Annotated in this window: 121 protein-coding genes, 3 tRNA genes and 3 pseudogenes (1 of these 127 running past the window's edge); 70 read left to right on the forward strand and 57 right to left on the reverse strand. The window is 70.2% G+C overall.

Translation table 11 applies throughout. The features are described 5' to 3' along the window. Positions 1-146: 146 nt before the first annotated feature. The 3 genes and pseudogenes from ABZW11_RS15045 to ABZW11_RS15055 all read right to left on the reverse strand — a co-directional run. Positions 147-383 (reverse strand): hypothetical protein, encoded by a 237-nt coding sequence (locus ABZW11_RS15045; protein WP_355416700.1) that lies wholly within the window; start codon positions 381-383, stop codon positions 147-149. Between the two features lie 214 nt (positions 384-597). Then, a complete protein-coding gene (locus ABZW11_RS15050) occupies positions 598-1854 on the reverse strand; it encodes a mannitol dehydrogenase family protein (protein WP_355416703.1) in 1257 nt (418 codons plus the stop codon). After that, positions 1851-2552: pseudogene (locus ABZW11_RS15055) on the reverse strand (Gfo/Idh/MocA family oxidoreductase); the annotation flags it as partial. The gene ABZW11_RS15050 and the pseudogene ABZW11_RS15055, both read right to left, overlap by 4 nt. 266 nt (positions 2553-2818) lie before the next feature. Here ABZW11_RS15055 and ABZW11_RS15060 point away from each other — a divergent pair. Further along, complete coding sequence (locus ABZW11_RS15060; protein ID WP_355416705.1) at positions 2819-3808, forward strand: LacI family DNA-binding transcriptional regulator; 990 nt, start codon at positions 2819-2821, stop codon at positions 3806-3808. A 40-nt stretch (positions 3809-3848) separates the two neighbouring features. Here ABZW11_RS15060 and ABZW11_RS15065 read toward each other — a convergent pair whose 3' ends face one another. From ABZW11_RS15065 to ABZW11_RS15085, 5 genes are all read right to left on the reverse strand, one after another. Beyond that, positions 3849-5021: an amidohydrolase family protein gene (locus tag ABZW11_RS15065; RefSeq protein ID WP_355416708.1), complete on the reverse strand. Its 1173-nt coding sequence runs from the start codon at positions 5019-5021 to the stop codon at positions 3849-3851. A gap of 107 nt (positions 5022-5128) precedes the next feature. Next, positions 5129-5908, reverse strand: coding sequence for a glucosamine-6-phosphate deaminase (locus ABZW11_RS15070; RefSeq protein WP_355416711.1), 780 nt, complete (start codon positions 5906-5908; stop codon positions 5129-5131). A 151-nt stretch (positions 5909-6059) separates the two neighbouring features. Continuing rightward, on the reverse strand, positions 6060-6200 hold the full coding sequence (locus tag ABZW11_RS15075) for a hypothetical protein (protein WP_355416714.1): 141 nt from the start codon (positions 6198-6200) through the stop codon (positions 6060-6062). A 67-nt stretch (positions 6201-6267) separates the two neighbouring features. Beyond that, complete coding sequence (locus tag ABZW11_RS15080) at positions 6268-6837, reverse strand: VOC family protein (RefSeq protein ID WP_355416717.1); 570 nt, start codon at positions 6835-6837, stop codon at positions 6268-6270. An 87-nt stretch (positions 6838-6924) separates the two neighbouring features. Continuing rightward, positions 6925-7869 carry an acyltransferase domain-containing protein gene (locus tag ABZW11_RS15085; RefSeq protein WP_355416720.1) on the reverse strand — a complete coding sequence of 315 codons (945 nt, stop codon included), beginning with the start codon at positions 7867-7869 and terminating at the stop codon, positions 6925-6927. A 60-nt stretch (positions 7870-7929) separates the two neighbouring features. Between ABZW11_RS15085 and ABZW11_RS15090 the strand changes: the two genes are divergently transcribed. Next, positions 7930-8076 (forward strand): hypothetical protein, encoded by a 147-nt coding sequence (locus ABZW11_RS15090; RefSeq protein WP_355416723.1) that lies wholly within the window; start codon positions 7930-7932, stop codon positions 8074-8076. Between the two features lie 78 nt (positions 8077-8154). Here the strand turns inward: ABZW11_RS15090 and ABZW11_RS15095 are convergent, their stop codons facing one another. Beyond that, the gene (locus tag ABZW11_RS15095; protein ID WP_355416726.1) at positions 8155-9486 is read right to left on the reverse strand and encodes a tannase/feruloyl esterase family alpha/beta hydrolase; all 1332 of its coding nucleotides are present in this window, start codon (positions 9484-9486) and stop codon (positions 8155-8157) included. A gap of 357 nt (positions 9487-9843) precedes the next feature. On the opposite strand from ABZW11_RS15095, the gene ABZW11_RS15100 reads away from it, so the two are divergent. From ABZW11_RS15100 to ABZW11_RS15120, 5 genes are read left to right on the forward strand one after another with little or no spacing between them, the layout of a single operon-like run. Continuing rightward, positions 9844-10659: an ABC transporter ATP-binding protein gene (locus ABZW11_RS15100; RefSeq protein ID WP_355416729.1), complete on the forward strand. Its 816-nt coding sequence runs from the start codon at positions 9844-9846 to the stop codon at positions 10657-10659. Further along, positions 10646-11356 (forward strand): ABC transporter ATP-binding protein, encoded by a 711-nt coding sequence (locus tag ABZW11_RS15105; protein ID WP_355416732.1) that lies wholly within the window; start codon positions 10646-10648, stop codon positions 11354-11356. Before ABZW11_RS15100 ends, ABZW11_RS15105 begins: the two co-directional genes overlap by 14 nt. A 59-nt stretch (positions 11357-11415) precedes the next feature. Continuing rightward, the gene (locus tag ABZW11_RS15110) at positions 11416-12657 is read left to right on the forward strand and encodes an ABC transporter substrate-binding protein (protein ID WP_355416735.1); all 1242 of its coding nucleotides are present in this window, start codon (positions 11416-11418) and stop codon (positions 12655-12657) included. 9 nt (positions 12658-12666) lie between these two features. After that, positions 12667-13530, forward strand: a complete 864-nt coding sequence (locus ABZW11_RS15115) for a branched-chain amino acid ABC transporter permease (protein WP_355416738.1) — start codon at positions 12667-12669, stop codon at positions 13528-13530. Between the two features lie 2 nt (positions 13531-13532). Beyond that, positions 13533-14603 (forward strand): branched-chain amino acid ABC transporter permease, encoded by a 1071-nt coding sequence (locus ABZW11_RS15120; protein WP_355417218.1) that lies wholly within the window; start codon positions 13533-13535, stop codon positions 14601-14603. On the opposite strand, the gene ABZW11_RS15125 is transcribed toward ABZW11_RS15120, so the two are convergent. From ABZW11_RS15125 to ABZW11_RS15140, 4 genes are all read right to left on the reverse strand, one after another. After that, positions 14485-16491, reverse strand: a complete 2007-nt coding sequence (locus tag ABZW11_RS15125) for a GAF domain-containing protein (protein ID WP_355416741.1) — start codon at positions 16489-16491, stop codon at positions 14485-14487. The genes ABZW11_RS15120 and ABZW11_RS15125 overlap by 119 nt on opposite strands. Positions 16492-16802: 311 nt before the next feature. Next, the gene (locus ABZW11_RS15130; RefSeq protein ID WP_355416744.1) at positions 16803-17471 is read right to left on the reverse strand and encodes a TetR/AcrR family transcriptional regulator; all 669 of its coding nucleotides are present in this window, start codon (positions 17469-17471) and stop codon (positions 16803-16805) included. 127 nt (positions 17472-17598) lie between these two features. Beyond that, positions 17599-18174, reverse strand: a complete 576-nt coding sequence (locus ABZW11_RS15135; RefSeq protein ID WP_355416746.1) for an HIT domain-containing protein — start codon at positions 18172-18174, stop codon at positions 17599-17601. 116 nt (positions 18175-18290) lie between these two features. Further along, a complete protein-coding gene (locus ABZW11_RS15140) occupies positions 18291-18860 on the reverse strand; it encodes a TIGR04222 domain-containing membrane protein (RefSeq protein ID WP_355416749.1) in 570 nt (189 codons plus the stop codon). Between the two features lie 107 nt (positions 18861-18967). On the opposite strand from ABZW11_RS15140, the gene ABZW11_RS15145 reads away from it, so the two are divergent. Continuing rightward, on the forward strand, positions 18968-19513 hold the full coding sequence (locus ABZW11_RS15145; RefSeq protein WP_355416751.1) for a dihydrofolate reductase family protein: 546 nt from the start codon (positions 18968-18970) through the stop codon (positions 19511-19513). 39 nt (positions 19514-19552) lie between these two features. Here the strand turns inward: ABZW11_RS15145 and ABZW11_RS15150 are convergent. Next, positions 19553-21177: pseudogene (locus tag ABZW11_RS15150) on the reverse strand (AMP-binding protein). A gap of 131 nt (positions 21178-21308) precedes the next feature. Here ABZW11_RS15150 and ABZW11_RS15155 point away from each other — a divergent pair. Continuing rightward, on the forward strand, positions 21309-22361 hold the full coding sequence (locus tag ABZW11_RS15155; RefSeq protein WP_355416754.1) for a serine hydrolase domain-containing protein: 1053 nt from the start codon (positions 21309-21311) through the stop codon (positions 22359-22361). A gap of 56 nt (positions 22362-22417) precedes the next feature. Then, on the forward strand, positions 22418-23086 hold the full coding sequence (locus tag ABZW11_RS15160; RefSeq protein ID WP_355416757.1) for a flavin reductase family protein: 669 nt from the start codon (positions 22418-22420) through the stop codon (positions 23084-23086). Here ABZW11_RS15160 and ABZW11_RS15165 read toward each other — a convergent pair. After that, on the reverse strand, positions 23083-23580 hold the full coding sequence (locus tag ABZW11_RS15165) for an NUDIX domain-containing protein (RefSeq protein ID WP_355416760.1): 498 nt from the start codon (positions 23578-23580) through the stop codon (positions 23083-23085). The two genes, ABZW11_RS15160 and ABZW11_RS15165, sit on opposite strands and share 4 nt — an antisense overlap. A 41-nt stretch (positions 23581-23621) precedes the next feature. After that, positions 23622-23756, reverse strand: coding sequence for a hypothetical protein (locus tag ABZW11_RS15170; protein WP_355416763.1), 135 nt, complete (start codon positions 23754-23756; stop codon positions 23622-23624). A gap of 21 nt (positions 23757-23777) precedes the next feature. On the opposite strand from ABZW11_RS15170, the gene ABZW11_RS15175 reads away from it, so the two are divergent. From ABZW11_RS15175 to ABZW11_RS15185, 3 genes are all read left to right on the forward strand, one after another. Continuing rightward, positions 23778-23894 carry a DUF397 domain-containing protein gene (locus tag ABZW11_RS15175; protein WP_355416766.1) on the forward strand — a complete coding sequence of 39 codons (117 nt, stop codon included), beginning with the start codon at positions 23778-23780 and terminating at the stop codon, positions 23892-23894. Positions 23895-24205: 311 nt separating this feature from the next. Beyond that, on the forward strand, positions 24206-24388 hold the full coding sequence (locus ABZW11_RS15180) for a hypothetical protein (protein ID WP_355416769.1): 183 nt from the start codon (positions 24206-24208) through the stop codon (positions 24386-24388). A gap of 127 nt (positions 24389-24515) precedes the next feature. Further along, complete coding sequence (locus ABZW11_RS15185) at positions 24516-26210, forward strand: hypothetical protein (RefSeq protein WP_355416772.1); 1695 nt, start codon at positions 24516-24518, stop codon at positions 26208-26210. A gap of 74 nt (positions 26211-26284) precedes the next feature. Here the strand turns inward: ABZW11_RS15185 and ABZW11_RS15190 are convergent, their stop codons facing one another. Together ABZW11_RS15190 and ABZW11_RS15195 are read right to left on the reverse strand one after the other, a co-directional pair. After that, positions 26285-27028, reverse strand: coding sequence for an ABC transporter permease (locus tag ABZW11_RS15190; RefSeq protein ID WP_355416775.1), 744 nt, complete (start codon positions 27026-27028; stop codon positions 26285-26287). Then, positions 27009-27950: an ATP-binding cassette domain-containing protein gene (locus ABZW11_RS15195; RefSeq protein WP_355416778.1), complete on the reverse strand. Its 942-nt coding sequence runs from the start codon at positions 27948-27950 to the stop codon at positions 27009-27011. Before ABZW11_RS15195 ends, ABZW11_RS15190 begins: the two co-directional genes overlap by 20 nt. Positions 27951-28180: 230 nt before the next feature. Here ABZW11_RS15195 and ABZW11_RS15200 point away from each other — a divergent pair, with 230 nt between their 5' ends. From ABZW11_RS15200 to ABZW11_RS15255, 12 genes are all read left to right on the forward strand, one after another. Next, positions 28181-28723: an AAA family ATPase gene (locus ABZW11_RS15200; protein WP_355416781.1), complete on the forward strand. Its 543-nt coding sequence runs from the start codon at positions 28181-28183 to the stop codon at positions 28721-28723. An 8-nt stretch (positions 28724-28731) separates the two neighbouring features. Continuing rightward, complete coding sequence (locus ABZW11_RS15205; RefSeq protein ID WP_355416784.1) at positions 28732-29736, forward strand: lysozyme; 1005 nt, start codon at positions 28732-28734, stop codon at positions 29734-29736. A gap of 19 nt (positions 29737-29755) precedes the next feature. Continuing rightward, a complete protein-coding gene (locus ABZW11_RS15210) occupies positions 29756-30301 on the forward strand; it encodes an NlpC/P60 family protein (protein ID WP_355416787.1) in 546 nt (181 codons plus the stop codon). Between the two features lie 85 nt (positions 30302-30386). After that, positions 30387-30686, forward strand: coding sequence for a hypothetical protein (locus ABZW11_RS15215; RefSeq protein WP_355416790.1), 300 nt, complete (start codon positions 30387-30389; stop codon positions 30684-30686). A gap of 39 nt (positions 30687-30725) precedes the next feature. Then, positions 30726-30801: transfer RNA gene (locus ABZW11_RS15220), tRNA-Thr, on the forward strand. Between the two features lie 330 nt (positions 30802-31131). After that, positions 31132-31205 (forward strand) — tRNA-Met (locus ABZW11_RS15225). A gap of 71 nt (positions 31206-31276) precedes the next feature. Further along, on the forward strand, positions 31277-31441 hold the full coding sequence (rpmG, locus tag ABZW11_RS15230) for a 50S ribosomal protein L33 (protein WP_019632658.1): 165 nt from the start codon (positions 31277-31279) through the stop codon (positions 31439-31441). 198 nt (positions 31442-31639) lie between these two features. Then, the gene (locus tag ABZW11_RS15235; protein WP_355416793.1) at positions 31640-32089 is read left to right on the forward strand and encodes a MaoC family dehydratase N-terminal domain-containing protein; all 450 of its coding nucleotides are present in this window, start codon (positions 31640-31642) and stop codon (positions 32087-32089) included. 1 nt (position 32090) lies between these two features. Further along, positions 32091-32519 carry a MaoC family dehydratase gene (locus ABZW11_RS15240; RefSeq protein ID WP_355416796.1) on the forward strand — a complete coding sequence of 143 codons (429 nt, stop codon included), beginning with the start codon at positions 32091-32093 and terminating at the stop codon, positions 32517-32519. Positions 32520-32658: 139 nt separating this feature from the next. Then, positions 32659-33660: a hypothetical protein gene (locus ABZW11_RS15245; protein ID WP_355416799.1), complete on the forward strand. Its 1002-nt coding sequence runs from the start codon at positions 32659-32661 to the stop codon at positions 33658-33660. A gap of 11 nt (positions 33661-33671) precedes the next feature. Continuing rightward, positions 33672-34709 (forward strand): UDP-N-acetylmuramate dehydrogenase, encoded by a 1038-nt coding sequence (locus tag ABZW11_RS15250; RefSeq protein ID WP_355416802.1) that lies wholly within the window; start codon positions 33672-33674, stop codon positions 34707-34709. Positions 34710-34938: 229 nt separating this feature from the next. Next, a complete protein-coding gene (locus ABZW11_RS15255) occupies positions 34939-35505 on the forward strand; it encodes a TMEM165/GDT1 family protein (RefSeq protein ID WP_355416805.1) in 567 nt (188 codons plus the stop codon). On the opposite strand, the gene ABZW11_RS15260 is transcribed toward ABZW11_RS15255, so the two are convergent. Together ABZW11_RS15260 and ABZW11_RS15265 are read right to left on the reverse strand one after the other, a co-directional pair. Beyond that, positions 35506-38358: an AAA family ATPase gene (locus ABZW11_RS15260; protein ID WP_355416808.1), complete on the reverse strand. Its 2853-nt coding sequence runs from the start codon at positions 38356-38358 to the stop codon at positions 35506-35508. A gap of 124 nt (positions 38359-38482) precedes the next feature. After that, entirely contained in the window at positions 38483-38629 is a 147-nt protein-coding gene (locus ABZW11_RS15265) for a hypothetical protein (protein ID WP_345394884.1), read from the reverse strand. Between the two features lie 230 nt (positions 38630-38859). On the opposite strand from ABZW11_RS15265, the gene deoC reads away from it, so the two are divergent. From deoC to ABZW11_RS15285, 4 genes are read left to right on the forward strand one after another with little or no spacing between them, the layout of a single operon-like run. After that, positions 38860-39789, forward strand: coding sequence for a deoxyribose-phosphate aldolase (deoC, locus tag ABZW11_RS15270; RefSeq protein ID WP_355417221.1), 930 nt, complete (start codon positions 38860-38862; stop codon positions 39787-39789). Between the two features lie 3 nt (positions 39790-39792). Continuing rightward, the gene (locus ABZW11_RS15275; protein ID WP_355416811.1) at positions 39793-41214 is read left to right on the forward strand and encodes an aldehyde dehydrogenase family protein; all 1422 of its coding nucleotides are present in this window, start codon (positions 39793-39795) and stop codon (positions 41212-41214) included. Beyond that, on the forward strand, positions 41204-41401 hold the full coding sequence (locus ABZW11_RS15280; RefSeq protein ID WP_355416814.1) for a hypothetical protein: 198 nt from the start codon (positions 41204-41206) through the stop codon (positions 41399-41401). The genes ABZW11_RS15275 and ABZW11_RS15280 overlap by 11 nt, the downstream gene beginning before the upstream one ends. Then, the gene (locus tag ABZW11_RS15285) at positions 41394-42239 is read left to right on the forward strand and encodes an aldehyde dehydrogenase family protein (RefSeq protein ID WP_355416817.1); all 846 of its coding nucleotides are present in this window, start codon (positions 41394-41396) and stop codon (positions 42237-42239) included. Before ABZW11_RS15280 ends, ABZW11_RS15285 begins: the two co-directional genes overlap by 8 nt. 67 nt (positions 42240-42306) lie before the next feature. Here the strand turns inward: ABZW11_RS15285 and ABZW11_RS15290 are convergent, their stop codons facing one another. Continuing rightward, positions 42307-43749 (reverse strand): amidase family protein, encoded by a 1443-nt coding sequence (locus tag ABZW11_RS15290; RefSeq protein WP_355416820.1) that lies wholly within the window; start codon positions 43747-43749, stop codon positions 42307-42309. Between the two features lie 56 nt (positions 43750-43805). On the opposite strand from ABZW11_RS15290, the gene ABZW11_RS15295 reads away from it, so the two are divergent. Continuing rightward, positions 43806-44984 carry a pyridoxal-phosphate dependent enzyme gene (locus ABZW11_RS15295; protein WP_355416822.1) on the forward strand — a complete coding sequence of 393 codons (1179 nt, stop codon included), beginning with the start codon at positions 43806-43808 and terminating at the stop codon, positions 44982-44984. A gap of 3 nt (positions 44985-44987) precedes the next feature. Here the strand turns inward: ABZW11_RS15295 and ABZW11_RS15300 are convergent, their stop codons facing one another. Genes ABZW11_RS15300 through ABZW11_RS15310 form a run of 3 tightly spaced genes read right to left on the reverse strand, consistent with a single transcriptional unit; the run spans position 44988 to position 48424 of the window. Next, positions 44988-45668 carry a hypothetical protein gene (locus ABZW11_RS15300; protein WP_355416825.1) on the reverse strand — a complete coding sequence of 227 codons (681 nt, stop codon included), beginning with the start codon at positions 45666-45668 and terminating at the stop codon, positions 44988-44990. Continuing rightward, on the reverse strand, positions 45620-48022 hold the full coding sequence (gene hrpB, locus ABZW11_RS15305) for an ATP-dependent helicase HrpB (RefSeq protein ID WP_355416828.1): 2403 nt from the start codon (positions 48020-48022) through the stop codon (positions 45620-45622). The genes ABZW11_RS15300 and hrpB overlap by 49 nt, the downstream gene beginning before the upstream one ends. An 18-nt stretch (positions 48023-48040) precedes the next feature. Then, positions 48041-48424: a metalloregulator ArsR/SmtB family transcription factor gene (locus ABZW11_RS15310; RefSeq protein WP_355416831.1), complete on the reverse strand. Its 384-nt coding sequence runs from the start codon at positions 48422-48424 to the stop codon at positions 48041-48043. Between the two features lie 89 nt (positions 48425-48513). Between ABZW11_RS15310 and ABZW11_RS15315 the strand changes: the two genes are divergently transcribed. After that, a complete protein-coding gene (locus tag ABZW11_RS15315) occupies positions 48514-49665 on the forward strand; it encodes an MFS transporter (protein ID WP_355416834.1) in 1152 nt (383 codons plus the stop codon). 17 nt (positions 49666-49682) lie between these two features. On the opposite strand, the gene ABZW11_RS15320 is transcribed toward ABZW11_RS15315, so the two are convergent. Continuing rightward, complete coding sequence (locus ABZW11_RS15320; protein ID WP_355416837.1) at positions 49683-50513, reverse strand: undecaprenyl-diphosphate phosphatase; 831 nt, start codon at positions 50511-50513, stop codon at positions 49683-49685. Positions 50514-50728: 215 nt separating this feature from the next. On the opposite strand from ABZW11_RS15320, the gene ABZW11_RS15325 reads away from it, so the two are divergent. The 3 genes from ABZW11_RS15325 to ABZW11_RS15335 all read left to right on the forward strand — a co-directional run bounded on the left by ABZW11_RS15325 (position 50729) and on the right by ABZW11_RS15335 (position 52413). Then, entirely contained in the window at positions 50729-51649 is a 921-nt protein-coding gene (locus tag ABZW11_RS15325; protein ID WP_355416840.1) for an AraC family transcriptional regulator, read from the forward strand. Next, positions 51646-52155, forward strand: coding sequence for an HAD domain-containing protein (locus ABZW11_RS15330; protein WP_355416843.1), 510 nt, complete (start codon positions 51646-51648; stop codon positions 52153-52155). Before ABZW11_RS15325 ends, ABZW11_RS15330 begins: the two co-directional genes overlap by 4 nt. Before the next feature lie 66 nt (positions 52156-52221). Beyond that, positions 52222-52413, forward strand: coding sequence for a PspC domain-containing protein (locus tag ABZW11_RS15335; RefSeq protein ID WP_355416846.1), 192 nt, complete (start codon positions 52222-52224; stop codon positions 52411-52413). Here the strand turns inward: ABZW11_RS15335 and ABZW11_RS15340 are convergent. After that, positions 52398-53600 carry an MFS transporter gene (locus ABZW11_RS15340; protein WP_355416849.1) on the reverse strand — a complete coding sequence of 401 codons (1203 nt, stop codon included), beginning with the start codon at positions 53598-53600 and terminating at the stop codon, positions 52398-52400. The genes ABZW11_RS15335 and ABZW11_RS15340 overlap by 16 nt on opposite strands. 84 nt (positions 53601-53684) lie before the next feature. Between ABZW11_RS15340 and ABZW11_RS15345 the strand changes: the two genes are divergently transcribed. From ABZW11_RS15345 to ABZW11_RS15355, 3 genes are all read left to right on the forward strand, one after another. Beyond that, on the forward strand, positions 53685-54263 hold the full coding sequence (locus ABZW11_RS15345) for a TetR/AcrR family transcriptional regulator (RefSeq protein WP_355416852.1): 579 nt from the start codon (positions 53685-53687) through the stop codon (positions 54261-54263). Between the two features lie 45 nt (positions 54264-54308). Beyond that, positions 54309-54944, forward strand: coding sequence for a lipoyl(octanoyl) transferase LipB (lipB, locus tag ABZW11_RS15350; protein ID WP_355416855.1), 636 nt, complete (start codon positions 54309-54311; stop codon positions 54942-54944). A 122-nt stretch (positions 54945-55066) separates the two neighbouring features. After that, entirely contained in the window at positions 55067-56596 is a 1530-nt protein-coding gene (locus ABZW11_RS15355) for an alpha/beta fold hydrolase (protein WP_355416858.1), read from the forward strand. A gap of 50 nt (positions 56597-56646) precedes the next feature. On the opposite strand, the gene ABZW11_RS15360 is transcribed toward ABZW11_RS15355, so the two are convergent. Beyond that, entirely contained in the window at positions 56647-58179 is a 1533-nt protein-coding gene (locus ABZW11_RS15360; protein ID WP_355416861.1) for an amino acid permease, read from the reverse strand. A gap of 144 nt (positions 58180-58323) precedes the next feature. Further along, positions 58324-58872 carry a type 1 glutamine amidotransferase domain-containing protein gene (locus tag ABZW11_RS15365; RefSeq protein ID WP_355416864.1) on the reverse strand — a complete coding sequence of 183 codons (549 nt, stop codon included), beginning with the start codon at positions 58870-58872 and terminating at the stop codon, positions 58324-58326. 120 nt (positions 58873-58992) lie between these two features. Between ABZW11_RS15365 and ABZW11_RS15370 the strand changes: the two are divergent. Then, positions 58993-59196: pseudogene (locus ABZW11_RS15370) on the forward strand (cation transporter); the annotation flags it as partial. Positions 59197-59266: 70 nt separating this feature from the next. On the opposite strand, the gene ABZW11_RS15375 reads toward ABZW11_RS15370, so the two are convergent. After that, complete coding sequence (locus tag ABZW11_RS15375; protein WP_355416867.1) at positions 59267-59557, reverse strand: SDR family NAD(P)-dependent oxidoreductase; 291 nt, start codon at positions 59555-59557, stop codon at positions 59267-59269. On the opposite strand from ABZW11_RS15375, the gene ABZW11_RS15380 reads away from it, so the two are divergent. The 6 genes from ABZW11_RS15380 to ABZW11_RS15405 all read left to right on the forward strand — a co-directional run bounded on the left by ABZW11_RS15380 (position 59535) and on the right by ABZW11_RS15405 (position 65767). Next, the gene (locus ABZW11_RS15380; protein ID WP_355416870.1) at positions 59535-59900 is read left to right on the forward strand and encodes a hypothetical protein; all 366 of its coding nucleotides are present in this window, start codon (positions 59535-59537) and stop codon (positions 59898-59900) included. The two genes, ABZW11_RS15375 and ABZW11_RS15380, sit on opposite strands and share 23 nt — an antisense overlap. Positions 59901-60050: 150 nt before the next feature. Then, the gene (locus tag ABZW11_RS15385; RefSeq protein WP_355416873.1) at positions 60051-61865 is read left to right on the forward strand and encodes an ABC transporter substrate-binding protein; all 1815 of its coding nucleotides are present in this window, start codon (positions 60051-60053) and stop codon (positions 61863-61865) included. Next, a complete protein-coding gene (locus tag ABZW11_RS15390; protein ID WP_355416875.1) occupies positions 61862-62914 on the forward strand; it encodes an ABC transporter permease in 1053 nt (350 codons plus the stop codon). Before ABZW11_RS15385 ends, ABZW11_RS15390 begins: the two co-directional genes overlap by 4 nt. After that, on the forward strand, positions 62911-63792 hold the full coding sequence (locus ABZW11_RS15395; protein WP_355416878.1) for an ABC transporter permease: 882 nt from the start codon (positions 62911-62913) through the stop codon (positions 63790-63792). The genes ABZW11_RS15390 and ABZW11_RS15395 overlap by 4 nt, the downstream gene beginning before the upstream one ends. Next, the gene (locus tag ABZW11_RS15400) at positions 63789-64766 is read left to right on the forward strand and encodes an ABC transporter ATP-binding protein (protein WP_355416880.1); all 978 of its coding nucleotides are present in this window, start codon (positions 63789-63791) and stop codon (positions 64764-64766) included. The genes ABZW11_RS15395 and ABZW11_RS15400 overlap by 4 nt, the downstream gene beginning before the upstream one ends. Beyond that, on the forward strand, positions 64763-65767 hold the full coding sequence (locus tag ABZW11_RS15405) for an ABC transporter ATP-binding protein (protein WP_355416883.1): 1005 nt from the start codon (positions 64763-64765) through the stop codon (positions 65765-65767). Before ABZW11_RS15400 ends, ABZW11_RS15405 begins: the two co-directional genes overlap by 4 nt. Before the next feature lie 3 nt (positions 65768-65770). On the opposite strand, the gene ABZW11_RS15410 is transcribed toward ABZW11_RS15405, so the two are convergent. Both ABZW11_RS15410 and ABZW11_RS15415 read right to left on the reverse strand, forming a co-directional pair. After that, on the reverse strand, positions 65771-66418 hold the full coding sequence (locus ABZW11_RS15410) for a response regulator transcription factor (RefSeq protein ID WP_355416885.1): 648 nt from the start codon (positions 66416-66418) through the stop codon (positions 65771-65773). Between the two features lie 31 nt (positions 66419-66449). Next, positions 66450-67565 (reverse strand): histidine kinase, encoded by a 1116-nt coding sequence (locus ABZW11_RS15415; RefSeq protein ID WP_355416888.1) that lies wholly within the window; start codon positions 67563-67565, stop codon positions 66450-66452. Positions 67566-67892: 327 nt separating this feature from the next. Here ABZW11_RS15415 and ABZW11_RS15420 point away from each other — a divergent pair, with 327 nt between their 5' ends. Continuing rightward, positions 67893-68876 (forward strand): alpha/beta fold hydrolase, encoded by a 984-nt coding sequence (locus ABZW11_RS15420; RefSeq protein ID WP_355416891.1) that lies wholly within the window; start codon positions 67893-67895, stop codon positions 68874-68876. A gap of 12 nt (positions 68877-68888) precedes the next feature. Here ABZW11_RS15420 and ABZW11_RS15425 read toward each other — a convergent pair whose 3' ends face one another. After that, positions 68889-69524, reverse strand: a complete 636-nt coding sequence (locus tag ABZW11_RS15425; RefSeq protein ID WP_355416894.1) for a maleylpyruvate isomerase N-terminal domain-containing protein — start codon at positions 69522-69524, stop codon at positions 68889-68891. 80 nt (positions 69525-69604) lie between these two features. After that, complete coding sequence (locus ABZW11_RS15430; RefSeq protein WP_355416897.1) at positions 69605-70333, reverse strand: nucleotidyltransferase domain-containing protein; 729 nt, start codon at positions 70331-70333, stop codon at positions 69605-69607. Between the two features lie 10 nt (positions 70334-70343). Here ABZW11_RS15430 and ABZW11_RS15435 point away from each other — a divergent pair, with 10 nt between their 5' ends. Then, positions 70344-71159, forward strand: a complete 816-nt coding sequence (locus tag ABZW11_RS15435; protein WP_355416900.1) for an SDR family NAD(P)-dependent oxidoreductase — start codon at positions 70344-70346, stop codon at positions 71157-71159. On the opposite strand, the gene ABZW11_RS15440 is transcribed toward ABZW11_RS15435, so the two are convergent. Together ABZW11_RS15440 and ABZW11_RS15445 are read right to left on the reverse strand one after the other, a co-directional pair. Then, on the reverse strand, positions 71146-72084 hold the full coding sequence (locus ABZW11_RS15440) for a ribose-phosphate pyrophosphokinase (protein WP_355416903.1): 939 nt from the start codon (positions 72082-72084) through the stop codon (positions 71146-71148). The two genes, ABZW11_RS15435 and ABZW11_RS15440, sit on opposite strands and share 14 nt — an antisense overlap. A 67-nt stretch (positions 72085-72151) precedes the next feature. Beyond that, the gene (locus tag ABZW11_RS15445; RefSeq protein WP_355416906.1) at positions 72152-72790 is read right to left on the reverse strand and encodes an HAD family phosphatase; all 639 of its coding nucleotides are present in this window, start codon (positions 72788-72790) and stop codon (positions 72152-72154) included. A gap of 96 nt (positions 72791-72886) precedes the next feature. Between ABZW11_RS15445 and ABZW11_RS15450 the strand changes: the two genes are divergently transcribed. Beyond that, positions 72887-74689: an alkyl sulfatase dimerization domain-containing protein gene (locus ABZW11_RS15450; RefSeq protein ID WP_355416909.1), complete on the forward strand. Its 1803-nt coding sequence runs from the start codon at positions 72887-72889 to the stop codon at positions 74687-74689. Here ABZW11_RS15450 and ABZW11_RS15455 read toward each other — a convergent pair whose 3' ends face one another. Together ABZW11_RS15455 and ABZW11_RS15460 are read right to left on the reverse strand one after the other, a co-directional pair. Further along, positions 74690-75151, reverse strand: coding sequence for a hypothetical protein (locus ABZW11_RS15455; RefSeq protein ID WP_355416912.1), 462 nt, complete (start codon positions 75149-75151; stop codon positions 74690-74692). It lies immediately after the preceding gene. Positions 75152-75173: 22 nt separating this feature from the next. Next, positions 75174-76589 (reverse strand): cytosine permease, encoded by a 1416-nt coding sequence (locus tag ABZW11_RS15460; RefSeq protein WP_355416915.1) that lies wholly within the window; start codon positions 76587-76589, stop codon positions 75174-75176. A gap of 104 nt (positions 76590-76693) precedes the next feature. On the opposite strand from ABZW11_RS15460, the gene ABZW11_RS15465 reads away from it, so the two are divergent. After that, positions 76694-78094, forward strand: coding sequence for an MFS transporter (locus ABZW11_RS15465; protein WP_355416918.1), 1401 nt, complete (start codon positions 76694-76696; stop codon positions 78092-78094). A gap of 90 nt (positions 78095-78184) precedes the next feature. Next, positions 78185-79267, forward strand: coding sequence for a HAMP domain-containing sensor histidine kinase (locus ABZW11_RS15470; RefSeq protein WP_355416921.1), 1083 nt, complete (start codon positions 78185-78187; stop codon positions 79265-79267). Here the strand turns inward: ABZW11_RS15470 and ABZW11_RS15475 are convergent. Then, positions 79251-81038 (reverse strand): bifunctional metallophosphatase/5'-nucleotidase, encoded by a 1788-nt coding sequence (locus tag ABZW11_RS15475; protein WP_355416924.1) that lies wholly within the window; start codon positions 81036-81038, stop codon positions 79251-79253. The two genes, ABZW11_RS15470 and ABZW11_RS15475, sit on opposite strands and share 17 nt — an antisense overlap. Before the next feature lie 108 nt (positions 81039-81146). On the opposite strand from ABZW11_RS15475, the gene mshD reads away from it, so the two are divergent. Further along, positions 81147-82055 (forward strand): mycothiol synthase, encoded by a 909-nt coding sequence (gene mshD, locus ABZW11_RS15480; protein WP_355416927.1) that lies wholly within the window; start codon positions 81147-81149, stop codon positions 82053-82055. A 16-nt stretch (positions 82056-82071) separates the two neighbouring features. Here the strand turns inward: mshD and ABZW11_RS15485 are convergent, their stop codons facing one another. The 3 genes from ABZW11_RS15485 to dcd all read right to left on the reverse strand — a co-directional run bounded on the left by ABZW11_RS15485 (position 82072) and on the right by dcd (position 84532). Beyond that, the gene (locus tag ABZW11_RS15485; protein WP_355416930.1) at positions 82072-83079 is read right to left on the reverse strand and encodes an inorganic phosphate transporter; all 1008 of its coding nucleotides are present in this window, start codon (positions 83077-83079) and stop codon (positions 82072-82074) included. An 8-nt stretch (positions 83080-83087) separates the two neighbouring features. Continuing rightward, positions 83088-83705, reverse strand: coding sequence for a DUF47 family protein (locus ABZW11_RS15490; RefSeq protein ID WP_106243913.1), 618 nt, complete (start codon positions 83703-83705; stop codon positions 83088-83090). A 251-nt stretch (positions 83706-83956) separates the two neighbouring features. Next, a complete protein-coding gene (gene dcd / locus ABZW11_RS15495) occupies positions 83957-84532 on the reverse strand; it encodes a dCTP deaminase (RefSeq protein WP_355417224.1) in 576 nt (191 codons plus the stop codon). Between the two features lie 98 nt (positions 84533-84630). Between dcd and ABZW11_RS15500 the strand changes: the two genes are divergently transcribed. The 3 genes from ABZW11_RS15500 (at position 84631) to ABZW11_RS15510 (ending at position 85415) form a co-directional block, all read left to right on the forward strand. Next, positions 84631-84704 (forward strand) — tRNA-Gly (locus tag ABZW11_RS15500). A gap of 115 nt (positions 84705-84819) precedes the next feature. Beyond that, positions 84820-85050 (forward strand): DUF433 domain-containing protein, encoded by a 231-nt coding sequence (locus tag ABZW11_RS15505; protein ID WP_355416933.1) that lies wholly within the window; start codon positions 84820-84822, stop codon positions 85048-85050. Beyond that, complete coding sequence (locus ABZW11_RS15510) at positions 85047-85415, forward strand: DUF5615 family PIN-like protein (protein WP_355416937.1); 369 nt, start codon at positions 85047-85049, stop codon at positions 85413-85415. Before ABZW11_RS15505 ends, ABZW11_RS15510 begins: the two co-directional genes overlap by 4 nt. Positions 85416-85686: 271 nt before the next feature. Here the strand turns inward: ABZW11_RS15510 and ABZW11_RS15515 are convergent, their stop codons facing one another. Both ABZW11_RS15515 and ABZW11_RS15520 read right to left on the reverse strand, forming a co-directional pair. Next, positions 85687-85836, reverse strand: coding sequence for a hypothetical protein (locus ABZW11_RS15515; RefSeq protein WP_355416940.1), 150 nt, complete (start codon positions 85834-85836; stop codon positions 85687-85689). Positions 85837-85915: 79 nt separating this feature from the next. After that, positions 85916-86101 (reverse strand): hypothetical protein, encoded by a 186-nt coding sequence (locus tag ABZW11_RS15520; protein ID WP_355416943.1) that lies wholly within the window; start codon positions 86099-86101, stop codon positions 85916-85918. A gap of 396 nt (positions 86102-86497) precedes the next feature. Here ABZW11_RS15520 and ABZW11_RS15525 point away from each other — a divergent pair, with 396 nt between their 5' ends. From ABZW11_RS15525 to ABZW11_RS15540, 4 genes are all read left to right on the forward strand, one after another. Beyond that, positions 86498-87397 carry a DUF5919 domain-containing protein gene (locus tag ABZW11_RS15525; protein ID WP_345694396.1) on the forward strand — a complete coding sequence of 300 codons (900 nt, stop codon included), beginning with the start codon at positions 86498-86500 and terminating at the stop codon, positions 87395-87397. Continuing rightward, positions 87394-88218: an inositol monophosphatase gene (locus tag ABZW11_RS15530; protein ID WP_355416946.1), complete on the forward strand. Its 825-nt coding sequence runs from the start codon at positions 87394-87396 to the stop codon at positions 88216-88218. The genes ABZW11_RS15525 and ABZW11_RS15530 overlap by 4 nt, the downstream gene beginning before the upstream one ends. Positions 88219-88873: 655 nt before the next feature. Next, the gene (locus ABZW11_RS15535) at positions 88874-89389 is read left to right on the forward strand and encodes a hypothetical protein (protein WP_355416949.1); all 516 of its coding nucleotides are present in this window, start codon (positions 88874-88876) and stop codon (positions 89387-89389) included. A 47-nt stretch (positions 89390-89436) separates the two neighbouring features. Next, on the forward strand, positions 89437-89685 hold the full coding sequence (locus ABZW11_RS15540; RefSeq protein WP_355416951.1) for a hypothetical protein: 249 nt from the start codon (positions 89437-89439) through the stop codon (positions 89683-89685). Positions 89686-89748: 63 nt separating this feature from the next. On the opposite strand, the gene ABZW11_RS15545 is transcribed toward ABZW11_RS15540, so the two are convergent. Beyond that, positions 89749-90192 (reverse strand): hypothetical protein, encoded by a 444-nt coding sequence (locus ABZW11_RS15545; protein WP_355416954.1) that lies wholly within the window; start codon positions 90190-90192, stop codon positions 89749-89751. A 319-nt stretch (positions 90193-90511) separates the two neighbouring features. Here ABZW11_RS15545 and ABZW11_RS15550 point away from each other — a divergent pair, with 319 nt between their 5' ends. Both ABZW11_RS15550 and ABZW11_RS15555 read left to right on the forward strand, forming a co-directional pair. Continuing rightward, on the forward strand, positions 90512-90844 hold the full coding sequence (locus ABZW11_RS15550; protein WP_355416957.1) for a DUF6247 family protein: 333 nt from the start codon (positions 90512-90514) through the stop codon (positions 90842-90844). Then, on the forward strand, positions 90845-91090 hold the full coding sequence (locus ABZW11_RS15555; protein WP_355416960.1) for a hypothetical protein: 246 nt from the start codon (positions 90845-90847) through the stop codon (positions 91088-91090). It begins immediately after the preceding gene. Between the two features lie 210 nt (positions 91091-91300). On the opposite strand, the gene ABZW11_RS15560 is transcribed toward ABZW11_RS15555, so the two are convergent. After that, positions 91301-91741 (reverse strand): type II toxin-antitoxin system VapC family toxin, encoded by a 441-nt coding sequence (locus ABZW11_RS15560; protein ID WP_355416963.1) that lies wholly within the window; start codon positions 91739-91741, stop codon positions 91301-91303. Next, positions 91734-91946 (reverse strand): hypothetical protein, encoded by a 213-nt coding sequence (locus ABZW11_RS15565; RefSeq protein ID WP_355416966.1) that lies wholly within the window; start codon positions 91944-91946, stop codon positions 91734-91736. The genes ABZW11_RS15560 and ABZW11_RS15565 overlap by 8 nt, the downstream gene beginning before the upstream one ends. 388 nt (positions 91947-92334) lie before the next feature. Between ABZW11_RS15565 and ABZW11_RS15570 the strand changes: the two genes are divergently transcribed. After that, entirely contained in the window at positions 92335-93123 is a 789-nt protein-coding gene (locus ABZW11_RS15570; RefSeq protein WP_355416969.1) for a class I SAM-dependent methyltransferase, read from the forward strand. Between the two features lie 549 nt (positions 93124-93672). Here ABZW11_RS15570 and ABZW11_RS15575 read toward each other — a convergent pair. Further along, positions 93673-94302 carry a DUF5946 family protein gene (locus ABZW11_RS15575; protein ID WP_355417227.1) on the reverse strand — a complete coding sequence of 210 codons (630 nt, stop codon included), beginning with the start codon at positions 94300-94302 and terminating at the stop codon, positions 93673-93675. Between the two features lie 144 nt (positions 94303-94446). Between ABZW11_RS15575 and ABZW11_RS15580 the strand changes: the two genes are divergently transcribed. Then, positions 94447-94914 carry a hypothetical protein gene (locus tag ABZW11_RS15580; protein ID WP_355416972.1) on the forward strand — a complete coding sequence of 156 codons (468 nt, stop codon included), beginning with the start codon at positions 94447-94449 and terminating at the stop codon, positions 94912-94914. A gap of 14 nt (positions 94915-94928) precedes the next feature. Continuing rightward, complete coding sequence (locus ABZW11_RS15585; protein ID WP_355416975.1) at positions 94929-95306, forward strand: VOC family protein; 378 nt, start codon at positions 94929-94931, stop codon at positions 95304-95306. A 15-nt stretch (positions 95307-95321) separates the two neighbouring features. Here the strand turns inward: ABZW11_RS15585 and ABZW11_RS15590 are convergent, their stop codons facing one another. Then, positions 95322-95642, reverse strand: coding sequence for a helix-turn-helix domain-containing protein (locus ABZW11_RS15590; protein ID WP_355416978.1), 321 nt, complete (start codon positions 95640-95642; stop codon positions 95322-95324). A 126-nt stretch (positions 95643-95768) separates the two neighbouring features. Here ABZW11_RS15590 and ABZW11_RS15595 point away from each other — a divergent pair, with 126 nt between their 5' ends. Next, on the forward strand, positions 95769-96110 hold the full coding sequence (locus ABZW11_RS15595; protein WP_355416981.1) for a DUF5713 family protein: 342 nt from the start codon (positions 95769-95771) through the stop codon (positions 96108-96110). 21 nt (positions 96111-96131) lie between these two features. Here the strand turns inward: ABZW11_RS15595 and ABZW11_RS15600 are convergent, their stop codons facing one another. From ABZW11_RS15600 to ABZW11_RS15610, 3 genes are all read right to left on the reverse strand, one after another. Continuing rightward, complete coding sequence (locus ABZW11_RS15600) at positions 96132-96599, reverse strand: haloacid dehalogenase-like hydrolase (protein ID WP_355416984.1); 468 nt, start codon at positions 96597-96599, stop codon at positions 96132-96134. Positions 96600-96788: 189 nt separating this feature from the next. After that, complete coding sequence (locus ABZW11_RS15605) at positions 96789-97400, reverse strand: TetR/AcrR family transcriptional regulator (RefSeq protein WP_355416987.1); 612 nt, start codon at positions 97398-97400, stop codon at positions 96789-96791. Between the two features lie 228 nt (positions 97401-97628). Then, complete coding sequence (locus ABZW11_RS15610) at positions 97629-98156, reverse strand: hypothetical protein (protein ID WP_355416990.1); 528 nt, start codon at positions 98154-98156, stop codon at positions 97629-97631. 100 nt (positions 98157-98256) lie between these two features. On the opposite strand from ABZW11_RS15610, the gene ABZW11_RS15615 reads away from it, so the two are divergent. Continuing rightward, positions 98257-98862: a GNAT family N-acetyltransferase gene (locus ABZW11_RS15615; protein ID WP_355416993.1), complete on the forward strand. Its 606-nt coding sequence runs from the start codon at positions 98257-98259 to the stop codon at positions 98860-98862. A 236-nt stretch (positions 98863-99098) separates the two neighbouring features. Then, positions 99099-99722, forward strand: coding sequence for a DJ-1/PfpI family protein (locus ABZW11_RS15620; RefSeq protein ID WP_355416996.1), 624 nt, complete (start codon positions 99099-99101; stop codon positions 99720-99722). On the opposite strand, the gene ABZW11_RS15625 is transcribed toward ABZW11_RS15620, so the two are convergent. Then, positions 99666-100250 carry a hypothetical protein gene (locus ABZW11_RS15625; RefSeq protein WP_355416999.1) on the reverse strand — a complete coding sequence of 195 codons (585 nt, stop codon included), beginning with the start codon at positions 100248-100250 and terminating at the stop codon, positions 99666-99668. The genes ABZW11_RS15620 and ABZW11_RS15625 overlap by 57 nt on opposite strands. Before the next feature lie 53 nt (positions 100251-100303). Between ABZW11_RS15625 and ABZW11_RS15630 the strand changes: the two genes are divergently transcribed. After that, positions 100304-100903: a shikimate kinase gene (locus tag ABZW11_RS15630; protein ID WP_355417002.1), complete on the forward strand. Its 600-nt coding sequence runs from the start codon at positions 100304-100306 to the stop codon at positions 100901-100903. Here the strand turns inward: ABZW11_RS15630 and ABZW11_RS15635 are convergent. Next, complete coding sequence (locus ABZW11_RS15635; RefSeq protein ID WP_355417005.1) at positions 100866-101366, reverse strand: FBP domain-containing protein; 501 nt, start codon at positions 101364-101366, stop codon at positions 100866-100868. The two genes, ABZW11_RS15630 and ABZW11_RS15635, sit on opposite strands and share 38 nt — an antisense overlap. Positions 101367-101442: 76 nt before the next feature. Here ABZW11_RS15635 and ABZW11_RS15640 point away from each other — a divergent pair, with 76 nt between their 5' ends. Continuing rightward, positions 101443-102018 (forward strand): WHG domain-containing protein, encoded by a 576-nt coding sequence (locus tag ABZW11_RS15640; protein ID WP_355417008.1) that lies wholly within the window; start codon positions 101443-101445, stop codon positions 102016-102018. On the opposite strand, the gene ABZW11_RS15645 is transcribed toward ABZW11_RS15640, so the two are convergent. Together ABZW11_RS15645 and ABZW11_RS15650 are read right to left on the reverse strand one after the other, a co-directional pair. Beyond that, a complete protein-coding gene (locus ABZW11_RS15645; protein ID WP_355417011.1) occupies positions 102004-102621 on the reverse strand; it encodes a hypothetical protein in 618 nt (205 codons plus the stop codon). The genes ABZW11_RS15640 and ABZW11_RS15645 overlap by 15 nt on opposite strands. Then, positions 102618-103319, reverse strand: coding sequence for a Clp protease N-terminal domain-containing protein (locus tag ABZW11_RS15650; RefSeq protein ID WP_355417014.1), 702 nt, complete (start codon positions 103317-103319; stop codon positions 102618-102620). Before ABZW11_RS15650 ends, ABZW11_RS15645 begins: the two co-directional genes overlap by 4 nt. Between ABZW11_RS15650 and ABZW11_RS15655 the strand changes: the two genes are divergently transcribed. Beyond that, complete coding sequence (locus tag ABZW11_RS15655; protein ID WP_355417017.1) at positions 103318-103980, forward strand: hypothetical protein; 663 nt, start codon at positions 103318-103320, stop codon at positions 103978-103980. The genes ABZW11_RS15650 and ABZW11_RS15655 overlap by 2 nt on opposite strands. A 50-nt stretch (positions 103981-104030) precedes the next feature. On the opposite strand, the gene ABZW11_RS15660 is transcribed toward ABZW11_RS15655, so the two are convergent. Then, complete coding sequence (locus tag ABZW11_RS15660) at positions 104031-106040, reverse strand: GxGYxYP domain-containing protein (RefSeq protein WP_355417020.1); 2010 nt, start codon at positions 106038-106040, stop codon at positions 104031-104033. Positions 106041-106275: 235 nt separating this feature from the next. Here ABZW11_RS15660 and ABZW11_RS15665 point away from each other — a divergent pair, with 235 nt between their 5' ends. Both ABZW11_RS15665 and ABZW11_RS15670 read left to right on the forward strand, forming a co-directional pair. After that, positions 106276-106641: a hypothetical protein gene (locus ABZW11_RS15665; protein ID WP_355417023.1), complete on the forward strand. Its 366-nt coding sequence runs from the start codon at positions 106276-106278 to the stop codon at positions 106639-106641. Between the two features lie 3 nt (positions 106642-106644). Continuing rightward, entirely contained in the window at positions 106645-108759 is a 2115-nt protein-coding gene (locus ABZW11_RS15670; protein WP_355417026.1) for a carbon starvation CstA family protein, read from the forward strand. A gap of 15 nt (positions 108760-108774) precedes the next feature. Here ABZW11_RS15670 and ABZW11_RS15675 read toward each other — a convergent pair whose 3' ends face one another. Beyond that, positions 108775-109013 carry the end of a TenA family protein gene (locus ABZW11_RS15675; RefSeq protein ID WP_355417029.1) on the reverse strand. The gene runs 436 nt beyond the window's last position, so the window shows 239 of its 675 coding nt (coding positions 437-675); its start codon lies beyond the right edge, outside the window; it ends in the stop codon at positions 108775-108777.

A 109013-nucleotide genomic window follows, 5' to 3' on the forward strand; every position in this document is an offset into this window, starting at 1 on the left:
ATCCGCTGCCTCAAACGCTACATCGCCCGCGAGCTCTACCAGATCATCACCAGAACCGATCATGAAACCAGCGCTTGACATCAATAGGAGCATCCCCGGTTCAGGCGCCGAGAGCCTGGCATTCGCGGCACGTTGCAACAGCTGGGTCAACGGCGGCTGCGGAGGGCGGCTTCAATGCGCAGCCCGACGCCCACCAGGGCGATCCCGATGAAGATGGTCACCCACAGCGGAGAATCATCCGATGCCGCATTCGCCTGGACGATGGCGAGCAGCAGGCCCAGGACGATGGCGATGAGGCCCGCCAGCCCGATGGCCTCGGGCGTTTCGTAGCGATGCCAGCCGGTCTTGGGTGGTTGCTCCGGTTCGGTCACGGCGGCGAGCATTCCACAGAATCATCAAGATCCGCCAGCGCAAAAGAAGGGGCCCTGCGTCGAGGGCCCCTTCCCCGCGAGAGAATCATGCTGGGTCGTCGGGCAGCATGATTTGATCGCTGTCAAAAATCATGACAAACAGCGTCAGAGGTGGCAGCGGGCCTCGTGACTGCGGCCCGAGCGGCGGGTGGGCGGGGGTTCCGGCGAGCCGGGCACCGCTTTGGGGTCAGGAGTGGGTCAGGGTTTCCCGGACGCCGTGTTTTGCGAAGTCGGACAGGGCGGTGCGGAGGTGGGTGGTGAAGTCTGGGTGGCCGGTCAGGTCGGGGGCCACCGCGGCGAGCAGGCGTTCGGGGGCGTGGGCCAGGCGGCGGAGGTCCTCTGCTCGGGGGTCGTTGACGTCCACCGGGTGGCCTGCGTCGTCTACGGAGACGGTGACGTGTCTCAGCCAGGCGGCCACCGCCAGGCAGGTCCAGCGGGGGAAGGCGCCGGCGGTCAGGCGGTCGCGGGCGGTGCCCAAGAGGCGGATCGGGACCTTCAGGGAGCCGTCGATGGCTATTTGGGCGCAGCGGTGGCGCAGCGCGCGGTTGCGCATTCTGCTCACCACCTGTTCGCCGTACGAGGGCAGGTCCACGCCGGGAGGCGGGGTCAGGGTGGGCAGGACGTCCTCAGAGAGCAGTCGCTCGGCGAGGTGGGCGAGTGGCGGGTCGTCGAGGGCGTCGGCGATGTACTCGTGGCCGGTCAGCGCGCCCGTGTAGGCGAGCGCGCTGTGCACGCCGTTGAGCACCCGCAGCTTGGCCCGCTCGTACGGCTCCACGTCCGCGACGAACCGCGCCCCCGCCCGCTCCCAGGAAGGCCGCCCACCGGGGAAGTCGTCCTGGAGCACCCACTGGTTGAACGGCTCGGCCACCACGGCCGCCAGGTCCGGCCGTCCGGTCAGCCGTTCCGCGGTCGCGAGGTCGCCGGGGGTGGTGGCGGGCACCATCCGGTCCACGACGGTGGCGGGGAACGACACGCCTTCCGGCACGTTGCCGCAAGCGTGCTGCACGGCTTCACGTACGCGGGCGCCGTTGGCCAGCAGGTTGTCGCAACTGACCACAGCCACGGGACCGGCACCGGCGGCGGATCTGCGGGACAGCCCGGCCGCCAGCAAACCGATGGGGCTGCCGGGCGCGGTGTCGGCGTACGCCTTCTCGGTGATCGTCAGCGTGATCACCCGCACCGAGGGGTCGGCGACGTACCGGACGACCTCCTCGGCCTGGGTCGGCGCGTGCAGGGTGCGGCGGATGGAGGTGACCTCGGTGGCGGAGACACGTTCGCCGTCGCGTACCAGCAGCGTGTAGCGGTGGTCCTGGGCCCGCAGCGCGCGCACGACGTCGGGGGAGCGCGGCGCGACGGCGCAGATCGTCCAGCCGTCGCCCGCCTCCTGCGTGTGGACGGCCTGGTGGGCGCGGTGGAAGGCGCCGAGGCCGAAGTGCAGGATCATGACAGGAGCTCGGCGATGTCGATCGGACGCCGCTCGACGGCCGAGCGCCAGATCGCCTCGCCCGTCGCCACCGCGAGCGCCCCCTGCAGGGCGTCGGCGGGCAGGCCGAGCCGGAGCGACTCCGGCTCCGGCGTGCCGAACAGGTCGTTTCGGAGCACCGGGTCGGCGCCCTCGTGCCCGCCCTCGCGCACGATGACGTCGATCGTCTCCGGCGGGCCGAACAGCGGGGAGAACGTGAACGTGCCGGAATCGGGCAAAGGGGTGCCGTCCGGGGTCCTGCCATGGCGGGACTCGATCTGGCCGTGGGTGCCGCTGATCACCACGCGGTAGCCCTCCCAGGGTGAGGAGAAGTCGAGGGTGTACGCCATACTCGCGCCGTTCCGGTAGCGGACCAGCGCGGAGTAGGTGTCCTCGATGTCGATCTCGTCGTCGTACAGGTAGGTGTCGGTGGGGTATTGGTGCTCGTACGCGAGGCCGTACAGGCCGGTGCGCACACCGCCGGGCTCGGCGAGCGTGCCGCTGCCCGCCTGAGCCCGATAGTAGGGGTCGCGCTCGCAGAGGTCGGCCCCGGCGTACGGCTCCCCGGCCGCGTCGCGGGGGCGGTGCGGGCTGCCGGAGCCGTAGTAGGTGAGCGCCCCGTACGCGAAGACCCGCTCGGGGGCGGAGCCGATCCACCAGGAGACCAGGTCGAGGTGGTGACAACCCCTATGTCGCCGCGCTCGATGAGCGGCAGCACGAAGCTCGCCAGCCCTCGGCTGGACAACCCACGAATGACGTGCCGTTTCATACCGCTCGCCTCCGCAAGCGCAGTCATGCGATCCTCATCGGTTCCTGTGCCATGATGCCGGGGCGCGGCAATCGATGGCGGCAATGTCAGCATGCGCCTGCAAACGCAGTCGGCTTCGGCCGGTCCGGGCCTGCGATATGGTCGCCTTCGTTGCGGCGAACCAGGAGGGTCAGGCACATGCCAGTCACGCTTGCGGACGTCGCTCGGGCAACGGGGCTGTCCGCGTCGACCGTCTCGCGGGCGCTGTCCGATCCCGACAAGGTCAACGTGCACACGCGCGAAAGGGTTCGCCGCGCGGCCCGCGAATTGGGCTACGTCCCCAACCAGACGGCCCGCTCGCTGATCTCGGGGCACCACGACATCCTCGGCCTCATCGTGCCCGACATCGCCAACCCGTTCTTCCCGCCGATCATCAAGGCGATCCAGGCGCGGGCGGGCCTCAAGGGCAAGACCGTGATCATCACGGACGTCGACGAGCACCCCGGCGACGAGGTGGAGCGGGCGCAGATCCTCCGCAAGCGGGTGGACGGGCTCATCATGGTCTCGCCGCGCACCAGTGACGAGCGGCTCGCCGAGCTGGCCAAGCTCAAGCCCATCGTGTTCGTCAACCGGAGGGTCGAGGGCGCGGCCAACGTCCTAATCGACAACGCCGACGGCATGATCGAGGCCGTCGAGCACCTCAGCGCGCTCGGCCACCGCAAGCTCGCCTACCTCAACGGGCCCCGGCGTTCGTGGTCCAACGCGCAGCGGCGCAAGGCCGTCGTCGCGGCCTGCCTGGCGCAGGACATCGAGCTGGTCGAGTACGGCCCCTTCGAGCCGCAGGTCCAGGCCGGGGTGCGGGCCGCCGACCTGGTGCACGCCGGCGACGTCACCGCGGTCATCGCCTACGACGACCTGATCGCCCTCGGCCTGATGACCCGGTTGGCCGAGCGCGGCGTACGGGTCGGCCAGGACCTCAGCGTGATCGGCATCGACGACAGCCCGATGTCCGGCATGGCCTACCCGACGCTGACCTCCATCCACGTGCCCGGCACGGAGGCCGGGATGGCCGCCGTCGACCTCCTGCTCGACATGATCGCCAACCCGGCGGACGAGGAACCCCCGGTCGTCCAGCTCGAAACCCGCCTGGTGGTCCGCGGCTCCACCACCCCGGCCCCCACCCCCTGACCACCGACATTCCACACGTCTCGCAACCGGATGACTCTGGTCATGTGCTGTTCCCTTCTGGGCCGATCCACCTGCCGCGCAGGACGGTCGCCCACGGATGGAAGCCTTCGTCGAAGACGGCGAGATCGGCGTCTGCGCCGGGCGCGATCACGCCCTTGCGGCCGGTCAGGCCGAGCACCCGTGCCGGCGTGGCGGTGGCGGCGGCCACGGCCTCGGGTACGGGCCAGCCGAGGTCACCGGTCAGGTGGCGGAGCATGGCGGGCAGCGCCGAGGTGGAGCCGCCGAACGCGTCCGCGCCCACGACGAGCCCGACACCGTCGCCGACCTCGCAGGTCACGGTGCCGAGGCGGTAGCGGGCGCCGCGCGGCAGCCCGGCGCCGGGCGTACCGTCCGACACCACGCACAGGCGCTCGCCCACGCAGCGGCGGGCGATCTCCAGCAGCGCGGGCGGCAGGTGGCGGCCGTCGGCGATCACCTCGGCGGTCAGGTGGTCGGCGGCCAGCGACTCCTCCAGCAGGCCAGGCAGCCGCCACGGGCCCTGCCTGATCGTGCTCGACTGGCCGCTCCACAGGTGGGTGACGTGGGAGAGCCCGGCGGCGACGGCCGCGCGCAGGTCGTCGCCGCGTGCCTCGCTGTGACCTGCGGCGACGACCACCCCGGCGGCGGCGAGGCGGGCCGTGGCCTCGACGGCGCCGGGCAGCTCGGGGGCGAGCGTGATCATGCTGAGCACGTCGCGATGCTCCACGAGCACGCCGACGTCCGCGGTGGTCGGCGGGCGCAGCACGGCGGGATCGTGCGCGCCGCACTGCGCCGCCGCCAGGAACGGCCCTTCCAGGTGGACGCCGAGCAGCTCCGCGCAGCCCTCGACGGTACGGTCCACGCCGCCGAACCCGGCCAGCAGCTCCTCCAGCCGCCCGACGGACGCCGACACCAGCGACGCCTGCACACTGGTGACCCCCTGCCCGGCCAGGCCACGCAGCACCGCGACCCCCTGGCCTGGCCCCTCGTCGAAGCACGCGCCCGCGAACCCGTGCACGTGCAGGTCGATCAGCCCCGGTGTGATCAGCCGCCCGCCGACGTCGATCACCGCCCCGTCGCGACGGCTCCCCCGTGGGGGCAGAGCCGCGACGCGCGCACCCGAGACGACCACGTCAACGTCATTCCGAACCCCCTCGGCCAGCACCACCCGGCCACCGGTCAGGATCACCTCCACGTCACCACGCTCTCGGATGGGGGCCGCCGGTCAGGGTCGCGTCCGTGGCGTCGCGGACGCCCTCAGAAGGGATCACGTCGGCGCCGCCCTTGAACCGGAGCAGCCGATCACCGCGGCAGGTCGAGCTTGCCGGCGGAGTCGGGGTCGAGGAACAGGGTGGCGCGGGGGGTGCGGCGGAGGATCGTGGCGGGGCAGGCGGGTGAGACGGGGTCGGTGAGGGTGGCGGCGACGGCGGCGGCCTTGCGCTGCTCGGGGACGCACACCTGCACCGACGCGGCCGTCAGCAGGGCGGGCACGGTGAGTGAGATCGCGGTGGCGGGCACGTCGGCGACGGTGGCGAAGTGGCCCTCGCCGACCTGCTGCTCGCGCGAGCGCTGCGTCAGCGTGATCACCCTGGCCCACCGGTCGTCGTCGAAGCGCGCCTGGTGCGGCTCGTTGAAGGCCAGGTGGCCGTTCTCGCCGATGCCCATGCACACCAGGTCGAGCGGCAGCGTACGCAGCTCGGCCTCGTAACGGGCGCACTCCGCCTCGGGGTCGGGGGCGTTGCCGTCGATGTAGTGGACGGCGGCGGGCGCGAACGGGTCCTCGATGCGCTCCTTGATCCACCGGCGGAACGAGGCGGGGTGGTCGGCCGCGATGCCGACGTACTCGTCCATGTGGAAGACCGTCACCCGGTCCCATGGGATCTCCTGCTCGCGCAGCGCGTCGGTGAACGCGTACTGGGAGTTTCCCGTGGCGATGACGACGCGGGCGGCGCCGCGCCGCGCCACCGCGTCCCCGATGGTCGCGGCGGCGCGCTCGGCCGCGGCGCGGCCGAGGTCCGCCTCGCTCGGGTGAACCTCGACGGGCAGGCTGTCCGCCGTGAATCGGGTCAGAGGGGTGGACAAGGTGCTCCTCCTCGGGGTGGGCGTACACCACCATAATGCAAACGTATGCAGCACTTGCAAGGAGGAGCAGCGATCGGCCCGGCGCGATTGCGGTGATCTCCGTGGATGCGATTGCCACACGAGCGTCCGTGCGGCAATCGCTACAAGCCGGCTACGGGCGGCGGGCGTCCGTCCGCCGGCGTTCGTGCCTGATGGCGAGCCTGATCGTCCAGTAGAGGAAGAAGAGGACGACTGCCGCTGGAATGATCCAGTAGAACAGCAGCATCATCACTTCGGGCAACCCGATGTTCACCGCGTCGATCCTCCTCCGGGACGGCAGGCGTCCAGCATCCCTCAGGCGTTTACGCGCGTACAGCGGATCATCGATCGCGCGGGTCCTTCAGCGAGCGCATGGTGTCGACCAGGGTCTCATGGATGTACTCCAGCTCCGGCGAGGTGAAGTCCGTCCAGTCGCCGGCGTCCTCTGTGGTGTCCTCTGTGGTGTCCTTGGTGGCGTCGGTCGACCAGGACGCCTCGTCCGAGCCGCTCCAGGTGCTCTCGGCCGCCGCCGGGTCGTGGCGGTACACCCACCACAGGTTCCCCCACGGGTCCTGGAAGCGGGCGAGGGTGTCGCCGAAGAAGTCGGTCGGGCGGGTCACGATGCGGGCCCCGCGCGCCGCCGCCCGGTCGAGGGTGGCCTCGACGTCGTCCACGTAGACGCGGGTGAGCGCCGGCGTGAACGGCCAGTCGGGCTTGCGGTCGGCGATGGTCAGCAGCGAGTCGCCGACGCGCAGCTCGGAGTGCAGGATGAGCCCGTCCTTGTCGTTCGTACGGGCCTCGGGCACGTCCACCGCACCGAACACGGCCATGAGGAAGTCGATCAGTCCGGCGGCGTCGTCGGTGACGACGAACGGGTTCACGGTGTTGGAACCCGCGGGCACTGCGGTCATGGTGCGTCCTTTCAGCAAGCTGAACGAAGGGATGCACGCATGGTCGCCAGCGGTGCGGCCACTTGATGTCCTGAATGCGGCCGCTTTTCAGAGGGGGAAGCGGCCGTCGCGCCACTGCCAGTGGCGGCCCGCCTTGAGGTGGTCGATGACCGCCCGCTGGAGCGCGGTGCGGCGCGGCAACTGGTCGAGCGGCGTGGTCAGCGTACGGAAGACGAACCGCAGCACCTCCACGTCGGCGTCGATCCCCTTGGGCTCCTCGTACGGCTCCAGCTCGAACCTGCGCTGGAACCGCACGATGTTGGAGTCGGCCGGCAGATATTCGCTGAGCTGCGGATCGAGCAGCCACGAGCCGCACGAGAACGCCGTGTGCTGCTCGTCGGGGAAATGGCGGGGGAAGAACGCGCGGGCCCGGTCGAGTGAGGCGTCGATGGCCTCGGGGGTCAGCGGACCCGACTCGGGGATGTGCAGCTGAACGGCGGTGTCGCCGCGGTGGAACTGCAGCCGGCCCAGCTCGTAGAGGCCGCCGCGAACGTGCAGCGTCAGCCAGTTCTGGATGACCGGCCAGCCCTCGCGCGCCATCCGCCGGTCGATGGCGAGGTTGCGGCCGAGGTCGGCGAGCGTCGTCCAGGACACGTCCTCGGGTACGCCGTGGTCGCGGTGGTAGCCGAGGACGACGTCGATCAGCGCTAGGTAGGCGTAGACGTACAGGTGCCGCCAGGCGGGGCCCCGATCGCGCGGCAGCGCGGGGCCGAACGACAACCAGCCGTAACCGCCGAGGTCGGCGCGGACCATGGCGGTCGCGCGGTCGAGCAGCCAGCGCAGCTCCGGCGTCCACAGCGGGGAATCGGGGTCCGGCCAGCCCTGCATGATCTCGGCGGCGTCGTCGGGGCGTACGGCGAGCCGGTCGAGGATCGCGGGGGCGTCGGCCTTGGCGGGCAGCGGCGCGGACGGGAGATCGCCGGCGAGGCGATGCACGCGCTCGACGTCCTCGAGGGGAACCCCGAGCCGGGAGGCGATGTCGTCAAGCTTCATCTCGCCGACTTTACCTGCGAGAGGTTAGGATACAACTGTATCCATAAGGGCGTCGCCACCATGCCTGACCAGCCGTCCGCCTTCACCAGCGACCGCTACCACGCCGTCCACGACCGCGTGCTCCAGGAGCTGTGGCCGGGGCCCGTCGACGCGCTGTCGGTCGAGGCCCCGAGCTGGTCGACGCCGAGCCCCTGCACCTATGCCTGACCCAGCGTCAGGACAGCAGGCCGTCGCCGTCCGCGCTCATCGTGCGCCGGCTCATCAGGGACCGGGCGGGCGAGCTGGTCAGCTGATGGCGCAGGTGTTCACGAGGTCACCCGAGGTCGCGCGGGGGACGGTGGCGCTGCGCGGCGGCTGCTTGCCGCGGTCCGTCCAGCGCTCCAGGGCCTCGAACGCCGTCCGCATGCACGGCAGCAGGGGCCGCATGCGGTCGGGGAACATGTCGTACTCGATGTCGAGGTGCGAGGCGCCCTCCATGCGGTAGTAGCGGTGCAGCGCGCCCCTGCCCTGCTCGCGCACGGCCTGGGCGTACGCGTCGCCGTGCACCCTGATCGGCAGCAGCGTGTCGAGCGTGCCCATCACGGTGATCAGCGGCTTGCCGATGCGGCCGGAGTGGGAGGCCCGCCGCACGGCGTCGTGCACGCTCTTCGGACGATCGGCGTAGTCGTAGTCGGCGTCGCAGTTGGGCGTGCCGCTCTGGCAGTACGGGATGCCGGCGTCCAGGTCGCCGTCGAAGCCGGGGTCCACCTCCTCGCGGTAGCGGCGCTGGGTGCCGTCCCACAGGACGCTGTGGTTGAAGTCCCACAGGAACTCCGAGCCGGGCGCGAAGCCCGCCCGCAGCATCGCGGCGTGCGCTTGCTCGTCGCCGGTCGCCTTGTACTTGGGGTATTCGCGCAGCGCCACCGGCAGGTACGTCAGCGCGTTGCGCTGCTGCCTGCCCGGCGGCCAGTAGGTGCCTTCGGAGTCGACGCCGCCGTCGTACAGCTCGGGGTGGTTCTCCAGCGCCCACCGGACGAGCTGGCCGCCGTTCGAGATGCCCATCGCGTACGTCCTGCGCGCCTGCCGGCCGTAGTGGCGGGCGACGGTGGCCTTGGCGGCGACCGTCACCTCGGTCATCCGGTGGTACCACTCCCTGATGGCGTCCCCGGGCCGCTTGCCGTCGTGGTAGAAGTTCGCGTCCACGTTGCCCTTGTCGGTGGAGGCGTAGGCGTACCCCTTGGCCAGCACGAAGTCCGCGATCGTGTAGTCGTTGGCGTACTGGCGGCGGTTGCCCGGTGCGCCGGCGACGACCAGCCCGCCGTTCCACCGCTCGGGGAGGCGGATGACGAACTGGGCGTCGTGGTTCCAGCCGTGGGTGGGGTTGGTGGTGGAGGTGTCGGCGAAGTAGCCGTCGATCTGGATGCCGGGCACGCCGCTCGGGTTGCGGGTGCCGGCCGCGTGCAGGCCCTGCCAGTCGGCCTGGTCGGTGTGGCCTGAGGCGACCGTGCCCGCCGTGGTGAGGTCGTCCAGACAGGCGGCGACCTGGTGCTGCGCGCCTGGCACGCGCAGCCGGTTCATGCCGTGGCAGCGGGCGTCCGCGGCGGCGGGGGACGCCACCGGCGCCAGGGGGATCGCCACGAGCGCGGCCATCAGGGCGGAGAGAGACGTTCGGCGAGTCTTTCCGAGGAGGGACAGAGGCATGTGCGACTCCCATCGATCAGACGGACGCCATGCTGATCCAGCGTTCCCGGCGCGGCGACGTACGTGGTCTCCACTGTTCGGCGGCGACCTGTGGAGAGGGTGTCCACCGGTTCGCCGGTGAGCGCCCGATCGGCCGGCCGGAAAGCCGGAACAGGCGGCGGATGCCGCGTACCGGTGTGTGTCACCGCATAGCGGGCGGTCCGAATGTGTGGGTGCCTCACCTGGTCCGCCATCGTGGGCGCGACCTAGCGTTCACGGTGTCCGAGGTCGCGTTGTGACACGTGAGGAGGGCGCATGGGAGCAGGCCCCACGGGGTCCGCGGGCCCCGCGGCGCAGGAGGCGAGCCCGCCCGCCGGGCCGGTGCTGCGGGCGCGCGGGCTGGTCAGGGAGTTCCGCGGGTTCCGCGCCGTGGACGGCGTCGATCTCGACGTTGCCGAGGGCAGCGTACACGCGCTGGTGGGGCCCAACGGCGCCGGCAAGACCACCCTGTTCAACCTGCTCACCGGCTTCCTGAAGCCCACCGCGGGCAGCGTGGTGATCGACGGGCACCGGGAGCTGGTCGGCCGCAGCCCCGAGGCGATCAGCCGGCTCGGCGTGGCGCGCTCGTTCCAGATCACCAGCCTGTTCACCGACCTGACCCCGCAGCAGCACGTGGAGCTGGCGCTGGCCGGGCCGACCGGCCTGGGCTGGCGGTTCTGGCGCTCTCACCGGGCACTGGAACGCTTCGCCGCGCCCGCCGCCGAGCTGCTGGACCGGGTCGGGCTCGCGGGGCACGCGGGCGTACCGGCCGGCTCGCTGTCGTACGGCCGCAAAAGGGCACTCGAGCTGGCGCTCGCGCTGGCCATGGACCCCAAGGTGCTGCTGCTCGACGAGCCGACCGCCGGGATGGGCGTCGAGGACGTGGACCGCACCATCGAGCTCGTCCGCACGATCCGCGCGGGCCGCACCGTCGTCATGGTGGAGCACAACATGAACGTGGTCGCCAGCCTCGCCGACCGGGTGACCGTGCTGCAGCACGGCAAGGTGCTGGTCGAGGGCGCGTACGCCGAGATCCGCCACGACCCCCGCGTCATCACCGCCTACCTCGGAGACTTCGATGCTGCGCGTTGAAGGACTGTCCGCCTGGTACGGCGAGGCGCAGGCGCTGCGCGAGGTGTCCATGCGGGTCGACGAGGGCGAGATCGTCACCCTGGTCGGCCGCAACGGCGCCGGCAAGACCACGCTGCTGCGCTGCCTGATGGGCCTGCACGGCACGTACGGCAGGACGACCGGCACGATCGCGCTGTCCGGCGCCGACATCACGGCGCTGCCCCCGCACGCCAGGGCCAGGCGCGGCCTCGGCTACGTCCCCGACGACCGCGGCATCTACGCGACGCTGTCGGTGGAGGAGAACCTGACGCTGGCGCCGCCGGTCAAGGGCGGCGGCCCCCAGCCGTGGTCGCTGGAGCGCGTCTACGAGACGTTCCCGCACCTGAAGGAGCGGCGCCGCTCGCCCGGCACCACGCTGTCGGGCGGCGAGCAGCAGATGCTGGTGCTGGCCAGGGTGCTGCGCACCGGCGCCAGGCTGCTGCTCTGCGACGAGCCCACCGAGGGCCTGTCGCCGCTGTTCGTGCAGCGCATCGGCGAGATCCTGCGCGAGGTGCGCGCGGCGGGCACGACGGTGCTGCTGGTCGAGCAGAACGTGCACTTCGCCGCCACGGTCGCCGACCGCCACTACCTGCTGGCCGAAGGGCGGATCGTCGAGTCGCTCGACCGCGACCAGGTACGCGAACGCGAGCACCAGCTCCTCGAATACCTCGGAATCTGACGACATATGGACGACTCGCCACCCCTGAGGAAGACAGAACGGTAGAGGAGATGCCGCACATGAGAATCACGGGCTGGAGCGGCGGGCTGGCCGCCGCGACGCTGGTGCTGGCCGGATGCGGCGGCGGGCCCGGCGGTGGCGGCGGCGCGATCAGCGACGGCGGGGTGGTGCTGGCCGTGCTGAACGACCAGTCGGGCATCTACGCCGACACCTCGGGCCGCAGCACGGTCGAGGCCGTCAAGATGGCGGTGGACGACTACCGCGCCGAATACGGCGACAAGGCGGTGGCCAAGAAGGTCGAGGTGGTGGCCGCCGACCACCAGAACAAGCCCGAGATCGCCAACTCCAAGGCGCAGGAGCTCTACGACCGCGAGCACGCCGACGTCATCCTCGACGTGCCCACCTCGTCGGCCGCGCTCGCCGTCGCCACGGTCGCCAAGAACAAGAAGAAGGTCTTCATCGACGTCGGCGCCGCCAGCACCGAGCTGGAGGGCAAGGCGTGCAACAAGTACACCTTCCACTACGGCTACAACAGCTACATGCTGGCCCACGGCACCGGCACCGAGGTCACCAAGGACGGCGCCGAGAACTGGTACATCGTCTACCCCGACTACGCGTTCGGGCAGGACATGAACAAGACGTTCAGCACCGCCATCCAGGAGGCCGGCGGCTCCGTCGTGCAGTCGGACCCGACGCCGTTCCCCAACGACAACTTCTCCACGTTCCTGCTCAAGGCCCCTGGCCTCGACCCGAAGCCGCAGGTGCTCGGCACCATGCACGCCGGCGGTGACCTGATCAACCTGGTCAAGCAGTACAACGAGTACAAGCTGCGCGACAAGGGCGTGCGACTCGCGCTCGGGCTGCTGTCCATGAGCGACATCCACTCGCTCGGGCCCGACGCCCTGGCCGGCACCCGCTACACCACGATGTGGGCCTGGACCTTCGACGAGCAGACCAGGGCCTGGGCCGACAGGTTCCAGGCCAAGGTCGGCAAGCGGCCCACCTCCAACATGGCCGCCAACTACTCGGCCGCCCTGCAATACCTCGAAGCCGTGCAGCGCGCCGGCACCGACAACTCCGACAAGGTGGTCGCGCAGCTCGAAGGGCACTCCATGGAGGACATGTTCGTCCGCAACGGCACCATCCGTGCCCAGGACCACCTGCTGCTGCACGACGCGTACCTGACGGAGGTCAAGGCGAAGAGCGAGGTCAAGGAGCCGTACGACTACGAGAAGGTGCTCAAGACCATCCCGGCCGCTGAGGCGTTCCAGCCGCAGCCCGACCCGGCCTGCAAGCTGTAGGCGGCCGGCGTGCTCCAGCAGGCGTTCAACGGGCTGGTGGGCGGGTCGTTCTACGCCCTGCTCGCCCTCGGCCTGGCCGTCATCTTCGGCATGCTCGGCGTGGTCAACCTCGCGCACGGCGCGTTCTACATGCTCGGCGCCTTCGGCGCGTTCATCGCGCTCGACTCGTTCGGGCTGAACTTCTGGGTGGCGCTCGCGCTGGTGCCGCTGCTGCTCGGCGTGGCGGGCGCGGTGCTGGAACGGCTGTTCATCCGGCGGCTCGCGCCGCTCGACCCGCTCTACAACTTCCTGTTCACGTTCGGGCTGGCGCTCATACTCCAGGACCTCATCCGCCGCGAGTACGGCGTCAACTCCCAGCCCTACCCCCGGCCGCCCGCCCTGGAGGGCACGGTGGACCTGGGGCTGTTCACCTACCCGGCGTACCAGGTGTTCGTGCTCGGCGTCTCGGTCCTGATGTGCCTCGCGGTGTGGGTGGTGCTCACCAGGACCCGCGTCGGCATGATCGTCAGGGCCTCGACCGAGCGGCCCGAGCTGACCCGCGCGCTCGGCATCGACGTCGGCCGCTGGGTGACGCCGGTGTTCGGCTTCGGCATCGCGCTGGCCGCCTTCGCCGGGGTGCTGGCCGCGCCGATGCGCGCGGTCAACCCGCTGATGGGCGCCGACCTGATCATCACGGTCTTCGCCGTGGTCGTGATCGGCGGGCTCGGCTCGGTGTTCGGCTCGGTCGCCGCCGGGTTCGCCGTGGGGCTGGTGTCGGCGCTGGGCAACCTGTACGTGCCCGCGCTCTCCCAGATCCTCGTCTTCATCCTGATGGCCGCCGTGCTGCTGTGGCGGCCCGCCGGGTTGTTCGGACGCGAGGAGGCGTACCGGTGATCATGTCCAGGCTGGCCCGCTCCGGCAGGGGCGGGATCGTGCTCCTGGTGGCCGGGCTCGTCGCCGCCCTCGTCCTGCCGTGGCTCATCTACCCGCCGGTCGCGCTGGACATCGTCTGCTGGGCGCTGTTCGCCGCGGCCGTGGACCTGCTGCTCGGCTTCACCGGGCTGCTGTCGTTCGGGCACGCCGCGTTCTGGGGCGGGTCGGCGTACGCCACGGGGCTGATCGTGTTGCACGGCGGGCTGCCGTTCCCGGTGGCGATCATCGGCGGCGCGGCGTTCGCGGCGCTGCTGGCGCTGCCCATCGGCTATCTGTCCGTACGCCTGACCGGCATCTACTTCGCGATGGTCACCCTGGCCTTCGCCCAGATGCTCTACTTCCTGGCCAACCAGTGGCGCGGGGTCACCGGCGGCGAGAACGGCCTGCAGGGCATCCCGCGCGACCTGCTCGGCCTCGACCTCAACGACCCCTTTTACTTCTATTACGCGGGGCTGCCGTTCGTGCTGCTCGGCCTCGCCGCCGCCTGGCGGATCGTGCGCTCGCCGTTCGGCCGGGTGCTGGTCTCCATCAGGGACAACCCCTCCCGCGCCCGCGCACTCGGCTACCCCGTCGAGCGCTATCGGCTGCTCGCGTTCGTGCTGTCGGCCGCGCTCGCGGGCGTCGCCGGCGGCGTCTTCGCCATCGGGCACGGCTTCGCCTCGCTCGACGGCCTCTACTGGACCACCTCGGGCCAGGTCGTGATGATGGTCATCCTCGGCGGCATCGGCACGCTGTGGGGCGGCGCCATCGGCGCCGCGATCGTCGTCCAGCTCCAGGACTTCCTCGCCACCGCCGGGTTCGAGGGCATCGGCATCGTCACCGGCACCATCTTCATCGTCATCGTGCTGCTGTTCCGTCGCGGCATCTGGGGGACCGTCCGCCACCTGATCGCCACCCGTCGTACCACGCCGCCGCTCAGCTCCGCAGCCGATGCAGGCGCAGCGCCAGCTGGATCTCCAGAGCCCGCTCCGGCTCCTGCCAGTCCTCGCCCAGCAGGCGGCTCACCCGATGCAGCCGCTGGTGAACGGTGTTGATGTGGACGTGCAGCCGCTCCGCCGTCCTGGACAGCGCGCACCTGCTGCCGAAGTACGTCTCCAGCGTCCGCACCAGCGACGTGCCCCGGCGCGCGTCATAGTCGAGCACCGGGCCCAGCGTCGCCTCCAGGAACCCCTTGGCGTCGCGGTGCGCGCCGATCAGCAGGCCGACGAAGCCCAGCTCGCGGGCGTCGGCGCCGTCGTCCATCCGGTCGAGCGCGAGCAGCGTGTCGGCGCAGCGCCTGGCCTCCCGGTGCGCGGCGGGCACCCCGGACAGGTCGCGCACCGGACCCGCCGCGCCGACCGTCACCGGCGCCGCCAGCGCCGCCCCCAGCTCCTTGGCCACCCGTCGTGCCGTCTCACCTGGTACGTCGCCGGGCAGCAGCAGCACGACCTCCTCCCCGCGCGCCGCCGCCAGCCCGTGCGCCGTCGCCGCATAGGACGCCGCCCAGAACGCGGCCCGTCCGCGATGCCTGGACGAGGCGCAGCGCGCCGACAGCACGACATACGGCACGTTGCGCTCCAAACCCACGCGCCGAATCCGCGCCTCAAGCCCTGGCGCCCCCTCCGCCACGAAGCCGTCCGTCGCCCCACCGCCGGTCCGGCCTGTCGCCCCGTCCGCCGCCCAAGCGTCGGTCCGGCCGCCCGTGCCGCCGCCGGTCCGCTCGCCGACTTTGCCGTCCAGGAGGTCGTCGAGCAGCTCGCCCTGCACCCGCGCCTCGGCCTCCGCCGGGCTCCTGCGCAGCAGCATCACCAGCGCCGTCACCAGGGCGGCGCGTTCCAGGATGCGGCGGTCGGCGTCGTCAAGGCCGGCGTCCGTACGCAGGGCCAGCGTGCCCAGCACCTCGCCGGGCGTCGAGATCGGGGTGATCCATAGGTCGCCGTGGCGGGTGGTGCCGCCCCGGGGATGCGTGGCGGCGGTGACGGCCGGCAGGTCGTCCTCGGCCAGCGGCACCGCCTCGCCCGACGCCACCAGGCACCGGCCGGCCGCGTCCAGCACGTACAGGGTGCCGCCCAGCACCTCGGTGACCACCGCCGCCACGTCGCCCGCGTCGCCGCCCTTGACGACCAGCGCCGTCATCCGGTCGTGCGCCTGCGCCGCCCGCTCGATCGCGGCGCCGCGCGCCCGCAGCCGCCCGTTGACCGCGTCCAGTTCCTCGACCGTCGCCCTGGTCTCCGCCAGCAGCCGCGCGTTGCCGATGGCCAGCGCCGCGTGCGCGGCCAGCGAGCCCAGCAGCACCGCCTGCTCGGGCGCGAACGGCCGCTCGGTGCGGTTGGCCGCGTACAGCACGCCGATCACCCGGCTGCCCACCCGCATCGGCACGCCCAGGATGGCCACCAGCGCCTCCTCGGCCACCGCCGCGTCGATGAACGGCCGGTGCCTGAACTGCGGGTCGCGCAGGTAGTGCTCGGTGCTGTAGGGCATCGCGGTCTGCGCCACCAGCCCGCCGAGCCCGTCACCGAGCGGGATCCGCAGCCGCCGGAACGCGGCCGAGATCGAGCCGTCCGTCATGCACATGCGGGTCTCGCCGCACTCGTCGTCGTTCAGCGTCACGTACGCGATGTCGGCGTTCAGCAGCCGCCTGGCGCGGCGCACGATCGCCTCCAGGATCGCGTCGAGGTCGCGCAGCCCGGCCAGGTCGCCGGCCAGGTCGAACAGCGCGGTCAGCTCGGCCTCGCGGCGCGCCTGCCTGCGCATGCCGGCGCTCACCCGCAGCGCGGTCAGCTTGGCCGCCTCAAGCTGGGCCAGCGTCTCGGGGGTCGCGCCCGCCGCGCGGGCCGAGGCCACCGGCTCCTCGAACTCGACCGGCGCGGCCTCCCTGGCCAGCAGGTCGAGGAAGACGTTGCACGATGCGAGAGGGGCTTGCACGGTCATTTGCACGGTCATCGGCGCGTCCGTCCGGGTGCGGGGGGTCGGCGGCGGCACAGTCTGGGGCACGCCCTGGGGCGCGGGCCGGGGCGCGGGCCGGGGCGCGGGCCGGGGTGCGGGCACGGCATGGTCACGCATGCGGGCCGGCGGGTCGTGTGCGTGGAAGGGGGGTCAGGTCCTGCGACAGGGCATGCAATGGGGCCTCCAGAGCACAACGAGCAGGGGTCTGATCGGAGTCCGCCAGGTTACTAAGCGCATAGTCAGTCCGTGAACGGTCGCTTGTCAACCGGTACCACCGGCCGGTGCTGGTCGCCGCACCCGGGGCCGGCCTATTGGCCGTCCGGCGCCAGCAGCTTCAGCGCGAGGTCCGCGTAGAACTCGCCGAGCTGCTCAGGGGAGTCGGGCCCGTCCAGCCGGTACCACCGGACCAGATCTATGGTCAGCGACAACATCGCCCGCGTGACCCGCTTGACGTCGACTTTCGCGAACGACCCGTCCGCCACCCCGCGCGCCACCGCGCCCCTGAAGTAGCCGTTGGTCTGGTGGCGCAGCTCCACGATCTCGCCGTAGTGCTCGGGGGTCAGATGGTTCAGCTCCATCTGGCAGACGCGCGCCGTCACGTGGTGACGGGCATGCCACACCGTGTACGCCGACACGATCGCCCGCAGCCGCTCGGCAGACCCCTCCAGCGCCACGATCGCCGGGTCCCTGATGTGCGCGAGCACCCGTTCATGACCGGCCCTGATCACCTCGAACAGGACCAGCTCCTTCGACGGGAAGTGCACGTAGAGCGCGGCCGGGCTGAGCCCGACGCACTCGGCGATGTCGCGCGTCGTCGTGGCGTGGAAGCCGTTGGCGGCGAAGCAGCGCACCGCCGACGACAGCAGGCCGCGCTGCACCTCCCCGAGGTCCGCCCTCCACAGATCGGGAGAGTGGTCGCGCAGCCGGGGATCTGCCGCCAAGTCCTGCGCGGTGAATCGGGCCTGCCGTCGGGCCATCCGCGACCCTCGCCCCCTTCGACTCCGAGTGCGTGGTATCGATGCCGCCCGCGGAGCCCGCCGGCCACCTGGTCGTGACCTCGTGCCGCGAGTGTTTCGTACTCGCAGTCTAGAGCTGACTATGCGCTTAGTCACCACCTCTCCCGGAGCCCGTTGCCCAGCCGGGCAGCGCGTCCCGGATGAGCGCCGCGTCACGGTCGAGCAGGCCCCGCGCTCGCCGCCGCCCACCTGCGGCGATCACGATCCCGTCACCCGGATAACGCGGCACCACATGCAGGTGAAGGTGAAAAACCTCCTGCCCGGCAGCCTCCCCGTCAGCCAGCGACAGCCGCACCCCTTCACACCGCACCCCCGCGTTCCCCGAGCCGCGCGCCGTCTCCGAGCCGCCCGCCACTCCCTCCAACCCGGCCACCCCCGCGCCGCCTGCGGCCTCAGAGGCCGTTGCCGGGGGCGAACCGGCTGGCGCCGGCGGGTTCGCCGCTGCGCGCAGCCCGGCGGCGACCCTTCGGGCGGCGCGCCAGAGGGGTGCGCCGATCTCGTCGGACGCGTCCGTGAGGCCGGTCATGTGGGTGCGCGGGATCACGAGCGTGTGGCCGATGGCGGCCGGGTGAAGGTCGAGGATCGCCATCACGCTGTCGTCCTCGTAGACGACGCTCGCCTCGGCGCGCCCGGCGACGATCTCGCAGAAGATGCAGCCGTTCATGCGCCTCATGCTTCCGGGCCGCAGCCGCTCATCGCATCCGCATTACGCGCAGCCGCCGCCGCAGCCGCAGCCGCAGGAAGAGCGCCGCCGCAGTCGCAGTCGCAGCCGCGTCCGCATTACGCGTCGCCGCAGCCGCAACCGCAGGAGTCGCCGTCGCCGGTGCCGCCTCCCGGGTCGTCATCGTCGTCCTCGGGGGCGGTCATCACGAGCGCCGGGACCAGGGTCGGTGGGCCGTGGAGGACGTAGGACTCCAAGGTGCCGTCCCGGGCCGGATGGGCCGCCAGGGCGGCTCGGCAGGCCGCGTCGCCCGCTTGGGTGGGGCCGAGCGTTCCCCTTCTGAGCAGGCCGCGGCGGACGAGGCCGAGCCTGATGCGCTTCTCCAGGGCGGCCCACTCCGGCGCCCGCTCCAGGTCGCGGCGGTGGGCCCGGCCGAGACGCGCGGCGAGCAGGTCGAGCACCAGTTGCTCGGCCGGATGCCATGTGCCCCCACCCGCGCCTGCGATGACGGTGTAGCGGCCACTCCGTGAAGCGCGGACGGCACTGCGCCGTAGGAGGGCGATGATCGCGGTGCCGGCGAGCGCGCGGGGACCGCCGGTGAGGACGGCCAGCTCGTACGCGTCCCTGACCCCGTCCCTGACCCCGCCCCCAGGCCGCCGCAGGCGCGGCACGGGCCACCTACCGCTCATGCCACCAGGAAAGCGCCGCTGTCGGTTCTGTACAAGACCGGAAGGGCCCCGGCCGCCTAATGTGGCGTTCATCGAACGACAGCGAAAGAAGGAAAGAGGACGCAGCCGTGGGCAAGATCGTGTCGAGCTTCTTCATCTCGGTGGACGGCGTGGTCGAGTCGCCGGACCAGTGGCACTTCCCGTACTGGTGCGATGAGATGGGAGCGTTCGTCCAGGCAGGGATGGAGAGCGCGGCCGGCTTCCTGATGGGCAGGAAGCTGTACGACGAGTGGTCGAGCTACTGGACGACCACCGACGCCGACCCCGAGATCGCCGCGACGTTCAACGAGGCCAGGAAGTTCGTCGTCTCCAACTCCCTGGAGAAGGCCGAGTGGGCCAACACCACCCTCATCTCGGGCGACGTCGCCGCCGGGCTGCGCGAGCTCAAGGAGCGGAGCGAGGGCGACCTGCAGATGTCGGGGTCGGCGACGACCGTGCGGTGGCTGCTCGCCAACGGCCTGCTGGACGAGCTGCACCTGCTCGTCCACCCGATCGCGGTGGGACGCGGGCAGCGCTTGTTCGAGGACACGCCGACGCACCCGCTTAAGCTGACCGGGTCGGAGACGTGGTCGTCGGGCGTGATCCTGGCGAGCTACGCCCCCGCCGACGCCTGAGGGGGCACGCTCAACAGGGGCGGGCGCGGCCGGGTGGCCTCAGCGCGAGACGTCGTGCAGGCCGAGCAACTCCACGGCCATGTCACGCATCTCGACCTTGCGGATCTTCCCCGTCACGGTCATCGGGAAGGCGTCCACGAGGTGCACGTACCGGGGGATCTTGAAATGGGCGAGGCGTCCGGCGCAGTACTCCCTGACCGCCTCGGCGGTGAGCGGCGGCGCGCCGGGCCGCAGCACGATCCAGGCCATCAGCTCCTCGCCGTACTTGGCGTCCGGCACCCCGATCACCTGGACGTCCGCGATGTCGGGATGCGTGTAGAGGTACTCCTCGACCTCGCGCGGATAGACGTTCTCGCCGCCGCGGATCACCATGTCCTTGATCCGGCCGACGATGTTGACGTACCCCTCCTCGTCCATGGTGGCGAGGTCGCCGGTGTGCATCCAGCGGGCGGTGTCGATGGCCTCGGCGGTCTTGTCCGGCTCGTCCCAGTAGCCGAGCATCACGGAGTAGCCGCGGGTGCACAGCTCGCCGGGCTCGCCGCGAGGCACCGCGAGGCCGGTCTCCGGGTGCACGATCTTGATCTCCAGGTGCGGCATGACCTGCCCGACCGTCTCCGTGCGCCGGGCCAGCCCGTCGTCCCGCCTGGTCATCGTGGACACCGGGGAGGTCTCGGTCATGCCGTAACAGATCGCCACCTCGCTCATGTGCATCTCGCCGATCACCCGCTTCATCACCTCGACCGGGCACGGCGAGCCCGCCATGATGCCGGTGCGCAGCGACGACAGGTCGTAGCCGGCGAAGCGCGGATGGCCCAGCTCGGCGATGAACATGGTCGGCACGCCGTACAGGGACGTGCACCGCTCGCTCTCGACCGCCCGCAGCGTCGCCTCGGGTCGAAGCCGGGCGCGGGCAGCACGACGCAGGCTCCGTGGGAGGTCGCGCCCAGGTTGCCCATGACCATGCCGAAGCAGTGGTAGAGCGGCACCGGCAGGCACACCCGGTCGGCCTCGGTGTAGCCGACGCCCTCGCCGACGAAGTAGCCGTTGTTGAGGATGTTGTGGTGTGACAGCGTCGCGCCCTTGGGGAAGCCGGTCGTGCCCGAGGTGTACTGGATGTTGATCGGGTCGTCGAACGACAGCGTGACGGCCCGTTCGCGCAGGGCGGCGGGGTCGGCGCGGCGGCCCGCGGCGACCAGCTCGTCCCAGCCGGGCTCGCCGATGAACACCACGGGCTCGAACCCGATCTCGGTCAGCATCGCGCGGTAGTCGCTGGTCTTGTGCTCGACGGCGCTGACCATCAGCCGCAGGCCCGACTGCCGGACCACGAAGTCCAGCTCGTGGCCGCGGTAGGCCGGATTGACGTTGACGAGAACGGCACCGATCTTGGCCGTGGCGTACTGCGTGAGCACCCATTCGGCGCAGTTCGGCGCCCAGATGCCGACCCGGTCGCCCTTGGCGATGCCGCGCGCGAGCAGGCCGAGCGCCACCTCGTTCACGGCGGCGTCGAACTCCGCGTACGTCCACCGCCGCCCCGTCGCCACCTCCACCAGCGCCTCCCGGCCGGGGTGCCGGGCCACCGTGCGTTCCAGGTTCTCCCCGATCGTCTCGCCCAGCAGGGGTACGGCGGAGACGCCCGACGCGTACGAGAGCAGTGAGTCACCCATGATGCGAAGCATCCGTCAGCAGGGACGCCCGCGCCAGCCCCAGCTCGCGGCGCACCCTGCGGTTTTCCACAGGGGAAGTGGACGGAGCACCGCATTCTGCTGCGATCCCGCCGTCCCTAGCGTGGTGACCCATGATGCAGACGCTGATGAACGTGCTGGTGGCGGCGAGTGTGGCGACGGCGAGCCCGGGGGTGGGCCAGGACCTGGAGAAGATCGTCGCGGGCAAGGGCGCGACGGCCGCGCTGGCCCGCGTGACCGACGGCGGGAAGACGTGGACGGGCGCCGCCGGCGTACGCGACCTGCGCCGCGCCGGCAAGCCCGCGCCGAACGGCTACTTCAGGATCGGCAGCGTGACCAAGACCTTCGTCGCCACCGTGGTGCTCCAGCTCGTGGACGAGGGCAAGGTGCGCCTCGACGACCCCATCGACGACCACCTGCCAGGGCTGGTGCCCGGCGGCGAGAAGATCACCGTCCGCGCGCTCCTCGACCACACGAGCCACCTGTACGACTACATGAGCGAGCCCGGTCACTCCACCAACCGGTGGCGGGGCACGGCAAGGTTCCGCTCGTACCAGCCGAAGGACCTGCTCAAGGTGGCCTTCGCCAAGAAGCTGCCCGACGACGGGAAGTGGCACTACTCCAACACCAACTACGTGGTGCTCGGCCTGCTGGTGGAGAAGCTGACCGGCCGCCCGTACGGGAAGGAGGTCGAGCGCCGCATCCTGCGCCCGCTGAAGCTGCGGCACACGCTGGTGCCGGGGAACAGGGCGGGGGTGCCGTCGCCGCACGCCAAGGGGTACGAGCCGGTGGACGGCAAGATGGTGGACGCGACCAGGATGAACCCGTCGCTCGACTGGGCGGCCGGCGAGATGATCTCGACCGCGGCCGACCTGGAGCGGTTCATGGCGGCGCTGCTGGGCGGCAAGCTGACCAGCGCCGAGTCGCTGCGCGCCATGCGCACGACCGTCGAGACGGGGGCCGGGTTCGGCTACGGGCTGGGGCTGCAGGCGTACAAGCTGCCGTGCGGCACGGTCTGGGGGCACAGCGGCGAGCTGATCGGCTACCTGACCTTCGTCTTCCGCTCCGACACCGGCAAGTCGCTCACCCTCTCGCTCAACCCCTCGACCCGCAACCCGTCGACGGAGGAGGTCATGGGCATCGCGGTGAAGACGTTCTGCGGCTGACGCGAGGTCCGAAGGCCGCCAGCGCGCGCGGTGAGCACGTACGACAGTTGATGGTCATGACCACGACCGTTGAGAGCCACACCGCGATGGAGCCGAACATCCTCTACTTCGGCACCCCCGTCGTCCTGATCTCCACCGCGAACGAGGACGGCACGCCCAACCTGGCCCCGATGTCGTCGGCCTTCTGGCTCGGCTGGCGGGCGGTGCTCGGTCTCGGCCGGCGCGCCAAGACCGCGCAGAACCTGCTGCGCACCCGTGAGTGCGTGCTGAACCTGCCGTCGGACGCGCTCGCCGCCGCGGTGGACCGGCTGGCGCTCACCACCGGCTCCGACCCGGTGCCCGAGGGCAAACAGCAGCGGGGCTACCGGTTCGTCCGCGACAAGTTCGGCCGGGCCGGGCTCACCCCGCTCGCGTCGGAGACGGTGGCGCCGCCCCGCGCGGCCGAGTGCCCGGTCGCCATGGAGGCCGTGCTGGAGCGCCACCACCCCGTGGACGACGGCGGCGTGCTGGCGTTCGAGGTGCGGGTGCAGCGCGTCTGGGTGCACGAGGACATCCGCATGACGGGGACGGACGACCGCATCGACCCGGACGCCTGGCGGCCGCTCATCATGAGCTTCCAGCACCTGTACGGCCTCGGCCCCCAGGTCCACCGCTCGACCCTGGCGACGATCCCCGAGCGCCTCTACCGGCCGGACGACGACCTGGAGCGCGCGCACAGCGTCTAGAGCAGCAGCGACCACGTCTGCTCGCCGCAGAGGCGGTCGATCTCGGCCCGGGTGAGCCACGCTGCCCTGGTGCTCTCGGACCCGGCCGGCGGGCGGGTGGCGGCGCCGGGCCCCGGCAGCGCGGCCCGGCACATCACCATGTAGGCCAGCGAGGGGTAGCGGTAGCCGGCGGGCGGCGGCTCCAGCAGCTCGATGCGCTGCCAGGCGAAGACCGACAGGGCGGACGGAGGCAGCCGCAGCCCGGTCTCCTCATAGAGCTCCCTGGCCGCCGCCTCGACGGCGCCCTCGCCCGGCTCCAGGTGGCCGCCGGGGATGTCCCACCCGCGGCCCTCGCGGTCGACGCACGTCATCAGCGTGCGCCCGGTCTCGTCGGACACGAACGCGAACGCCGACGTCGTGTGCCCGTCGGGCGGCAGGCTCGCGGTCCTGACGACCTCGAGGCGATGGGCCACCGGGATCCACGGCACGGTCAGCGTGGCCAGCACTTGAGTCACCGGCTCACTCTGGTCCCCGCCGCACGGGGTGTCAAAACGGCTCAGAGGCCCTTGCTCATGGCGCGGTTGCCCAAGTAGAGGCCGATCGCGGCGACGACGCAGGCGGTGAGCGTGCCGTACAGGACGCTGGGATCGGCCGGGTTCCCGGCGAAGAGGGCGCGCTGGGCCCAGGTCACGTCAAGGCTGGATGAAGAGGCGTGGTCGTCCTCCGTGACAGCAAGGACCCAGACCGAGGAGCGCTCGTGTTCTCCCATAGTGAGATGAGCGCGTGGGTTCGGGCGGCCAAGGCCGGCCAGTTGGACCGCTTCATCTAGCCGAACGGTCCATCACCACTACCTCAGGTGGATATTCGCGTGTCCAGGCCCTCTCTTTGACAGGGAGGGCCTTCCCTTGTCTGTCCCCAACGGCAGATTCCTGGAACCGTTCGTGAGGAAAAGTTCCACACCTAGGCAAGGCGTCCTTTGTGACGTAGCGTGACGCTGTCATTGACAAGTAGTTAGCAGTGACCAGCTGCCACAGGAGGCACCACATGAGCACCACGGCACTCGGTGGGCTTGACCTGATCACCCACAGTCCAGACGGGGAGTCGCGTGGACTCCTCTTCCGAGCTGGGGACTTCTTCCCCATGTCTCCGTCCCAGCACATCCTCTCCGCTCCCGGCACTCCGGCCACCGACGCCAGGCCCTGGGGACTGCAGTTCCTCACGATCCCGCCGATCTCAGCGGGCGCCCACGAGGGAGGAAGCAACGAGTCCAGCGAGACCAGCTCGGACGGCAACGGCCCCAACGAGGAGAAGACCAAGGACTGAGGGGCCATCGTGGCGCACACTGTCCTGATCATCACGGACGATTCCGACGCTGTGGCCGAGCGCGTGGCGGTCGAGCTGATCGAGCGTGGAATCCCCGTCGTCACCAAGGCGGCCGACCCAGTTCAAGATGGACGAGCGGATGTCCAGTCCCGAACGCGCCTTCGCCTATCAAGAAGCGCGCTACGGATTCGGCGGCGTACTGTCTGCCCTCCGGCAGAGCGGCGCCCTCTGGGTCAACGACCCGATGGCCGCCATGCGGGCTGAGTACAAGCCAGTCCAGCTTGCCATGGCTGCCCGTATCGGCCTCAACATCCCAAAGACCACCATCACCTCTGATCCCCAGAAGGCGCGTGCGTGGGCGAAGGACCTTGGCAAGCCCTTCGTCTACAAGGCGCTCGGAGGCATCTGGCATGCCGACCAGGACATGGTGCGGGTGATCTACACCACCCCGATTCAAGACCCTGACAAGCTGCTCGATCCGGCCCTGAGCCGAACGGCACAGCTCTTCCAGGAGTGGATCGAGGCGGTGGTACTTCCTGGAGACGAACCAGTCGGGCGAGTGGGGTTGGCTCAACCTGAAAACGGGGCTGCCCGTACACACCGCCATGGCCGACATCCTCGCGAAGGGGCCGGCGTGGGCGCGGTGACCCCGCCGGATGGGCAGTCGGTCACCGAGCTGGCTGCACGCCTGGCCGGCGATCTCCGGGCGCGTGGACGGATCACCGATCCCCAATGGGAACAGGCGCTTCGCGACGTACCCAGACACCTTTTCGCGCCAGATGTGGCATGGGCCGTGCCGAACCACGAGAGCGCGCCCAGGGGAAGAATCGAACTCGCCACCGATCCTGCGGCCTACCTGGATGCGATCTACTCCGATGCCTCCATCATCATCCAGACCGACGATGGAGAGGGCGACGCCAGCAGCGGGAAGGGAGCCTTCACCTCCTCGATATCGGCACCCGGCATCGTGTTCCCCTTCCTTGAGCTGCTGTCTCCACAGGAAAGTGATCGCATACTGGAGATCGGCACGGGGTCCGGCTGGACCGCTGGACTGCTGGCCTGGGCCATCGGTCAGGACGGCGTGACGTCGGTCGAGGTGGATGCGCAGGTGGCCGCGCGAGCATCGGCGAACCTCAAGTCGGCCGGACGAGCCCCACACCTGGTCGTTGGAGACGGCCTCAAGGGGCATCCAGAGGGGGCACCTTTCGACCGGGTTCACGTCACTGCCGGTGTCAGCGACATACCGATGGCCTGGATCAGCCAGACCAGACCCGGCGGAATCATCGTCATGCCGTGGCATCCGACCGGCGGGCTGGGACACATGCTGCGACTGACCGTCACCTCAGAGAAGACGGCTGTCGGGTCCTTCCACGGGCCGGCCTCCTTCATGATGGTGCGGTCGCAGCGTCAAGGCAGCAAGTGGAACCCTCACCACGCCGAGCAGGCCGGGCAATCCACGACCCGACTCCATCCTCGGACGGTGGCGACTGCTGATCTGGGCGCAAGGCTCCTCATGGCCGCTTACGCTCCCCACGTGGATTGGCACGTCCTGGAGGAGGACAGCACGTACTCGATGCTGCTGTTCGAGACCACGGACCCCAAGGCTTCTTGGGCGGCCTGCGACATCAAGTCCGGGACCGATCTTGGCGAGGTGACCCAATTCGGTGAGCGCAGACTTTGGACGGAGGTATCCGAGGCGTACCTTCAGTGGGTGTCTCTGGGAAGTTCAAGCCATGAGCGGTTCGGCCTGACCATTCAGCCCGACGGCATGAAACTTTGGCTGGATCACAGTCAGGGGCCGAGCTGGGACCTTTCCGTCTAGCAACCCCCTGCTCTCGCAGGCGAGACCACGCACCGGCTCACTCTGCCCCCCGCCGCACGGGGTGTCGAAACGGCTCAGAGGCCCTTGCTCATGGCGCGGTTGCCCAAGTAGAGGCCGATCGCGGCGACGACGCAGGCGGTGAGCGTGCCGTACAGGACGCTGGGCTCGCCCAGGTTGCCGGCGAAGAGGGCGCGCTGGGCGTCCACGATGTACGTGACCGGGTTGATCTGTCCCAGCGCCTTCAGCCATCCCGGCGCGGTCTCCAGCGGCAGCAGCACCCCCGACAGCAGCAGCAACGGGAACAGCAGCGACTGGCTGACCACGTAGAACAGGGTGCCACTCGGCACCGACTTCATCGCCAGCACGAACGACAGCGCGCCCAGCCCCACCCCGAAGATCGCCAGTTGTGCCAGCCCGGCCAGCACTCCCACCGCGTGCAGCTCGAACCCGAGCGGCAGCGCCAGCACGATGATCAGCACGGCCTGAACGACCAGCGTGACCACCGCCTTCATGCTCTTGCCGACCAGCATCGCCGTACGGCTCAGCGGCGTCACCATCATGCGCTCCATGGCGCCGCCGATCAGCTCGACCAGCAGCGTGTAGCCGGAGCTCATCGGCCCGGTCAGGCACATCATGACCAGGATGCCCGGCACGAACCACTGCCACGACGACCCGACCGCCCCGCCCAGCAGCGACCCGAACAGGAACAGGAACAGCAGCGGCTGCCCCATGTCGAACAGCATCGCGGCCGGGTTGCGCAGGCTGGGCCGCAGCTCCCTGGTGAAGACGGTGGCGGTGTCACGCAGGAACGTCGTCATCTTCGAGGCTTCTCCCCGTGAGAGTCAGGAACACGTCGTCGAGGGTCGGGCGGGTGGTTTCGGCCGTGGTGACCTTGATGCCGGCGGCGTCGAGCGCGCGCAGGTAGTCGGGCAGCGCGGCAGGGGCCTGGGCGACCCGCAGCCGCACGGTGGTGCCCTCGGCGCTGCCGCCGCCGATCCCGGCCGCCGCCGCGGCCTCGCGCTCGGTGCCGGTGGTGATCGTGATGTGGTCGCCGGCCAGGTCGTTCTTGAGCTGCTCCGCGGTGCCGTCCGCGATGATCAGGCCGTTGTCGATGATCACCACCCGCTCGGCCATGGTGTCGGCCTCCTCCAGGTAGTGGGTGGTCAGGAACAACGTGGTCCCGTACGTCTCGCGCAGCCGCAGGATGTGCCGCCAGACGTCGGCGCGGCTCTTGGGGTCGAGCCCCGTCGAGGGCTCGTCGAGGAACAGCAGGTCGGGGCGGTGGATGAGGCCGAGCGCGATGTCGAGGCGGCGGCGCTGCCCGCCCGAGAGCGTGCCCGGCGCCCGCTTGGCCAGCGGGGTCAGTTCCAGCAGGTCGAGCAGCTCGTCGGCGCGGACGCCCGCCTCCTTCGGGCGCAGGCCGTAGCAGCGGCCCTGGGAGACCAGCTCGTCGCGGACCAGCTGGTCCTCGCCCGCGCCGTTGCGCTGCCCGACGTAGCCGATGCGGGAGCGCACCGCCCTCGGGTCGGCGGCCACGTCGTGGCCCGCCACGGTGGCGGTGCCCGAGGTGGGCGGCAGCAGCGTGGTGAGCATCCGCAGGGTGGTGGACTTCCCCGCGCCGTTCGGGCCGAGGAACGCGACGAGCTGGCCGCCTTCGACGTCGAGGTCGATGCCGCGTACAGCGGTGACGGTCTCCTTCTTCACCTTGAAGTCACGGGTCAGTCCCCGTGTGTGGATCATGGTCGGCCTCCTGCGGGCATGACGAAGAAACCCCTGGTCGGGGCCGCATTCGTGGGTCGGCTCAAGTTTGGGCGCCGGATCGGATTTCAGCAAACGTGAATGTCACGTACACAAACGGCTCTGACCTGCGAAAACGACGTCATTCCGACGTCTTCGACAGAGGCGAATTTCCGGCCGCTGAGGTGCGGTTTCTCCCTACGTCAGGAAGATTTTTTGCGACGATGCCCGTCATGTGCGAACTGGTCGTCATCGTGAACGGTCTTCCCGGCTCGGGAAAGACCACGCTGGCCCGCGAGCTCGGCCGGCGGCTGCGGCTGCCCGTCTTCACCAAGGACCTGCTCAAGGAGACGCTGGCCGACACGATCCCGCGTCCCGAGGGTCTGGAGCCGCGCGAGTGGAGCAGGCATCTCGGCAGGGCAGCGGCCGAGAGCCTGTGGACGCTGCTCGCCACCGCCGAACCCGGCGCGGTCCTGGAGAGCCCCTGGCTTGCGCCGCTGCGGCCGGTGGTGGAGGCCGGGCTGCGGCGGGTGGGCGTCGAGCCGGGCCCGCACGTGCGCGAGGTCTGGTGCGACGTCCCGCTCGACCTCGCCAGGAGCCGGTACGAGAGCCGCGTACGGCATTACGTCCACCACGACGACGAGGTCGGGGACGAGCGGTGGGCCGAATGGGCGGCCGGGGCGCGGCCTTTGGCACTGGGCCCGGTCCAGCGGGTCGACACCACAAAAGACGTTGATATTTGCGAGCTTGCGAAATGGTGTAAGGGTCCGGAATGATCACCGGCGTGAAACGTCTGTTGTTATCTACGGTGATCGCCTCGATCGGCATGACCGGCGTCGCTCATGCCGCCGATGACGTGCCCGGCGTGGACGTCAGTAATTGGACGGGCGAGATCGACTGGCCCGCCGTCGTGGCCGGTGGCGGGAAATTCGCGTTCGTGCAGGCCACCGAGGGCACGAACTATCGCAATCCGATTTTCGACTCCCAGTACGGCGGCGCCGCCTCGGCCGGTCTCATCCGCGGCGCATATCACTTCGCACAACCGCACGAATCCGATGGGACAGCGCAGGCCGACTACTTCCTGCAGAACGGCGGTGACTGGGTCGGCGACGGCCAGACACTTCCGGGTGTCCTCGATTTGGAGGACAACCCGTACCAGTCGAAGAACGGCAAGAACTCGTGTTACGGCCTGTCCACCAAGGACATGGTCACCTGGATCACGGACTGGACGAAGAAGTACCACGAGGCCACCGGGCGGCGGGCGATCATCTACACCACCACGAGCTGGTGGCGTACGTGTACGGGCGACTCCAAGAAGTTCGCCGCCAACCCGCTCTGGCTGGCCCGCTGGGGGAGCGAGCCGGGCGAGCTGCCGAAGAGCTGGAAGAAGCACACGTTCTGGCAGTCGGCGGAGAAGGGGCCGCTGGTCGGCGGCGGGAACGCGTTCAACGGCTCGGAGTCGCTCCTGAAGGAGCTGGCCAACCCGCCCGCCGAGGTGCGGGTGTCGGGCCGGGTCGGCGGCAGGACGTCGTACGCGGTCACGATCACCAACACCGGCCCGCACCCGGTCACGAACGTCAAGCTGTCCGGCCGCGCCTTCGGCGGGCAGCGCGTGGTGAAGGCGCCCGGCTGCACGTTCAGCGGCACGGCGGTGCGCTGCGTGGTCAAGGAGCTGCCGCGCCGGAAGAAGATCACCTTTGTGTTCACGACCAAGCCGGGGAAGTCGAAGGGCACGGTCGGGATGAACGTGACGGTCGGATCGGTGAAACTTACCCTTAAAGCCCGATAAAACGGTGTTTGGGGGCGGAATGAGGCGGCGGTCAGCCGCGGCGGCGGCGCTGCTCCTGCTGACCACCCTGGCAGTGGTCACGGCATTGGTCACGGCGTCGGTGCCACTGGGGCTGTCCCTGCCGCCGCTGACCGTGCGGCTCGCGTACGAGATCCAGCAGCGCGGCATCGCCTACTCCTGGGGCGGCGGCCACGCCCCCGACCCTGGCCCGTCCAAGGGCACCTGCCGGGGCTACCGCGGCTCGATCAAGCCCTGCCCGGCCGCGAAGACGCGCGGGCTCGACTGCTCCGGCTTCACCCGCTGGGTGTACGCGCTGGCGCACGGCCGCGACGTGCTGGGCCCCGGCAACACCGACGCGCACGTGCGCAGGATGCACCGGGTCAGCCGGCCCCGCCCGGGTGACCTGGTCTTCTTCGGGAAGATCGGCAAGAAGCGGATCAGGACCCACCACGTCGGCATCTACCTCGGCGGCGGCAGGATGATGAACGCCCCCGAGACCGGGGCCGTGGTGCGCGTCGACTCCATCGCCGAGAAGAAGGACCTCGCCGGCTTCTACCGCTACTGAATGCCCGGCTCCTACCGATTCGGTATGCCGGTAACGCGTGGTGCGCGACGAAAAATGAGAGACCCCAGGGCTACTCTGTGCCGTTGTGGAAAGGCCAACGGGAAGGCGCTGGGTCGGCGTCGACGGCTGGGAGGTCGTCGGAGCCGTGCGCGCGGGGCGGCAGGTGCTGCGGGTGCGCAGAAACGGGTGGGTGGTCGCCGACTGCACGTCCGTCGCGGAGGTGGCCTCGCTCGTCGATCTGGCCGATCTGTGCGAGGTCGTCGAGTTCCCGCGGCGGCCGGTCGGCCCCTTGGCGGACCCCTTGACGGACCCCGTGACGGACCCCGTGACGGAGTCTTCGGCGGGCTCTTCTGGAGAGGGCCGAACGAGTTCGCATCATCGGTGAGTGCCGTGTATGGTTACACCTGTCCGCAGCGCCGGACAGGCCCCTATAGCTCAGTCGGCAGAGCGTCTCCATGGTAAGGAGAAGGTCAACGGTTCGATTCCGTTTGGGGGCTCCACTTCGCACCGACATCACGCCCGCTCCGGGTTTCGGAGCCGGGCGTTTTTTCGTTGTCCGGACCCGCCCGCTGGGGGAGCGGCCGGGGGTGCGGGCGGATTCGCGCCGGGGCCGTCAAGGCGGGGTGGCGGGCGCGTGCGGGTTCGCGGCGGTCGGGTGGCGCTGCTAGGCTGATCACCCTCGCGTGGTGTGGCATGGGGGATGCCGCACAAACGATTTCGATTGACGGGGGTTCCTGAGGCATACTGGGAGCACCCCACCCGATCGGGTGAGTTACTCACGTGCTCACCGCTTCGGGTATCCTCTACGGGCCGGGTCGTTCCGGCTCAAAGGCGGAGTAGCTCAGTCAGGCAGAGCAAACGGCTCATAATCGTTGTGTCGCCGGTTCAAGTCCGGCCTCCGCTACTGCCCTCGCCCAGGTCCACCGACCTGGGCACGGGCGTGTCCATGTCCCGAACGTAGAAAGGCACTCCCAAGTGGCTGCCACCGACGTTAGGCCGAAGATCACGCTGGCCTGCCAGGAGTGCAAGCACCGCAACTACATCACGCGGAAGAACCGGCGCAACGACCCGGATCGGCTTGAGCTGAAGAAGTACTGCCCCAACTGCCGCTGCCACCGCGCGCACCGCGAGACCCGCTAGGTTCTCCGGGCAGGGCTTCTGCCTCCATATCTCGCATAACGCACAACCGGCGTCCCTTCGTAGGGCGCCGGTTCGTCGTGTCTGAGGCCCCGGTTCCGTGCCCTCGGCAAAAAGGCTTTCATAGCAGGGACAGCCGAACGTTGTTCTGTTAGCGTCTCGCTCATCGACGCCGGTACGGAGACATGCGAGGGAGCAGCCATGGCCTTGAACCGTGACTTCGTGGGCAGAACGTATCCACCCAGTGCCCCGTACGAGGTCAGCCGGGTGAAGATCAGAGAGTTCGCGGCCGCCATCGGCGACAACAACCCGCTCTACCGCGACCGCGAGGCCGCCAGGGCCGCCGGCCACCCCGACGTCATCGCGCCCCCCACGTTCCCCATCGTCTTCAGCCTGCAGAGCGGCGGCGAGGCGCTCGTGGACCCCGACCTGGGCCTCAACCTCGCCATGGTCGTCCACGGCGAGCAGCGCTTCGAGTACGTCCGCCCGATCCACGCCGGCGACGAGCTGGTCATCACCTCCGCCATCACCGACATCCGCACCGCCGGGCACAACGAGCTGCTGACCGTCAGGAGCGACGTGCGCACGGTCGAGGGCGAGCCGGTCTGCGTGACCTACAACACGATCGTCGAGCGCGGAGGGGCGAGCTGAGATGGGCGCTGCGGTGAAGTACGACGAGGTCGAGGTCGGGCAGGAGATCCCGGCCGTGGACTACCGGATGCGCCGCCTGGACCTGGTGATGTACGCCGGCGCCTCGGGCGACTTCAACCAGATCCACTGGAACGAGCGCTTCGCCAAGATGGTCGGGCTGCCCGACGTGATCGCGCACGGCATGTACACGATGGCGCAGGCCGGCCGGTTCGTCACCGACTGGGCGGGCGACCCGGGGGCGGTCGTGGACTTCGGGGTGCGGTTCTCGTCGATGGTGGTCGTGCCGGACGACGACAGGGGCGCGACGATCACGGTGAGCGGGGTCGTCGAGGACAAGCTGCCCGACAAGCGGGTGGTCATCGGGCTGACCGCCACGTCGGGTGACGCGAAGGTGCTCTCCAAGGCCCGCGCGGTCGTCCAGCTCGCCTGACTCGCTCCCCGGCCCGCGCGGTCGTCCGGCTCGCTTGAACACTCGGTGATAAGTGGGCGGGTCTCGGGTAGCGCGTGACCCTATGAGTGAAGCCGTACGACACATTTGGCCCACGGTTCGATCGATCCCCGTTTCCGCCGTGACCGACGCGAGACCCCCAGGACATCTCAAGGCCGCCCGCCCCGAGCAGGTCGCGGGCGGCACCGGCACCGGGCGTGACACGGCGGGCGGTGCGCGTACCGAGGCGACTACCGGGGTGGAAGGCAGGCGGGCGTCAGGTGTGGGCACGCGCGGCACCCACGCCCGCATGAACCCGGCCGCCGAGCTGGGCTTCTCCGGCGATCCCGGCCAGCACGGCGATCCCGGCGACGAGATGCTGCACGCCCAGCGCACCTGGGACGGCACGCTGGCCACCAACCGGCTCGACGACCTCGGCGTGAACGTCGAGCGGCAGCGCGTGGCGACGCAGGACGTGACGGAGTGCGTCGGCGTGCTGGTGGACGGCTGGCCCGAGGACGTCAGGCGCTGCCTGGAGTCGGTGATCGCGCACACCAGGGCGAAGGTGCTCGCCCTGGACCTGGGCAACGTGGACGGCGCCGGCGACGTGCTGGCCGAGCTGGCGCAGCGGCACCCCGAGCGGATCACCGCCTGGCACGTGGCCGAGACCCCGCACTGGCGCGGCGGCACCGCCACGTGGGGCGAGAGCCGCGCGAAGCTGCTGCACCTGGACGACTCCGAGGTGCACGTCCTCATGGAGACCGGCCTGGAGCTGCACGGCGACGCGCTGACCCCGCTCGTGGCCGCGGTCAACGAGGGCGCGGTCGCGGCCGGGTGGCAGGGCGCCGAGCCGGCCGACGACGGGCGTACGTGGCTGGAGGCGGGCCCCGGCAAGGTGCGGGCGCTCACGGGGGGCATCATCGCCGTACGCCGGGCGCAGGCCCTGACCGCGCTGCCCGAGGACGCCAACTACGGCCGTCACGCCGACCTGGAGCTCTCCCTGGCCCTGCCGGGCGACCTGGTGGTGCCCCAGGGACGGCCGCCGGTGCTGCCGTTGCAGCCGCACGACGTCCCGGCCGACTATCAGGAGCGCGAGTCACGCCGCAACCACGACGAGGTGCTGCGCAGGCTGCATGCCTCATAAGCTTGTCGGTCATGGAGATGCTCGCGCCGTACACCACGCTGCGCCTGGGAGGCCCCGCCCGAGACTTCGCCGAGGCCACATCGGCGGAGCAGCTCGTCTCGCTGGTCGCGGAGGCCGACAGGACCTCGACCCCCACGCTGGTGCTCGGCGGGGGCAGCAACCTCGTGGTGGCCGACGAGGGCTTCGACGGGCTGGTCATCAAGGTCGCCACCGAGGGCGTCACGTTCACCCGCGACGGTGAGCAGATCGTCCTGACCGCCGAGGCCGGCGAAGACTGGGACGCCCTGGTGGCCCGCGCGGTCAGCGAGGGCTGGTCGGGCATCGAGTGCATGTCCGGGGTGCCGGGGCAGGTCGGCTCGACGCCGATCCAGAACGTCGGCGCCTACGGGCAGGAGGTCGCCCAGACCGTCCGCTGCGTGCGGGCCTACGACCGGCTCACCCGGCAGGTCGTCGACATCGAGGCGCGGCAGTGCGGGTTCTCCTACCGCGACAGCGTCTTCAAGCGGGACCTCTCGCGGTACGTGGTGCTCGCGGTGACGTACGTGCTCGACGTGTCCGCGCTGTCGAGGCCGCTGGCGTACGAGGAGCTGGCCCGCAGGCTCGGCACCGAGGCGGGAGGCCGGGTGCCGCTCGCCGAGGCCCGAGAGGCCGTGCTGGCGCTGCGCAGGGGCAAGGGCATGGTGCTCGACCCCGATGATCCCGACACGCGCAGCGCGGGCTCGTTCTTCACCAACCCGATCCTGACCGCCGAGCAGGCGGCGGAGCTGGCGGTCCGCGCGCCGGGGCATCCGCAGTGGGAGGTGCCCGGCGGGCTGGTCAAGGTGCCGGCCGCGTGGCTGATCGAGCAGGCCGGCTTCGCCAAGGGCTACGAGCGCGGGCCCGTACGCATCTCGACCAAGCACACGCTCGCCCTCACCAACCCCACCGGCGCCGCCACCACGCGCGACCTGCTGGCTTTGGCCGGGGAGGTGCGCGACGGCGTGCGCGAGAAGTTCGGGGTCACGCTGGTCAACGAGCCGGTGATGGTGGGCTGCACCCTGGGGGAATAGCCACGGGCGGGCTGCTGTTAGGGTGTTCTGGAGTTACCGAAGGGGAGTAGTCCCAATCGTGTGATCGACACACTGGCGCCTCAGGGCGCCCGGTCATGCGGGCCTTCGCGGGCGGACGAGACCTTCGGCCTGGCAAGCCATGTTGACGAGGCGTTGCCGGGCCGAAGTCGTGCCCGAAATCCCCTGGGTGCCGCGCTTCCGGTCCGGTCGCGCGGAAGGGGACCCCCTCTTGGAAGCGTTCTGGATCAGTCTCGGCGCGATCTTCATCGCCGAGCTGGGCGACAAGAGCCAGTTGATGGCCATGACGTTCGCGACCCGGTTCAAGATCTGGCCCGTGCTGGCCGGCATCACGATCGCCACCACCGCCGTCCACCTGGCCAGCGTCGCCTTGGGCGGGCTGATCGGCACCGCGCTGCCCACCACGGCCATCTCGGTCGTGGCAGGGCTGGCCTTCCTCGGCTTCGCGGTGTGGACGCTGCGCGGTGACGAGCTGACCGAGGAAGAGAAGAGCAAGGCCCGCCGCACCACCAGGAACGCCGTGATCGCGGTGACCGTGGCGTTCTTCCTGAGCGAGCTGGGCGACAAGACGATGCTGGCCACGATCACGCTGGCGACCCGGCACGACTGGCTGGGCACGTGGATCGGCTCGACGATCGGCATGGTCGCCGCCGACGCCCTGGCCATCGTGGTGGGCCGGCTGCTCGGCAAGCACCTGCCGGACAAGGCCATCAAGTACGGCGCCGCCGCCGCGTTCGCCGTCTTCGGCGTGGTGATGCTGGCCGAGGCGATTTTCTGACTAGGACAGCAGCGACAGGCGGTGGGCCGCGGCGGCGGCCTCGCCGCGCGTCGTGACGCCGAGCTTGGCGAGGATGTTCGAGACGTGCACGCTCACCGTCTTCGCCGAGATGAACAGCTCGGCCGCGATGTCGCGGTTGGTCCGGCCCTGGGTGACCAGGCGCAGCACCTCCAGCTCGCGCGGCGTCAGCAGCTCCGACGGCTCCTGGGCGAGGTCGAGCCCGCCCACCCGGCGGCAGAGCGTCTCGATCTCCTCGATCAGCGGCGTCGCGCGCAGCGCCTCGGCCAGCGGCAGCGCCACCTTCAGCCGGGCCGCGGCGCCCTCCCTGTCGCCGGAGCGCGCACTCACCCCCGCCGCCCTGAACAGGGCCTTGGCCTGGTTGTGCGGGCGGCGCAGCCGCTCCCACGCGGCCGCGGCGGCGTCGAAGTCGCCCGTGTACGACAGCCGGTACGCCTCCACGACCGGCCCGTCCACCGACAGCCCCGCGGCCACCTCGGCGGCGTGCGCGCGGACGGCGGCGCTGCGCTCAGGCTCGGTCTCCTGGGCCGCGTCGCACACGTTGCGCAGCACCGCGAGCAGCCGCCACGACAGCATGGCCTTGCTCGACCGCTTGGGCTGGGCCAGCACCTGCTCGGCCGCGGCCAGCGCGGCGGCCGGCTCGCCCCGGGTGAGGTGCCAGCCGATGAGCAGCCTGGCGTTGCTGATGATGTCCTGGACGAACTCCTCCGCGCGTGACGTGAACAGCCCGATCTCCGACAGGATGCTCTTGACGAGCGGCATCTCGCCCCTGGCCAGCGCGATGTCGGCGCGGACGCGCAGCAGGGCGTAGCGGGTGCGCAGCACGGGGCCGTGGCTGAGCGCCGTCTCGACGGTCTCGACGGCCTCGTCCCAGCGGCCCAGCGCCTCCAGCGCCTCGGCCCTGTTGTTCAGGATGAACGTGCCGCTGCCGCGCAGCCGCCCGTACTTCTTGGCGACCCGCCAGCCCTCGTCGGCCCGGCGCAGCGCCTCGTCCGCGCGGCCCATGTCGATCAGCGTGTCCACCAGGTTGCCGATCGCGCGGCTGATGACGCGGCCGCTGCGCTGCTCGCGGCCGATCGCGATCGCCTGCTCGTTGATGACGGTCGTGCTCTCCAGCTGCCCGCGCAGCGAGTGGCCGAGCGCCTGGTTCATCAGCAGGTCGCCTTCGAGGCAGCGGTCGCCGTGCTCCCTGACCCAGCGCAGGCCGTCGCTGATGAGCCGGTCGGCCTCCGCCAGCTCGCCGCGCAGCATCAGGTGGCGGCTCAGCGGGGTGACGACCTCGGCCCAGTCGAGGGTGTTCTCGGGGACGAGCCGCAGGGCGTGCCTGAGGTCGTCGATGACGCCGGGCTGGTTCTTGGAGTTCTTGAACGCGGCCCTGCGCACGATGAGCTGCGACACCCTGGCGGGCTCGCGGGTCTCGTCCAGCTCGGCGAGCGCCGCCTTGACGAACTTGACCCCCTTGTCCACGTCGCCGCCGGCGTTGGCGGCCTCGGAGGCGCGTTCGAGCACGGCGGTGTGGTCCACGCCGGTCAGCTCGGCCGCGTCGGGGACCCGGTCCCAGAGCATGAGCACGCGTTCGAGCAGTTGCAGGGCCTCGGTGTAGGCGAACGTCTTGAACGACTCGTGGGCGGCGTCCCAGGCCGACAGCAGGGCCCAGCGGTCGTCGCGGGCGCCGTACCAGTGGTGGGCCAGCTCGACGGCGGCCCTTCCCGGCGGGACGAGCGTGCGGTCCTTGGAGATCTCCTCGGCGTAGCGCGCGTGCAGGCGCTGGTGCTCGCCGGGCAGCAGCTCGTCGTGGACGGCCTCGCGGATGAGCGAGTGGCGGAAGACGTACGCGCGGTTGTCGGCGATCTGCAGCACGTTGCCGGCGATCGCGGGGCGCAGCGCGGTCTCCAGCGTGACGTCCGTCAGGCCGCTGACGGCGGCGAGCAGCGCGTGGCCGACCCGGTTGCCGCCCGCGGCGGCGACCCGCAGCACCCGCTGGGTCTCCTCGGGCAGGCGCTCGACGGAGGCGAGGATGAGGTCCTGCATGGAGTCGGGGAACGTGCACTCGTCGCCGTTCTCCAGCATGGCCTCGACGAACAGCGGGATGCCCTCGCTGCGCTCGTAGACGTTCTCGATCTTGGCGTACTCGGGGGTCCTGCCGAGGATGGCGGTCATCTGCTGGGCGACCTCGTCCCTGGACAGGCGGGGCAGGTCGACGCGGAGCACGCCCTGCACGCGGCCCAGCTCGGCCAGCACGGGCCTGAGCGGGTGCTGGCGGTGCAGGTCGTCGGAGCGGTAGGTCATCACCAGCAGCACCTGCGGGGTGCGCAGGTTGCGGCTGAGGAAGGCGATGAGGTCGCGGCTGGAGCGGTCGGCCCAGTGGATGTCCTCGATGACGAGGACCGTGGGGCGGTGGTCCGCGAGGCGTTCGAGGAGGGTGAGGAACTGCTCGAAGAGCCGGGCGCGGCCGGTGTCGGTCTCGCCGTCGCCGTTCGGCTCGCCGAACTCGGGCAGCAGCCGGGCGAGGTCGCGCTCGGCGCCGTCGGGCAGCAGCCCGGTCACCGCGGCCGGGCCCTGCTCCCTGACGAGCTGGCGCAGGGCGGCGGTGAAGGGCGCGTACGCGAGGCCCTCGGTCGACAGCTCCACGCAGCCTCCGACGAGCACGTGGGCCCCGCCGGCCGTGCACTGCTCGGCGAAGCGCTGCACCAGCCGGGTCTTGCCGACTCCGGCCTCGCCGCCCAGCAGGACGGCGGTCAGTGTGCCTTTCCTGGCGTCGTCGAGGCTTTCAGATAGAGCCGTCAGCTCCTCTTCCCGCCCGACGAAGACGGGACTGACAGATCGTCCCCGCATGTCATCCAGCATGTCACGCCACATCCGCTGCTATCGACGCTTTTGTCCGGCTGTTGGACACGGTCTCAAGGGGGCTGGGAGGCCCGGCCACGTGGCAGTGGGTGGCCGGGCTCTCGTGCGGCGGTCATGCGTGCCGGCGGCGGCCGAAGAGCGAGCGGCGCTCGGACTTGTTGTGCCGCTCGGCGTCGCGGGCGAGGCGGTGCTCGGCGGCGGCCGCGCGCAGCTCGCGGGCCTGGCTCTTCATGTACTCGAACTCGATCTCGGGATGCATCGAGAATCTCCTGAAATGTCGTGCTTCTTGCTGACATCTTCAAGAGTCGGGCTAAGGCCCGGCCTCGCACATCAGGTGGATGCCTTATCTCTCCCGTCGCGCCGCCTCCGGCATACCTAGCCCGGCCGCCTCAGGGCTCCCCGCATCCCTAGGACCAGGCCCGGCGTACCCTAAGGTGATCCGGTTTGGAGGAGGCGGCCCTGGTCGGCGATGCTGTCTAGGTGTCAACTGTGACTACCTCGCTCGCCGACGTCGCCTCGTCCGACGCGGCGCTGCGAGCATTCCTGCACGGCCTGCCCGGCGTCGACCGGGTCGGCGCCGACCAGCGGGCGGCGATGCTCGGCACCCGATCGATCAAGACCACGGCCAAGGCGCAGGCCATCGACCTGGCCATCTCCATGGTCGACCTGACCACACTCGAAGGGGCCGACACGGCCGGCAAGGTGCGCGCGCTGTGCGCCAAGGCCGTGCGCCCCGGCGGCGACGCCCCCTCCGTCGCGGCCGTCTGCGTCTACCCCGACCTCGTCGCCGTCGCGGCCGAGGCGCTCAAGGGCAGCGGCGTCAAGGTCGCCTCCGTCGCCACCGCGTTCCCCAGCGGGCGCACCTCGCTGGAGGTCAAGGTGAGCGACACCAGGCTCGCCGTGGCCGCCGGCGCCGACGAGATCGACATGGTGATCGACCGCGGCGCGTTCCTGTCCGGCCAGTACATGAAGGTCTACGAGCAGATCGTCGCCGTGAAGGAGGCCTGCGGCGCCGCCCACCTCAAGGTGATCCTCGAGACCGGCGAGCTGTCCACCTACGACAACGTGCGGCGCGCGTCCTGGCTGGCGATGCTGGCGGGCGCCGACTTCATCAAGACCTCCACCGGCAAGGTGTCGCCGGCCGCCACGCCGCCGGTGACGCTCATCATGCTGGAGGCCGTACGCGACTTCCGCGAGGCCACCGGCCGCCAGGTGGGGGTGAAGCCCGCGGGCGGCATCCGTACGTCGAAGGACGCCGTCAAGAACCTCGTGCTGGTCAACGAGACCGCCGGCGACGACTGGCTGACCCCCGACTGGTTCAGACTGGGCGCCTCCTCGCTCCTCAACGACCTGCTCATGCAGCGCGAGAAGCTCGCCACCGGCCGCTACGCGGGCCCCGACTACTTCACCCAGGACTAGACGATGTTCGAATATGCACCGGCACCCGAGTCGCGCGACGTCGTCGATCTGAAGTCCTCCTACGGGCTGTTCATCAACGGCGAGTTCGTCGACGGCTCAGGGCCCTCGTTCAAGACCGTCAACCCCGCCACCGAGGAGACGCTGGCCGAGGTCGCCACCGCCTCGTCCGACGACGTCGACCGCGCCGTGCAGGCGGCGCGCAAGGCGTTCGGCGTGTGGAGCGCCCTGCCGGGCGCCGAGCGGGCCAAATACCTCTTCCGCATCGCGCGGATCATCCAGGAACGTGCCAGGGAGCTGGCCGTGCTGGAGACGCTCGACAATGGCAAGCCCATCCGCGAGTCGCGCGACGTGGACCTGCCGCTGGTCGCGGCCCACTTCTTCTACTACGCGGGCTGGGCCGACAAGCTGGAGTACGCCGGGTTCGGCACGCCCAAGCCGCTCGGCGTGGCCGGCCAGGTGATTCCCTGGAACTTCCCGCTGCTCATGCTGGCCTGGAAGATCGCTCCCGCGCTGGCCTGCGGCAACACGGTCGTGCTCAAGCCGGCCGAGACCACGCCGCTGACCGCGCTCGCCTTCGCCGACATCTGCCGCCAGGCCGACCTGCCACCCGGCGTGGTGAACATCGTCACCGGCGCAGGCGAGACCGGCGCCGCCGTGGTCGCGCACCCCGACGTCGACAAGGTCGCCTTCACCGGCTCCACCGAGGTCGGCCGGATCATCGCCCGCACGGTCGCGGGCACCGGCAAGAAGCTGACGCTGGAGCTGGGCGGCAAGGCCGCCAACATCGTGTTCGACGACGCCGCCATCGACCAGGCCGTCGAGGGCATCGTCAACGGCATCTTCTTCAACCAGGGCCACGTCTGCTGCGCCGGTTCGCGGCTGCTGGTGCAGGAGTCCGTGCAGGAGGAGCTGCTGGCGGCGCTCAAGCGCCGGCTCGGCACGCTGCGGCTCGGCGACCCGCTCGACAAGAACACCGACATCGGCGCCATCAACTCCGCCGACCAGCTCGCCAAGATCCGGCAGCTCAGCGACCTGGGCGAGACGGAGGGCGCCGAGCGCTGGTCGCCCGCCTGCGAGCTGCCCGAGCGCGGCTACTGGTTCCCGCCGACGCTGTTCACCGGGGTCGCGCAGTCCCACAGCATCGCCAGGGAGGAGATCTTCGGGCCCGTGCTGTCCGTGCTGACCTTCCGCACCCCGGCCGAGGCCGTCGAGAAGGCCAACAACACCCCGTACGGGCTGTCGGCCGGCGTCTGGACCGAGAAGGGCTCGCGCATCCTGTGGATGGCCGACCGGCTGCGCGCCGGCGTGGTGTGGGCCAACACCTTCAACAAGTTCGACCCCACCTCGCCGTTCGGCGGCTACAAGGAGTCGGGCTACGGCCGCGAGGGCGGACGCCACGGGCTGGAGGCCTACCTTGACGTGTGAGTACCGCAGGCCCCGCCGCAGGAAGCTGCGCGCCCAGGCCACCAGGGGGCACGCCTACGCCAGGGCCGGGCGGCCCGTACGCACCGGCTGGTACGCCCACCGCTGCGGCGTCAGCCGGTGCGGCCAGGTCTTCGTGCCGGTCCAGATGTCGCAGGAGTCCACGTGGAGGGGTCGGGGCGATGAGTAGGTTGTCCGTCAGAAAGACCTACAAGCTGTACATCGGCGGGGCCTTCCCGCGCTCCGAGAGTGGGAGGTCCTACCCGGTGACCTCGGCCAAGGGCGACTTCCTCGCCAACGCCTCGCGGGCCTCGCGCAAGGACGCCCGCGACGCCGTGGTGGCCGCCCGCAAGGCGTTCCCCGGCTGGTCGGGGGCGACGGCGTACAACAGGGGGCAGATCCTCTACCGCGTCGCCGAGATGCTGGAAGGGCGGCGCGCGCAGTTCGCCGACGAGCTGGGCGGCACCAAGCGGGCGGCGCTGGAGCAGGTCGACGCGACGATCGACCGGCTCGTCTGGTACGCGGGCTGGTCCGACAAGATCGCCTCCGTGCACGGCGGCGCCAACCCCGTCGCCGGGCCCTACTTCAACCTGTCCACACCCGAGCCGACCGGCGTCGTCGCCGTGGTGGCGCCCGACGACCCGCTGCTCGGCCTGGTGTCGGTGGTCGCGCCGGTGATCGTGACCGGCAACACCTGCGTCGTGGTGGCGTCCGAGCCGTCCCCGCTGGCGGCGATCACCCTGGCCGAGGTGCTCGCCACGTCCGACCTGCCCGGCGGCGTGGTGAACGTCCTCACCGGGCAGCGTGCCGAGCTCGCCCCCTGGCTGTCCGCCCACATGGACGTCAACGGGCTCGACCTGACCGGCGTCTCCGACGCCGAGCTGGCGCTGAGCTGCGAGCAGGCGGCCGCCGAGAACCTCAAGCGGGTCTCGCGGCCGGTCCAGGAGGACTGGACGGCCGACCCCGGGATCGGGCGCATGACCCGCTTCCTGGAGACCAAGACCGTCTGGCACCCCGTCGGCATCTGACGCTCACGCGGCGGGCCGCCCGTCCGGCCGTCGAGGGCCGCGCGGGCCGTCCGCTGTCTGTGCGCTTTCAGCGGGCGAAGCCCGGTGGGCTGAGTGGTGGGTGTGCGGCCTGGAGCTGGGCGGCCAGTCCCAGGAGGTGGGGCTCGCCGCCCGGCGGGGCGGCGATCTGCACGGCGATCGGCAGGCCGCTCGAATGAGTGGCCAGCGGCACGGCGACGGCGGGCCAGCCGCACATGTTCCACGGCCCGGTGGCGGGCGCGTAGGCGACATTGGAGAGGGCGTTGCGCAGGAAACCGCGCTCGCCCCACCGCTCAGCCCTGGGCGGGATGCCGGCCAGGGCAGGCGTGACGAGCGCGTCGGCCCGGCCGAACCACTGGTCGGCGCCGTAGCCGCTCCAGCGCTCCCGGCCGCGCACGCCGTCCAGCTTGAGCGCCGCGAGCACCCGGCCCGTCCTGGCCAGCCCCTTGGTACGCCGTTCGAGCCGCTGCCGGTCGAGCCCCTTCACCGCCTCGGCGGCCCTGACCAGCCAGGTCGCGATCGTGCTCGGCCCCAGCCAGGCGGGCAGCGACCGTTCGTGCTCCACCACCGTGTGCCCGGCCACCCGCAACGTCTCGGCGGCGCCGCGTACCGCCGCCTGGAACTCCGCGTCCACCCGCAGCCCCAGCGGCAGCGGCTGCGGCGCGTACGCCACCCGCAGATCGAACGGCTCAGGGCTGTCGGGCGGCGGCTGCGGCTCCCACACCTCGTCGTCGTCCGCCCAGACCGAGCGCAGCATTCGGGGCGGCGGCTCCACGCGACGCCCCGAACGCCACGCCTCGGCCAGCGCCGGATCGGCGGCCAGCACGGACAGCGCGAGCGCCAGGTCGGCGGCGGTCCGCGCGATCGGGCCGTTCTCGGTCAGGTGATCCCAGTCGTTCGCCGGCGGCGGCACCAGGCCGAGACCCGGCTTGATCGCCAGCACGCCGCAGCAGGCCGCGGGGATGCGTAACGAGCCCATGCCGTCGTTGCCGAGCGCGATCGGCACCATGCCGGCCGCCACCGCCGCCGCGCTCCCCGAGGAGGAGCCGCCGGCCGTGCGTGCGGGGTTCCAGGGGTTGCGGACGATGCCGTACGCGCTGTCGCCGAACGCCACCAGCCCCAGCTCCGGCAGGTTCGTCAGCCCGACGACCAGCGCGCCCGCCGCCCGCAGCCGCGCCACCGTCTCGTGATCGTGCGGCGCGGGAGCCTCGGACGTCGCCGCCGAGCCGCCCCTGGTCGCCTCGCCCGCCACCTCCAGGTTGTCCTTGACCGCCACCGGCACCCCAGCCAGCGGCAGCCCGGCCAGGTCGCGCCGCTTCTGCAGGGCCCGCGCCTCGTCCACGGCCTGCTCCCTGACCAGCCGGAACGCCCCGATGCCAGGATCGCGCCGCGCGATGACGTGGAGATGCTCCTCCACCACGGTCGTGGCCTTGACGTCACCGCTCCTGACGGCCGCCGCGATCTCGATGGCGGACCTTCCTGCCCACACCATGGTTAGAGTGTGCAGCTTTTCACTGATCGTTGCGAGGCTCGGTAGGGTCCTTGCACGTGAACGGACCTTCGCTTGCCCTCCGCCAGCGCTCCCTGGGCGACCCCTCGGCCGAGTTCCCGCTGTTCCCGCCGCTGACGCGCGGCTGCCCCAAGACCAGCACCGCCGAGCTGGCCTATCCGCTGGAGGTCGTCTACGACTACGCGAAGGTCGACAGAGGGCTCTTCACACAGCCGCCCGGCCCCGACATCGCGCGCTGGTCGCCGCTGCTGCCGCCGCTCGACGCGCCCACGCTGGGCGAGGGCGGCACGCCGCTGATCCCGTTCGGTGACGTGCACATCAAGGACGAGTCACGCAATCCGACCTGGTCGCACAAAGACCGGCTCAACCGGGTCGCCGTCAGCGCCGCCGTGGCGTCCGGGGCGCCGGGCGTGGTCGTCGCCTCCTCCGGCAACCACGGCGCCTCCGCCGCCGCCTACGCGGCCAGGGCCGGGCTGCCCGCGATCGTGCTGGCCTCCGCCGACTCGCCGCCCGCCGTGCAGGCGTTCGTGCGGTCGTACGGGGCCAAGGTCGTCTCCGTGCCCGTCGAGGCGCGCTGGCCGCTGCTCCGTCAGGTCGTGGACGAGCTGGGCTACCACCCCGTCAGCAACCAGACCGTGACGCACACCGGGCATCCGTTCGGGCCCGAGGGCTACAAGACACTCGCGTACGAGCTGTTTCTGCAGCTCGGCACCGTCCCTGCCGCCGTCTTCACGCCCACCGGCTACGCCGAGCTGCTGTACGGCGTGTGGAAGGGGTTCGCCGAGCTGCGGCTGCTGGGGGTCGCCGACCGGACGCCGCGGATGTTCTCCTGTGAGACGGCCGCCGGCGGGCCGCACGCCAAGGCCCTGGCCACCGGCGCCGACGCGGCCGTCGTCGGGCTGGGGCCGACGGACGCGTACGGGGTGGCCTGTTCGGTCGGCGGGCACCGGGGCGTGGCGGCCGTCCGCGACAGCGGTGGCGACCCCGTCCTGGTCACCGACGAGGATCTCCGCCTCGCCCAGCGGGATCTGGCCCGGGCCGGCCTGTGGCAGGAGCTCTCCGGCGCAGCCGGTCTCGCCGGCTACCGCCGCCTGCGCCGCGACTTCGACGGCCCTGTGGTGTGCATCGCGACGTCCAGCGGTTTCAAGGACACCGGCGTGGCCACCGAACGCTACCCCGCACTCGAAGAGCCGGCCTTGGAGGACCTCATCCCCTGAGCTTCACGGTTTGTGCCAGACCCGGAGGTGGCCGGTGGTGGTGAAGCCGTGGGTGAGGGCGTCTGAGGGGTCGATCTCGTAGCCGACCAACGGGCGGCCGGGGAACAGGTGGGCGGCCATGGCGGCGACGCCCTCCCAGGCCGAGATCGGGCCGAACACGTTCGAGACGCCCACCACCGGGCCGGTCGAGGTGAGGACCGCCCCCTGGGTGATGGTGTCGCCGGTGCGGGCGTACACGATCGTGGCCCCCTGCTCGTCGAGGAGGGCCGGGGTGAACAGGCCGGTGAGGTCGCAGGCGCTCGCCCAGGCGGCGAGTGTGGCGGCGTCCTCCACCACCTGCCAGGTCGTCTCCACCGGGCCGGGAGCCGGGCGGTGGATCCAGTGCGCCTCGAACAGGACCTCGAAGCCCGGCAGGTCGAGCGTGGCGAAGCTGTCCTTGACCGAGGCGCCGGAGCCGGCGTCGATGTGGGGCAGCACGTCGGTGGCCGTGGCGAGCGGGGAGAGCGTGACGGCGTCGGGGTAGAAGGGCGGGGTGCGGACGGGGTTCGTCCACGCCATGCCGGCGAACGTGCCGGGCCTGCCGTGCGCGCGGCACATCAGGTCACACCAGGCGGCGTTGTCGCGGGCCGCCGCGATCACTTCGTTCGGCGCGTCGGCTGAGCGGTGAGGGGGTCTTCCGGCCATGGGTGCTTAGGATAGCGACCGCGCATTTCAGCCCGTACGTGCCGGTAGCCCTCACGCCAGAACGACGCCAGGTCCGCCGTCACCGCCAGCGGGCGGCCCGCCGGGGAGAGCAGGTGCACGAGGACCGGTACCCCGGCGATCCGCGGGGTCTCCTGCCGGCCGAACAGCTCCTGCAGCTTCACCGCCAGCACCGGCTGCTCGCCCGAGTAGTCGATGCGGATCTTGGAGCCGGTGGGGACCTCGATGCGTTCAGGGGCGGCCTGGTCCAGGCGTTCGCTCCACGGGATGAGGCGTTTGAGCGCGCTCGCCAGGTCGATGCGTTCCAGGTCGGCGCGGCGGCGGGCGCGGGACAGCTCGGGCTCCAGCCACTGGTCGGCCAGGTCGATGAGGTCCTTCATGTCGCCGGTCGGTGGCCAGGGGTCGCCCAGGGCCCGATGGCAGAAGGTCAGGCGGTCTCTGAGGTCTTTGGCGGCCTTCGTCCAGGTGAGGACGTCTTCGGTGCGCAGGCCGTACAGGATGGCCTCCCGTACGTCGGCGTCCTTGAGCGGGGTGGCGTTCAGCTCGATCGCGCCCATCCGCTCCACGCGGCGGGCCGACACGTCGCCGCGGCGCTCGCCCGGCGGAACCTTCCAGGCGACCTCGTCCTCGACCGTCGTGCCCACGGCCATGCGGGCGGTGGCCTCGTCGATCGCCACGGCCTGCCTGATGCGGGCCGACGCCGCCCCTGCCGGACGGTCGGCGACCGCGATCGCCAGCCACTCGGCGCTCCCCAGCCGCGAACCCTCCTGGAGCTGGGCCTGCGTCCCCGACACCATGAGGTACCCCCCACCCCGCCGCCGCGCCACCCGCTCAGGAAACGCCAGCGCCACCACCGTCCCCGCCACCTCATCCTCGGACCTCCCCCTGGTAGGGGAGGAAGCGCCGGTGGTGGTGTGGCGGAGGCGGCGGGTCTCTTGCTTCCAGCGGGTGGCGAAGGGGGTGCCGGCGCGGCGGGTTGTGCGCCAGACGTGCACCAGGTCGTCCGACGCGTCGCGGGGGAGTTGTTCCGAGAGCAGGGCGACGACCTCGGCGGCTTCCTGGCCGAGGTCGAGGAGGGCGCGGGCCAGGCGTGGGTGGACGCCGGCCAGGGCCATTCGCCGCCCTCGCCCGGTCACTCGCGGGCCCGCTTCGCCGGGTTCGAGGGCGCCGAGCATGGTGAGGGTTTCGGCGGCGGCGGTGAGGGCCGCGGGCGGGGGTGGGTCCAGGAGGGCGAGGGCCTTGGCGTCGGGGGTGCCCCAGCAGGCGGCCTGGAGGGCGAAGGCCGTCAGGTCGGCCAGGGCGATCTCCGGGCGGGGGTGGTCGGCCAGGCGGGCGTGGTCGGTCTCCGTCCAGCAGCGGTAGACCGTGCCGGGGGCCTCGCGGCCCGCTCGGCCCGCTCGTTGGGTGGCCGCGGCCTTCGAGGCTCTGACCGTGGTGAGGGAGCCCAGGCCGCGGGAATGGTCGGTACGCGGCTCGCGCGCCAGCCCGGAGTCCACCACCACGCGCACGCCGGGGACGGTCAGGCTCGACTCGGCCACCGACGTGGCCAGCACCACCCGGCGGCCCGCTCCGGGGGACAGGACGGCGTCCTGGACGTGGGCCGGGGCCTGGCCGTGTACCTGGAGGACCTGGTCCACGTCGCCCGCCAACTGCCCGGCCACCCTGGCGATCTCGGCGACGCCGGGCAGGAAGCACAGCACGTCGCCGTCCCGTTCCGCGAGGGCTCTGCGGACGACCGAGGCCACGTGGGTGAGCAGCGCGGGGTCGACGCGCAGGCCATGGGGCGGGGCGACGGGGCGCGGTGGCGGCGCCCAGATCGTCTCCACGGGGTGGGTGGCGCCGGTGGCGGCCACCACCGGGCCGCCGATCAGCCGCGCCCACGGTTCGGCGTCGGCGGTCGCGGACGTGGCCAGCAGGCGCAGGTCGGGCCGGAGCGTGTCGCGTACGTCGAGGAGGAACGCGAGCGCGGTGTCGGCGTCGAGGTGGCGTTCGTGGCACTCGTCGAGGATGACCGCGTCGACGCCGGTCAGCTCCTGGTCCCGCTGGAGGCGCTGGAGCAGGACGCCGGTGGTGACGACCTCGACCATGGGGTTGGCGCCTTTGTGGCGTTCGCCCCTGATCGTGTAGCTCACGCCCATGCGGCGGGCCGCCGCGCGTACGGCCAGGCGGCGCGGCTCGGCCACCAGCACGCGCAGGCCCGCCTCGGCCAGCGCCGGCGGCACCACGGTCGTCTTGCCGGTGCCGGGCGGCGCGGTCAGCACCGCACTGCCGTGGCGTTCGAGCACGGCGAGCAGCTCGGGCAGCACGCCCCTGATGGGCAGGTCGGTCTCAGTCACGGGCGGCGACTCCGCTCGTCAGCGGGACCCGGCGGAGGCGCGCGCCTCCGCTGTGGCGCTCACCGTGCCTTCGGACGTGGTGGGGGTGCGGTGGAGGCTGGTGGCGGTGAGGATGGCCGGCAGGAGGCCGGGGAAGCGGGATTCCAGGTCTTCGTGGCGCAGGCTCATGTATTTCAGGCGGCCGTCCTGCTCCGTCCGCACCACGCCGGCCTCGCGGAGGGTGCGGTAGTGGTGTGAGGCGGTCGACTTGTGGATGCCGAGGGCGTCGCCCGCGACCGTGCAGTTCATCTGCCCGGCGGCGGCCAGGCGGGCGACGATCTCCAGGCGCACCGGGTCGCTGAGCGCCCGCAGGACCTCGGTGAGCTGGATGTTCTCCGTGGCGGGTTGCGGGAGCAGGCGCATGGGGAAACCCTACCTCCGTCCCATGGTTTGACAACGATCCAACTATACGTCAGTTTGATGGGCATCCAACTTTCTCGGGGGAGGCCCACATGCGCTCGCGGCTCTATCCGTTGGCCGCCGGAAATTTCGCGATCGGTACCGGTACGTTTGTCACCGCCGGTCTGCTGGCACCCATCTCCGCCGACCTGGGAGTGTCCCGGCCGGCCGCGGGCCAGCTGATGACGGTGTTCGCCCTCGCGTACGCCGTGCTCTCCCCCGTGCTCGCCGCCCTCACCGCCCGCATGTCCCGCAGGACCCTGCTGCTGCTCGCCATGGGCGTGTTCGTGGCGGGCAACGTGCTGACCGCGCTGGCCCCGACGTACGCGCTGGTGCTCATCACCCGCGTGGTGGCGGCGGCGGGTGCGGCGATGTTCACGCCGACGTCCTCGGCCGTGGCCAGCGCGCTGAGCGCCCCCGAGCGGCGCGGGCGCGCGCTGGCACTCGTGATGGGCGGGCTGAGCGTGTCGTCGGCCCTCGGGGTGCCGCTCGGCACGTGGCTGGGCGAGGCGGTGAGCTGGCGGGCCACGCTGTGGCTGGTCGCCGGGCTCGGCGTGCTGGGCCTCGCCGGGGTGGCGGCGCTGGTGCCGGAGCTGCGGCTGCCGGCGTCGGGACGGCTGCGCGAGCGGTTCGAGCCGCTGCGCGACCGGCGGGTGCCCGCGGTGATGGTGACGCAGCTGCTGTTCTTCGCGGCCGGGTTCACCGCGTACACCTACATCGGCTCGCTGTTCGACCTGCCGCTGGCCGCGCTGCTGTGGGCGTGGGGGCTGGGCGGCATCGTGGGCAACCTGCTCGGCGGGCGGCTCACCGACGCGTACGGCCCCCGCCGCATGATCATCGGCGGCCTGGCCGCGGCGGTGGTGTTCATGGCCCTGATCCCCGTGGCGAACCTGGCGCTGCCCGTCGCCCTCGTGTGGGGCTTCCTCTGGGGCGCGACCGGCTGGATGATCGCCCCCGCACAGCAGTTCAGGACGGTCACGGCGGTGCCCGGCAACGTCTCGATCGGGCTGGGGCTGCTGTCGTCGGCGCAGTACCTCGGGCTGGTGGTGGCGGGGCTGGCCGGCGGGGCGGCGCTGGAGACGTACGGAAGGACGGGCGTGGTCGTGCTGTCCGCCGGGCTCGGCCTGATGGTGCTGATCTTCACGCTCGTGACGTACCGGCCGGTGAGGGTCCTGACGGCCGAGCCCGCGCCCGCCGCTCCCTGACGGCGGACGCCCGGTGCTCAGCCCTGAGCGGGGATCCAGCCCAGTGTGACGGCCAGGATGACGAAGAACCCGAGCGCGATGCGGTAGATGACGAAGCCGGTGAAGCGGTGGGTGCTGATGTAACGCAGGAACCAGGCCACCGCCGCGTAGCCGACGAGGAACGAGATGACCGTGGCCAGGATGGTGGGGCCCCAGTCGGGGGCCGGGCCCTCGCCGATCTCGGCCAGCTCCAGCACCCCCGAGGCCAGCACGGCCGGGATGGCCAGCAGGAACGAGTATTTCGCGGCGTCCTCGCGGCGGTAGTCGAGCAGCAGGCCGGCCGTCACGGTGCCGCCCGAGCGGGACACGCCGGGGACCAGGGCGAGCGACTGGGCGAAGCCGTAGATGATCGCGTGGGTGAAGCTGAGGTGCTTCTCCAGCGTGAGCTTGTTGCGCGCCGTGTGGTCGGCGAACCACAGGATGACCGCGAAGACGATGAGCGTGGTGCCGACCAGGCGCAGGTCGCGGAACGAGGTCTCGATCTGGTCCTTCAGCGCCAGGCCGAGTATGGCGATGGGCAGGGTGCCGACGATGACGTACCAGCCCATGCGGGCCGCCCAGTGGCCGCGCAGCTCTTTGACGAACAGCGAGCGGGTCCAGGTGGAGATGATCTCCCAGATCTCCTGCCGGAAGTAGATGAGCACCGCGGCCTCGGTGCCGAGCTGGATGACCGCCGTGAACGCCGCCCCCGGGTCCGGCCATTGGGCGAAAGCGGACACCACCCGGATGTGGGCGCTGGAGGAGATCGGCAGGAACTCCGTGAGCCCCTGGACCAACCCCAGAACCACCGCTTCTAGCCAGCCGATCACGACGACACCTTCCGTGGACGCAGCGAGTGTGAGGGTGAGGCTAGCGGAATCGGGGGTCAAGCGATTGCTCTCATAAGGCGTTGAGCTGCTGTGATCGCGTGTCGTAGCGAGGTCGATGCGTCCTGTTCATGGAGAATTGGCCGGTTGTTCGCCCGCTCGTAGGGCGGAGCGCCCCGCCGGTTGAGCAGGCGAATCCCATGTGCCATCGTCTCACCATGGATCAGCTCGCGGCGCTGCTCGACGGGCCCAGAGCGCACGGCGCCTTCCTCCTCCGCTCGATCCTCGATCCGCCGTGGTCCCTGCGCATCCAGGACGAGGCTCCGCTGTCGGTGGTGGCGCAGGTGCGGGGCGAGTCGTGGATCACGTTCGACGGCGGCGAGCCCGTACGCGTCGAGCCGGGGCGGGTGGCGATCGTCCGGGGGCCCGAGCCGTACACGGTGGCCGACGACCCGGCGACGAAGCCGCAGATCGTCATCCACCCCGGCCAGCGCTGCACCACCCTCGACGGCGAGTCCGTCTATCAGGCGATGGACCTCGGCGTCCGTACGTGGGGTAACGACCCCGGCGGCGGCACCGTGCTGCTCACCGGCGCCTACAACCTGGAGGGCGAGGTCAGCAGGCGGCTGCTCGACGTGCTGCCCCGGCTGATCGTGGAGCCCGGCGGGCCGCTCATCGGGCTGATGAGCGCCGAGATCGTCAAGGACGAGCCAGGCCAGGAGGCCGTCCTCGACCGGCTGCTCGACCTGCTGCTCATCGCGGTGCTGCGGGCCCACTTCGCGGCGAACGAGGCGCCGGGCTGGTACCGCGCGATGAGCGACCCGATCGTCGGCAAGGCCATGCGCATGCTGCACAACAACCCGGCACACCCGTGGACGGTCGCCGCGCTGGCGGCCGAGGTGGGGGTGTCGCGGGCCTCGCTGGCGCGGCGCTTCACCGACCTCGTGGGCGAGCCGCCGATGGCGTTCCTCACCGACTGGCGGCTGGCCCTGGCCGCCGACCTGCTGCGCGAGCCCGACGCCACGATCGGCTCGGTGGCGAGGAAGGTCGGCTACAGCAGCCCGTTCGCGCTCAGCGCGGCGTTCAAGCGGGTCCGCGGGGTCAGTCCCCAGCAGCACAGGGCCGGGGCTGTCACGTGAAACCCCTGCTCCTGCTCGACGTGGACGGCGTGCTGAACCCCATGGGCCGGCCCAGCCCGGACTTCCGGCCCTACCGGTGCACGATCGGCGCGGAGGTCTACACCGTCTACCTCAACCCGCGCCACGGCCGCCGCCTGCTGGAGCTGGCCCTGGTCACCGGCTCCGAGCTGGTCTGGGCCACCACGTGGGAGCACCACGCCAACGCGTGGATCGCGCCGCGCATCGGCCTGCCCTCGCTGCCGGTCATCGCCGTGCCGCCCGGCACGCCGCCGAGCGAGCACGGGGAGATGTTCAAGACCCCGCACGTGGCGGCGTACGCGGGGCGGCGGCCGTTCGTCTGGTTCGACGACCAGGTGTGGGCGGAGGACGAGGAGTACCTCAGGGTCCATCAGGGACTGACCGACTTCCTGCTCGTGCACGTGGATCCGAAGCGGGGACTGACCAGCCGCGATCTGGGCATGGCACAGGAGTGGCTGACCCTCTCAGGGTTTTCTCAGGGTCCCTGACGGGAGTCGGGCCGATCTGTCGTCCGTTCTCCAAGTAGGTCGACAACCAAGACGGAGGAACAGCACATGTACCGCTCACGAGAGCACAGGATCCTGGCCGGCGTCTGCGGCGGCATCGCCGACAAGACGGGCATGCCTCCCACGCTCGTCCGGGTCCTCTGGCTGCTGCTGTCGCTCATCCCCGGCCCGCTGTGGGTGGCCTATGTCGCCATGTGGATCCTCGTCCCGGAGGCGCCGAAGGGCTACCGGGCGGCATAGCGGCCCCGGTCCGCCGCACGGAAGAGCGCGAGCGCGATCAGCTCGGCGCCGACCGCGGCGGCCGGCAACCACCCGCTCCCGTACGTCTCCAGCACCACCCCGCCGAGCGCGGCACCGCAGGACACGCCCACGTAGACGGCACTGCTGTTGAGCGCGAGCGCCTGCGGGGCCGCAGGACCGGCGAGGGCGATCATGCGGGACTGCGCAGGCGGCGGGATCCACCACGACGCACCCGCCCAGAGCAGCAGCAGCGGCAGCAGGGCGAGCAGCGGCACGGGCCTGACGAGCTGGCAGCAGGTCAAGGCGGCCATCACCGCCGCGAAGGCGGCGACGCCGGTGGTCATCGCCCGGCTCGCGCCCCAGCGGTCGGCGGCCCGGCCGCCCAGCTGCCCGCCGGCCAGCCCGGCGAGGCCGGCCAGCACGAACACCCAGCCCAGCTCGGCCGGCCCGGCGCCGGCCAGGTCGCGCAGGAACGGGGCGAGATAGCTCAGCACCATCATGCTGCCCAGCACGATCGCGACGATCCCGAGCAGGCCGAGCAGCACCTGGGGGCGGGCCAGCGGGGCCAGCCGCCGCCCGATGGACATGGCGGGCGCGGGCGGCGTCTCGGGCAGTGTGGCCCGTACCGCGATCAGCGCGATGAGCCCCAGCAGAGCCCCCAGCCCGAACGTGGCCTGCCAGCCGAAGGCGCCGCCGACCCAGGTGCCGAGCGGCACGCCGAACGTGAGCGACGCGGTCAGCCCGCCCATCACCAGCGCCAGGTAGCGGCCCTGCCGCTCGGCGGGCGCGAGGGAGGTGGTGATCGCGTACGCGGCGGGGACGACCGCCGCCGCGGCGACGGCGGCCAGCACGCGCAGGCCGAGGAGCAGCGCGTACGAGCCGGCGAACGCGGCCGCCGCGTTGGCCGCGACGAACAGCACCAGCGCCCAGGTCAGCAGCCCGCGCCGCGACCAGGTGGCGGTCACCACGGATGCGACGGGCGCGGCCAGCGCGAACGCCAGCGAGAAGGCGGTGACGAGCTGCCCGCCCACGGCCTCGCTCACCCCCAGGTCGGCGGAGAGCGCGGGCAGCACGCCGGCGATCACGTAGTCGTCGGTGGCGAAGGTGAACGTGGTGAAGACCAGCGCGAGCAGCCACGTGGGCAGATACGTGGGCAGCCGGGCACGCCGGCGCACGTCGATGGGCATGGGTGTCCCCTGGAATTAAGGTAACGGTCGTTTCCTCGATAGGGTAACAGTCGTCACCTCAATGGCGTCAAAGGGGAATCGCGCATGGCCAGGACCGCCGACCCGCACCGCCGCGGCGAGCTGCTCGACCAGATCATCGACTACCTGGCCGAGCACGGCCTGTCCACGCTGTCCATGCGCCCGCTGGCCCAGCACCTCGGCAAGTCCACCCGCGTGCTCACCCACCACTTCGCCGACAAGGAGGAGCTGCTGTCGGCCACCATGGAGCGGCTCGACGAGCGGCACCGCGACTGGCTGCGCGGGCTGCCCGGCTGGTCGGGCTCCGACAGCGTGGGCACGATCATCCGCCGCACCTGGGACTGGCAGACCCGCGAGGACAACCAGCCGATCGCCCGCCTCATCCACGAGATCGAGGGGCTCGCGGTGGCCGGCAAGCTGGCCGGGCACGTGCCGCGGCTGCTGTCGGACCGGTCGGAGTTCGTGGCCGGCCTGCTGCGCGAGCGCGGGGTGCCGGAGCCCGAGGCGACGCGGATCTCGACGCTGGCGAACTCGGCGTACACCGGGCTGCAGATCGACTTCCTCACGACGGGCGAGCGCGAGCGGGTGGAGGCCGCGCTCGACCGGCTCTGCGCGCTGGTGGACGAGTGGGTCGCGGCCTGCTGACGACCTGCGGCGGGGTCAGTCAAAGGACGGGCATATCCTCGAAACATGAGGGCAAGGCCGCTGACGCTCATCCACGATGGGCTCGTCGATTACGACCAGGCGATGGAGCGCATGACCGACCTCGTCGGGCAGCGCCAACGGGACGAGCGGCCGGACACGCTCTGGCTGCTGAGTCACCCGTCCGTCTACACGATCGGGCGCCGCACCCCGATCACCCACCTGCCCGATCCCACGCGTGGCATCCCCGTGGTCGAGACCGGCCGGGGCGGCCAGCTCACCTATCACGGTCCTGGCCAGCTCGTCGGCTACCTCATCGTCAAGCTGGACGAGGGCGAGGGCATCGTCGACTACGTCCGCGAGGTCGAGCTGCGGCTGGTGGAGGCGCTGGGCAAGCTGGGGCTGCCGGCCGAGCGGCGTGACACGCCGCCGGGCTCCGAGCTGCTGACGGGTGTGTGGACGGTGGAGACCGCACGGAAGATCATCTCGATCGGCATGCGCCAGAGCAGGGGTGTCACCAGTCACGGGTTCGCGCTCAACGTCGACGGCGATCTGACGCCGTGGAACTGGGCGGTCGCGTGCGGGATGCCCGACGTCGACATGACCTCGCTCAAGCGCGAGCTGGGCAGGGCGGACATGGACGAGGTCCGCGAGGTCGTGGCGGAGGCGTTCGAGGCGTCCTGACGGGACGAGTCATCCTTAGGGAGGAAAAATCGGCATTTCTCCCCGCACATAACCCCAGATAAGCGATGATCCATCTTCGGTCGCACGCCCCGACGGGGGGATCGACAGAAGATTGGAGCATCGTGCGAAAGAGGTTCACACTGCTCGCCGCCGCCTTAGTGGCGGTGGCGACATTGTCGCCCGCGGCGCCCGCCAACGCGGCGGTCCCGCAGGCCGAACGCACCATCACCTGGGCTCCGTGCGAGGAGGAGCCGTCGGCCGAGTGCGGCACGCTCACCGTGCCGATCGACTGGTCGAAGCCCGACGGTCCGACCGTCGACATCGCGGTCGCCCGCCGCAAGGCCACCGACCCCGACGCCAGGATCGGCTCGCTGGTCATCAACCCGGGCGGCCCGGGCGGCTCGGGGGTCGAGGCCGTGTACGGCGCGCCCGGCTCCTACACCGAGGAGCTGCAGCGCCGCTTCGACATCGTCGGCTTCGACCCTCGGGGTGTGGGTCGCAGCCACCCGGTGATCTGCTCGGCGTCGGTCTACAACCAGATGCCGCACACGGTGATGAAGAGCCAGGCCGACTTCGCGGCATGGGACGCCTTCACCAAGCGCCTGCACCAGGACTGCCGCGAGCGCACCGGCCCCCTGTACGACCACGTCGACTCCGTGGACGTGGCCCGCGACATGGACGCCCTGCGCGCCGCCCTCGGCGAGGAGAAGCTCACCTACTACGGCATCTCGTACGGCACCCTGATCGGCCAGATGTACGCCGAGCTGTTCCCCGACCGCGTCCGCGCGCTCGGCCTCGACAGCAACATGGACCACAGCCTCGGCGTCGCGGGCTTCCTGACGACCGAGGCGCTGGCCGTCGAGGACGCCTTCGACCAGTTCGTCGGCTGGTGCGACCAGGAGCCGAGCTGCGTCCTGCACGGCCAGGACGTGCGGGCGATCTGGAAGAGCCTGCGGGAGAAGGCCCAGCGGGGCGAGCTGGTCTACCCGAGCACCGGCACGAAGATGACGGAGCTGCAGCTCATCTACAACGCCGCGCTGGGCAACGAGGGACCCGACTGGTGGACGCTCAGCCAGACCATCAACTGGCTGAACGGCGGGCCCGAGCCCGACTGGGTGCCGCCGCTGCCGGGCAGGGGGCCGGTGGAGGGCGACGTGGCCGAACTGCCGACCACGATCCTGTGCCAGGACTACAACCTCCGGGTGCGCAACTACGCCGAGTACGCCGCCCTCATGGCGGTTTCCGGCAAGCTGGCGCCCGACACGCGGTACCACCCGTACCCGGTGGACGACCTGCCGATCTGCATGAACTACCCGACGACGAACAAGCCGCACAAGCTGCGGTACACGGGTGACGCTCCTCTGCTGCTCGGCAACTCGCTGCACGACCCCGCCACGCCGTGGATCTGGTCGGCCAACGCGGCCCGCCAGCTCGGCCCGAAGGCGGTGCTGCTCACGTACGAGGGGTGGGGGCACCGCATCTACGGCAAGGACAAGTGCCAGACGGACATCTTCGACGAGTACCTGATCTCGCTGAAGGTGCCCGCGCACGGCACCCGCTGCGCGGTGGGCACGCCTGAGGAGGAGAGCCTGCTCAAGCGCAAGGCCGGCACGCACGCCTGGCCGACGGACCGGCTGAGCTGGGCCGGCTAGAGCACGCTCGCAGGACGCCCGGGGGCCGACGGACCCCCGGGCGTTTCGCGTCAGGAGACGAGGTTCTCGTCGTCGATCGTGCGGCGCGGCCCGGTGAACCAGTGGCGGGCCGACAGCGCCCACCACAGCGCGATGCCGACGAGCACGATGCCCACCGCGACGGGCGCGTAGTTGACCGACGTCCAGGTGAAGTCCGTGCTGCCGGGCACGCCGGCCGGCGAGAACGGCATGATGAAGTAGACCGAGACGATCACGATCTCGACGCAGGCGATCCAGCACAGCGCCTTGTACTTGCGGCCCAGCGTCCACGGCCCCGGCGTGAAGGCGTCGCCCATGCGCAGGCGCAGCCAGATCGGGATGAGGAAGGCCAGGTAGAGGCCGATGACCGCGATCGAGACGACGGCGTAGAACGCGACCGGCGTGGTCAGCCCGGGAGGGGCGTAGAGCGCGGGCAGCGTGATGAGGGCGGCGGCCACGCAGCCGGCCACGATGGCGTTGACCGGGGTGCGGTTGCGGTCCACCTTCGACCAGAGCCGCCAGCCGGGCACGGCGCCGTCGCGCGAGAACGCGTACGTCATGCGCGACATCGAGGTCACGCAGCTCATCCCGCAGAAGAACTGGCCGATGGTGGAGATCGCGAAGATCGCGGTGGCCAGCGGGGACGACAGCGCGGTCTCGAAGATGGCGCCGACGAAGCCGGACTGGGCGTTCAGCTCCTCCACGTTCGTGGCCGCGAACAGGAACGCGAGCAGCAGGATCCAGCCGCCGATCGCCGAGTAGAAGATCGACTGCCACAGGCCGCGGGCGGCGCTCTTCGCCGCTCCCTGCGTCTCCTCCGACACGTGGGCGCAGGCGTCGAAGCCGGTGATCGTGTACTGGGTGAGCAGGAAGCCGAGCGGCAGCACGTACAGCCAGAAGGGCAGGCCGTCGGAGCCGTCGCCGAAGCCCGAGGTGTTGTTGGTGCCGAAGAAGACGAAGCTCGCCGACTGGTGCTCGCTGGGCGCGAAGACGAGGATGGCGACCACGATCGCGGCGCCGGCGACGTGCCACCAGACGGAGATGTTCTGCAGCAGCGAGATCAGCCGGTGGCTGAAGATGTTGATCAGCGCGTGCAGCGCCAGGACGATCACGAACAGCAGGAACGCCTGGGGGAGCGTGGCCTCCCACGCGCCGCCCGTCAGCCGGTTGAGGGTGATGTTGAGGAATGTCGCGCAGCCGTAGTCCACCGAGGCGGTGACCGCGATGAGCCCGATGAGGTTGAGCCAGCCGGTGAACCAGCCGTGGATCGGCTTGCCCAGCTTGGCGGCCCACCAGTAGATGCCGCCCGCCGTCGGGTACGCCGACACCAGCTCCGACATGCAGAAACCGATGACGAGGATGAACAGGGAGATCAGCGGCCAGCCCCAGGAGATGGCGATGGGGCCGCCGTTGTTCCAGGCCTGTCCGAAGGTCGTGAAGCAGCCGGCGAGGATGGAGATGATCGAGAAGGAGATCGCGAAGTTGGAGAAACCGCTCCAGGTGCGGGCCAGCTCCTGCTTGTAGCCGAGCTCGGCCAGTCGCCTGGAATCCTCTTCTGTGCTCATTGAGGTCTCCCTGGGGGGCGTGGAGGACGCTCCTTTTGGTCTACGTCTAGACCATTTCTCCCCAGGGGACAAGGCGTTGCGGGCGGGTTTCGATCCGGCGGGGCCGGGGCGGCCGCCTTTTTCGCCAGGCCGCCCCGGCGGGTCCTACTTGTCGCCGAAGAGGTCGGTCACGGCCTGGCAGAACGCCTTGAGGTCATCCGGCTTGCGGCTGGTCACCAGCGTGTTGCCGCCTTCCGTGCACACCACGACCTCCTTGTCCACCCAGGTCGCCCCGGCGTTGCGCAGGTCGGTCTGCAGGCTCGGCCACGAGGTGAGCGTGCGCCCGCGGACGACGTCCGCCTCGACGAGCGTCCAGGGCGCGTGACAGATGGCCGCCACCGGCTTGCCGGCGTCGAAGAAGGACGTGGCGAAGCGCACGGCGTCGGGCGACATGCGCAGGAAGTCCGGGTTGGCGACGCCGCCCGGCAGCACCAGGCCGTCGTACGACGCCGGGTCGGCCTCATCTACCGTGTCGTCCACGGCGAAGGTGTCGGCCTTGTCCAAATGGTTGAACGCCTGGATCTGGCCGGGGGAGGTGGAGACCAGCCTGGGCGTGCCGCCCGCCTGTTTGACCGCCTTCCACGGCTCGGTGAGCTCCACCTGCTCGACTCCCTCGGGTGCCACCAGGAAAGCGATGGTCTTGCCGTCCAGCATGAGAACCCCCTTGGACTGCGTGTTTCCCGTCCCCTTACCGGGCGGCGCGCATGTATGCGTCTTTACCCCTAGGGGGTATAGAGTGAGCGCATCGGAGCCGATCCAGGAAGGAGCGTTCGCATGACCGTCGCCACGTACCAGGTTGAGGGCATGACCTGCGGCCATTGTGTCAGCGCCGTGACAGAAGAGGTGAGCGGCATCGCCGGGGTGAGCGGAGTCGAGGTCGATCTCGCCTCCGGAGCGGTGACCGTCACCAGCCAGGCCCCCATCGACGACGCGCTGATCGGCGCCGCCGTCACGGAGGCCGGCTACGAGCTGGCGGGCCGGGCGGCCCCCGTCGAGCTGCTCCCGATGGCAGGGGAGTCGTGCTGCGGCTCCGGGGGCTGCTGCTAGCTCACCAGGGCAGTGGGCCCTGCGCGGCGAAGAAGCCGCCGGTCGGGCCGTCGGGGCCGAGCCGCGCCATCCGTACGATGATCTCGGCGCCCTCCTCGACGCTCTGCGTGCCGGTGTTGACGTTGAGGTCGGTCTTGGTGAAGCCGGGCTCGACCGCGTTGATCCGCATCTCGGGGAACGCCTTGGCGTACTGGACGGTGAGCCGGTTGACCGCCGACTTCGAGGCCGGGTAGGCGACGCCGGGATAGGCGTGCACCGGGGTGCCCTCGGTGGTCGCGGCGGTCAGCCGCACCCCTGACGAGCGGGCCGCGTTCGAGGCGGCGCTGGTCGGCGACCTGCGCGCCACGGCCGGCCGCTACCCCGCCGACCGCTCGTTGCGAGAGCTGATCGCCGAGCTGCGCGCGGGCAGCCCCCGCTTCGCCGCGCTTTGGGACTCCGGCACGGTCGCCCGTCAGGTGGGCGGGCGCAAGACGTTCGAACACCCCCGGGTGGGCCCGATGACGCTCGACTGCGACATGCTCAGCGTGGCCGGCAGCGATCTTCGCGTCATCGTCTACACCGCCGAGCCGGGTACCCCCGACGCCGAGCGACTCGCTATCCTGGCGCGCCAAGTGATGGCGCCCGCGGGGACATGACACCAGCTCACAGCCGTGTCAAGGGCACTGAAAATTTACACCGCCGTTGGAAACGAAGATGAAACAATTTTCCGCCACTCGTTGACACGCGGTCTCCGTATGGTGTGCCTTCTTCTACACAGAGACCCCCCGCCTGAAGGTGAGGCACTTATGAGGAAATGGTTCGCACGCCTGGCTGCGCTGGGCGTCGCGCTATTAGTGGCCGGTCAGGGCACCACGGCTGCCCTCGCCCAGGACCCGGCGGCGGGGAAGAAGATCGTACGCGTCGGCGCCACGCAGGCGATGGACTCGATGAACCCCTTCCTCGCGGTCCGCCTGGTCTCCACGTCGATCCACCGCTGGATGTACGGGTTCCTCACGGTGCCCGACTCCAAGACGCTCGCACCGAGCCCCGACCTGGCCGAGTCGTGGAGCACGTCGGAGGACGGGCTCACCTGGACGTTCAAGATCCGTGCCGCCAAGTGGTCCGACGGCCAGCCGATCACGGCCGAGGACGCCGCCTGGACGTTCAACAAGATGATGACCGACGAGGCCGCCAAGACGGCCAACGGTCCCGCGGTGGAGAACTTCGAGAGCGTCACCGCCAACGGCCAGGACCTGGTCATCAAGCTCAAGGCGCCGCAGGCCAGCATGCTGGACAACCCGGTCCCGATCATGCCCAAGCATGTCTGGGAATCGGTCACCGACATGGCCAACTACGACGCCGAGAAGTACCCGACCGTCAGCAGCGGCCCGTACTTCGCGATCGAGCACAAGAAGGACCAGTACGTCAAGCTGCAGGCCAACCCCAACTACTGGCGGGGCAAGCCAAAGATCGACGAGCTGCAGGTCATCTTCTACGACAACCCGCAGGCCGCCATCGCGGGCCTGAAGAACGGCGACATCGACCTGCTCGGCCGGATGAACCCGCCGGAGTTCGAGGCCATCCAGAACGACCCCAACATCGTCGCCTGGAACGAGCAGGGCCGGCGCGCGGCGTACCTGCAGATCAACCACGGCGCCACCACCAGCGACGACAAGCCCGTCGGTGACGGCCACCCGGCGCTGAAGGACCAGAAGGTCCGCCAGGCGCTCCACTACGCCATCGACAAGCAGAAGCTCGTCGACGAGGTCCAGAACGGCCTGGCCAAGCCGGCCGACGGCTCGATCGTCCCGCCGATGTACCAGGACTTCTTCTGGGAGGCCACCGGTGACGAGAAGGTCAGCTACGACCCGGCCAAGGCCAACCAGATCCTCGACGACGCCGGCTACAAGAAGGGCGCCGACGGCGTCCGTACGATGCCCGACGGCAAGCGCAAGCTGGAGTTCCGGTTCAGCATCCACACGGACACCCCGATCGAGGACAAGCTCGCCGAATACCTGACGGGCTTCTTCAAGGAGATCGGCATCACGCTGACCACCAAGAAGCTCGACTCCAGCAAGTTCACCGAGGAGACCGGCGTCACCGGCCTGTTCGACATCGCCATCAGCGGCTGGTCGGTCAACCCCGACCCCGAAGAGGTCCTCGCCACCCACCTGTGCAGCCGGCGGCCCAGCCCGACCGGTGAGGGCGGCGGCACCGAGTCCTTCTACTGCGACGACGAGTTCGAGCAGCTCTACAAGGACCAGCAGAAGGAGCTCGACCGGCCCAAGCGCGCCGAGCTCATCAAGAAGATGCAGGAGCGTCTCTACACCGACGCCCCGGTCATCGCGATCTACTACACCAACGACCTTGAGGGTTACCGCAAGGACCGCATCACCAGCATCACCCCGATCCCCGAGGACAGCGGCATCCTCTACGGCGGCAGCGGCTACTGGCCGTTCTACACCGTGGACGTCAAGGCCGTGGCCGCGTCCGGCTCCAGCGCCGAGGGCGGCTCCAACACCGGCCTCATCGCGGGCGTCGTGGGCGGCGTGGTGGTCATCGGTCTCGCGGTGTTCCTCCTGAGCAGGCGGCGCAAGAGCACCGCAGACGAACGCGAATGACGACACCGCTCGAAGCAGCAGAGCCCGCCGCCCAGGCGGCGGGCCCTGGTGACGAGCGCCCCACCCGCCGCGGCACGCTGCAGTACGCGCTGTCCAAGGCCGGTGGGGCGCTGTTCAGCATCGCCATGGTGATCATCGGAACGTTCTTCGTGTTCCGGCTGCTCCCCGGCGACCCCGTACGCAACCTGGCCCAGGGCCGCAACATGACCCCGGCCCAGCTCGACCTCGAACGCCGCAGGCTCGGCCTGGACAAGCCGCTCGTCGACCAGTTCTTCCAGTTCGTGGGCGACACGCTCAGGCTCGATCTCGGCACCTCCTACGAGTACAAGCGGCCGGTCATCGACCTCATCGGCGAGCGCATCGGCCCGACGCTCCTGCTCGCCGGCACCGGCCTGGTCATCGCGGTCAGCCTGGGCGTCTGGCAGGGCACCAGGGCCGGCTGGCGCCACGGCAGCCGCTTCGACCGCTTTTCCACCGGGCTGTCGCTGCTGCTGTGGTCGGTGCCGACGTTCTGGCTCGGCCTGCTGCTGATGATGGTGTTCGGCGTCGGCATCGGGCCCATCCCGGGCATCTTCCCCTTCCGGGGCATCGAGAGCGTGGACGCGCCCGACGGGTTCGCGTACGTGCTGGACGTCGCCTCCCACATGGTGCTGCCCTGCCTGACGCTGGTGGCCGTCGTGTACGCCCAATACCTGCTCATCATGCGCTCGTCGCTGCTTGAGGAGGTCAGCCAGGACTACGTGACGGTGGCCAGGGCCAAGGGGCTGCGCGACGACGACGTACGACGCAGGCACGCGGTGCCCAACGCGCTGCTGCCCACGGTCACGCTGGTGTTCATGCGCATCGGCTTCGTCGTCGGCGGCGCCGTCACCGTGGAGACGATCTTCACCTGGCCGGGGCTCGGGCAGCTGTTCTACGAGGCGGTCAGAGTGCCCGACTTCACGCTCATGCAGGGGACGTTCCTGCTGATCACGGTCGCCGTCATCGTCATGAACACGCTGGCCGACGTGGTCTACCACGTGCTCGACCCGAGGGTGAGGTCCGCATGACGGCTGTCGCCGCGGAACGCAGGAAGCAGGCGCTGAGCCGCTTCTGGGCCGGATTCCGCACCCACCGCGGCGGCGTCGCGGGCCTCGTCGTCCTCGTCGTCGCGGTCGTGCTCGCGCTCGCCGCGCCGCTGTTCATCGACGAGACGGTCACCAGCGTCATCCAGAACACCGGGCAGCGGTGGGCCGCGCCCAGCCTCGCCGAGCCGTTCGGCACCGACGAGTCGGGCCGGTCGATCCTGCTCATGGTCTGGTGGGGCTCGCGCACGTCGCTGTTCATCGGCTTCCTCGCCGCGCTGCTCAGCATCGTGATCGGGCTGATCGTGGGCGTCGCGGCCGGGCACTTCAGGGGCTGGGCGGGCGGCGCGCTCATGCGCGTCACCGACTGGTTCCTGGTGCTGCCCTCGCTGGTCACCGCGCTCGTCCTGGCCGCCATCCTGGGCGGCAGCACGTTCACGATCATCGCCGCGATCGGCATCACCACCTGGCCGTCCACCGCCCGGCTGATCCGGGCGCAGACGCTCGCCGTCGAGGCCAGGCCGTACATCGAACGCTCCAAGGCGCTCGGCGCGGGCCACTGGCACATCACCACCCGGCACGTGCTGCCGAACGTGGCGCCGCTGCTGCTGGCCAGCACCACCCTGGAGGTGGCCAGCGCCATCGTCACCGAGTCCACGCTGGCCTTCCTCGGCGCCAGCTCCAACCGCACGTCCTGGGGCACGATGCTCCGGGCCTCCTACGACTTCGGCGCCACCACCCAGGGCGCCTGGTGGTACATCCTCATCCCCGGCCTCGCCATCCTGCTCGTCGTGATGGCGTTCACGCTGGTCGGAAGGGCCCTGGAGGCCGTGCTCAACCCGAGGCTGAGGAGGGCCGCATGAGCCTGCTCGAACTCGACGACGTGTCCGTGACCTACCGCATCGCCTCGGGCGAGGTGCCCGCCGTGCGCGGAGTGTCGCTGGCGCTCGACGCCGGTGCGGCGCTCGGCGTCGCCGGCGAGTCGGGGTCAGGCAAGTCGACGCTGGCCATGGCGCTGCTGCGGCTCCTGCCCAAGGACGCGCAGGTCGGCGGCCGGATCCTGCTCGACGGCGAGGACGTCCTGACCATGAAGTGGGGGCGCATGCGCGCCGTCCGCTGGGCCGAGGCGTCCATCGTCTTCCAGGGCGCCCAGCACGGGCTCAACCCCGTGCGCAGGATCGGCGAGCAGATCGCCGAGCCGCTGCTCGTGCACAACCTGGCCAAGCCCGAGGCCGCCCGCGCGCGCGTCGCCGAGCTGCTCGACCAGGTGGGCCTGCCCGCCTGGCGGGCCCGCAGCTACCCGCACGAGCTGTCCGGCGGCCAGCGGCAGCGCATCATGATCGCGATGGCGCTGGCCTGCTCGCCGCGCCTGATCATCGCCGACGAGCCGACCACCGCGCTCGACGTGATGGTGCAGGCGCAGGTGCTCACCCTGATCAAGGACCTGGTCGCCGAGCACGGCATCTCGCTCATCATGATCTCGCACGACCTGTCGGTGCTCGCCGACGTGTGCGACCGGCTCGCGGTCATGTACGCCGGCCGCGTCGTCGAGCACGGCCCGTCCGCCGAGGTGTTCCACGACGCCAAGCACCCCTACAGCAAGGCGCTCGCCGCGGCGTTCCCCACCGTCGGCGACCCGGTCTCGCGCATGGCCCCCAAGGGCCTGGGCGGCGACCCGCCCGACCCGATGGAGCTGCCCACCGGCTGCGCCTTCCACCCGCGCTGCCCGGTCGCGCTCGACACGTGCGCCGACCTCGACGTGCGGCTCTGGCCGGCCGGGCCCAACCGTACGGCGGCCTGTGTGCACGCCAGGGTCGACGAGGAGGTCGCTACATGACGGAGACCCGCACCGCCGCGGAGGAGGTCGGCACCACCAGGTCCGCCCTGCTCGAAGCGCGGGACCTGCACGTCGAGTTCGCCTCCAGGGGCCGCCGCGCCCGCGCCGTGGACGGCGTGAACCTGGCCATCGGCGAGGGCGAGATCGTCGCCCTCGTCGGCGAGTCGGGTTGCGGCAAGACCACGCTCGCCCGCACCCTGCTCGGCCTCGAACGCCCCACCTCGGGCGAGGTCCGCTACGACGGCGCGAGCCTCGGCTACACCACCAAGGCGCTGCGCGCCTACCGCAGGCAGGTGCAGCTCGTCCTGCAGGACCCGACCGGCTCGCTCAACCCCCGCCACACCGTGTACGAGGCCGTCGCGGAAGGCCCCCGCATCCACGGGCTGGCCGACGAGCGCGACATCGTGGCCACCGCCCTGTCCAGGGCCGGGCTGCGGCCGCCCGAGCGGTTCTTTCAGCGCTACCCGCACGAGCTGTCCGGCGGGCAGCGGCAGCGCGTCGTCATCGCGGGCGCGCTGGCGCTCGACCCGAAGGTGCTGGTCGCCGACGAGCCCGTGGCCTCGCTGGACGCGTCCGTACGGGGTGAGATCCTCGCCCTGCTGCTCAAGCTGCGCGCGGAGCTGGGGCTTTCCGCGCTGGTCGTCACCCACGACCTCGGCCTGGCCTGGAACATCGCCGACCGGGTCGCCGTGATGTACCTCGGCAGGATCGTCGAGTCGGGCCCCGTCGAGCAGGTGCTGACGGCGCCGCGGCATCCGTACACGCAGGCGCTGCTGTCGGTGCTGCCCGAGTCGCCCGAGCGGATCGTCCTGACCGGCGAGCCGCCCGACCCGACCCGCATCCCCGGCGGCTGCCGCTTCCACGTCCGCTGCCAGGTGCTGGCGTCGGGCAGGGCGGCGGAGGCGGGAGTGGACGGCCACTGCCGCAGCCGGCTCCTGGACATCCTGCCCGCAGCGCCGGACGCCCAGGCCGCCTGCCACTACGCGGAGACCGTCTCCTGACGCTCAGGTGAGGTCGGCGTCGTGGACGAGGATGGCGGCCTGTACGCGGTTGGCCAGGCCCAGCTTGGCCAGCACGCGGCTGACGTGGGCCTTGACCGTGGCCTCCGTCAGGCGTAGCTCGCGGCCGATCTCGGCGTTGGACAGGCCGCGGGCCAGGGCCCTGATGACGTCCTCCTCCCGGCCGGTCAGCCCGGCGAGCTGCCGGCGGGCGGCCTCGGCGCGGGAGGGGGCGCGGTCGGCGTAGGAGGCGATCAGGCGCTTGGTGACCGAGGGCGAGAGCATCGCCTGACCGGCCGCGACCGTGCGCACGGCGGCGGCCAGCTCGCGCGGCGGGGTGTCCTTCAGCAGGAACCCGACCGCGCCGTGCCGCAGCGCCTCGTGGACGTACTCGTCGAAGTCGAACGTGGTCAGCATGATCACCTTGGGCGGCTCGGGCAGCGCGAGGATCCTGGCCGCCGCGGCCAGCCCGTCGAGGCCCGGCATGCGGACGTCCATCAGCACCACCTCGGGCCGCAACCGTCGTACGGCCGACACCGCCTCCGCACCGTCCCGCGCCTCACCGGCGACGGCGATGTCCCCCGACGCCTCCAGGATCAGCCGCAGCCCGGACCGCACCAGCTCCTCGTCATCCACGACGAGCACCCTGATCACGCGGGAACTCCAGGTCTCTCGAGAAGGTCGATCATGCGGGGATCCTGGCGCTCACGAGGAAGCCGCCGCCTTCCTGGGCGCTGCTGCGGAGCGTGCCGCCGAGCAGTTCGACGCGCTCGCGCAGCCCCACCAGCCCCCATCCCGCTCCCGGCACCGCCCCGCCCTCGCGGGGGGCGTGCGGGGCCTCGTTGCGCACCTCCACCCGCAGCTCGTGCTCGCCGTAGCGGATCAGCACGTCGGTGCCCGCGTCGCCCGCGTGCTTGTGCACGTTGGTGAGCGCCTCCTGGATCACCCGGTACGCCGTGCGCTCCACCGTCTCCTCCATCGGCCGGGGCTCGCCCTCGTCGCGCCTGGTCACGTCGATGCCGAGGGCCCGCGACTGGTCGAGCAGCCGGTCGAGGTCGCCGAGCGTGGGCGGCGGGCTGAGGGCGGCGTCGGGCGGCTCGTGCCGGGGCGCGCGCAGCACGCCGAGCACGTCACGCAGGTTGGCCAGCGCCTCGCGGCCGATGCCGCCGATCAGCGCCGCGGTCTCGGCCGCCTCCGGGTCGCCGGTACGCACCTCCAGGGCGCCCGCGTGCAGCACGATCAGCGAGACCCGGTGGGCCACCACGTCGTGCATCTCCCGCGCGATCCTCGCCCGCTCCTGCGCCCTGGCCTGCTCGGCCCGCATGACCCGCTCGCGTTCGAGCCGTTCGGCCCGCTCTTCGGCGGCGGCCAGCACCTCGGCCCTGGCCCGCGTCCACATGCCGAGCGCCAGCGGCAGCCCGACGACGGCCACCGCCATGAGCAGCGCGTTGCCCGGCCCCGTGGCGGGCGCCTGCCGCGGGCCGCCGACCGCCAGCGGAAGGGCGCACACCACCAGGCAGCCGGCGACGTACGCGACGAGCTGACGGGCGCCGCGCAGCGTGCGGCCCGCCTGATAGGCGGCGACCAGCAGCGGCGGCCACATCAGCAGCCACACGTACGCCAGCGCGCCCACGGCGGCCAGCGGCCACCAGGCGCGGCGCGCATGCCAGGCGGCGACCCCGGCCACGGCGGCGATCAGGCCGAGCACGGGGACCGGCAGCCCGGACGGCACCCCCGCCTGCCCGGTCCCGGTGAACCACGACAGCCCGGCCACCACCGCGCCGAGCAGAACGAACCGCATGGCCACAGCGTAGGCCGCACGCCGCACGACGCTTTACGACGAAAGTAGTAACCCGCCGAGCGGGGCGCGCCTTACGACGAAAGTAGTAAGCGGCGATCGACGATCGGGGCGGACACCTCGGCGGCCCGGCGCGCCAGCCTGGCAGCCATGCACAAGTCCCTGGCCCTCACGGCCCTCACCCTGACCTTGCCCGCGACCCTCGCCGCCCCACCGGCCCATGCATCGGCCCACGCATCGGCCCACGCATCGGCCCACGCATCGGCCCACGCCCCCGTTCAGGCCCACGTCTCTGAGCTCAAGCTGCCGGCCCCCACCGGGAGGCGGCCCGTGGGGACGGAGAGCCTGCACCTTGTGGACCGCAGCCGGCGGGACCCGTGGAATCCCGACGCGGAGCACAGGGAGCTGATGGTGACGCTCTGGTACCCGGCGAAGAAGGCCGTCGGGGCGCGGGCGCCGTACATGACGCGGGCGGAGTCGGAGGCGGTGCTCGCCGATTACGACGTGCCGGACAAGAGCGTGCTCAGCCGGATCGTCACGCACGCGCGGCTCAAGGCGCCCGTCGCCAAGGGCAGGCTGCCGCTGGTCGTCATGTCGCCGGGGTTCAGCTTCCCGAGGGCCACGCTGACCTCGCTGGCCGAGGACTTCGCCGCCAGGGGGTATCTCGTCGCGGCGGTGGAGCACACGTACGAGTCGGTCGGCACCACGTTCCCCGACGGCCGCACCACCACCTGCCTGTCCTGCGAGCAGCGGCCGGACGGCGCGGACGTGGCGGCGGGCCGGGTGAAGGACGTGCGGTTCGTGCTGGACGAGCTGCTCGACGGCCGCTGGGGCCGGCGCATCGACCGCAGCAAGATCGCCATGGTGGGCCACTCCATGGGCGGGTACGCCGCCGCCCAGACCATGCTCGCCGACCACCGCATCAAGGCGGGCGTCAACCTGGACGGCACCTTCAAGGTCGGCAAGCCGCTGAAGCGGCCGTTCATGATGATCGGCACGCCGTCGCACGCCCCCGGCGAGGGAAGCGGCAGCTGGGACGAGGCATGGACGCACCTGAAGGGGCCGAAGCGGTGGATCACGGTGGCGGACACCGACCACTCGGCGTTCGTCGACTACGCGCTGATCAGGAAGCCGCTGGGCATCCCGGCGCAGAAGCTCGACGGCGCCCGGGCCTTGGAGATCACCCGGGCGCACCTGGCCGCCTTCGCGGACCGGCACCTGCTGGGCCGGCGCACCCCGGTGAAGAACTATCCGGAGGTCACCGACCACTTCCGTACCGAGGGAGAAGCTGAGCGGCCCTCAGACGGCGCTTGAACGCCCCGCACGTCAGAAGGCGCTGATGGTGGCGGGGGCGCGCTCGGCGCGGCTCAGCGTGCGGATGACGGCCGTGGGGCCGTGGCGGTGGACGGCGAGGCGGGCCAGCAGCTCCACCACCGGGTCGATCACCGACGGCGGCAGCCCCGGCGTCTCCACGCCGACGCTGGCGGCCAGGTCGTCGCCATGGACGACCAGCTCGACGAGCCGGGTGAGCAGGAAGTCGTCGAGGAGCAGCGACCAGCCGGCAGGCGTGTTGACGACCCGGTCGGCGGGCTCGGAGGCTAGCGCCGCGCGCTGCATGTCGAGCAGCGCCTGGCTGCGCTCGACCAGCAGGGCGGGCCCGGCGGCCGCGGCCGCCTCACCGCCGCGCCTGATGCTGAGATTGCTCTCGTGGTCGAGCCCGGCCTGCACCCACGGCGAGCGCGTGTAGTGCTCCAGGAGCGTGACGGGCGGCCGGACGGCCCCGTTGGGGGTGAGCGCCTCGCCGACCCTGACGAGCTGATGGGCCAGGTGCCCGGCGAGCCCCGCGACGCTGAACTCCACCAGCGCGCTCGGCTTGTCCCATGACGCCGCCACCGCCGGGTGGCGGAGAAGCTCCACCGCCGACTCCGCGGCCAGCAGATAGGACTGCCTGCTTTCGACCATAGGTCGCACTCTCCCGGGATGAGGTGTGTCGGTACGTAGCTCGTAACAACCGGCTCCCGGATTGCCATCCCGCTCCGGGTTCAGGCCAGCGCCCGGCCGATCGCGGATCTGACGAACGCGCGCGCCAGCCGGCCCCGCCGATAGCGGCTGAGCACCGGCTGCTCGGTGCCGTAGCGGCGGGCGCGGATGTCGGCGATCAGCACGGCGGGGGCGCCCAGCTCGTGCAGTACCTCGAGTGCCTCCCGCTTGCTGATCAGCCGGCCGTCCTGCAGGGTGACCGTGGCCCTGGCCACCGTCACCATGCCCAGATCCACCCAGACGTCCTGCAGCCAGCGCCGCCGTCCCTGCGCCCGGACGAGCCAGAAGTCGCGCAGGTCCGCGCGGATGAAGCGGGCCAGCTCCTCGTCCGAGACGGGGGGCAGCAGCTCGGCCGGCGGCGGGCCGTACAGGACTCTGGCCCCCTCGTGCAGCTCGCGCCGCGTCACCGCCGTCACAGGGCGCCGGAAGATGTGCTCGTGCGCCCACGTGATGTGCTCGGCGCCGAGGTCGTCGAGCTCCTGTCTCGCCATGTACGAGCAGTGCAGCCGCTCCGCGAGCGGCAGGCGTAGCCTCCTGTGCACCGCCTTGATCCGCCGCCAGTGATCCATGGTCGGCGTGGTGTCGAGCACCGCGACCAGGTCGAGGTCACTGCGTCCTGGTTGATAGTCGCCGGCCGCTAACGAGCCGTGGGCCCAGAGCGCGACCAGGGGGACGGCCGGCTCGACGCCCTCGAGAAAAACCTCCAGCAGGCGTTCCGTCGCTGCGTGCATGATGGCAACTATGATCGATACCCGGCTGTCTGGAAAGGTCGCGCTGATCACCGGAGCCAACCAGGGCATCGGCGCGGCGGCCGCCCGCGCGCTGGCGGCCGAGGGCGTGGCGGTCTTCCTCACGTACAAACGGCTGACGCCGCTGAACGACCCGGTGTATCCCGCGGCCTACGACCAGGCGCGCGCCGCCGACGCCTCTGAGGTCGTGGCCCGCATCCGTGAGGCGGGTGGCACGGCGGAAGCGGTGGAGGCCGACCTCGCCGACCCGGCCGTCCCCAAGGCCCTGTTCGACCAGGCCGAAAAGGCGTTCGGCCCTGTGGAGATCCTGGTCAACAACGCCAGCGGCTGGCTCAGCGACACCTTCTCGCCCGCCGAGCGCGACGGGTTCGGCCGCCCGCTGCGCCCGGTCGACGCCGAGACCCACGAGCGGCTGTTCGCCGTCGACGTACGCGCGCCCGCCCTGCTGATCGCCGAGTTCGCCCGCCGCCACCTGGAGCGCGGCGCGCGCTGGGGCCGCATCATCGGCCTCACCTCAGGCGGCCCCGACGGCTTCCCCACCGAGGTCAGCTACGGCGCGGCCAAGGCCGCCCAGGAGAACTACACCATGTCGGCCGCGCGCGAGCTGGGCCGCCACGGCGTCACGGCCAACATGGTCCATCCGCCCGTCACCGACACCGGCTGGGTCAACGAGAAGGTCGCCGTCGCGGTGGCCGCCGACGGCGTGCTGCCCGAGGTGGCGCAGCCGGACGACGTCGCCGAGGTGATCACGTTCCTGGCCTCGCACCAGGGGCGGCGGGTGACGGGTCAGGTGGTCAAGATGTACTGAACAGGGCGCTGACCGACTCGCCGTCGTGGATCCGGCGCATGGCCTCGGCCAGGGCGGGCGCGATCGACAGCACGGTCAGCTTGTCGGCGGGCTTGGGCGGCGGCACGGTGTTGGTGCAGACGATCTCCTCGACCTCGGGCAGCGAGGTGAGGCGTTCGAGCGCGCCGCTGGAGAACAGACCGTGCGTGCACGCCACGCGTACGGAGCTGACCTTCTGCTCGCGCAGCCGGTCGAGCAGCTCGATGACCGTGCTGCCCTTGGCGATCTCGTCGTCGAGGATGATCACGTCTTTGCCGGTCACCTCGCCGATCACGGAGCTGATCACCACGCGGTCGTCGCTGAAGCGCTGCTTGGCGCCCATGGCGACGCCGGTGCCGAGCAGCCGCGCGAAGGCGGCGGCCTCTTTGGCGTTGCCCAGGTCGGGGGAGACGACGACGGTGTTGGACAGGTCGTAGCGGCGGAAGTGGGCGGCCAGCTCGCGCAGCGCGTGGAGGTGGTCGACCGGCACGCTGAAGAAGCCGTGCACCTGCGGCGAGTGCAGGGTCATGGCCAGCACCCTGCTGGCGCCCGCGGCCACCATCAGGTCGGCGACCAGGCGGGCGCCGATGGAGATGCGCGGGGCGTCCTTCTTGTCGCTGCGGGCGTAGGCGTAGTGCGGCAGCACCACGGTCGTCCGCGCGGCGGAGGCGCCGCGCGCGGCGTCGAGCATCAGCAGCAGCTCCACGAGGTGCTCCTGCACCGGCGGGACGAGCGGCTGGATGAGGAACACGTCGCGCTCCCGGCAGTTGGCCTGGAGCTGCACTTCGAGTACGTCGTTGGCGAACCGGTTGATCTGTACGGGGTGGAGAGGAGTGCCCAGCTGGGCGCAGATCTCCTCGGCCAGCTCGGGGTGGGCACTGCCACTGAAAACCGTGATGTCTCGCACGATTCACACATCGTAGCCACCTGCGGTGACATGGCCTGGCAGCGGCCCCGCGAGTCGTGAAGGGGGTTCAGCCGATCAGCTCGGGGGTGAGCGCGTCGAGGCCGGGCAGCACCCGCCAGGCCAGGGCGAGCGCGTCGGGCGCCGGTGGGTAACGCGGATGCGGCACCGCGATCACGTGCATGCCCGCCGCGTACGCCGACCGCAGCCCGTTGCTGGAGTCCTCGACCGCCACGCAGCTCCGGGGATCGACGCCGAGCCGCCGCGCCGCCTCCAGGTAGCCGTCGGGCGCCGGCTTGCCCCGCTCGACCTCCTCGGTGGACACGGTGGCCGCGAAGCACTCCGTCAGCCCCGCCGTGTCGAGCACGACGTCGATCAGCCGCCGGGGGGACGAGCTGGCCAGGCCGAGCGTGGCCGTCGCGGCCAGGCGGCGGACGGTCTCGACGGCCTTCGGCATCAGCGGGACGCCGTCGCGGTAGCGGACCGCCATCTCGTCGATCACGCCGCGCGCGATGTCGCCCGGCTCCTGCTCGACGCCGATCTCGTGCAGATAGGCCGCCCATTCGCCGGTGCTCATGCCCATCAGCTTCGTCTGCGTGTCGGGCTGCCAGGTGCCGCCGTGATCGGCGACGTACGCCCGCCGCACCTCCTCCCACACCGGCTCGGAGTCCACCAGCACACCGTCGAGATCGAATACGCACGCATCCACGTGACCACCCTAATCACCCCGGACTTGCCGGAGATTCATCCTCTTTAGTGCATCTATTGGGCTATATGTCTGGTTCTCTGGGGCATGCGGCTTGGCATGGCAGACCTTCCATTTCACGACCGTGCCGACTTCGAGGACGCCGACCGGGGCTTCATCGCCGCCCTCGCCCCAGGCGTCGTCAAATCGGTGGACGGCGACGTCGTGTGGGACAACGACGCCTACGACTTCCTCAAGGAGGACTGCCCGCGGACCGCCCATCCCGGCCTGTGGCGGCAGGGCGCGCTCTGCGCCCGACAGGGCCTGTACGAGGTCACCGACGGCATCTACCAGGTACGCGGCCTCGACCTGTCGAACATGACCCTGGCCGAGGGCGAGGCCGGCGTCGTCGTCATCGACCCGCTGATCTCCACCGAGTGCGCCGCCGCCGCGCTCAAGCTCTATCGCGCCCACCGCGGCGACCGCCCGGTCACCGGCGTCGTCTACACCCACTCCCACGTGGACCACTTCGGCGGCGTGCGCGGGGTGACCGGCGGCGGCGTGCCGATCCTGGCCCCGGCCGGCTTCATGGAGCACGCGGTCACCGAGAACGTCTACGCGGGCCCCGCGATGGCCCGCCGCGCCGTCTACATGTACGGCCCCGCCCTGCCCCGCTCCGCGGAGGGCCAGATCGGCGCCGGGCTCGGCATGACGGTCTCGACCGGCACGATGTCGCTCATCCCGCCGACCGCGGAGGTCACGCGTACCGGCCAGGAGGAGGTCGTGGACGGCGTACGGATGATCTTCCAGCTCACGCCGGGCGCGGAGGCCCCCGCCGAGATGAACGTGTTCTTCCCCGGCCGCCGCGCCCTGTGCCTGGCCGAGAACGCCACCCACAACCAGCACAACATCCTGCCGCTGCGCGGCGCGCAGGTCCGCGACGCGCGCGCCTGGGCCCGCTACCTCACCGAGGCGCTCGCCCTGTTCCTCGACGGCACGGACGTCGCCTTCGCCTCCCACCACTGGCCGACCTGGGGCCGCGAGCGCATCGCGCGCTTCCTGTCGCAGCAGCGCGACCTGTACGCCTACCTGCACGACCAGACCCTGCGCCTGCTCAACAAGGGCCTGACGGCGGCCGAGATCGCCGAGGTCGTCCAGCTCCCGCCCGAGCTGGAGCAGGCGTGGCACGCGCACGGCTTCTACGGCAGCGTCAGCCACAACGTCAAGGCCGTCTACCAGCGCTACCTCGGCTGGTTCGACGGCAACCCGGCCCACCTGTGGGAGCACCCGCCGAAGGAGAGCGCGATCAGGTACGTCGAGTGCCTCGGCGGCGGCGCGGCCGTGGTGGCCTTCGCCCGCCGCTACATCGACGAGAACGACCTGCGCTTCGCCGCCCAGCTGCTCAACCACGCGGTCTTCGCCGACGAGGGCAACAAGGAGGCCCGCGACCTGCTGGCCGAGGTCTACACCCGGCTGGGCCACGGCGCCGAGAACGCCACCTGGCGCAACTTCTACCTCATGGGCGCGCTGGAGCTGGCCGACGGCATCGTGCCGGCCACGGCCGGCCGTCCCGAGGCCGACTTCTTCGCCGCGCTCTCCGTGGAGCAGATCTTCGACTCGATCGCCATCAGGGTGGACGGGCCGCGCGCCTGGCACGAGCGGCTCACCATCGACTGGCACCTGACCGACCTCGGGCGGCGCTACCGCACGTCGCTGTCGAACGGCGCGTTCGTCCAGCAGCGCGACCCGCGCGACGACGGCGCCGCCGACCTCACCCTGCGGCTGACCAGGGCGCAGCTCGCCGGTCTGCTGTCGGGCAAGGGCGTGGAGGGCGTCGAGCGCGAGGGCGACACGAACGTGCTGCGCCGGCTGGTGGCCGTGCTCGACCACCCGGTGCCGGACTTCGCGCTCGTGACCGCGTAGCTAGCGCCCCAGCTCGGCGCGCAGCGCCTTGCAGGCGAGCGCGAGCAGCGTCACGAGGGCCGCGGCCACGCCCGGCCCGACCAGCAGCGGCAGGGTCAGCTCACCGGCGTGCCAGGCCGCCGCGATGATCGCCGACGAGGTCAGCACCGACACGCCGAACATCGCCGCCCATAGCGGCAGCACGTGCAGGTACGCGAACAGCAGCGGGAACGCCAGCCAGACGAACGGCGGCGCCGCCACGGCGAGCACCGCCCACCCGGCGCTCACGAGCCCGAGCCACACCGCCCTGGCCGGGCCCGGGGTCGCGGGCGCGGCGGCGTAGAGGAGGCCGAGCACCACCCCGCCCGACGCGACCGCCAGGCGGTCCTGCTGCCACGTGGTGACCACGGCGACCGTCAGCACCCCGAGCCCCGTCGCGTGCACCGCCCAGGCCAGCAGCCGGTACGGAACGTTCATCGTCACGCACCAAGCGTAACCGCGCGGCTCAGCTCCGCACGTGGGTGCGCAGCCGCGGCACCGCCGACAGCGCGAAGTACAGGACCCCGGCCAGCACCAGCGCGATCACGACGCCGATGTTCGCCGACCCGAACGTGCCGCCCTCCAGCTCCGCGCTCATGAGGAAGCCGACCACGTTCGCGATGTTCGGGTCGGCCGAGGTGATCAGCCCGAGCCCGGTGATCGACGCCACGACCAGCGACAGCAGCCCCGCCCAGTTGAGCGCGGGCGCGCCGGCCCGCAGCAGCCGCTCGTCGTAGCCCCGGCCGCCGGCCCGCAGCCGCCACATGTCCACCAGGAAGATCGCGGCCCAGGCCGCCATCACCACGCCCACGATCGCGAGGAACGCCTGGAAGGTGGCCAGGAAGCTGGTGGAGACGAAGAGCAGGTAGTAGCCGCCGAGCACCATGAGCAGCCCGTCGATCAGCACCGCGTAGTGGCGCCTGATCGGCACGCCGAGTGCCAGCATCGACAGCCCCGACGAGTAGATGTCCATGATCGCCCCGGCCAGGAACCCGCCGATCGCGGTCAGCAGGTACGGCAGCAGGAACCACGTCGGCAGCGCCGCCGCCAGCGCCGCCACCGGGTTGGCGCCCGCCTCCTCGGCCAGCTTGGGGTCGCCGCCCGCCAGCAGCACGCCGAACACCAGCAGCACCATCGGCGGCAGCGCGCCCCCGAGCGTCGTCCACAGGGTCACCGAGCGCGGGGACGAGGTGGCGGGCAGGTAGCGGGAGTAGTCGGCGCCGCAGTTGACCCAGCCGAGCCCGAGCAGCGTCATGGCGAAGATGACGCCGCCCACCCAGCCGCCGGGACCGGCCGTGGTCTCCAGCGAGACGCCGAGGTCGGGGGCCATGAGCACCATGTAGACGACGGTGAGCACGACGAACACGTACGTCAGGTAGCGCTGCACGACCATGATCATCGCGTGGCCGTACACGCCGACCGCGATCACCGCGACGGCGGCGACGGCGAAGCAGATCGCGGTGGTCGTCGTCTCCGGGATGCCGGGCGCGACGCGGCCGAGGATCTCGGCGCCGCTCTGCGCGGCGAGCGTGACCAGCACGATCTCCCAGCCGACGTTCGAGATGTAGGAGAACAGGGCCGGCAGCTTGTTGCCGTGGTAGCCGAACGGCGCCCGCCCGAGCGTCATCGTCGGCACGCCGGACCGCGCACCGCCCACCGCGACCAGCCCGACCAGCAGGAACGACAGCACGTAGCCCACGGCGCCGGTGATGATCGCGGGCACCACGCCGAGCTGCAGCCCGACGATGTAGACGCCGAACGCCACCCCGAACAGCGACAGGTTCGAGCCCGCCCAGGGCCAGAACAGGTCGCGCGGCCGGCCCCGCCGCTCACCTTCGGGGACGGCGTTGATGCCGTTCTGCTCGACCTCCATGGTGCTCATGATCGGACGGTACTCGTGAGGGGGCATTCCGGGCAAAGAAAATCCTTGTGGGCGATATCTCCGCTTTCCCGGGGAATCATCCAGCTCGGTTTCCGGCGGAGGAGGTGATCGGCGCGTTCGGCTCCGACCCGCGACGGCGCGCCCTGGCCGTATGCCTGACCTCCGCCTTCATGACGGGGCTCGACGTGAGCATCGTCAACGTCGCGCTGCCGTCGATCCGCGAGGCCCTGCACGCCGGCGACGACGCCCTGCAGTGGACGGTGTCCGGCTACGCCCTCGCCTTCGGCCTGTTCCTCATCCCCGCCGGACGGCTGGGCGACGCCAGGAGCCGCCGCACGATCTTCCTGTGGGGCGTCACGCTGTTCACCCTCTCCAGCGCGTTCTGCGGCCTCGCCTGGCAGATGCCCGTCCTGATCGTCTCCAGGCTCGTCCAGGGCATGGCGGCGGGGCTGCTGAACCCGCAGGTGTCCGGGCTGATCCAGCAGATGTTCCGGGGCTCGGAGCGGGGCCGCGCGTTCGGGGCGCTCGGCGCCACCATCGGCGTCTCCACCGCCGCGGGGCCGCTCATCGGCGGCGCGCTGGTCACCGTCTTCGGGTCCGAGCTGGGCTGGCGGTGGGTGTTCCTGGTGAACGTGCCGATCGGGCTGGCGCTGCTGCCCCTGGCCTGGCGGGTGCTGCCGCGCCCCGGCGTCGATGAGCGCCGGCGCGAGAGCATGGACCCGGTCGGCGTGCTGCTGCTCGGAGTCGGCGTCGCCGGGCTGCTGGTGCCCGCCATCCAGCGGCACCGCTGGGACGCTCAGGTCACCGCGCTGATCGCCGTGTCCGCGCTGGTCGTGCTGGCCGCCTTCGTGGCCTGGGAACGCCGCTATCCCCGCGAGCCGCTGGTGAACCTGGAGCTCTTCCGCAAGCGGTCGTACCGGCTGGGCACCGCCATCGCGCTGTTCTACTTCTCCGGCTTCACCGGCATCTTCTTCATCTTCACCCTCTACCTGCAGAGCGGCCACGGCTACAGCCCGCTGCTCGCCGGGCTCGCGATCACGCCGTTCGCGCTCGGCTCCGCCTCGGCCGCCGTGCTCGGCGGGCACCTCGTCTCCCGGATGGGGCGGCGGCTGACGGCGATCGGGTTGTGCATGGTGATCGCCGGGCTCATCGCCACGATGGTCGCCACCGCGCTCGTCCCCGGGCCGCGCACGGGCCTCGCGACCGCGCTGCCGCTGCTGCTCGCGGGCCTCGGCAGCGGCCTGGTCATCTCGCCCAACCAGGCCATCACGCTCTCCGAGGTGCCGCCCGCGGGCGGCGGCAGCGCGGCCGGCGTCCTGCAGACCGGGCAGCGGCTCGGCTCGGCCGTCGGCATCGCGGCGGCCGGCTCGACCTTCTTCGGCTCACTGGGCGGCGGCTGGGCGAGCGCGTTCCGCCACGGCCTGATCGTCGTGGTGTCGTCGGTCGGCATCGCGCTGCTCGCCGCGCTGTACGACCTGATGCGCAGCCGCCGTGACGCTCACTGAGCGTGTCTATCGGAGAAGTGTTCGCAGGTTAGCGAGAACGTCAACGGAGGGTAAAGTCACGGACAGTGACGTGGGAGAGTGGGGGATGGGATGACAGTCCGGCTGGTTCCGCTGGTTCCGCGCTCGATCAGGACCCCGGGCGGCACACCTGGCGCGCTGCGCGTGCTCCCGCGCTCGATCCGGGCACGGCTGACCACGATCGCGACGCTGGCCGCCGCCGCCGTCTTCACCACCGGGGTCGTGCTCGCGCTCGCCGACCCGCGGCGGGCGCTGCTGTGGACCTCGCTCGGCGCGCCGCTCGTCCTGCTGGCCGTCGGCGGGCTCACCTGGAGCGCGGTCAGGTCCGCGCTGCGCCCGGTCGAGCGCATCCGCGCCGAGCTGGCCGAGATCACCGGGCAGGACCTGAGCAGGCGGGTGACCGTACCTGACACAGGGGACGAGATCGCCGGGCTGGCGGTCACCACCAACCACACCCTCGACCGGCTCGAACGCTCCGCCGAGACCCAGCGCCGCTTCGTCGCCGACGCCTCCCACGAGCTGCGCAGCCCGATCTCCGCGCTGCGCGCCCAGCTGGAGGTCGCGGGCAGCTACCCCGACGAGACGGACTGGCCGGTCACCTGCGCCCGCGCGCTCGCCGCCGCCGACCGGCTGACCTGCATCATCGACGAGCTGCTCATGCTGGCCAAGCTCGACGCGGGCGCCGTCACGCGGCGCCGCGTGGTGGACCTGTGCGGCGTCGCGGAGGATCAGGTACGCCGCCGCGAGAGCGCCCGCGTGCCCGTGCACCTGCGGCTCAGCGGCCCCGCCCCGGTGCTCGGCTCGCCCGTGCAGCTCGACCGCCTGCTGACGAACCTGCTCGACAACGCCACCAGGCACGCCGCCACCCGCATCGACGTCTCCGTGGCCGTGCGCGGCAGCGAGGTGGTGGTGACCGTCACCGACGACGGAGACGGCATCGCGCCGCAGGACCGCGAGCGGGTCTTCGAGCGCTTCACCCGGCTGGAGAGCGCCAGGGCCAAGGACAGCGGCGGCTCCGGGCTGGGGCTGCCGCTGTCCAGGGAGATCGCGGTGGCCCACGGCGGCACGCTGACCGCCGCCGACCACCGCCCCGGCGCCCGCTTCGTCGCCGTCCTGCCCCTGCACACCGCCTATCTGGTCACTGCACCACCGTGATGCGGCCGGTGGCCGGCGGGGCGATCGGGTTGTCCCTGCCGAGGTGGTCGACGAAGGCGTCGATGTCCAGCGGCCCGCTCCACAGGTCCGTGCCCTCGGTGAAGCCCAGGAACGCGTCACCGCCGCCCACCAGGAAGTTGTTCGCGGCCACCCGGATCGTCTGGGCGTCCGTCACCGGCTGGCCGTCGATCTCCATGTCCGACACCTTCGAGCCCCACGGCGCGCTCTGGCTGTAGGTGTAGGTGAAGTTCGCCGAGGGCTGCAGGATCTTGGTGAACGCCTGGTTGTTGGGGCCGCCGGTGAACTGCTGCTCCAGCACCGTCTTCAGCTGCGCGCCGGTCAGCGTGACGACCTGCATGAGGTTGTTGAACGGCTGCGTGGTGAACGCCTCGCCGTACGTCACGACCCCGTCGCCCTCACCGGCCGGCGAGCCCGCGTACGAGAGGGGCGCCCGCACACCGCCCGGGTTCATCAGCGCGATCTGCGCGTTGCCGCCCTCCCGCGTGGCGGCGAGCTGGGCGTCGGCGATGAGGTTGCCGAGCGGCGTCTCACCGGACGGCGCCGCGGCCGTCGTGATGTCGGCGCTGATCGTGCCGACCGCCCGGTTCGCGACCGGAGCCACACGGTCCTTCCAGGTCTGGACGAACGCCGAGATCTCCGGGTCCGGCGTCACCGTACGCGTCACCACGTGGTTGTCGGCCACGACGGAGGCCCGGTCGATGTCCCGCGTCCTGACGTTCACCTTCATGTCGACCTGCGTGATGACCCGCCCGAACGAGCCGCCCTGCGAGAAGAGCCGGTCCTTGCCCGCCGGGTCCTTCACCTTGCACACGTACGCCTGGTGGGAGTGGCCGCTGAGCACGATGTCGATCTCGGGGTCGACGTGGGTGGCGATGCGGTTGCCCGCGCCGGGGACCGCGCTGCACGCGTCGGGCGACTGCCCGGCGTTCACCTGGTCGCCCTCGTGCACCAGCACGACCTGGGCCTTCACGCCGACCAGCTTGAGCAGCTCGGAGGCGACGTTCGCGGCCTTGACCTCGTCCACGAACGTGAGGTCCTTGATGCCCTCCGTCGTGACGATGCTCGGGGTCGTCTGCGTGACCAGGCCGATGAAGCCGATCGGCACGCCGTTCATGATCTTGATGCTGACCGGCGGCAGCGCGGGCACGCCCCAGCCGGACAGCAGCTTCTTGATCTTCGAGCTGTGCGCGCCGCCGAGCGCGGCCAGCGCGTAGGTCTTCTCGTTCTTGTTCTTGAACAGCACGTTCGCGCCGACGTAGTCGAACGCGGCGCCCTTCCACTTGCCGGCGGGCGAGCAGCCGTCCACGGGGTGGCAGCCGCCCTTCATGATGCGGCGCAGCTCCGTGTAGCCCTCGTCGAACTCGTGGTTGCCGACCGCCGCCACCTTGAGCCCGAGCTTGCCCATGAACTCGACCGACGGCTCGTCGTGGTAGGCCGCCGAGATCAGCGGCGTGGCTCCGATGAGGTCGCCCTGGGCGACGGCGATCGTGTTCCTGTCGCGCAGGGCCTTCATGTGCGTGGCGACGTAGGCCGCGCCGCCGGCGTCGACCGTGTTGCCCTGCTCGTCCACCATGCGGCCTGAGGACCCGGTGGGAGGTTCGAGATTGCCGTGGAAGTCGTTGAGCGCCAGGAGCCGGACGGGAACCGTCCTGGGCGCCTTGCTCGCGTTCGCCGGGATGGTGGCCATCAGCACCGCACCCGAGGCGACGGCTCCGGCGAGCGCCAGCCGGAGGAAGGAACCAGACGTCATGGCCCAAGACGTTACGGCGGGAAGCTATGCAACCAATGTCGCAAAGGTAACGATTTGCCGGGGTGCCTGATGGCGTTATCTGCCAGTCGTACGCCTAGAGTTCGTTCTGTGAACGTGCGCGTGGATATCCGGCAAAGGCTCGCTGACCAGGAGATCGCCGACGTACTCGGCTTGGTGGAGGCCGCGACGGAGGCCGACGGCGTCCGTCCGCTCAACGAACACGTCATGCTGCACCTGAGATACGGCGGCGACCCGCAGGCCCGCTCGCTCCTCCTCTACGCCGGCGACGCGCTCGCCGGCTACGCCCACGTCGATCCCACCGACGAGGTCGAGGGGCCGAGCGCCGAGGTGGTCGTCCACCCCGCCCACCGCCGCCAGGGCCACGGCACCCGCCTGCTGCGCGCCGTCATGGACGCCGCCGGCGGCCGCCCCCGCCTGTGGGCCCACGGCGACCACGCCGGCGCGGCCGCGCTCGCCGCCGCCTTCGGCTTCGACCGTGTCCGCTCCCTGTGGCAGATGCGCCGCCCTCTGGCGGAACCGCTGCCCCCGGCGACGCTGCCTGCCGGGGTGATCCTGCGGACGTTCGTACCCGGGCAGGACGAGGAGGAGTGGCTCAAGGTGAACGCCGCCGCCTTCGCCCACCACCCGGAACAGGGCGCCTGGACGATGGACGACCTGCTGCGGCGCGAGCAGGAGCCCTGGTTCGACCCCGAGGGCTTCTTCCTCGCCCAGCGCGGCGACCGCCTCGCCGGCTTCCACTGGACGAAGGTGCACGGATCGTCCGAGCACGGCCACGACCCGCTGGGCGAGGTCTACGTCGTCGGCGTCGACCCCTCCCAGCAGGGCACCGGCCTCGGCAAGGCGCTCACCCTGGCCGGGCTCGAACACCTGCGCTCGCGCGGTCTCGCCCAGGCGATGCTGTACGTGGACGAGACCAACACGGCGGCGATCCGCCTCTACGAGGGCCTCGGTTTCACCCGCTATGACGTCGATGTCATGTACGCGCCCTCGCAGTGACGGTCTTGCTTGGGGGTCAGCCCTCCACGACGGCGTGCAGGACGAGGTAGGACAGGGCGGCCACGATGGCCGCTGCCGGGATGGTGAGGATCCACGCGGTCACGATGTTGCCCGCGACGCCCCAGCGCACTGCGCTGAGCCGCTTGGTGGCCCCCACACCCATGATCGCCGAGGTGATGGTGTGGGTGGTGGAGATGGGGGCGCCGAAGCCGATGGCCGCGCCGTACAGGACGGTCGCCGCCGCCGACTCGGCTGCGAAACCCTGCGGCGGGTCCAGCGCGATGATGCGCCGGCCCAGGGTCCGCATGATGCGCCAGCCGCCCGCGTACGTGCCGAGCGAGATCGCCCCCGCCGCGGCGAGGATGACCCACTGCGGGATCGGGTCCGACGGCTGGGCGAACCCGCCGACGGTGAGCGCCAGGAAGATGACGCCCATCGTCTTCTGCGCGTCCTGCAGGCCGTGACCGAGCGCCATCGCCGCGGCCGAGACGGTCTGCGCGTACCGGAAGCCCCGGTTGGTCTTGCCGGGCTGCCCGTTACGGAAGATCCAGTAGATGGCGATCATGATCGCGGCGGCCAGGCTGAACCCGATCAGCGGCGACAGCACCATCGGGATGACGACCTTCGCCATGACGCCGTCCCAGTGCACCACGCTGCTGGAGGCCAGCGCCGAACCCACCAGGCCCCCGATGAGCGCGTGACTTGAGGAGGACGGCAGGCCGAAATACCAGGTGATGAGGTTCCAGACGATCGCGCCTATCAGCGCGGCCGCCACGATCACCAGGCCGTGCGAGCCGTCGGGGGCGTCGATGATGCCTTTTCCGACGGTCTGCGCGACCTGGGTGCCGAGATGGGCGCCGATGAAGTTCATCGCCGCTGCCATGAACAGCGCGGCCCTGGGGGTCAGGGCCCGGGTCGAGACGGAGGTCGCGATCGCGTTCGCCGCGTCGTGGAACCCGTTGGTGTAGTCGAAGGCCAACGCGATGACGACCACGCCGATGACGAGGCCAAGCGTGAGGTCCACTGCCGAGCCTAGCTTTCCTTGACCGCGATCGACTCGACGGTGTTGGCGACGTGCTCGAAGGCGTCGGCCGCCTCCTCGAGCGCGTCGACGACCTCCTTCATCTTCATCACGGTCAGCGCGTCGTACTCGCCGCTGAACAGCTTGGCCAGCAGCCGCCGGTAGACCTGGTCACCCTGGTTCTCCAGGCGGTTGACCTCGATCCAGTACTCGTTCAGGTTCTTCATCGACCGCAGGCGCGGCATGGCCTCGGCGGTCAGCTCCGCCGCCCGCTCCAGCACCTCGACCTGCCGGACGACGTCCTTGGGGAGATGGTCGATCTGGTACAGCACGATCAGGTCGGAGGCCGCCTCCATGGCGTCCATCACGTCGTCGAGGTTCGAGGCGAGCCGGTAGATGTCCTCGCGGTCGAATGGAGTGATGAAGCTCTCGTTGAGCCGGTTCATGATCGCATGAGTGCGTTCGTCACCGGCGTGCTCGCAGGCGCGCATCTTCTCGGCCAGGGCCTCCCTGTCCGAGCCGTCACTGATGATCTCCACCAGTAGCCGGGATGCCGTGACCAGGTTGTTCGCCGAGTCGGCGAACAGGTCGTAGTAGCTGTCCTCACGTGGCGTGAGACGCAGGCGCACGTCGTTCTCCAGATGTGCGGGGATGGTCCGTGGAAGAGTATGGCTTACCAGGCGAAATGCGAACTTCATGTCCCCTTCGCCTACTGGCTACCCGGTGTTCGTCCCACAACACCGGTGTAGCAGGTGGTTTCGGGGGCATTCGTGCAGCTCGAACCGGCGTTGCGACCGCTCAGAACGCCTTCATGATGGCTCCTCGACCTCTGATGTTCACCTACCTGTTCCTCTACTGTTCATCTGTTGTTCACCTGAGGTCAGACCTTGGTCCGGTGGAAGCTCTGGAACGACCGCGACGGGGTGGGGCCACGCTGACCCTGGTAGCGCGAGCCGTACTTGTCGGACCCGTACGGATGCTCCGCCGGCGAGCTCAACCGGAACACGCAGAGCTGCCCGATCTTCATCCCCGGCCACAACTTGATCGGCAACGTCGCCACGTTCGACAACTCCAGCGTCACGTGCCCGCTGAAGCCGGGATCGATGAACCCCGCCGTCGAATGCGTCAGCAACCCCAGCCGCCCGAGCGAACTCTTGCCCTCCAGCCGCGACGCCAGGTCATCCGGCAGGCTGACGACCTCGTACGTGGAGGCCAGCACGAACTCACCCGGATGCAGGATGAACGGCTCGTCCCCCCGGGGCTCCACCATCCGCGTCAGATCCGGCTGCTCCTCCGACGGATCGATGTGCGGGTAGCGATGGTTCTCGAACACCCGGAAAAATCGGTCAAGCCGGACATCGATGCTGGACGGCTGAAGCATCTCCGGATCGAACGGATCCAGCGACAGACGCCCGGCGTCGATCTCGGCCAGGATGTCACGGTCAGATAGCAGCACGGTGAGCAACTTACCGGTCGTGGACCGACGTGCGGGCTCGGGGATTGCTGTTGTGGCCCAAGTTTCCGCTAGAGTAGGGGCGCGACGTTCGGTCGTACGCGGGTGTAGTTCAATGGCAGAACATCAGCTTCCCAAGCTGACAGCGCGGGTTCGATTCCCGTCACCCGCTCCACATGCGACGCCGCCGTCATGATGGCGTCGAGGAGTGAAACGCATGTCCCCCTGCGTGGTATCTCGGTCGCTCTCGCCTGGCCGACCTGGCAGTATCGGCAGGGGAGGGAGACACCATGAACTTCGATCGGATCACCGTCGAGCCTGACAAGCTCGAAGGCAAGCCCGCCGTCCGTGGTTTGCGTATCACGGTGGAGACGGTGGTGCGGCTCGTCGCCGGCGGATGGACCTTCGACGAGATCCTCTCGGACTACCCGGACTTGGAACGGGAGGACATCAAACAGGCGCTCGAGTACGCAGCAGCGTCCACGAATGTCCACTTCTACCGTCTCCGAGAGCCAGCGTGAACTTCCTGGTCGACGAGAACCTCTCACCCCGCATTGCCGAGCTGCTGACCAAAGCTGGTCACGACGCGGTCCACGTGCGTGATCTCCAGGCGACGAGCGCCCCTGATACCACGATCATGGAACTCGCCGCGGCGGAGGGTCGGATCATCATCTCTGCCGACACCGACTTCGGCGCACTCCTGGCTCACGCCCGCGCGACTAGACCTTCCGTAATCCTCGTGCGAGAACTGGTGGAGCTTCGTCCACCCGACTTGGTCAACATCATCTTGGCTAATCTCGAGGTGGTCGAACAGCACCTTCAGACAGGCGCGATCGCGGCCTTCACCACGGGAGGTATCCGCGTTCGGGCGCTCCCTCTGCGCTGAAACAGCATGATCCACGTGCCAGATCCGTGCCAGAACAGACGGTCAGCCGTGGTCATTCACGGATACTCACGGTCACTCGCCCTGCTCTGACCTGCACCCCTGTTTCCCCAGCTCAGCACAGCAAGATCAGTAGATGGTACCCAAGCTGACAGCGCGGGTTCGATTCCCGTCACCCGCTCTCAGCCTGAAGGCCCAGGTAGGGATGTGAATCCCGACCCGGGCCTTACTTGTGTCCTGCTTCGTTTGATCTTCGCGGGCCATTAGCTCCTGATCACCCTGCCGGGACCAGCGCGCCCGCCGTGCCCTCATCGTCATCGTCGCGTGCAGCGAGTTGCCGGTCGATGGCGTTGGTGATCGCCTCGTCTGCTCCTCTTACCGCGTGCTGGTAGATCATGGCCGCCCGTACGTTGTCGTGCCCCATGCGGGCCATGAGGTCCTTCAGGCCCGCGCCGGACTCGGCGGGCGGAACAGCACCCCTGTTCGCCGACCGCCGCGCCGGCTTATCGAGCCTCGCCGTTGAGCAGGGCGATCCAAACGTCCTGCGTCTTCTTGGCCCGCCAGCGATAGGTCTCGTGAATCTGCTGTACGACCCCATCGAGACGCGTGGTCCGACGGATGTAGGCAAAGCCACCCTCGCGGCAGCGTTCGTAAACGATGTCCTCGCACTCGCAGGTGTACTCGAGCACGCGCGGTGTCCCCTGCTCGCGGACTATCTCTCTCCAGACCAGACGCATGTGGTTGGGCCGAGGAGGACCGACATGAGGTGCAAGGCACCCGAGGTAGATGTTCACAGCGACGCCCCCGCCCGTCCGGTTCCGTTGCACCGCCAGCAGCCATCGCGGTGCCGGTCATCAGGGGCAGCGAAGCCTGATTCGTTCTCGGCCACCACGACGGTCCGGCGGCGGCTGACGTACTTCCAGCCCCGCCCCGAGCAGGAGTTAAACGGCGCAGTCATGCAACGAGGATTGCCCGAAGATCTGTCACATCTCGATCGCTCCTGCGTACCGTCTGTGATCGGCCCGTCTCTTTTCGTCTCCTCTTTGTCTCGTCCGAGCCCGTCTCTGTCGCTAACCTGGGCTCATATGGCACCCCAGCCCGAGGCGCGGATCATGACGGACCAGCCGATCCTGTTGAAGACCCTCCTCACCCAACGCCATTGGCAGACGTACAGCACGTTCTGTAAGGAGTACGACAAGGCGGCCAAGAAGGTGGACCCGTCGTTGCAGGGCGGTTGGCCGAGCCGGGCACAGCTCCACCGATGGCTGAACGGGGAGCTCAAGGGCTTGCCGTACTCAGGCCACTGCCGCGTCTTGGAGGCGATGTTCCCGGGCAGGTCGGTACATGAGCTGTTCACCACGACCGCCGTCGAGATCCCCGCACAGAGAACAGATCCGGAGCCAGCCAGAAGCGCCGGCCCCGACATCGTCGCCTGCGCCATGCCGCAGATGGCCGATGTAACCGCGGTCTTCAGTAGCCGCTCGGCCTTCTCCTCCGCATACCCGGCATCATCGATGTTCGACGACGCGAAGGAGATCAACGCAGCAGGCCTGTCGCTCAACATCCTCTGCCAGAGCTATCCCGATCATCAGCTCAAGCGTCTGCTCGACTCAGGCACGCGCATCCGCTGCCTCTTCCTCGACCCGAAGGGCCAGTCGATCCGCGCCCGCGAAGCAGAAGAGGGCTACACCGACAGCACCCTGACGACCCTAACGGCGCTCAACATCAGCATGCTGACCAGGCTGCGCGATCGGCTCGACACCACGTCGGCCCAACGCCTTGAACTCCACGTCTACGACGAGACGATCCGATTCAACCTGATCATCGTGGACCGAGGGTTGTGCGTGGTGCAGCCGTATCTTCCACAGGCGCGCGGAGTCGATTCACCTACCTTTGTGATCAAAGACAACACCGCCGCAGAGGGGCTGTTCCCCATCTTCGACCAGGTGTTTAGAGATATGTGGGAGCGGAGCAAACCCGTATGACCATCGACGCCAAGACTGTTCTCCCCATCGCTGAACGTGCCGTGTCGATCGCCAGCCAGATCATCCGCACCAAGGCTCCCGGCGTCATCACGGCCAAGGGCGACCGGGACATGGCGACAGAGGTGGACTACGCCGTAGAAAATGCAGTAAGGGAATTCCTGTCTCGCGAGACGCCCGAAATCGGATTCCTGGGCGAGGAGGAAGGCGTCAGTCACCTGGGCGACGGCCTGATGTGGGCGCTGGACCCGGTAGACGGAACGGCCAATTTTCTACACGGCATCCCGCTCTGCGGTGCCTCCCTGGGGCTGATCGACAAGGACACGCCCACACTCGGTGTGATCGACCTGCCGTTCCTCAACCTCCGCTACTCGGCGGCTGAAGAGTCCGGCGCTGTCGCCAACGGATCCGCGATTCAGGTGAGCGATGCCCGCGAGTTGCAGAGTGCGATCGTGGCGATCGGCGACTACGCCGTGGGGGAGAACGCTGACGAGCGCAACCGATCGCGGCTTGCCCTGACCCAAGAACTCGCCGCTCGTGTCCAGCGCATCCGGATGTTCGGCTCAGCCGCGATCGATCTCGCGTGGGTGGCGCACGGCAGGATCGACGCCACCATCATGCTCAGCAACAACCCGTGGGACACCGCAGCAGGCGTCATCATCGCCCGAAAAGCCGGCGCAACGGTGATCGATCTCGACGGCAGCCCGCACAGCATGACCGCCCAAGCGACCATCGCCGCAAGCCCCAAACTGGTGGCCGATCTCGTCGAACTCATCGCAGAGGCCCGCAAGGCCGGGGTGTTCGACCGGAAGATTGCCGAATAGCTCTTGTAGGTATCAAGCGGCGGCGCGGCGCGCCGCCGTACCTCCGGCCCTCCGCCCGCCCGCCGTCCGGGCGTGCGGCCTGGGGGCCGGTCCCGGACGACGGCGGGACACCGGGCCGGCCACTGCACACCGGCCCCGCCGCACTAACCGAACGCACCGACCGGGGTTGCCGTGCCGCCGCACAGATGCAGCCCCACGATCGCCACTGCATGGCCGGTCGCCGTGAATGGCTGGGGGCGATCGACGATCCAGGGTTCGTTCCTCACCCTGGCTCACCGTGCAAGGTGGCTGATCGTGGGGCTTATTAACCCGAACGCGCGGATTTCCTTCGATCATGGCGGTGGTCGCGGGTCGCCGGTGCGCGGTCGGCGCAAGTGTCCCGCTGATTGTAACGCGTGTTCAGGATGTCGGTCGCGGACTGGGAGGCCAAGACGCAACGCTGCACCACTTGGCCATGGCTTGATCGGACAGGGCCGCGGCTGGGCCTTGGCAGCAGATTGACGGCCTGGTTCTGCATCCCCGCCGTTGGTGTTAGAGATCGCCGGTGGTTCAATCACATTGAACAGCTCGCCAGCGGACTAGAAGCTGAAAGCCACGGGATGTCCTTGTAGCGCATGCGCATCCCGTCCGCGTTTCTTCTAGGGGAGGGGAGAATGTGCGGAAGTTATCGGCACTGGCCTACAGCCTGGCTGCGCTGCTTCTCGTGACGTCGATGATCGCTCTGTGGCTATCTGAACGCAACGATCTCAGAGCGGCGGCGGTAATGCTGACCATTGCCCTGGCCTCCTTCGGTGTGGGAGCGATGAGCGTGCGACGAGACGACCAGCGGTGGATCTCCGCCTTCCTGGGGACATCCGCGATCTCGATGCTCGTGCTGGGGTGGGGCGTGGGGACTGTGGCCGCGTTATGGGCATGGCCCCTGGTGCTTCTGGCCGGACTGCCGGTGATAGCTGTCTTCGGGCTCGGACTCGAAGGGCTGAAGACCGGCCGCTGGTGGGGGCTATTACTCTGTTGCATCCCTCTAACGGGCGTCGCGTACCTATCGCATATTCGACCGAACGAAGGCGTATTCTGGGGCGCACTCGAAGTGTGGAGCCTTATCATGGCGCTCGCACTGGCGCTCTCCTTCGCGTGGGAACAGAGACGCGAGTCGAAAAAAGTGAGGACGTGACGTCGCGTAGCGGCGCTTGATCCTCTTCTCATCCCACTCTCGCCGCTATGACCTCGATGATCGTGATCGCCTGGACAGCTGGTCAGGACGCGCGGCAGTTCTGGTTCTACTTCCTTCTTCCTGCTGCACTGATCACCGGAGATATGGCTGATCGTCACTACCGTCGTAACTTCGTTGGACGCCCGCAGATGACCCGCCTCAGGTTGCAGTTTGGGTTGCAATACGAAGCCGTCCAAGGACGTGCACTATGGATCGCCCACGCCCTCTGGCCTGCATTGAACTGCCTAGAACCATGATCGGCCGACCTTTCAATCCGTAGCTTCAGCAATCACCAACCCCCGGATCAATCGGGTCGACCATCAGTACCACCCGGCCAGCCTCGACATCGAATCCGAACCCTCCGGAGTCATTAGCACAGACTTCCCGAGGCTCTGTCCGATCAGGCGGAGGACAACCACCAGGACATCCAATCGCTCCCGCCCTTGCAGCTCTCTGAGGTCAACATCGAAGTCAATCGACTCAGCCTGATACACCCGGAAGATCATGAGGACCTCAGGGATCGGCCAGATTCTCAGCTCAGGCGTGGCGTCGGCGGATGCAGCGGCGACCATGTCAGCAGCCGAAGTAAGCTCCATCGGCTCGCCACTCAGCGCGTAGGCGTACTGCCAGCCCTGCGACTGAACGAGATCAAGCAGCGCCTGCCAGTCCTCGACAGTCGTTCCTTCTACGACCACGTCAGGCAACGTTCCGTTGATATCGGGGTCGAAGAGGGACTTCACGTGATCCCACAACAGGTCGGGCATAGCACTCATCATCCCTGAGGAAGTCCCTCCGGCAGGGTACTCGAGCTCCGGGTCAGCGGCTGATCGTCGGGCCATTAGCGGGCCATTAACCAAGGTGACGAGCGGTCAACCACGGTCACTCACGACCTCACCGACTCCCCCGGCGACCAGCAATCCCCTGCTACAGGGATCGCGATCGATGCAGTTCCCAAGCTGACAGCGCGGGTTCGATTCCCGTCACCCGCTCCACTCTCATACTGTGGCAGCATCATCTCTCGTGCGTGCGTGAAGGATGTCGCCCTTCCTCTGTAGTCTCTAGAGGACAAGGAAGGGAGCGGGTATGACCGCACAACCGCAGGACTTCATCTCCGTCGGCGCGCCTCTGCCTGAGAAGAACCTGCGGGCCATCCGTGCCGCGCTGGTCATCCCAGAAGATCGCGAGGCTTTCGACGCCGGACTCAAGGCCGTGCTCGACGAGGTCAGGGTGAGCCTGGATCTTGGAGCGCTGAACGCTTTCGTGCACCGCTGGTGGATCTCCGCGTGTGACACCGCAAAAGATCCCGAGGGGCGCCGTCAGATGCACGTCCGAGCCCAACAGGCTCTGGCCGGCGAACCTGTTCCTCATGGGAGGCCGTGGCGGGAGATCCTTGCTGCTCGCGGGGTCGATGTTTAGGTGTTCAAGCTCATCATCGATCCCGTAGCCGAGGAACAGATCGCTGCGCTACCCGATCACGCACTGCATCCGCTCGCGGATCTGTTCGCACTACTGGAGACCGCTCCGTGGGGTGGAGACCCGTACAACTCTGCAAATCCCCGGGCGAACATGCTTACGCACCCGTTCGGAGAGCGCGGCCTTGCCACGTACGTGGTCCTGGACCGGCAGCGCGAGGTCTACCTTGTCCGCATTGAATGGCCGTAAGCCCGTGCCCGCTGCGTGCCCGTTCTCGTAGCGACCAGCGGGGAGTCACGGGAACTCACGGTCACTCGACCGGCACATGCCCAGATCAGCGTTTCCCCTGCTCAGGGTCCATGATCTTGAAAGAGTTCCCAAGCTGACAGCGCGGGTTCGATTCCCGTCACCCGCTCCAGTGTCTGTGTGACAGCGTTCAGTCCCACCGCTCAGCGGTGATCATTGAGGGCTTGAATCTTTGAGAAGTTCAGTCTCGACGACGCCATCAAGCGCCCGGTGGAGTTTTGCGTCGGTCGTCAGCAGCGGAATCTCTTGATCGAGAGAAAGCTGTGCGAAGACGGCGTCATACATGCGCAACGTCAACCGCACCGCCAGGGCGGCGGACTGCTCCAACCGGTCGGCGTCCACGGGATGAACCCGGACACCGAGCTCGTCAATGATTCGAACGGCCGCAATGAACTCATCTGCGGACAGCCGCCCCGCGAGCAGACCCTTCTTCCGCAGCACTCCGGCAACCTCAATCCGAGCGAAGTCCGCTGTCTCCAGCCTTACCCGGCCGTACAGAAAGTCGTCCCGGATTTGGCGGGCATGCCCGTAGCCAGGTTGATCGACGAACCATCGTAGGAACACGCCAGTGTCCACGACGTACGCGTCAGCCACGCGCGCCTTCCCGGAGCCGGTCCAGTTCTTCGTCGACGCCCGTCACACCGCGCATCCTCTCCTGAACCCGCTCCATAACGGCCAGCGCTCGCTCGCGCCGACCAGCCGTTTCGAGGTTCTCGCGGACAAGTGCAAGAACCGGCTGGACACGGTCATCCGGAAGCCGATCGACCAGAGCATGCAACTCGTCACGCATCGCGCTCATGCTCGCAGTCTACGCCTCGCCAGGCTTGTCTCCCTGACCATTTGTGCAGGGCGAGGCAGGCCGGTGGCCGTGCCCGTTGCGTGCCCGTTCGCAGAGCGATCTACGGAGGCTCAGGGGGACTTACGGTCACTCGACCGGCATACGCCCAGGTCAGTGTTTCTTCAGTTCAGCCCGTTCGATCTTGAAAGAGTTCCCAAGCTGACAGCGCGGGTTCGATTCCCGTCACCCGCTCTCAGCCTGAAGGCGCAGGTCGGTCGTTGAATGCGGTACCTGGGCTTGGATCTACGATCGTTCGCGGGGATGGAACCGGTCACCAGCCCCTGGACCAGTCCGATTGCGGCTCGATGCAGGTGCATGAGGGCATCCGCTGTGGTTAGCCTTGCCGTTCATGACTGATCAGACGGCAGACGAGACGACCCCCGACCAGATTCCTTCGAAGCGGAGCAGGCTGACGTTCCATGGGCCGTTGAGTGAGGAGCGGGCCGCGGGGTTCGTCGCGCGTCTGGCTGCGACGGAACCGAAGACCGTGCTGGACATCGGCTGCGGCTGGGGCGAATTGAGTCTCCGGCTGCTCGCCGCCGCGCCTGGCGCTACGGGCATCGGCATCGACCTGCTCGAAGGAGATCTGGAACGTGGCCGGGCCCTCGCGGCCAGCCGCGGTCTGGCGGATCGGATGGAGTACCTGAAGGAGTCAGCAACCGGCACTCAGCGCGGTCCCGCTGACGTGGTGCTGTGTGTAGGCTCCGGGCAGGCGCTCAGCGACGCCCCGGCACCCGACCAGTACGGTGAGGCTCTGAAGGAGCTGCGCAGGCTGGTCAGCCCGGGCGGCCGCGTGCTGTACGGCGAGGGGTTCTGGGAACGCCGGCCGCAGCCGGAGGAGCTGACCAGGATGTGGCCAGACGCCAAGCCCGACGACCACCTTGCGCTGGACGGCATGGTCGAGGCGGCGGTGCAGGCCGGTTTCCGGGTGGAGTGGCTGGAAGTCGCCTCCCAGGAGGAGTGGGACCAGTTCGAGGCGGGCTATCTGGCCGACGTCGAGGTGTGGCTGGCCGCCAACGCCGGCCATCCCAAGGCCGCGGAGTTGCGCGCCGACGCCGACCGGCAGCGCGCCTCGTACCTGACCGGCTATCGCGGGATTCTCGGGCTTGTCTACCTGACGCTGGTCCCGGTGGCATGACGGGGACGCCCTGTCGGCTGTGTCGTCCCACGACGCTGACGACGGGCCGTGATCCATTCTTCTGTCTGCTTTCTGCACGCCCTAGTCGCCGAAGACGAGTGCCGCGGTTGCGTCCGCGGAAGTGGTGTATGAGCTTGGCCTGGTCAGCAGGTGCGGCGTCGTGAAGTGAGAACGGTCATCGCGTGTCCTTCACGGCAAGATCGCGGGACAACAGTGTGACGTCTGAGCGGTGGCCGGCGTAGCAGAACGAGACCGGTGATCCGGGCGGTCCATGGGTCCATCCATCCCCCAGAGGGGAACTGTGGCTGCGGGATGATCGCCGGACCCGTAGCCCTTCCGCCGTGCGGGTGTGCGGCCCGAGGCCGGTCCCGGCCGTCGGCGGGGCACCGGGCCGGGCGCCGCACGCTCGCCCGCCGTCAACGCGTACACCGGGAACTGCAGATGCAGCTCCGAAGTCGCCACTGCGTGGCCGGATGCCGTACATGGCCGATCGGACAGCTTGCGCGCTGGAGTAGTCAGCGGGGACATCCCCGTGTCGGTCTTCGAGCGTCAGCTCTGGACGGATTTCCAGGACTCCACCGTCGCTTCGGCGATGGCTTTGATGCGATCCCCGTACGCGGAATGTCCGTCGAACACGAAGCTGCCGTCCTTGACCGGCAGGCCGCTGAACGAGGCCGAGAAGCGGGGAGGTTCGCCCTGTGGGAGCGGTGCGTATGTCGTCAGCGGTGCCGTGCCGTAGCTCGGCCGTGCCCGGTGGTTGTTGCGTGCCACCCGATGGGCCGCCAGGCGGAGCAGCGCGTCAAGGCCCTGATCCACGTAGAGCTGCAACTGGCGATACTGGTCGTCGAGGTATTTCTCGTGGGCTCTGGAAGAGTGCTGCAGGAGGTACGTCACGACCACGCACGCGTGCCACCTGAACATCTGCGGATCCGACTGCTCCTCGGCCAGGATCCCGTGGTAGTAGTCCACGCACATGCCCAGTGGGCCGGCCGTCGCACCGCAGTCGCACCTGTCCGTCATGGAGATATCTGTCATGGCCGCAACATAAGGGGCCGGACCCGACCTTGGCGACGTCTTATCGGCGCCGGCTGATGCCCTACTCGGTCGTGGTCCTGCGGCCATGAGGTCCCTTCGAACGCAGGCCGTCCCTGCTCTTGACATGGAAGCCGGTCGCGTCATCGAAGTCGGCACCCACGACGAGTTCCTCGCCTCGGGCGGCCTGTACCACGAATCCTTCAACCTGCAGGCCAGGACATAGATGTAAGCGGTCTCAGTGATGCTCACCCTCCATCGACGATCAGGACGTGACGTACGCTGCAACCCATGGACCCACAGGCTGTGGATTGGGCGGCGATTCCAGGGCCGAGGTGGTACCAGCCGGAAACCGTCGCGGATGCCTTCACTGCCTTGCTCAGGGGTGCTGGTAACGACCTGAATTCAGGAAGCGGCATTCGATCGACGCTAGGGAACGATCACGCGGGGACGCTTTATCCAGCGGCCGTTGCAGGCACCGACGTGCTTTTGAAGATCGTCACCGAGCACCCCGGGGTGCCGAGGCAAGCTGCTCTTTGGGTTCTGCTCGATTGGTGGGGATGTTTCCTGCCTGAGCCGGGCTATGAGGTGTACACCGGTCGCGATGGGAACACGATCGATGTCATCGCGGCGATCATCGAGCGAGTCCGGCAGACAGTTGAGACGCTGGAGGCGATCGCCGAACAGGACGCCGGCGCCCGTGGCCTCGTCAGGAAGCTGCTTCGGGCTCAGGGGCAGGGATGGGCGCTCACTGACTAGGGCTGGGAGGTGGAGTGATCGACAGACCACGGATGGTGTTGGCGGCGACGGTGCTCGGTGCGCCTGATGCTCGCGCGTTGGCGGCTTTCTATCAGCGGTTGCTCGGCTGGGTCGTACGGGAAGAGGAGTCTGATTGGGTGGCTCTTCGTGCGCCTGACGGAAGGGCGGGGTTGTCGTTCCAGACCGAGGCGGCTCATGTGCGGCCGACGTGGCCCGCCGGGCCTGGGGATCAGCAGATGATGATGCACCTGGACATCGAGGTGGACGATCTGGAGACCGCAGGAGCCCACGCCGTGGCGGCGGGGGCGACGCTCGCGGAATACCAGCCCCAAGACGATGTACGGGTCTATCTCGATCCCGCGGGGCATCCGTTCTGCTTGTTCACGCGGTAGAACGGGCGCGCTCCATCACCTCAAGGACGGAGTGCGGGCCGGGAGCGGGCAGCCCTGTCGGCGGTATTTGCCGGGGGCCATGGCGTACTGGCGCTTGAAGGCGTTGGCGAAGGCGAATTCCGAGCCGTAGCCGACCGCGCCGGCGATCTCGCTCAGCGCGGCGTCGGAGTCGCGCAGCATGCGCGCGGCCGTGCCCAGCGGCCACCAGGTCAGGTACGCCAGCGGTGGCTGCCCGACGTCAGGTCGTCGTGACGATCGAAGCTTGATCAGGATCGGCCCCGACTTCGGTCTGGCAGGATCCGCGCTATGCGGACGCGGCTCTTCTTCGTACGTCATGGGGACTCTCTCCACAAGGGAAGAGGGTGTGGTCGGTGGCCCGAAAGGATGCCGCTGCGCCACTCATTTGTCGGTGGCATGGTGCAGCATCGGCACCCTGGATCACGGCGAGGACAGGAGATGAGGATGCCGCCCACCAACCCGCAGACAGCCGGCCACACCTTTCTCAAGAGCATGTACGAGGACGGCTACTACCCCGACCACGTCGTCGACAAGGGCAGAGAGATTCTGCTGCGGCTGTGCGAGCGCATCGAGGACGAGCGGCCGGCGGACCTGGCGGCGCTGTACGTCCTCACTCATGCGGCGACGGAGGAGTTCAACGAACTCGAGGCCGAGTTCGACGCGGCTGGCAGCGAGATCGAGACCGTGGCCCGCGAGGTGATCGCCGAGGACTTCTGGTTCGTGGCGTCGGCCTACGGGTTCGCGGACGCGGACGCGGAGGAGCTGATCGCGACCCGCGAGTGGTGACGTATCGACGTGGGCAGCCGCTCATTCGAGTGGCAGTACGGCGGGGTCCGTGCCCAGGGCTGCTCGCACTCGTTGCCGCGTACGGGGTGAGGGGCCCACGAGGACGGGGTGCTTCGCGGCGCGGAGGAGGGGCAGGTCAATGGCGCTGTCGCTGTACGCGTACTCGATCGGCGGGACGACACCCGCTTGTTCCAGACGGCGTACCTTGTCGGCGCCGAGGCAGCCTTCGGCGACCCGGTGCGCGCGCCGGGAGTGTTCGAGGCGGGCGGCGATCACCTCGACCCCGGCCAGGCCGAGGGCCCTGCACACGGCGCCGGCCAGCGGGTCGGCGCAGCCGGTGACGATGATGACGCGGTCGCCGGCGCGCTGGTGGGAGCGGAGGCGGTCGAGGGTGGCGGCGATGCGGCGCTGCTTGGCGGCGTGCGTGAGCGCGAACTCCTCCGCCAGCGCTTCGAAACGATGAGGTGGTACGCCGATCGTGGCCAGCACAGGAACCCGGCCACCGCTCGGCGGCGTGTCCGCGAGATCAGGAACAGCGGGATCAGGATGACCGCCGACACCAAGGAGAAGACCGCCCGGATCGGCCGGCGCAGGAGGAGAAGCCGGAGGAAGCGGGCGAAGGAGTCACCTCGTACGAGGGTGCCGTCGAGGTCGAAGACGGCCACCCGCTGGTACGGATCAGGCATCGCCGGCTCCTCCGGTGGCGGACAGGTCGAAGGCCCGGAGAAGGACCTCGAGGACGGCATCGGGGGTTACGGCGCCGGTCGCCGTGGGGAGAGCGTTCCAGATCCACAGCTGGGCGAAGCCGTGCAGCGCGCTCCACAGGGCGCCCGCCAACCGGCGGCTGTCCGTACGGTGCTGCCAGCCGGTGGCCTGGTGGGCTCGTACCAGCTCCACCAGAGTGTCGAAGACGTTCAGACTGACGCGTGCCAGCTCCGGTTCCCGCGGGTCGACCAGGTCGTGGCGGAACATCAGCGCGAACGTCCCCGGCTCGTCGAAGGCGAACGCCACGTAGGTACGGCAGGCGGCCAGCAGCCGTTGCCCGCTGTCGTACGTGGGAGGCAGCCCGGCGAGGACGCGCCGGCCCCTTGCGGCGAGATCGCGGAACCCTTGAGCGGCGACGGCCGACAGCAGGGCTTCCCTTCCGGCGAAGTGGCGGAGCGGAGCGCCATGTGAGACCCCGGCGCTGCGGGCGATCGCGCGCAGCGTGACGTTCTCGGGGCCGCTCTCGGCGACCATGGCGGCCGCGCACGACACCAGACGGTCTTTCAGGCCCGCTTCTGCTTCCATGTAGACAGTGTCTACAACCGGATGGCCGCCGGCGTCGATGTGATGCCTGTGATTCGTCGGTCGAACCAGACCACCAAGCGCACGCCATCGGCCCCGAACCGCCGCCCCAACGCCTCCATCACCCCGAAAAACGTGCTCCCACCCCGTACTCGGGCCCAGCACGGCCTGTCGCGTCATAGGGACGTACTCGAGCGTCGCAGATATCAGTGCCCACGGTCGCGACCTCGTTCAGCCAGGCAAGCCGCTCGTGAGGCTTTGGCGTGCGTACCGCTGGTCGGGCTCTCCGAAGTCCATGCCGTTCTCATCAAGAGCGTTGTATATGGTCACTCGGCCCTGCGGAAAAAGGAATCCGACAGCCACCGTCCCATACGCCAGGTCTTCCTCCATCCACGTCAGCAGCTCCACGGCCTGCAGGCTCTGCCCCTGCAGCCGCGCCAATTCAGCCGGTACGCCTTCTCGCCAGGCCAGCCGAAATCCCTGGCCGGCCCAATCCAGCGGCTGAGCCGGATCGACCATGTTCCACGTGATGGAGATGTCATGAAACTTCTGGTGGACGATCTCGACCTGCTCGCCCTCGAAGTCCAACAGGATCAGGCCATCGGAGAACCAGCTGTCCTCGTCGAGATCCCACACCAGGAGCGCGCGCGTCAGCTTCCGGCCTTCCAGCATGGCCAGTCTCGCGCCATGCGCGGCGGCTACGGCCGGGCCGCCGCGCAGCCAGGTGGGCCGGTATCCACTGATCCCGAAGTCGAACATCTGGCGATTATGCATCGTCAGGCTTGATGCCTCCCCGCGGCAACACAGCTCCCGGCAGGCTGTCTGATGGGGCTGTCGCGGCTCATCCGGCGCACCGCCAGTGATCGTCTTGCTCTGGAGATCGGAGTACGGCTGTCCCGAGTTCGGGGTCGAAGACTCGGTTCTGCACGCCAAAAACTGGGTTCCCTCTGAGGAGCCGCAATGGGGCGATAGCATCGCGTTTGTGGGGGATTGGGCGCTTCGGGCTGCTGTGATGGGCGATGTTGAGGCTGTGGCTGAGTTGCGGGCCGTGGTGCTCAGGGAGGACCTTGAGCGGCTCGGGCGGTACGACGAGCGTCGGGTGCGGCAGCGGTTGCGCGATGGGTTCGTGCCGGCGCACACGTGGGTGATCGAGGTGGGTGGGGCCTTCGCCGGTTGCGTGGCTTTGCGGTCGGAGAAGGACGCGTACTGGCTTGAGCACTTCTACCTGGATCCCGAATGGCAGGGCAGGGGTATTGGTGGTGCTGTTCTGAAAACGCTGCTGGAGCGCTGCGATCGGGAAGGCGCCGTGGTGCGGCTGAACGTGTTGCAGGGCAGTTCCGCCCGGCGGTTGTACGACCGGCACGGCTTCACGCAAGAGGCTGAGGATGAGGTGGACGTTTTCATGGTGCGCCACCCTTCCTCGCTCGAAGCGGGTCCTGTGGTATCGGGCGGAGATGGTTCCTGAGGCGTTCGCGGCGTTGCTTCGGCGAACGGCATGGGGCGCCCAGGCGGGCCGCTCTTTCCGTGCTGCTCGACTGGTGGGGGTGTTTTCAGCCTGAGCCGGGTTTCCAGTTCTCCAAGGGTGACGAGAGGGTCGTCGCGGCGATCGTTGAAAGGGTTGGGTGGGCGGTCATCGATCGAGGGCGAGACGCGCCGAAGTAGTGTGCGTAGAGGAGCAGTCGGATCTGCCGGGGAGTCGCCGTGCGTGTCGCCATTCCGTTGTTCGATCGGTTCACGGCGCTCGACGCCGTCGGCCCGTACGAGGTGCTGAAGTTCCTGCCGGACGCCGAGATCGTCTTCGTGGCCGAGCAGGCGGGGCCCGTCCGCGACGTCCCCAAGTGGCTGGCACTCACCGCCGACGCCGCCTTCGACGACATCGACGCCTGCGACGTGCTGCTGGTCCCGGGAGGCCCGGGGGCCAGGGCGCTGCTGGACGATCGCCCGCTGCTCGACTGGATCCGGCGGATGCACGAGACGAGCGCATGGACGACGTCGGTGTGCACCGGGTCCCTGCTGCTGGGTGCGGCGGGGCTGCTCAAGGGGCTGTCGGCGACCACGCACTGGGGTGCCGTGGACGTGCTGGAGTCGTTCGGCGCGACCTACACGCCGGAGCGGGTGGTGTTCCAGGGCGACGTCGTGACGGCGGCGGGGGTGTCGTCGGGCATCGACATGGCGCTCGCGCTCGTGGCGCGGCTCAAGGACCGGACGACGGCGGAGGCGATCCAGCTCGCCATCGAGTACGACCCCCAGCCGCCCTTCGACGCCGGCTCACCCGCCAAGGCCCCTCAGGCCGCCAAAGACCTGCTCAAGCGGAAGTTCACCTAGAGCGGCCGGCACCGGGACGCCGTTGGCGGTCATCGCCCTGCGCAGGAGGGCGGCGTCGCAGCCGTGGGTCGCCAGGTGGCCGAGGATGGGCTCGTACCGGTCGGGGCGGTCGCGTGCGAGCTCGGTTGCCAGCCGCAGCTCAAGGCGCACCACGGGCACCCGATGAGCGCCGCAGGCCACCTCGGTGCAGTGCTGCCAGGGGCCGCGGCCGATGCACTCCATGCCGTCGGAGTCGGTCTCCCGCTCGACCGTGCTGATCTCCACGACCACCCCGTTCACCTCGTACCGGGTGAAGTATTGGGCGGTTTCAGGGAGCCAGGCGGCCGGGTGGAGGCAGGGGAAGGGGGAGAGGGCGGCGGCGAAGGTGTCGACGTCGGCGCGCCGGGCCACCAGGAGGTCGATGTCGCCGGCGGGCAACTGCACGCCTTGGAGGAGGGCGGCGCTCGTGCCGCCGACGCGGTAGGGCGGGACGGTGGGCAGCGCGGTGAGGATCGTCTCCAAGGTGGAGGTCACGTCCTTGAGTTGCATGGCGGGCACGCTACCGAGGCGCGCCCCCTCACCGTCAGCGGGAAAATGGCGGGATGTGCGCGTGGATGGTGCTCATCGGTCCGGCCGCGACCGGGAAGAGCACGCTGGGAGAGGCGGTGGCCGCCACCACCGGGCGGACGTTCGTGGACGTCGACGCGCTCGGCGCCGGCTACTACGCCGAGGTGGGCTGGAGCATGGACCGGCTGCGCGAGCGCATCCGCGCCGTGGGCAGGGTCGCGGCCGAGCGCGAGTGGGAGCCGGCGCGGGCGTACGCGGTCGAGCGGGTCGTGGCCGAGCATCCCGGCGCGGTCGTCGCGCTCGGCGCAGGGCACAGCCACTACACCCGGCCCGACCTGCGGGAGCGAGTGCGGGAGGCGTTGCGGCCGGTGGAGCACGTGGTGCTGGTGGTGCCGTCCGCCGACCCCGAGCAGTCCGTACGGGTGCTGCGGGAGCGGAGCATCGCCACCAAGGGGACGGACTGGATCACCGGCGACGGCCACGACTTCCTGCACGAATGGGTCCATGACGCCGGGACCCGCGAGCTGGCCACGACCGTCCTGCACACCGAGGGGGAGTCGCCCGCCGAGAGCGCCGGCCGGCTGCTGGACGAGGTGATCAGGCTGTCACCTTGTCCAGGAACGCCTCCAGGTTGACCCGCACACGGGCGATCTTGTCCTCCACGGTCAGCGACTCGTCCATGAGCGCGCCGTCGCCGGGCGCCTTCTTCCTGCCCCTGGTGTAGAGGGAGCAGGCGAGGTCGGCGCAGACGTACTGGCCGACGGTGTTGCCCTGACGGCCGGCCTCGCCGGTGCGGCGGGCGGTCATCAGCGCGACGCCGCCGTTGGTGTGGGTGGTGAGGCAGAGCGAGCACATGCTGCGGGAGGTGAACGCGCGCGCCGCGCCGGACGTCACGCGCAGCGCCACGCCGGTGAGCGCGCCGCCGTGGTCGGCGACGAGGTACGCCCGCTCGGGGGCGCCCGGGTCGCGCCAGCCGAGGAAGTCGAGGTCGTCCCACGGGAGGTCCGCGAGATCCTTGGGGATGCCGAGCCGCTTGGCCTCACCCTTGGAGCAGTTGATGAAAGATGTACGGATGTCGTGATCTGTGATGGGACGCATGAGCGGCGACGCTAGTCCTTCTTAAAGCTCGTAAGCAACTGATTAAATAGCGTAGCAAGCAGATGAAAGGCAGCGCATGGCACGTGCGGGAGTGACCGCGGAACGCCTCACGCAGGCGGCGGCGGAGCTGGCCGACGAGATCGGCTTCCAGAACGTCACCGTCTCGGCGCTCGCGCGCGCGTTCGGGGTCAAGCCGGCGGCCCTGTACTCACACGTCAAGGACCTCCAGGACCTTCGGGTCAGGGTGGCCAAGCTGGCCCTGGCCGAGCTCGCCGAGCGGGCCGCCACCGCACTCGCCGGGCGGTCGGGCAAGGACGCGCTGGTGGCGTTCGCGAACGCGTACCGGGGCTATGCGAAGGAACATCCGGGCCGGTACGCCGCCGCGCAGCTGGAGATGGACTACGAGACCGCCGCCGACAGCGCGGCCCCGCGCCACTCCGAGATGACGCGGGCGATCTTGCGCGGCTACGACCTGCCGGACTCCGCCCAGACCGATGCCGTACGCATGCTGGGCGCCACCTTCCACGGATACGTGAGCCTGGAGATGGTCGGCGGGTTCCGGCACACCCCGCGCTCGGTCGACGAGTCCTGGAACCGCACCCTGGACGCGCTCGACGCCCTCCTGCGCAACTGGCCTTCACACGGACGGTAGCTCGCCGACGGCGGCGACCAGGTGGGCGCCGCCGTACGTGCAGCGCCAGACGACGGTCTCGTCCTGGTACGCGACCCATAGGCCGCGGTCGTGCTCGGGACAGACGGGCCAGGCCCGCCAGATCATCTCCACGATGACCTCCTGGGCGGCGTCGGCGACCTCGGCGAGCGCCCCGACCGGGTCGCTGCCGGTCGAGGGGGCCATGCCGTTGCCCTGGTAGGCGCCGCGGAACTCCACGCGCGCGTACCCCTGCGGGTCCCAGTCGGGGACGTTGAGCCGCAGCGTGCCGGTGACGCCGGTGGCGCGGGCGTCGCGCTCCACGACGGCGAGCGCTTCTTCCAGGGTGTGCCACCAGCCGGGTTCGAGCTCGAACGGCGGCTCGAACGACGTCTCCCGCAGGACCGCCTCCGCCACCCGGGACAGGTCGGCAGTCTGACAGAGAGGGGCAGGGTCGGACTCCAGGAACTCCCTGGTCGCGGGGGTGCTGACACCGTGGTCGTCCAGCACGATCACGAGGTCGAGGAGCGTGGCGTAGTCGAGGTCGCCGTCGCGCAGCTGCTCGTAGACGCGGCTGCTCGCCTCCGTGATCGCGTCGCCGGTCACGTGGGGTTGCGGAGCTCGTCCACCCTACGGCGGATGTGCTGCTCGGCCGGCTCCTTGGTGACGCCGAGGCCGGCGAGCACGCCCACCACCGGGGCGTCGTCGAGGGACAGGACGCCGAGCAGGAGGTGCTCGGGGCCGATCCAGTCGTGGCCGAGGCGCAGCGACTCGCGGGCGGCGAGCTCGAGCGCCTTCCTGCTCTGGGCCGCGAACGGCAGGAACTGCTCCTCGCTCCCCGGGCCCGTGCCGAGCGCCGCCGCCAGCGCGTTCCGTACCGTCTCGACGGGCGCGCCGAGCGCGGCCATCGTGACGGCGCCCAGGGCGTCGGGCTGGTGCAGCTGGCCCAGCACCAGGTGGGCCGGCTCGATCTGCGCGTGCTTGGACGCGCGGGCCTCCTCCTGGGACTTGACCACGACGACGCGGGCGCGATTGGTGTAGCGGGTGAACGTCTGCAGGTCGTCGGTCATCGCCTTGGCGCTGCTGCCTTCCTTGGGAACGAACCGCTTCTGGGCGGCCTGTTTGGTGACGCCCATGCTACGCCCGATCTCCGTCCACGATGCTCCGGAACGTCGGGCCTGGTCGACGAAGTGGCCTATGAGATGGTCGGCGACTTCGCCGATGTGCTCGGCGAGCGTGACGGCGTCGGCCAGCTCGCTCAGGGGGCGACGCTTCCAGCTGGGGTCGTGAAAGGGTGGAGGCATGGGAGCTGACGAGCTGGCGCACGTACGGTGGATCGCGGGCGGGACGGGGGCCGGCAAGAGCACCGTCACCCGGATTCTGGCCGAGCGGTATGAGTTGCCCGTCTACGACGGTGATCGTGCCGAGGCGCGGTACGTCGGGCGGTGTACGCCGGAGCGGCAGCCGTACATGTGCGCTCTGGTGCGGATGCCCAAGGAGGAGCGGTTCGCCGGGCGCGCGCCGGAAGAGGTGTTCCGCGCGATGCCGAGCCTGCACGGCGAGACGTTCGGGTTCGTGGTCGAGGAGCTGCTGGCGTTGCCCGCCGATCGGCCGGTGCTGGTGGACGACTTCCGGCCGCTGCCCCGCGAGCTCGCGCCGCTGCTGAAGCGCCCTGAGCAGGCGGTGTTCCTGCTGCCCGAGCCGGGGTTCCGGCGCAGGAACCTGGCGGCCCGCTACGCCGACCCCGCCGCGGCCCGCGCCACCTACGGCGACGTGGACCCCGCCGCGGCGCTGGCCGTGCGGGTGGCGCGGGACGAGCTGTGGGACGCCGAGGTACGCCGTCAGGCCCGCGAGACCGGCCTGCCCGTCGTGGACGTGGACGGCTCGCGGACCCCGGACGACCTGGCCGCCGATCTCGCCGCCGCCTTCGGCCTCACCCCACTTTCGGCGGCCAAGGGCGGCTGACCCGACCGGCCTTCCCCGCCCGTCGAAGGGGGCGGGGAAGACCGGCCGTTCTACTTCTTCGTCAGGTGACGGTTGAGGAGGTCGAAGAAGGCGTCGCCGCGGACGATCTCGAACGGGTCGCCCAGCAGCTCGCCCAGCTCGGCGATGTCGGACGGCGTCCAGTTCCACGCGTTCACGGCCGCGGCGATGAACAGCGGCGTGGAGCCGTCCCAGCCCTCGATGTGCCTGAGCAGCCCGTCGCGGTACTCCTGTGCCTTCCCCTGCGGGTAGAGGTTGCCGATGACCGGCAGCCCGCCCACGTGGGTCTGCAGGTCGCCGGTCTCCCACGACTGGATGATGCCGCGGATCGGGGTGTTCCTGCGGTAGGAGGCGGCGATCCGCTCGTCGAAGGCGACCCAGCCGTCGTCCTCGGCGTTGCGGTGGTTGTAGGCGTAGACGAGGTCCATGCCGGTGCGCCGCAGGAACCGCCCGGTGAGCTTGGTGTAGGCGGCCAGGTCGGCCTCGGGCCACGAGCCCGGGTAGGTGTAACCGGCGCCGGACGGCCCGGCGATGAGCAGGTCGTTCTCGGTGGCGGTGTGCTGGTAGTGGGCGAGCAGCGCGGGCCCGATGTCGGCGAGCAGCGGGCTGACCGTCCAGTTGGTGGGGACGCGGCCGCGCGCGGGGTCGTCCCAGAGCTGCCGCATGCGCCGCTGGCAGTACTGGATGTTGTCGCCCTCGCCGACGGTGAGCGTGAGGTAGACGCGGTTGCGGAGGGTGGCGCGTGGACGCGGGCGTACGCGGTCGGAGACCTTGGCGGCGACGCCGGCGTGCACGGTGCCGTTCATGTAGTAATCGGCGGGCACGACCTCCACGGCGTGCTGGGAGGCGCGGTCCACGCCGCCCCACTCGCCGGCCACGTCGTTGGAGAACCAGCCGGCGTACGGGGTCGTCGGCCTGACCTTGCTGAAGATCTCGTCGAGCAGCTTGCCGGTCTCGCCGGACGGCGGCAGCCAGAAGACCATGGCCCGGCTGGCCACGGTGTAGTCGCGGAAGTAGGGGAACGGCTCGACCCGGGTGGGCGCGGTGGTGGTGGCGGTGACCAGGTACTGGTTCCACAGGTCCACCTCGACGAGCAGCTCGCGGGTGCCGGCCGGCGGGGTGAGGCGGTAGATGAAGTAGCCGCCGCCGTCGGCGAAGCGGTTGGACTCGGCGCCGACGGCCGAGTTGACGCCGTCGAAGAGGTACGGCGCCTCCGCGTCGGTGCCGGGGGTGAAGGCGGCGATCTGGGCGCCGTCGGCCTTGACGACCAAGGAGCCGACGGAGGCGCCCCAGCCGTCGTCGCCGAGCGAGTCCTGGAAGCGCAGGAAGACGCCCTCCTCGCCGGACAGCTCCTGGCTGAGGTCGAAGGTGCGCACCTCGCGGTTGGAGGTGTCCCTGATGCGCTCGGTCTCCCTGGCGATCTCGCGCCACTGGACGTTCTCGACGGACACGGTCCTGGTCGGCGGCAGGCCGCTGAGCAGGGCGTGGGTGCAGCGGGGCCAGAGGGTGTCGAGCTGCCAGCGGTAGATGGCGAGCACGTCGTCGGCGCCGAAGCGGCCGCGCAGGTCGGTGACGACCTTGAGGCGGTGCTGCTCGGCCTGCTCGGCGGTGGCGGCGACGGCGTTCTCCAGGCCGGCCAGGGTGGTGGCGACGTTCACCGAGTCGGGGACGTCGGGGTCGTGCAGGATCGCGCCGCGCACCTCGCCGCGGTAGCGGGCGACGAGGTCGAGCGGGCGGTCGTGGCGGGTGACGGCGGCGCCGGTGCTGGACAGCCAGCGCTCGTCGTAGCCCTCCTCGTTGTAGTTGAAGTACAGGCGGGGGCGGCGGCGGTTGACGACTCCCTGAAGGGTGGTCAGGAGGAGCTGGTCGTCGCCGTGCAGGGTGGCGATGTCGGCGTAGTCGAGCCGGCTGGGGCGGCCGAAGCCGGGCAATAAGGGGGCGGAGGCGGAGGCAGCGGCGGGGGCGGCGGGCAGGCTCAGACCCAGCGCGCCGGCCGCGAGGACCGTGCCGTTCGCCAGGAGGAATTCACGTCGGGAGACCATGGCGTTCACTGCTCCTCGTCGGGGGGAGACCAGGAATGACAGCGTTGTCATCGCTTCGCTAGCGAACGTACCTATGTGACGGTTTGTTGTCCATGGTGTAAATGCGGCGAAATTTCCGGATAAGCCGTGCCGATCGCTCATGTGATCGTTTCGTGAGGCACTGAAGCGTTTCAACGGAGCAACCGCAGGGTACGGCCGACGTTAATTTGAGCTGCCTGTTCACCAGGAGCCACGGATGTCCCGTGTCATGCTCACCTCCGCCGCCCGTGACGCCCTGCGCGCCGACGAAGTGGTCTTCTTCGACTGGCACGTCACCGGTCTGTGCTGCGCGGACGCGGGCGAGTTCTCGGTCAGGCCGCTGCGGCGCAGCAGGTTGCCGCGCCGGGCGCGCGGGCTCGGCCCCACCGGTCTCGTGTACGCCCACCCGACGGCCTGGGTGCACCTCGCCGAGCTGCCCGTCACCATCGACTGCCGCCCGCTGTGGCGCTGGCGGCGCTTCACCACCGACCTGCTGCCGGACGCCGGGCTGCGCTGCTGTCTCGGCCGCCCAGCTCACGACCCTGCTCATGATCCTGTCCGTCGCCAGACACATGGGAGGTAACCGGTGAAGCTGCGTTCCATCATCATCTGGACGGCGGTGGCCCTCGTCGGGGCCGTCGGTTGGGCGGTGCTCGCCCTGTCCAGAGGCGAGAACGTCAACGCGGTCTGGCTGCTGTGCGCCGCGCTCGGCTCGTACGCGATCGCCTACCGCTTCTACGCCCGCTTCATCGTCCGCAAGGTGCTGCGGGCCGACGACCGCAGGGCCACCCCGGCCGAGCGGCTGGACAACGGCATCGACTACCACCCGACCGACCGGCGCATCCTGTTCGGTCACCACTTCGCCGCCATCGCGGGAGCGGGGCCGCTGGTCGGTCCCGTGCTGGCCGCGCAGATGGGTTACCTGCCCGGCACGATCTGGATCATCGCGGGGGTGATCTTCGCCGGGGCCGTGCAGGACATGGTGGTGCTGTTCTTCTCCATGCGGCGCAACGGCAGGAGCCTCGGGCAGATGGCCCGCGAGGAGATCGGCCCGGTGGGCGGCGCGGCGGCGCTGATCGCGGTCTTCGCCATCATGATCATCCTGCTCGCGGTGCTGGCGCTGGTCGTGGTGAACGCGCTCGCGCAGTCGCCCTGGGGCGTCTTCTCGATCGCGATGACCATCCCGATCGCCCTGTTCATGGGCTTCTACCTGCGGGTGATCAGGCCGGGCAGGGTCGTCGAGACGACGGTCATCGGGGTCGTGCTGCTGATCCTCGCCATCATGGCCGGCGGCTGGGTGCAGGAGTCGAGCTGGGCGCCGACCTTCACGCTCAGCCCGTCGGCGCTGGCGCTGTGGCTCATCGCGTACGGGTTCGTCGCCGCCGTCCTGCCCGTCTGGATGCTGCTCGCGCCGCGCGACTACCTGTCGACGTTCATGAAGATCGGCACGATCGTGCTGATCGCGGTCGGCATCGCGGTCACCATGCCCCCGCTGCGGACCACCGCGTTCACCGACTTCGCCTTCAACGGCGAGGGGCCGGTCTTCGCCGGGTCGTTGTTCCCCTTTGTGTTCATCATCATCGCCTGCGGCGCGCTGTCCGGCTTCCACGCGCTGATCTCGTCCGGCACGACGCCGAAGATGATCCAGAAGGAGACGCAGGTCAGGATGATCGGCTACGGCTCCATGCTCATGGAGTCGTTCGTGGCGGTCATGGCGATCACCGCGGCCTGCGTGCTGAGCCCCGGCCTCTACTTCGCGATGAACTCACCGGCCGGCGTCGTCGGCGCGACCGTGCAGAGCGCCGCCGAGGCCGTCACGAACATGGGCTTCGTCATCACCCCCGAGCAGTTGCAGGCCGCGGCGGCGGCCGTGCAGGAGGAGACGCTGATCGCGCGGACGGGCGGCGCGCCCACCCTGGCCGTGGGCATCTCGCAGATCTTCTCCGGCTTCCTCGGCGGCGCGGGGCTCCAGGCGTTCTGGTACCACTTCGCGATCATGTTCGAGGCGCTGTTCATCCTCACCACCGTGGACGCGGGCACGCGGGTGGGCCGGTTCATGCTGCAGGACACGATCGGCAACCTGTGGAAGCCGATCTCCCGGGTGAGCTGGTGGCCCGGGCTCGTCGCGACCAGCGCCGTCGTGGTGGCGGCCTGGGGCTACTTCCTCTACCAGGGGGTCAACGACCCGCTCGGCGGCATCAACCAGCTCTTTCCGCTGTTCGGCATCGCGAACCAGCTCCTCGCCGCCGTCGCCCTCACCGTGGCCACCACACTGCTGATCAAGAGCGGCCGGCTCAAGTGGGCATGGGTGACGGGCGTCCCGCTGGCCTGGGACGCCGCCGTCACGCTCACCGCGAGCTGGCAGAAGGTGTTCTCGCCCGACCCCACGCTCGGCTTCTTCGCCCAGCGCGACCGCTACCAGGCCGCGCTCGACCAGGGGCAGCTGCTCGCGCCCGCCAGGACGGAGGACGCGATGCGGCAGATCGTGGTCAACTCGACCGTGGACGGCGTGCTGGCCGCGCTCTTCGCCGTGCTGATCATCGTGGTCCTCCTCGACGCCGCCCGCATCTGGATCAAGGCGATCCGGCTGCGCGAACCGCTGCCCGACACGGAGACGCCGTTCCAGGAGTCCACGATCGTGGCGCCGTCGGGGCTCATCGCCACCCGCGAGGAGAAGGAGCTGATGGCGAAGTCGCCGTGACCGTGAGGCAGGCCGTCAGGGAGCGAGCCAGGCGGCCGTGGGCCAGCCCTCGCGCCGCCACGCGCTGTCCCAGAACATCCACTCGTACGCCGCCGCCCGCCCGTACGCCTGCGCCATCGCCTCGCGGGTGTCCGGAAGGGAGGCGGCGGCGAGCCGGTCGGTGATGGCCTTGGCCCGCTCGACGGACGCGGCGAACTCCGGGTCGGAGTAGGTGGAGATCCACTTCGCGTACGGGTGCGCGGGGTCGTCGCCGG

This window comes from Nonomuraea sp. NPDC004580 (assembly GCF_040609855.1).
GTDB classification, from domain to species: Bacteria; Actinomycetota; Actinomycetes; order Streptosporangiales; family Streptosporangiaceae; genus Nonomuraea; species Nonomuraea salmonea.

Coding starts and splice junctions, on each gene's coding strand:
- ABZW11_RS15105 (WP_355416732.1), top strand. CDS start 10,646: ATGCTGCGCGTTGAAGGACTGTCCGCCTGGTACGGCGAGGCGCAGGCG.
- ABZW11_RS15050 (WP_355416703.1), bottom strand. CDS start 1,854: ATGATCCTGCACTTCGGCCTCGGCGCCTTCCACCGCGCCCACCAGGCC.
- ABZW11_RS15140 (WP_355416749.1), bottom strand. CDS start 18,860: ATGAGCGGTAGGTGGCCCGTGCCGCGCCTGCGGCGGCCTGGGGGCGGG.
- ABZW11_RS15160 (WP_355416757.1), top strand. CDS start 22,418: ATGACCACGACCGTTGAGAGCCACACCGCGATGGAGCCGAACATCCTC.
- ABZW11_RS15450 (WP_355416909.1), top strand. CDS start 72,887: ATGGCAGACCTTCCATTTCACGACCGTGCCGACTTCGAGGACGCCGAC.
- ABZW11_RS15135 (WP_355416746.1), bottom strand. CDS start 18,174: ATGAACGGCTGCATCTTCTGCGAGATCGTCGCCGGGCGCGCCGAGGCG.
- ABZW11_RS15625 (WP_355416999.1), bottom strand. CDS start 100,250: ATGCAACTCAAGGACGTGACCTCCACCTTGGAGACGATCCTCACCGCG.
- ABZW11_RS15415 (WP_355416888.1), bottom strand. CDS start 67,565: ATGCGGTTCGTTCTGCTCGGCGCGGTGGTGGCCGGGCTGTCGTGGTTC.
- ABZW11_RS15335 (WP_355416846.1), top strand. CDS start 52,222: ATGTACCGCTCACGAGAGCACAGGATCCTGGCCGGCGTCTGCGGCGGC.
- ABZW11_RS15240 (WP_355416796.1), top strand. CDS start 32,091: ATGGGCGCTGCGGTGAAGTACGACGAGGTCGAGGTCGGGCAGGAGATC.
- ABZW11_RS15290 (WP_355416820.1), bottom strand. CDS start 43,749: ATGGTGTGGGCAGGAAGGTCCGCCATCGAGATCGCGGCGGCCGTCAGG.
- ABZW11_RS15665 (WP_355417023.1), top strand. CDS start 106,276: ATGTCCCGTGTCATGCTCACCTCCGCCGCCCGTGACGCCCTGCGCGCC.
- ABZW11_RS15650 (WP_355417014.1), bottom strand. CDS start 103,319: ATGCCTCCACCCTTTCACGACCCCAGCTGGAAGCGTCGCCCCCTGAGC.
- ABZW11_RS15630 (WP_355417002.1), top strand. CDS start 100,304: ATGTGCGCGTGGATGGTGCTCATCGGTCCGGCCGCGACCGGGAAGAGC.
- ABZW11_RS15530 (WP_355416946.1), top strand. CDS start 87,394: ATGACCATCGACGCCAAGACTGTTCTCCCCATCGCTGAACGTGCCGTG.
- ABZW11_RS15515 (WP_355416940.1), bottom strand. CDS start 85,836: ATGGGGCACGACAACGTACGGGCGGCCATGATCTACCAGCACGCGGTA.
- ABZW11_RS15120 (WP_355417218.1), top strand. CDS start 13,533: ATGTCCAGGCTGGCCCGCTCCGGCAGGGGCGGGATCGTGCTCCTGGTG.
- ABZW11_RS15505 (WP_355416933.1), top strand. CDS start 84,820: ATGAACTTCGATCGGATCACCGTCGAGCCTGACAAGCTCGAAGGCAAG.
- ABZW11_RS15395 (WP_355416878.1), top strand. CDS start 62,911: ATGACGGCTGTCGCCGCGGAACGCAGGAAGCAGGCGCTGAGCCGCTTC.
- ABZW11_RS15285 (WP_355416817.1), top strand. CDS start 41,394: ATGAGTAGGTTGTCCGTCAGAAAGACCTACAAGCTGTACATCGGCGGG.
- ABZW11_RS15130 (WP_355416744.1), bottom strand. CDS start 17,471: ATGGCCCGACGGCAGGCCCGATTCACCGCGCAGGACTTGGCGGCAGAT.
- ABZW11_RS15540 (WP_355416951.1), top strand. CDS start 89,437: ATGACCTCGATGATCGTGATCGCCTGGACAGCTGGTCAGGACGCGCGG.
- ABZW11_RS15565 (WP_355416966.1), bottom strand. CDS start 91,946: ATGAGCGCGATGCGTGACGAGTTGCATGCTCTGGTCGATCGGCTTCCG.
- ABZW11_RS15085 (WP_355416720.1), bottom strand. CDS start 7,869: ATGAAGCTTGACGACATCGCCTCCCGGCTCGGGGTTCCCCTCGAGGAC.
- ABZW11_RS15090 (WP_355416723.1), top strand. CDS start 7,930: ATGCCTGACCAGCCGTCCGCCTTCACCAGCGACCGCTACCACGCCGTC.
- ABZW11_RS15430 (WP_355416897.1), bottom strand. CDS start 70,333: ATGCACGCAGCGACGGAACGCCTGCTGGAGGTTTTTCTCGAGGGCGTC.
- ABZW11_RS15590 (WP_355416978.1), bottom strand. CDS start 95,642: ATGACGTACGAAGAAGAGCCGCGTCCGCATAGCGCGGATCCTGCCAGA.
- ABZW11_RS15545 (WP_355416954.1), bottom strand. CDS start 90,192: ATGCCCGACCTGTTGTGGGATCACGTGAAGTCCCTCTTCGACCCCGAT.
- ABZW11_RS15655 (WP_355417017.1), top strand. CDS start 103,318: ATGGGAGCTGACGAGCTGGCGCACGTACGGTGGATCGCGGGCGGGACG.
- ABZW11_RS15390 (WP_355416875.1), top strand. CDS start 61,862: ATGACGACACCGCTCGAAGCAGCAGAGCCCGCCGCCCAGGCGGCGGGC.
- ABZW11_RS15200 (WP_355416781.1), top strand. CDS start 28,181: ATGTGCGAACTGGTCGTCATCGTGAACGGTCTTCCCGGCTCGGGAAAG.
- lipB (WP_355416855.1), top strand. CDS start 54,309: ATGAGGGCAAGGCCGCTGACGCTCATCCACGATGGGCTCGTCGATTAC.
- ABZW11_RS15310 (WP_355416831.1), bottom strand. CDS start 48,424: ATGCGCCTGCTCCCGCAACCCGCCACGGAGAACATCCAGCTCACCGAG.
- ABZW11_RS15550 (WP_355416957.1), top strand. CDS start 90,512: ATGACCGCACAACCGCAGGACTTCATCTCCGTCGGCGCGCCTCTGCCT.
- ABZW11_RS15080 (WP_355416717.1), bottom strand. CDS start 6,837: ATGACCGCAGTGCCCGCGGGTTCCAACACCGTGAACCCGTTCGTCGTC.
- ABZW11_RS15190 (WP_355416775.1), bottom strand. CDS start 27,028: ATGACGACGTTCCTGCGTGACACCGCCACCGTCTTCACCAGGGAGCTG.
- ABZW11_RS15640 (WP_355417008.1), top strand. CDS start 101,443: ATGGCACGTGCGGGAGTGACCGCGGAACGCCTCACGCAGGCGGCGGCG.
- ABZW11_RS15100 (WP_355416729.1), top strand. CDS start 9,844: ATGGGAGCAGGCCCCACGGGGTCCGCGGGCCCCGCGGCGCAGGAGGCG.
- ABZW11_RS15110 (WP_355416735.1), top strand. CDS start 11,416: ATGAGAATCACGGGCTGGAGCGGCGGGCTGGCCGCCGCGACGCTGGTG.
- ABZW11_RS15365 (WP_355416864.1), bottom strand. CDS start 58,872: ATGCTGGACGGCAAGACCATCGCTTTCCTGGTGGCACCCGAGGGAGTC.
- ABZW11_RS15045 (WP_355416700.1), bottom strand. CDS start 383: ATGCTCGCCGCCGTGACCGAACCGGAGCAACCACCCAAGACCGGCTGG.
- ABZW11_RS15635 (WP_355417005.1), bottom strand. CDS start 101,366: ATGCGTCCCATCACAGATCACGACATCCGTACATCTTTCATCAACTGC.
- ABZW11_RS15595 (WP_355416981.1), top strand. CDS start 95,769: ATGCCGCCCACCAACCCGCAGACAGCCGGCCACACCTTTCTCAAGAGC.
- ABZW11_RS15155 (WP_355416754.1), top strand. CDS start 21,309: ATGATGCAGACGCTGATGAACGTGCTGGTGGCGGCGAGTGTGGCGACG.
- ABZW11_RS15250 (WP_355416802.1), top strand. CDS start 33,672: ATGGAGATGCTCGCGCCGTACACCACGCTGCGCCTGGGAGGCCCCGCC.
- ABZW11_RS15460 (WP_355416915.1), bottom strand. CDS start 76,589: ATGAGCACCATGGAGGTCGAGCAGAACGGCATCAACGCCGTCCCCGAA.
- ABZW11_RS15610 (WP_355416990.1), bottom strand. CDS start 98,156: ATGTTCGACTTCGGGATCAGTGGATACCGGCCCACCTGGCTGCGCGGC.
- ABZW11_RS15265 (WP_345394884.1), bottom strand. CDS start 38,629: ATGCATCCCGAGATCGAGTTCGAGTACATGAAGAGCCAGGCCCGCGAG.
- ABZW11_RS15300 (WP_355416825.1), bottom strand. CDS start 45,668: ATGGCCGGAAGACCCCCTCACCGCTCAGCCGACGCGCCGAACGAAGTG.
- ABZW11_RS15275 (WP_355416811.1), top strand. CDS start 39,793: ATGTTCGAATATGCACCGGCACCCGAGTCGCGCGACGTCGTCGATCTG.
- ABZW11_RS15605 (WP_355416987.1), bottom strand. CDS start 97,400: ATGGAAGCAGAAGCGGGCCTGAAAGACCGTCTGGTGTCGTGCGCGGCC.
- ABZW11_RS15580 (WP_355416972.1), top strand. CDS start 94,447: ATGGACCCACAGGCTGTGGATTGGGCGGCGATTCCAGGGCCGAGGTGG.
- ABZW11_RS15660 (WP_355417020.1), bottom strand. CDS start 106,040: ATGGTCTCCCGACGTGAATTCCTCCTGGCGAACGGCACGGTCCTCGCG.
- ABZW11_RS15195 (WP_355416778.1), bottom strand. CDS start 27,950: ATGATCCACACACGGGGACTGACCCGTGACTTCAAGGTGAAGAAGGAG.
- ABZW11_RS15260 (WP_355416808.1), bottom strand. CDS start 38,358: ATGCGGGGACGATCTGTCAGTCCCGTCTTCGTCGGGCGGGAAGAGGAG.
- ABZW11_RS15470 (WP_355416921.1), top strand. CDS start 78,185: ATGACAGTCCGGCTGGTTCCGCTGGTTCCGCGCTCGATCAGGACCCCG.
- ABZW11_RS15570 (WP_355416969.1), top strand. CDS start 92,335: ATGACTGATCAGACGGCAGACGAGACGACCCCCGACCAGATTCCTTCG.
- ABZW11_RS15210 (WP_355416787.1), top strand. CDS start 29,756: ATGAGGCGGCGGTCAGCCGCGGCGGCGGCGCTGCTCCTGCTGACCACC.
- ABZW11_RS15345 (WP_355416852.1), top strand. CDS start 53,685: ATGGCCAGGACCGCCGACCCGCACCGCCGCGGCGAGCTGCTCGACCAG.
- ABZW11_RS15235 (WP_355416793.1), top strand. CDS start 31,640: ATGGCCTTGAACCGTGACTTCGTGGGCAGAACGTATCCACCCAGTGCC.
- ABZW11_RS15340 (WP_355416849.1), bottom strand. CDS start 53,600: ATGCCCATCGACGTGCGCCGGCGTGCCCGGCTGCCCACGTATCTGCCC.
- ABZW11_RS15125 (WP_355416741.1), bottom strand. CDS start 16,491: ATGACCGTGCAAATGACCGTGCAAGCCCCTCTCGCATCGTGCAACGTC.
- ABZW11_RS15185 (WP_355416772.1), top strand. CDS start 24,516: ATGGACGAGCGGATGTCCAGTCCCGAACGCGCCTTCGCCTATCAAGAA.
- ABZW11_RS15405 (WP_355416883.1), top strand. CDS start 64,763: ATGACGGAGACCCGCACCGCCGCGGAGGAGGTCGGCACCACCAGGTCC.
- ABZW11_RS15385 (WP_355416873.1), top strand. CDS start 60,051: ATGAGGAAATGGTTCGCACGCCTGGCTGCGCTGGGCGTCGCGCTATTA.
- ABZW11_RS15425 (WP_355416894.1), bottom strand. CDS start 69,524: ATGGTCGAAAGCAGGCAGTCCTATCTGCTGGCCGCGGAGTCGGCGGTG.
- ABZW11_RS15325 (WP_355416840.1), top strand. CDS start 50,729: ATGGATCAGCTCGCGGCGCTGCTCGACGGGCCCAGAGCGCACGGCGCC.
- ABZW11_RS15315 (WP_355416834.1), top strand. CDS start 48,514: ATGCGCTCGCGGCTCTATCCGTTGGCCGCCGGAAATTTCGCGATCGGT.
- ABZW11_RS15435 (WP_355416900.1), top strand. CDS start 70,344: ATGATCGATACCCGGCTGTCTGGAAAGGTCGCGCTGATCACCGGAGCC.
- ABZW11_RS15180 (WP_355416769.1), top strand. CDS start 24,206: ATGTCTCCGTCCCAGCACATCCTCTCCGCTCCCGGCACTCCGGCCACC.
- ABZW11_RS15475 (WP_355416924.1), bottom strand. CDS start 81,038: ATGACGTCTGGTTCCTTCCTCCGGCTGGCGCTCGCCGGAGCCGTCGCC.
- ABZW11_RS15575 (WP_355417227.1), bottom strand. CDS start 94,302: ATGACGCGACCGGCTTCCATGTCAAGAGCAGGGACGGCCTGCGTTCGA.
- ABZW11_RS15360 (WP_355416861.1), bottom strand. CDS start 58,179: ATGAGCACAGAAGAGGATTCCAGGCGACTGGCCGAGCTCGGCTACAAG.
- ABZW11_RS15060 (WP_355416705.1), top strand. CDS start 2,819: ATGCCAGTCACGCTTGCGGACGTCGCTCGGGCAACGGGGCTGTCCGCG.
- ABZW11_RS15400 (WP_355416880.1), top strand. CDS start 63,789: ATGAGCCTGCTCGAACTCGACGACGTGTCCGTGACCTACCGCATCGCC.
- ABZW11_RS15525 (WP_345694396.1), top strand. CDS start 86,498: ATGGCACCCCAGCCCGAGGCGCGGATCATGACGGACCAGCCGATCCTG.